This window comes from Lysinibacillus pakistanensis (assembly GCF_030123245.1).
GTDB lineage: Bacteria > Bacillota > Bacilli > Bacillales_A > Planococcaceae > Lysinibacillus > Lysinibacillus pakistanensis.
The window spans coordinates 2429361-2542477 of sequence record NZ_CP126101.1; the positions used below are offsets into that span (position 1 = coordinate 2429361).

138 protein-coding genes, 3 pseudogenes and 3 riboswitches (2 of these 144 cut by a window edge) are annotated in these 113117 nt (G+C 35.2%); of the genes and pseudogenes, 104 read left to right on the forward strand and 37 right to left on the reverse strand.

Features of this window, described 5'->3' with window-relative positions; all coding sequences use genetic code 11:
• The 5 genes from QNH24_RS11775 to QNH24_RS11795 form a co-directional block, all read left to right on the forward strand.
• Positions 1 to 10, forward strand: partial view of a hypothetical protein gene (locus tag QNH24_RS11775; RefSeq protein WP_283872375.1) — the 3' end only. It extends 122 nt beyond the left edge of the window; 10 of the gene's 132 nt are visible here — the last part of the coding sequence; its start codon lies off the left edge, out of view; its stop codon occupies positions 8 to 10.
• Between the two features lie 134 nt (positions 11 to 144).
• Entirely contained in the window at positions 145 to 1425 is a 1281-nt protein-coding gene (locus QNH24_RS11780; RefSeq protein WP_283872376.1) for a DNA cytosine methyltransferase, read from the forward strand.
• 36 nt (positions 1426 to 1461) lie between these two features.
• The gene (locus QNH24_RS11785) at positions 1462 to 1749 is read left to right on the forward strand and encodes a hypothetical protein (RefSeq protein WP_283872378.1); all 288 of its coding nucleotides are present in this window, start codon (positions 1462 to 1464) and stop codon (positions 1747 to 1749) included.
• Positions 1739 to 1999 carry a phage holin gene (locus tag QNH24_RS11790; RefSeq protein ID WP_283872380.1) on the forward strand — a complete coding sequence of 87 codons (261 nt, stop codon included), beginning with the start codon at positions 1739 to 1741 and terminating at the stop codon, positions 1997 to 1999. The genes QNH24_RS11785 and QNH24_RS11790 overlap by 11 nt, the downstream gene beginning before the upstream one ends.
• Complete coding sequence (locus QNH24_RS11795; protein WP_283872381.1) at positions 1996 to 2661, forward strand: M15 family metallopeptidase; 666 nt, start codon at positions 1996 to 1998, stop codon at positions 2659 to 2661. Before QNH24_RS11790 ends, QNH24_RS11795 begins: the two co-directional genes overlap by 4 nt.
• Before the next feature lie 96 nt (positions 2662 to 2757).
• Here the strand turns inward: QNH24_RS11795 and QNH24_RS11800 are convergent, their stop codons facing one another.
• Together QNH24_RS11800 and QNH24_RS11805 are read right to left on the reverse strand one after the other, a co-directional pair.
• Positions 2758 to 3210, reverse strand: a complete 453-nt coding sequence (locus tag QNH24_RS11800) for a hypothetical protein (RefSeq protein WP_283872383.1) — start codon at positions 3208 to 3210, stop codon at positions 2758 to 2760.
• An 18-nt stretch (positions 3211 to 3228) separates the two neighbouring features.
• Complete coding sequence (locus QNH24_RS11805) at positions 3229 to 4047, reverse strand: hypothetical protein (RefSeq protein ID WP_283872385.1); 819 nt, start codon at positions 4045 to 4047, stop codon at positions 3229 to 3231.
• Between the two features lie 609 nt (positions 4048 to 4656).
• On the opposite strand from QNH24_RS11805, the gene QNH24_RS11810 reads away from it, so the two are divergent.
• The 8 genes from QNH24_RS11810 (at position 4657) to QNH24_RS11845 (ending at position 11844) form a co-directional block, all read left to right on the forward strand.
• Entirely contained in the window at positions 4657 to 5088 is a 432-nt protein-coding gene (locus tag QNH24_RS11810) for a BrxA/BrxB family bacilliredoxin (RefSeq protein WP_283872387.1), read from the forward strand.
• Positions 5076 to 5870, forward strand: coding sequence for a class I SAM-dependent methyltransferase (locus tag QNH24_RS11815; RefSeq protein WP_283872388.1), 795 nt, complete (start codon positions 5076 to 5078; stop codon positions 5868 to 5870). The genes QNH24_RS11810 and QNH24_RS11815 overlap by 13 nt, the downstream gene beginning before the upstream one ends.
• 139 nt (positions 5871 to 6009) lie before the next feature.
• Positions 6010 to 6222 carry a DUF6366 family protein gene (locus QNH24_RS11820; RefSeq protein ID WP_283872818.1) on the forward strand — a complete coding sequence of 71 codons (213 nt, stop codon included), beginning with the start codon at positions 6010 to 6012 and terminating at the stop codon, positions 6220 to 6222.
• Positions 6223 to 6355: 133 nt separating this feature from the next.
• Positions 6356 to 7114: an ANT(4')-I family aminoglycoside nucleotidyltransferase gene (locus QNH24_RS11825; RefSeq protein WP_283872389.1), complete on the forward strand. Its 759-nt coding sequence runs from the start codon at positions 6356 to 6358 to the stop codon at positions 7112 to 7114.
• A 471-nt stretch (positions 7115 to 7585) separates the two neighbouring features.
• Entirely contained in the window at positions 7586 to 8425 is an 840-nt protein-coding gene (locus tag QNH24_RS11830; RefSeq protein WP_283872390.1) for a hypothetical protein, read from the forward strand.
• A gap of 577 nt (positions 8426 to 9002) precedes the next feature.
• Positions 9003 to 9695, forward strand: coding sequence for a VanR-ABDEGLN family response regulator transcription factor (gene vanR, locus QNH24_RS11835; RefSeq protein WP_283872391.1), 693 nt, complete (start codon positions 9003 to 9005; stop codon positions 9693 to 9695).
• Positions 9688 to 10797 carry a sensor histidine kinase gene (locus tag QNH24_RS11840; protein ID WP_283872393.1) on the forward strand — a complete coding sequence of 370 codons (1110 nt, stop codon included), beginning with the start codon at positions 9688 to 9690 and terminating at the stop codon, positions 10795 to 10797. Before vanR ends, QNH24_RS11840 begins: the two co-directional genes overlap by 8 nt.
• Positions 10798 to 10911: 114 nt before the next feature.
• Complete coding sequence (locus tag QNH24_RS11845; RefSeq protein WP_283872394.1) at positions 10912 to 11844, forward strand: VanZ family protein; 933 nt, start codon at positions 10912 to 10914, stop codon at positions 11842 to 11844.
• Positions 11845 to 12091: 247 nt separating this feature from the next.
• Here the strand turns inward: QNH24_RS11845 and QNH24_RS11850 are convergent, their stop codons facing one another.
• The gene (locus QNH24_RS11850) at positions 12092 to 13156 is read right to left on the reverse strand and encodes an NAD(P)H-dependent flavin oxidoreductase (RefSeq protein ID WP_283872395.1); all 1065 of its coding nucleotides are present in this window, start codon (positions 13154 to 13156) and stop codon (positions 12092 to 12094) included.
• A gap of 368 nt (positions 13157 to 13524) precedes the next feature.
• Between QNH24_RS11850 and QNH24_RS11855 the strand changes: the two genes are divergently transcribed.
• From QNH24_RS11855 to QNH24_RS11880, 6 genes are all read left to right on the forward strand, one after another.
• Positions 13525 to 14259, forward strand: a complete 735-nt coding sequence (locus QNH24_RS11855; RefSeq protein ID WP_283872397.1) for a DUF2087 domain-containing protein — start codon at positions 13525 to 13527, stop codon at positions 14257 to 14259.
• A gap of 186 nt (positions 14260 to 14445) precedes the next feature.
• Complete coding sequence (locus tag QNH24_RS11860) at positions 14446 to 15219, forward strand: GNAT family N-acetyltransferase (RefSeq protein ID WP_283872399.1); 774 nt, start codon at positions 14446 to 14448, stop codon at positions 15217 to 15219.
• Between the two features lie 245 nt (positions 15220 to 15464).
• Entirely contained in the window at positions 15465 to 15935 is a 471-nt protein-coding gene (locus QNH24_RS11865) for a GNAT family N-acetyltransferase (protein WP_283872401.1), read from the forward strand.
• Between the two features lie 239 nt (positions 15936 to 16174).
• On the forward strand, positions 16175 to 16921 hold the full coding sequence (locus QNH24_RS11870) for a hypothetical protein (RefSeq protein ID WP_283872402.1): 747 nt from the start codon (positions 16175 to 16177) through the stop codon (positions 16919 to 16921).
• 387 nt (positions 16922 to 17308) lie between these two features.
• Positions 17309 to 17566, forward strand: coding sequence for a DUF1871 family protein (locus QNH24_RS11875; protein WP_283872404.1), 258 nt, complete (start codon positions 17309 to 17311; stop codon positions 17564 to 17566).
• 763 nt (positions 17567 to 18329) lie between these two features.
• A complete protein-coding gene (locus QNH24_RS11880; RefSeq protein ID WP_283872406.1) occupies positions 18330 to 18938 on the forward strand; it encodes a YpjP family protein in 609 nt (202 codons plus the stop codon).
• A gap of 157 nt (positions 18939 to 19095) precedes the next feature.
• On the opposite strand, the gene QNH24_RS11885 is transcribed toward QNH24_RS11880, so the two are convergent.
• Positions 19096 to 20118, reverse strand: coding sequence for a tyrosine-type recombinase/integrase (locus tag QNH24_RS11885; RefSeq protein WP_283872408.1), 1023 nt, complete (start codon positions 20116 to 20118; stop codon positions 19096 to 19098).
• A 45-nt stretch (positions 20119 to 20163) separates the two neighbouring features.
• Here QNH24_RS11885 and QNH24_RS11890 point away from each other — a divergent pair, with 45 nt between their 5' ends.
• Complete coding sequence (locus tag QNH24_RS11890) at positions 20164 to 20403, forward strand: hypothetical protein (RefSeq protein ID WP_283872410.1); 240 nt, start codon at positions 20164 to 20166, stop codon at positions 20401 to 20403.
• A gap of 75 nt (positions 20404 to 20478) precedes the next feature.
• Positions 20479 to 20880, forward strand: a complete 402-nt coding sequence (locus QNH24_RS11895; RefSeq protein ID WP_283872411.1) for a RusA family crossover junction endodeoxyribonuclease — start codon at positions 20479 to 20481, stop codon at positions 20878 to 20880.
• Between the two features lie 50 nt (positions 20881 to 20930).
• On the opposite strand, the gene QNH24_RS11900 is transcribed toward QNH24_RS11895, so the two are convergent.
• Positions 20931 to 21185: a hypothetical protein gene (locus QNH24_RS11900; RefSeq protein WP_283872412.1), complete on the reverse strand. Its 255-nt coding sequence runs from the start codon at positions 21183 to 21185 to the stop codon at positions 20931 to 20933.
• A 282-nt stretch (positions 21186 to 21467) separates the two neighbouring features.
• Between QNH24_RS11900 and QNH24_RS11905 the strand changes: the two genes are divergently transcribed.
• Positions 21468 to 21863, forward strand: a complete 396-nt coding sequence (locus QNH24_RS11905; RefSeq protein WP_283872413.1) for a YopX family protein — start codon at positions 21468 to 21470, stop codon at positions 21861 to 21863.
• Between the two features lie 86 nt (positions 21864 to 21949).
• On the opposite strand, the gene QNH24_RS11910 is transcribed toward QNH24_RS11905, so the two are convergent.
• Both QNH24_RS11910 and QNH24_RS11915 read right to left on the reverse strand, forming a co-directional pair.
• The gene (locus QNH24_RS11910; RefSeq protein ID WP_283872415.1) at positions 21950 to 22363 is read right to left on the reverse strand and encodes a DUF3888 domain-containing protein; all 414 of its coding nucleotides are present in this window, start codon (positions 22361 to 22363) and stop codon (positions 21950 to 21952) included.
• Positions 22364 to 22585: 222 nt separating this feature from the next.
• Complete coding sequence (locus QNH24_RS11915; RefSeq protein WP_283872417.1) at positions 22586 to 22888, reverse strand: DUF4177 domain-containing protein; 303 nt, start codon at positions 22886 to 22888, stop codon at positions 22586 to 22588.
• A gap of 27 nt (positions 22889 to 22915) precedes the next feature.
• On the opposite strand from QNH24_RS11915, the gene QNH24_RS11920 reads away from it, so the two are divergent.
• A complete protein-coding gene (locus tag QNH24_RS11920; RefSeq protein WP_283872418.1) occupies positions 22916 to 23326 on the forward strand; it encodes a LuxR C-terminal-related transcriptional regulator in 411 nt (136 codons plus the stop codon).
• A 171-nt stretch (positions 23327 to 23497) separates the two neighbouring features.
• Here QNH24_RS11920 and QNH24_RS11925 read toward each other — a convergent pair whose 3' ends face one another.
• Positions 23498 to 23836, reverse strand: a complete 339-nt coding sequence (locus tag QNH24_RS11925) for a hypothetical protein (RefSeq protein ID WP_283872419.1) — start codon at positions 23834 to 23836, stop codon at positions 23498 to 23500.
• A 1052-nt stretch (positions 23837 to 24888) separates the two neighbouring features.
• Between QNH24_RS11925 and QNH24_RS11930 the strand changes: the two genes are divergently transcribed.
• The 17 genes and pseudogenes from QNH24_RS11930 to QNH24_RS12005 all read left to right on the forward strand — a co-directional run bounded on the left by QNH24_RS11930 (position 24889) and on the right by QNH24_RS12005 (position 33600).
• On the forward strand, positions 24889 to 25020 hold the full coding sequence (locus QNH24_RS11930) for a hypothetical protein (protein ID WP_283872420.1): 132 nt from the start codon (positions 24889 to 24891) through the stop codon (positions 25018 to 25020).
• Positions 25021 to 25119: 99 nt separating this feature from the next.
• Complete coding sequence (locus QNH24_RS11935) at positions 25120 to 25524, forward strand: hypothetical protein (RefSeq protein WP_283872439.1); 405 nt, start codon at positions 25120 to 25122, stop codon at positions 25522 to 25524.
• A gap of 68 nt (positions 25525 to 25592) precedes the next feature.
• A complete protein-coding gene (locus QNH24_RS11940) occupies positions 25593 to 25817 on the forward strand; it encodes a galactose oxidase (protein ID WP_283872441.1) in 225 nt (74 codons plus the stop codon).
• Positions 25818 to 26015: 198 nt separating this feature from the next.
• The gene (locus QNH24_RS11945; RefSeq protein WP_283872443.1) at positions 26016 to 26555 is read left to right on the forward strand and encodes a hypothetical protein; all 540 of its coding nucleotides are present in this window, start codon (positions 26016 to 26018) and stop codon (positions 26553 to 26555) included.
• Positions 26556 to 26708: 153 nt separating this feature from the next.
• On the forward strand, positions 26709 to 26897 hold the full coding sequence (locus QNH24_RS11950) for a sporulation protein Cse60 (protein ID WP_283872445.1): 189 nt from the start codon (positions 26709 to 26711) through the stop codon (positions 26895 to 26897).
• A 125-nt stretch (positions 26898 to 27022) separates the two neighbouring features.
• Positions 27023 to 28210, forward strand: coding sequence for a transposase (locus QNH24_RS11955; RefSeq protein ID WP_283872447.1), 1188 nt, complete (start codon positions 27023 to 27025; stop codon positions 28208 to 28210).
• Positions 28197 to 28334 (forward strand): transposase, encoded by a 138-nt coding sequence (locus QNH24_RS26190; protein ID WP_289416257.1) that lies wholly within the window; start codon positions 28197 to 28199, stop codon positions 28332 to 28334. Before QNH24_RS11955 ends, QNH24_RS26190 begins: the two co-directional genes overlap by 14 nt.
• Before the next feature lie 285 nt (positions 28335 to 28619).
• Complete coding sequence (locus QNH24_RS11960; RefSeq protein ID WP_054771477.1) at positions 28620 to 28949, forward strand: hypothetical protein; 330 nt, start codon at positions 28620 to 28622, stop codon at positions 28947 to 28949.
• 97 nt (positions 28950 to 29046) lie between these two features.
• Positions 29047 to 30190: pseudogene (locus QNH24_RS11965) on the forward strand (IS3 family transposase).
• A gap of 305 nt (positions 30191 to 30495) precedes the next feature.
• Positions 30496 to 30726, forward strand: coding sequence for a hypothetical protein (locus tag QNH24_RS11970; protein ID WP_283872449.1), 231 nt, complete (start codon positions 30496 to 30498; stop codon positions 30724 to 30726).
• Positions 30727 to 30755: 29 nt separating this feature from the next.
• Positions 30756 to 30944 (forward strand): hypothetical protein, encoded by a 189-nt coding sequence (locus tag QNH24_RS11975; RefSeq protein ID WP_283872451.1) that lies wholly within the window; start codon positions 30756 to 30758, stop codon positions 30942 to 30944.
• A 79-nt stretch (positions 30945 to 31023) separates the two neighbouring features.
• The gene (locus QNH24_RS11980) at positions 31024 to 31308 is read left to right on the forward strand and encodes a hypothetical protein (RefSeq protein WP_283872453.1); all 285 of its coding nucleotides are present in this window, start codon (positions 31024 to 31026) and stop codon (positions 31306 to 31308) included.
• Positions 31309 to 31469: 161 nt separating this feature from the next.
• The gene (locus QNH24_RS11985) at positions 31470 to 31727 is read left to right on the forward strand and encodes a hypothetical protein (protein ID WP_283872455.1); all 258 of its coding nucleotides are present in this window, start codon (positions 31470 to 31472) and stop codon (positions 31725 to 31727) included.
• Between the two features lie 4 nt (positions 31728 to 31731).
• The gene (locus QNH24_RS11990) at positions 31732 to 31992 is read left to right on the forward strand and encodes a phage holin (RefSeq protein ID WP_283872456.1); all 261 of its coding nucleotides are present in this window, start codon (positions 31732 to 31734) and stop codon (positions 31990 to 31992) included.
• Entirely contained in the window at positions 31989 to 32669 is a 681-nt protein-coding gene (locus QNH24_RS11995) for a M15 family metallopeptidase (RefSeq protein WP_283872457.1), read from the forward strand. The genes QNH24_RS11990 and QNH24_RS11995 overlap by 4 nt, the downstream gene beginning before the upstream one ends.
• A 111-nt stretch (positions 32670 to 32780) precedes the next feature.
• Positions 32781 to 32963 (forward strand): hypothetical protein, encoded by a 183-nt coding sequence (locus QNH24_RS12000; RefSeq protein WP_283872459.1) that lies wholly within the window; start codon positions 32781 to 32783, stop codon positions 32961 to 32963.
• Positions 32964 to 33171: 208 nt separating this feature from the next.
• Positions 33172 to 33600 carry a hypothetical protein gene (locus QNH24_RS12005; protein ID WP_283872460.1) on the forward strand — a complete coding sequence of 143 codons (429 nt, stop codon included), beginning with the start codon at positions 33172 to 33174 and terminating at the stop codon, positions 33598 to 33600.
• A gap of 65 nt (positions 33601 to 33665) precedes the next feature.
• On the opposite strand, the gene QNH24_RS12010 is transcribed toward QNH24_RS12005, so the two are convergent.
• The 3 genes from QNH24_RS12010 to QNH24_RS12020 all read right to left on the reverse strand — a co-directional run bounded on the left by QNH24_RS12010 (position 33666) and on the right by QNH24_RS12020 (position 36078).
• Positions 33666 to 34721, reverse strand: coding sequence for an Ig-like domain-containing protein (locus QNH24_RS12010; protein ID WP_283872462.1), 1056 nt, complete (start codon positions 34719 to 34721; stop codon positions 33666 to 33668).
• 569 nt (positions 34722 to 35290) lie between these two features.
• Positions 35291 to 35809 (reverse strand): hypothetical protein, encoded by a 519-nt coding sequence (locus QNH24_RS12015; protein ID WP_283934536.1) that lies wholly within the window; start codon positions 35807 to 35809, stop codon positions 35291 to 35293.
• Positions 35810 to 35877: 68 nt separating this feature from the next.
• The gene (locus QNH24_RS12020; RefSeq protein WP_283872465.1) at positions 35878 to 36078 is read right to left on the reverse strand and encodes a hypothetical protein; all 201 of its coding nucleotides are present in this window, start codon (positions 36076 to 36078) and stop codon (positions 35878 to 35880) included.
• Between the two features lie 643 nt (positions 36079 to 36721).
• Between QNH24_RS12020 and QNH24_RS26290 the strand changes: the two genes are divergently transcribed.
• On the forward strand, positions 36722 to 36769 hold the full coding sequence (locus QNH24_RS26290) for an excalibur calcium-binding domain-containing protein (RefSeq protein WP_353051154.1): 48 nt from the start codon (positions 36722 to 36724) through the stop codon (positions 36767 to 36769).
• A gap of 376 nt (positions 36770 to 37145) precedes the next feature.
• The gene (locus QNH24_RS12025) at positions 37146 to 38420 is read left to right on the forward strand and encodes an oligosaccharide repeat unit polymerase (RefSeq protein ID WP_283872466.1); all 1275 of its coding nucleotides are present in this window, start codon (positions 37146 to 37148) and stop codon (positions 38418 to 38420) included.
• Positions 38421 to 38467: 47 nt separating this feature from the next.
• Here QNH24_RS12025 and QNH24_RS12030 read toward each other — a convergent pair whose 3' ends face one another.
• Positions 38468 to 39118, reverse strand: coding sequence for a FusB/FusC family EF-G-binding protein (locus tag QNH24_RS12030; RefSeq protein WP_283872467.1), 651 nt, complete (start codon positions 39116 to 39118; stop codon positions 38468 to 38470).
• 222 nt (positions 39119 to 39340) lie between these two features.
• Positions 39341 to 39676, reverse strand: coding sequence for a tyrosine-type recombinase/integrase (locus tag QNH24_RS12035; protein WP_283872469.1), 336 nt, complete (start codon positions 39674 to 39676; stop codon positions 39341 to 39343).
• Between the two features lie 20 nt (positions 39677 to 39696).
• Here QNH24_RS12035 and QNH24_RS12040 point away from each other — a divergent pair, with 20 nt between their 5' ends.
• The gene (locus QNH24_RS12040; RefSeq protein WP_283872470.1) at positions 39697 to 40044 is read left to right on the forward strand and encodes an ASCH domain-containing protein; all 348 of its coding nucleotides are present in this window, start codon (positions 39697 to 39699) and stop codon (positions 40042 to 40044) included.
• Positions 40045 to 40182: 138 nt separating this feature from the next.
• On the opposite strand, the pseudogene QNH24_RS12045 reads toward QNH24_RS12040, so the two are convergent.
• Positions 40183 to 40425 (reverse strand): annotated as a pseudogene (locus tag QNH24_RS12045) (ATPase); the annotation flags it as partial.
• A gap of 3 nt (positions 40426 to 40428) precedes the next feature.
• Between QNH24_RS12045 and QNH24_RS12050 the strand changes: the two are divergent.
• The 4 genes from QNH24_RS12050 to QNH24_RS12065 all read left to right on the forward strand — a co-directional run bounded on the left by QNH24_RS12050 (position 40429) and on the right by QNH24_RS12065 (position 42687).
• Positions 40429 to 40857, forward strand: a complete 429-nt coding sequence (locus QNH24_RS12050; RefSeq protein ID WP_283872472.1) for a hypothetical protein — start codon at positions 40429 to 40431, stop codon at positions 40855 to 40857.
• Positions 40858 to 41158: 301 nt separating this feature from the next.
• Positions 41159 to 41503 carry a hypothetical protein gene (locus tag QNH24_RS12055; protein ID WP_283872473.1) on the forward strand — a complete coding sequence of 115 codons (345 nt, stop codon included), beginning with the start codon at positions 41159 to 41161 and terminating at the stop codon, positions 41501 to 41503.
• Between the two features lie 109 nt (positions 41504 to 41612).
• Positions 41613 to 42014, forward strand: a complete 402-nt coding sequence (locus tag QNH24_RS12060) for a YhfM domain-containing protein (protein ID WP_283872474.1) — start codon at positions 41613 to 41615, stop codon at positions 42012 to 42014.
• A gap of 160 nt (positions 42015 to 42174) precedes the next feature.
• A complete protein-coding gene (locus QNH24_RS12065) occupies positions 42175 to 42687 on the forward strand; it encodes a hypothetical protein (protein WP_283872475.1) in 513 nt (170 codons plus the stop codon).
• A gap of 509 nt (positions 42688 to 43196) precedes the next feature.
• On the opposite strand, the gene QNH24_RS12070 is transcribed toward QNH24_RS12065, so the two are convergent.
• Positions 43197 to 43961, reverse strand: a complete 765-nt coding sequence (locus tag QNH24_RS12070; protein ID WP_283872477.1) for a YheC/YheD family protein — start codon at positions 43959 to 43961, stop codon at positions 43197 to 43199.
• A 237-nt stretch (positions 43962 to 44198) separates the two neighbouring features.
• Here QNH24_RS12070 and aepX point away from each other — a divergent pair, with 237 nt between their 5' ends.
• From aepX to QNH24_RS12085, 3 genes are all read left to right on the forward strand, one after another.
• Positions 44199 to 45101, forward strand: a complete 903-nt coding sequence (gene aepX, locus QNH24_RS12075; RefSeq protein WP_283872479.1) for a phosphoenolpyruvate mutase — start codon at positions 44199 to 44201, stop codon at positions 45099 to 45101.
• A 4-nt stretch (positions 45102 to 45105) separates the two neighbouring features.
• On the forward strand, positions 45106 to 46233 hold the full coding sequence (aepY, locus tag QNH24_RS12080; protein WP_283872481.1) for a phosphonopyruvate decarboxylase: 1128 nt from the start codon (positions 45106 to 45108) through the stop codon (positions 46231 to 46233).
• A 119-nt stretch (positions 46234 to 46352) separates the two neighbouring features.
• Positions 46353 to 47450 (forward strand): 2-aminoethylphosphonate aminotransferase, encoded by a 1098-nt coding sequence (locus tag QNH24_RS12085; protein ID WP_283872482.1) that lies wholly within the window; start codon positions 46353 to 46355, stop codon positions 47448 to 47450.
• A gap of 1027 nt (positions 47451 to 48477) precedes the next feature.
• Here QNH24_RS12085 and QNH24_RS12090 read toward each other — a convergent pair.
• Entirely contained in the window at positions 48478 to 48741 is a 264-nt protein-coding gene (locus tag QNH24_RS12090; RefSeq protein WP_054771487.1) for a hypothetical protein, read from the reverse strand.
• Positions 48742 to 48945: 204 nt separating this feature from the next.
• Positions 48946 to 49335: a spore coat protein gene (locus QNH24_RS12095; RefSeq protein ID WP_283872483.1), complete on the reverse strand. Its 390-nt coding sequence runs from the start codon at positions 49333 to 49335 to the stop codon at positions 48946 to 48948.
• 1003 nt (positions 49336 to 50338) lie between these two features.
• Here QNH24_RS12095 and QNH24_RS12100 point away from each other — a divergent pair.
• Together QNH24_RS12100 and QNH24_RS12105 are read left to right on the forward strand one after the other, a co-directional pair.
• Positions 50339 to 51498: pseudogene (locus tag QNH24_RS12100) on the forward strand (IS110 family RNA-guided transposase).
• A gap of 104 nt (positions 51499 to 51602) precedes the next feature.
• Positions 51603 to 51842: a type 1 glutamine amidotransferase family protein gene (locus tag QNH24_RS12105; RefSeq protein WP_283872484.1), complete on the forward strand. Its 240-nt coding sequence runs from the start codon at positions 51603 to 51605 to the stop codon at positions 51840 to 51842.
• Between the two features lie 1069 nt (positions 51843 to 52911).
• On the opposite strand, the gene QNH24_RS12115 is transcribed toward QNH24_RS12105, so the two are convergent.
• Positions 52912 to 53280: a gamma-type small acid-soluble spore protein gene (locus tag QNH24_RS12115; RefSeq protein WP_283872485.1), complete on the reverse strand. Its 369-nt coding sequence runs from the start codon at positions 53278 to 53280 to the stop codon at positions 52912 to 52914.
• A 794-nt stretch (positions 53281 to 54074) separates the two neighbouring features.
• Entirely contained in the window at positions 54075 to 54584 is a 510-nt protein-coding gene (locus QNH24_RS12120; protein ID WP_054771493.1) for a DUF3231 family protein, read from the reverse strand.
• A 333-nt stretch (positions 54585 to 54917) separates the two neighbouring features.
• Here QNH24_RS12120 and QNH24_RS12125 point away from each other — a divergent pair, with 333 nt between their 5' ends.
• From QNH24_RS12125 to thrS, 6 genes are all read left to right on the forward strand, one after another.
• On the forward strand, positions 54918 to 55316 hold the full coding sequence (locus QNH24_RS12125) for a MarR family winged helix-turn-helix transcriptional regulator (protein ID WP_283872487.1): 399 nt from the start codon (positions 54918 to 54920) through the stop codon (positions 55314 to 55316).
• On the forward strand, positions 55316 to 55663 hold the full coding sequence (locus tag QNH24_RS12130) for a DUF3147 family protein (protein WP_283872489.1): 348 nt from the start codon (positions 55316 to 55318) through the stop codon (positions 55661 to 55663). Before QNH24_RS12125 ends, QNH24_RS12130 begins: the two co-directional genes overlap by 1 nt.
• A 14-nt stretch (positions 55664 to 55677) precedes the next feature.
• Positions 55678 to 56163 carry a GNAT family N-acetyltransferase gene (locus QNH24_RS12135; RefSeq protein ID WP_283872491.1) on the forward strand — a complete coding sequence of 162 codons (486 nt, stop codon included), beginning with the start codon at positions 55678 to 55680 and terminating at the stop codon, positions 56161 to 56163.
• 110 nt (positions 56164 to 56273) lie between these two features.
• Complete coding sequence (locus QNH24_RS12140; protein WP_283872493.1) at positions 56274 to 56741, forward strand: hypothetical protein; 468 nt, start codon at positions 56274 to 56276, stop codon at positions 56739 to 56741.
• 190 nt (positions 56742 to 56931) lie between these two features.
• Positions 56932 to 57747: a lipid II flippase Amj family protein gene (locus tag QNH24_RS12145; RefSeq protein WP_283872495.1), complete on the forward strand. Its 816-nt coding sequence runs from the start codon at positions 56932 to 56934 to the stop codon at positions 57745 to 57747.
• Between the two features lie 580 nt (positions 57748 to 58327).
• On the forward strand, positions 58328 to 60244 hold the full coding sequence (gene thrS, locus QNH24_RS12150) for a threonine--tRNA ligase (protein ID WP_283872496.1): 1917 nt from the start codon (positions 58328 to 58330) through the stop codon (positions 60242 to 60244).
• Positions 60245 to 60473: 229 nt separating this feature from the next.
• Here thrS and QNH24_RS12155 read toward each other — a convergent pair whose 3' ends face one another.
• From QNH24_RS12155 to QNH24_RS12170, 4 genes are all read right to left on the reverse strand, one after another.
• On the reverse strand, positions 60474 to 60947 hold the full coding sequence (locus tag QNH24_RS12155; RefSeq protein ID WP_283934537.1) for a hypothetical protein: 474 nt from the start codon (positions 60945 to 60947) through the stop codon (positions 60474 to 60476).
• Positions 60948 to 61085: 138 nt separating this feature from the next.
• Entirely contained in the window at positions 61086 to 61256 is a 171-nt protein-coding gene (locus QNH24_RS12160; RefSeq protein ID WP_054771497.1) for an aspartyl-phosphate phosphatase Spo0E family protein, read from the reverse strand.
• Between the two features lie 734 nt (positions 61257 to 61990).
• Complete coding sequence (locus QNH24_RS12165) at positions 61991 to 62368, reverse strand: GNAT family N-acetyltransferase (protein ID WP_283872500.1); 378 nt, start codon at positions 62366 to 62368, stop codon at positions 61991 to 61993.
• Positions 62271 to 62489 carry a hypothetical protein gene (locus QNH24_RS12170; protein WP_283872502.1) on the reverse strand — a complete coding sequence of 73 codons (219 nt, stop codon included), beginning with the start codon at positions 62487 to 62489 and terminating at the stop codon, positions 62271 to 62273. The genes QNH24_RS12165 and QNH24_RS12170 overlap by 98 nt, the downstream gene beginning before the upstream one ends.
• Positions 62490 to 62800: 311 nt before the next feature.
• Between QNH24_RS12170 and QNH24_RS12175 the strand changes: the two genes are divergently transcribed.
• From QNH24_RS12175 to QNH24_RS12185, 3 genes are read left to right on the forward strand one after another with little or no spacing between them, the layout of a single operon-like run.
• Positions 62801 to 63391 (forward strand): SMI1/KNR4 family protein, encoded by a 591-nt coding sequence (locus tag QNH24_RS12175; RefSeq protein ID WP_283872504.1) that lies wholly within the window; start codon positions 62801 to 62803, stop codon positions 63389 to 63391.
• Positions 63392 to 63407: 16 nt separating this feature from the next.
• Positions 63408 to 63881 (forward strand): GNAT family N-acetyltransferase, encoded by a 474-nt coding sequence (locus QNH24_RS12180; protein ID WP_283872506.1) that lies wholly within the window; start codon positions 63408 to 63410, stop codon positions 63879 to 63881.
• A 5-nt stretch (positions 63882 to 63886) separates the two neighbouring features.
• Complete coding sequence (locus QNH24_RS12185; protein ID WP_283872508.1) at positions 63887 to 64309, forward strand: GNAT family N-acetyltransferase; 423 nt, start codon at positions 63887 to 63889, stop codon at positions 64307 to 64309.
• 52 nt (positions 64310 to 64361) lie between these two features.
• Here QNH24_RS12185 and QNH24_RS12190 read toward each other — a convergent pair whose 3' ends face one another.
• A complete protein-coding gene (locus tag QNH24_RS12190; RefSeq protein ID WP_283872510.1) occupies positions 64362 to 65099 on the reverse strand; it encodes a class I SAM-dependent methyltransferase in 738 nt (245 codons plus the stop codon).
• A gap of 324 nt (positions 65100 to 65423) precedes the next feature.
• Here QNH24_RS12190 and ccsB point away from each other — a divergent pair, with 324 nt between their 5' ends.
• A complete protein-coding gene (ccsB, locus tag QNH24_RS12195; protein WP_283872512.1) occupies positions 65424 to 66593 on the forward strand; it encodes a c-type cytochrome biogenesis protein CcsB in 1170 nt (389 codons plus the stop codon).
• Positions 66594 to 66604: 11 nt separating this feature from the next.
• Positions 66605 to 67036, forward strand: a complete 432-nt coding sequence (locus tag QNH24_RS12200; RefSeq protein WP_283872514.1) for a hypothetical protein — start codon at positions 66605 to 66607, stop codon at positions 67034 to 67036.
• Between the two features lie 68 nt (positions 67037 to 67104).
• Here QNH24_RS12200 and QNH24_RS12205 read toward each other — a convergent pair whose 3' ends face one another.
• The 3 genes from QNH24_RS12205 to QNH24_RS12215 all read right to left on the reverse strand — a co-directional run bounded on the left by QNH24_RS12205 (position 67105) and on the right by QNH24_RS12215 (position 70353).
• Entirely contained in the window at positions 67105 to 67305 is a 201-nt protein-coding gene (locus QNH24_RS12205) for a cold-shock protein (RefSeq protein WP_054771532.1), read from the reverse strand.
• Between the two features lie 236 nt (positions 67306 to 67541).
• Complete coding sequence (locus QNH24_RS12210) at positions 67542 to 68168, reverse strand: response regulator transcription factor (RefSeq protein ID WP_283872516.1); 627 nt, start codon at positions 68166 to 68168, stop codon at positions 67542 to 67544.
• Positions 68161 to 70353, reverse strand: coding sequence for a sensor histidine kinase (locus QNH24_RS12215; protein WP_283872518.1), 2193 nt, complete (start codon positions 70351 to 70353; stop codon positions 68161 to 68163). Before QNH24_RS12215 ends, QNH24_RS12210 begins: the two co-directional genes overlap by 8 nt.
• Positions 70354 to 70560: 207 nt before the next feature.
• Between QNH24_RS12215 and QNH24_RS12220 the strand changes: the two genes are divergently transcribed.
• The 8 genes from QNH24_RS12220 (at position 70561) to QNH24_RS12255 (ending at position 77786) form a co-directional block, all read left to right on the forward strand.
• A complete protein-coding gene (locus QNH24_RS12220; protein WP_283872520.1) occupies positions 70561 to 71478 on the forward strand; it encodes a hypothetical protein in 918 nt (305 codons plus the stop codon).
• Between the two features lie 93 nt (positions 71479 to 71571).
• The gene (locus tag QNH24_RS12225) at positions 71572 to 72549 is read left to right on the forward strand and encodes a thymidylate synthase (RefSeq protein ID WP_283872522.1); all 978 of its coding nucleotides are present in this window, start codon (positions 71572 to 71574) and stop codon (positions 72547 to 72549) included.
• 201 nt (positions 72550 to 72750) lie between these two features.
• Positions 72751 to 72948: a hypothetical protein gene (locus QNH24_RS12230; protein WP_283872524.1), complete on the forward strand. Its 198-nt coding sequence runs from the start codon at positions 72751 to 72753 to the stop codon at positions 72946 to 72948.
• A 53-nt stretch (positions 72949 to 73001) separates the two neighbouring features.
• Entirely contained in the window at positions 73002 to 73208 is a 207-nt protein-coding gene (locus tag QNH24_RS12235) for a hypothetical protein (protein WP_054771500.1), read from the forward strand.
• A 147-nt stretch (positions 73209 to 73355) separates the two neighbouring features.
• Positions 73356 to 73769, forward strand: a complete 414-nt coding sequence (locus QNH24_RS12240; protein ID WP_283872527.1) for an Rrf2 family transcriptional regulator — start codon at positions 73356 to 73358, stop codon at positions 73767 to 73769.
• Positions 73770 to 73838: 69 nt separating this feature from the next.
• Positions 73839 to 74468: an NAD(P)-dependent oxidoreductase gene (locus tag QNH24_RS12245; protein ID WP_054771501.1), complete on the forward strand. Its 630-nt coding sequence runs from the start codon at positions 73839 to 73841 to the stop codon at positions 74466 to 74468.
• Positions 74469 to 74691: 223 nt separating this feature from the next.
• On the forward strand, positions 74692 to 76113 hold the full coding sequence (aspA, locus tag QNH24_RS12250) for an aspartate ammonia-lyase (protein ID WP_283872528.1): 1422 nt from the start codon (positions 74692 to 74694) through the stop codon (positions 76111 to 76113).
• 428 nt (positions 76114 to 76541) lie between these two features.
• Entirely contained in the window at positions 76542 to 77786 is a 1245-nt protein-coding gene (locus QNH24_RS12255) for a methyl-accepting chemotaxis protein (RefSeq protein ID WP_283872529.1), read from the forward strand.
• A 320-nt stretch (positions 77787 to 78106) separates the two neighbouring features.
• On the opposite strand, the gene QNH24_RS12260 is transcribed toward QNH24_RS12255, so the two are convergent.
• A complete protein-coding gene (locus QNH24_RS12260; RefSeq protein WP_283872531.1) occupies positions 78107 to 78298 on the reverse strand; it encodes a hypothetical protein in 192 nt (63 codons plus the stop codon).
• A 151-nt stretch (positions 78299 to 78449) separates the two neighbouring features.
• On the reverse strand, positions 78450 to 78692 hold the full coding sequence (locus QNH24_RS12265) for a hypothetical protein (RefSeq protein WP_283872532.1): 243 nt from the start codon (positions 78690 to 78692) through the stop codon (positions 78450 to 78452).
• Positions 78693 to 78928: 236 nt separating this feature from the next.
• Positions 78929 to 79111, forward strand: a riboswitch (cobalamin riboswitch).
• Positions 79112 to 79290: 179 nt separating this feature from the next.
• Here QNH24_RS12265 and QNH24_RS12270 point away from each other — a divergent pair.
• The gene (locus QNH24_RS12270) at positions 79291 to 80205 is read left to right on the forward strand and encodes a tyrosine-type recombinase/integrase (RefSeq protein ID WP_283872533.1); all 915 of its coding nucleotides are present in this window, start codon (positions 79291 to 79293) and stop codon (positions 80203 to 80205) included.
• 634 nt (positions 80206 to 80839) lie between these two features.
• Here the strand turns inward: QNH24_RS12270 and QNH24_RS12275 are convergent.
• Positions 80840 to 81193, reverse strand: a complete 354-nt coding sequence (locus tag QNH24_RS12275; protein WP_283872535.1) for a hypothetical protein — start codon at positions 81191 to 81193, stop codon at positions 80840 to 80842.
• 699 nt (positions 81194 to 81892) lie between these two features.
• On the opposite strand from QNH24_RS12275, the gene QNH24_RS12280 reads away from it, so the two are divergent.
• The 3 genes from QNH24_RS12280 (at position 81893) to QNH24_RS12290 (ending at position 83263) form a co-directional block, all read left to right on the forward strand.
• Positions 81893 to 82078: a hypothetical protein gene (locus tag QNH24_RS12280; protein ID WP_283872536.1), complete on the forward strand. Its 186-nt coding sequence runs from the start codon at positions 81893 to 81895 to the stop codon at positions 82076 to 82078.
• The gene (locus QNH24_RS12285; protein ID WP_283872537.1) at positions 82075 to 82605 is read left to right on the forward strand and encodes a hypothetical protein; all 531 of its coding nucleotides are present in this window, start codon (positions 82075 to 82077) and stop codon (positions 82603 to 82605) included. The genes QNH24_RS12280 and QNH24_RS12285 overlap by 4 nt, the downstream gene beginning before the upstream one ends.
• Positions 82606 to 82840: 235 nt before the next feature.
• A complete protein-coding gene (locus tag QNH24_RS12290; protein ID WP_283872538.1) occupies positions 82841 to 83263 on the forward strand; it encodes a hypothetical protein in 423 nt (140 codons plus the stop codon).
• Positions 83264 to 83291: 28 nt separating this feature from the next.
• On the opposite strand, the gene QNH24_RS12295 is transcribed toward QNH24_RS12290, so the two are convergent.
• Positions 83292 to 83645, reverse strand: coding sequence for a helix-turn-helix domain-containing protein (locus QNH24_RS12295; RefSeq protein ID WP_283872540.1), 354 nt, complete (start codon positions 83643 to 83645; stop codon positions 83292 to 83294).
• Between the two features lie 169 nt (positions 83646 to 83814).
• Here QNH24_RS12295 and QNH24_RS12300 point away from each other — a divergent pair, with 169 nt between their 5' ends.
• The 19 genes from QNH24_RS12300 to QNH24_RS12390 all read left to right on the forward strand — a co-directional run bounded on the left by QNH24_RS12300 (position 83815) and on the right by QNH24_RS12390 (position 96257).
• Positions 83815 to 84234 carry a hypothetical protein gene (locus tag QNH24_RS12300; protein WP_283872541.1) on the forward strand — a complete coding sequence of 140 codons (420 nt, stop codon included), beginning with the start codon at positions 83815 to 83817 and terminating at the stop codon, positions 84232 to 84234.
• Between the two features lie 493 nt (positions 84235 to 84727).
• On the forward strand, positions 84728 to 85339 hold the full coding sequence (locus tag QNH24_RS12305) for a hypothetical protein (RefSeq protein ID WP_283872542.1): 612 nt from the start codon (positions 84728 to 84730) through the stop codon (positions 85337 to 85339).
• Between the two features lie 210 nt (positions 85340 to 85549).
• The gene (locus QNH24_RS12310; RefSeq protein WP_283872543.1) at positions 85550 to 86035 is read left to right on the forward strand and encodes a helix-turn-helix domain-containing protein; all 486 of its coding nucleotides are present in this window, start codon (positions 85550 to 85552) and stop codon (positions 86033 to 86035) included.
• A gap of 217 nt (positions 86036 to 86252) precedes the next feature.
• Positions 86253 to 87215 carry a hypothetical protein gene (locus tag QNH24_RS12315; protein WP_283872544.1) on the forward strand — a complete coding sequence of 321 codons (963 nt, stop codon included), beginning with the start codon at positions 86253 to 86255 and terminating at the stop codon, positions 87213 to 87215.
• A gap of 62 nt (positions 87216 to 87277) precedes the next feature.
• Positions 87278 to 87520, forward strand: a complete 243-nt coding sequence (locus QNH24_RS12320; RefSeq protein ID WP_283872545.1) for a helix-turn-helix domain-containing protein — start codon at positions 87278 to 87280, stop codon at positions 87518 to 87520.
• Between the two features lie 47 nt (positions 87521 to 87567).
• Positions 87568 to 87840: a hypothetical protein gene (locus tag QNH24_RS12325; RefSeq protein ID WP_283872546.1), complete on the forward strand. Its 273-nt coding sequence runs from the start codon at positions 87568 to 87570 to the stop codon at positions 87838 to 87840.
• Between the two features lie 101 nt (positions 87841 to 87941).
• Entirely contained in the window at positions 87942 to 88115 is a 174-nt protein-coding gene (locus QNH24_RS12330; protein WP_283872547.1) for a hypothetical protein, read from the forward strand.
• Complete coding sequence (locus QNH24_RS12335; RefSeq protein ID WP_283872548.1) at positions 88116 to 88541, forward strand: hypothetical protein; 426 nt, start codon at positions 88116 to 88118, stop codon at positions 88539 to 88541.
• Positions 88531 to 89208: a hypothetical protein gene (locus QNH24_RS12340; RefSeq protein WP_283872549.1), complete on the forward strand. Its 678-nt coding sequence runs from the start codon at positions 88531 to 88533 to the stop codon at positions 89206 to 89208. Before QNH24_RS12335 ends, QNH24_RS12340 begins: the two co-directional genes overlap by 11 nt.
• Before the next feature lie 2 nt (positions 89209 to 89210).
• Complete coding sequence (locus tag QNH24_RS12345) at positions 89211 to 89459, forward strand: hypothetical protein (protein WP_283872550.1); 249 nt, start codon at positions 89211 to 89213, stop codon at positions 89457 to 89459.
• 2 nt (positions 89460 to 89461) lie between these two features.
• Positions 89462 to 89650 carry a hypothetical protein gene (locus QNH24_RS12350; RefSeq protein ID WP_283868566.1) on the forward strand — a complete coding sequence of 63 codons (189 nt, stop codon included), beginning with the start codon at positions 89462 to 89464 and terminating at the stop codon, positions 89648 to 89650.
• A gap of 87 nt (positions 89651 to 89737) precedes the next feature.
• The gene (locus QNH24_RS12355; RefSeq protein WP_283872551.1) at positions 89738 to 90058 is read left to right on the forward strand and encodes a hypothetical protein; all 321 of its coding nucleotides are present in this window, start codon (positions 89738 to 89740) and stop codon (positions 90056 to 90058) included.
• A gap of 118 nt (positions 90059 to 90176) precedes the next feature.
• Entirely contained in the window at positions 90177 to 92279 is a 2103-nt protein-coding gene (locus tag QNH24_RS12360) for a phage tail protein (RefSeq protein ID WP_283934538.1), read from the forward strand.
• A 161-nt stretch (positions 92280 to 92440) separates the two neighbouring features.
• Entirely contained in the window at positions 92441 to 92980 is a 540-nt protein-coding gene (locus QNH24_RS12365; protein WP_283872553.1) for a hypothetical protein, read from the forward strand.
• Positions 92962 to 93372 carry a phBC6A51 family helix-turn-helix protein gene (locus QNH24_RS12370; protein WP_283872554.1) on the forward strand — a complete coding sequence of 137 codons (411 nt, stop codon included), beginning with the start codon at positions 92962 to 92964 and terminating at the stop codon, positions 93370 to 93372. Before QNH24_RS12365 ends, QNH24_RS12370 begins: the two co-directional genes overlap by 19 nt.
• An 851-nt stretch (positions 93373 to 94223) precedes the next feature.
• Positions 94224 to 94529, forward strand: coding sequence for a hypothetical protein (locus tag QNH24_RS12375; protein ID WP_283872555.1), 306 nt, complete (start codon positions 94224 to 94226; stop codon positions 94527 to 94529).
• 114 nt (positions 94530 to 94643) lie between these two features.
• A riboswitch (cobalamin riboswitch) is annotated at positions 94644 to 94826 on the forward strand.
• A gap of 30 nt (positions 94827 to 94856) precedes the next feature.
• Complete coding sequence (locus QNH24_RS12380) at positions 94857 to 94985, forward strand: hypothetical protein (protein ID WP_283872556.1); 129 nt, start codon at positions 94857 to 94859, stop codon at positions 94983 to 94985.
• Positions 94986 to 95072: 87 nt separating this feature from the next.
• Positions 95073 to 95834, forward strand: coding sequence for a hypothetical protein (locus tag QNH24_RS12385; protein WP_283872557.1), 762 nt, complete (start codon positions 95073 to 95075; stop codon positions 95832 to 95834).
• 21 nt (positions 95835 to 95855) lie between these two features.
• A complete protein-coding gene (locus tag QNH24_RS12390) occupies positions 95856 to 96257 on the forward strand; it encodes a hypothetical protein (RefSeq protein WP_283872558.1) in 402 nt (133 codons plus the stop codon).
• Between the two features lies 1 nt (position 96258).
• Here the strand turns inward: QNH24_RS12390 and QNH24_RS12395 are convergent, their stop codons facing one another.
• Positions 96259 to 98199: an elongation factor G gene (locus QNH24_RS12395; protein ID WP_283872560.1), complete on the reverse strand. Its 1941-nt coding sequence runs from the start codon at positions 98197 to 98199 to the stop codon at positions 96259 to 96261.
• Between the two features lie 245 nt (positions 98200 to 98444).
• Positions 98445 to 98631, forward strand: a riboswitch (cobalamin riboswitch).
• A gap of 184 nt (positions 98632 to 98815) precedes the next feature.
• Between QNH24_RS12395 and QNH24_RS12400 the strand changes: the two genes are divergently transcribed.
• The 3 genes from QNH24_RS12400 to QNH24_RS12410 all read left to right on the forward strand — a co-directional run bounded on the left by QNH24_RS12400 (position 98816) and on the right by QNH24_RS12410 (position 102691).
• Entirely contained in the window at positions 98816 to 99811 is a 996-nt protein-coding gene (locus tag QNH24_RS12400) for an ABC transporter substrate-binding protein (RefSeq protein ID WP_283872561.1), read from the forward strand.
• Positions 99812 to 99861: 50 nt separating this feature from the next.
• Positions 99862 to 100533: a precorrin-3B methylase gene (locus QNH24_RS12405; RefSeq protein WP_283872562.1), complete on the forward strand. Its 672-nt coding sequence runs from the start codon at positions 99862 to 99864 to the stop codon at positions 100531 to 100533.
• Positions 100534 to 100702: 169 nt separating this feature from the next.
• Positions 100703 to 102691, forward strand: coding sequence for a S9 family peptidase (locus QNH24_RS12410; protein WP_283872820.1), 1989 nt, complete (start codon positions 100703 to 100705; stop codon positions 102689 to 102691).
• Positions 102692 to 102763: 72 nt separating this feature from the next.
• Here the strand turns inward: QNH24_RS12410 and QNH24_RS12415 are convergent, their stop codons facing one another.
• The 3 genes from QNH24_RS12415 to QNH24_RS12425 form a co-directional block, all read right to left on the reverse strand.
• A complete protein-coding gene (locus QNH24_RS12415; RefSeq protein WP_283872563.1) occupies positions 102764 to 103306 on the reverse strand; it encodes a GNAT family N-acetyltransferase in 543 nt (180 codons plus the stop codon).
• A 109-nt stretch (positions 103307 to 103415) separates the two neighbouring features.
• On the reverse strand, positions 103416 to 104612 hold the full coding sequence (locus QNH24_RS12420; protein WP_283872564.1) for a class I SAM-dependent rRNA methyltransferase: 1197 nt from the start codon (positions 104610 to 104612) through the stop codon (positions 103416 to 103418).
• Positions 104613 to 104674: 62 nt separating this feature from the next.
• Entirely contained in the window at positions 104675 to 105592 is a 918-nt protein-coding gene (locus QNH24_RS12425) for an alpha/beta hydrolase (RefSeq protein ID WP_283872566.1), read from the reverse strand.
• A gap of 160 nt (positions 105593 to 105752) precedes the next feature.
• Here QNH24_RS12425 and QNH24_RS12430 point away from each other — a divergent pair, with 160 nt between their 5' ends.
• Positions 105753 to 106229, forward strand: a complete 477-nt coding sequence (locus tag QNH24_RS12430) for a dihydrofolate reductase (protein ID WP_283872567.1) — start codon at positions 105753 to 105755, stop codon at positions 106227 to 106229.
• A gap of 150 nt (positions 106230 to 106379) precedes the next feature.
• Complete coding sequence (locus QNH24_RS12435) at positions 106380 to 106844, forward strand: hypothetical protein (protein WP_283872568.1); 465 nt, start codon at positions 106380 to 106382, stop codon at positions 106842 to 106844.
• 142 nt (positions 106845 to 106986) lie between these two features.
• Here the strand turns inward: QNH24_RS12435 and trhA are convergent, their stop codons facing one another.
• Positions 106987 to 107622, reverse strand: coding sequence for a PAQR family membrane homeostasis protein TrhA (gene trhA, locus QNH24_RS12440; RefSeq protein WP_283872569.1), 636 nt, complete (start codon positions 107620 to 107622; stop codon positions 106987 to 106989).
• Between the two features lie 274 nt (positions 107623 to 107896).
• On the opposite strand from trhA, the gene QNH24_RS12445 reads away from it, so the two are divergent.
• From QNH24_RS12445 to msrB, 5 genes are all read left to right on the forward strand, one after another.
• Positions 107897 to 108739, forward strand: a complete 843-nt coding sequence (locus tag QNH24_RS12445) for a DegV family protein (protein WP_283872570.1) — start codon at positions 107897 to 107899, stop codon at positions 108737 to 108739.
• Between the two features lie 157 nt (positions 108740 to 108896).
• A complete protein-coding gene (locus QNH24_RS12450; RefSeq protein WP_283872571.1) occupies positions 108897 to 109847 on the forward strand; it encodes a GDSL-type esterase/lipase family protein in 951 nt (316 codons plus the stop codon).
• Between the two features lie 4 nt (positions 109848 to 109851).
• Positions 109852 to 110433, forward strand: coding sequence for a YpmS family protein (locus tag QNH24_RS12455; protein ID WP_283872572.1), 582 nt, complete (start codon positions 109852 to 109854; stop codon positions 110431 to 110433).
• Positions 110434 to 110445: 12 nt separating this feature from the next.
• On the forward strand, positions 110446 to 110976 hold the full coding sequence (msrA, locus tag QNH24_RS12460) for a peptide-methionine (S)-S-oxide reductase MsrA (protein ID WP_283872573.1): 531 nt from the start codon (positions 110446 to 110448) through the stop codon (positions 110974 to 110976).
• Positions 110973 to 111401, forward strand: a complete 429-nt coding sequence (gene msrB / locus QNH24_RS12465; protein ID WP_283872574.1) for a peptide-methionine (R)-S-oxide reductase MsrB — start codon at positions 110973 to 110975, stop codon at positions 111399 to 111401. Before msrA ends, msrB begins: the two co-directional genes overlap by 4 nt.
• A gap of 76 nt (positions 111402 to 111477) precedes the next feature.
• Here msrB and QNH24_RS12470 read toward each other — a convergent pair whose 3' ends face one another.
• A protein-coding gene (locus QNH24_RS12470; protein ID WP_430675433.1) for a methyl-accepting chemotaxis protein crosses the window boundary here: on the reverse strand, positions 111478 to 113117 show its 3' portion. It continues 208 nt past the right edge of the window; 1640 of the gene's 1848 nt are visible here — the last part of the coding sequence; its start codon lies off the right edge, out of view; its stop codon occupies positions 111478 to 111480.

Genomic DNA, 113117 nt, shown 5'->3' on the forward strand with positions numbered 1-113117 from the left:
AGCTGAATAATCAATATTCCCAAGCGTTTGGGAATTTACCTCAAACGTAAAAAAGAGGCTTGCAAATGCGAGCCTCTTAAATACTGAATAAGAACATGTGTTCCTACTCGATATTCATTATAGTATATCGGGAGGGAAAAAGATATGCGTTTTTTAGATTTTTTTGCGGGAATTGGTGGTTTCAGGCTAGGCATGCAACAAGCAGGGCACACCTGTATAGGTTTTGTCGAATGGGATAAGTTTGCTCGCAAGTCTTATGAAGCTATACACAACACAGAAGGAGAGTGGACTGCACATGACATTACAACAGTCTCAGATGAAGAATTCAGCAAATTTAGAGGAACAGTCGACATTATCTGTGGAGGATTTCCATGCCAAGCATTCAGTGTTGCTGGAAAGCGACAAGGATTTGAAGATACTAGAGGAACATTGTTCTTTGAAGTTGCAAGGGCAGCTCAACAAATCCAACCACAGTATTTATTCCTTGAAAACGTTAAAGGGCTATTATCTCACGACAAAGGGGAAACGTTCGGAATTATCCTCCATACGTTGGATGAACTTGGGTATGACGTTGAATGGCAAGTGCTTAACACTAAAGATTTCTCAACAAAAGAACGCCCAACACCACAAAATCGAGAACGAATTTTCATTGTCGCACATCTTAGAGGATCAGGTGGACGAAAAGTATTTCCTATCGGACGAGAAAGTGAAGGCCTTAATAGCAAATCAAAAATAAAAATTTATGGTAGTACACAGAAAGATTTTCATAAATCGCAGAGCCAGAGAGAACTAGTATATGATTCTGAAGGGATTGTAGGCTCCTTATTGGCATCAGATGCGAAAAATCCTAAACAAATTGTTATTCGTACTGTAGGAAGATTACCTGGTAATCACAATCAAAGTAATCAAGTTTATCATGTTAAAGGATTAAGTCCAACATTGACTACAATGCAAGGTGGGGGAACACAACCAAAAATTTATTTACCAGTTCTTACACCAGACCGATTAGAAAAAAGGCAAAATGGTAGACGTGTCAAAGGACCAGATGAACCTATGTTTACAATCACAGCACAGGATCGTCATGGTGTGGCTATTAAAGAGGCTACTACAAAGGGCTTTGATATGGCTTATCCAGGCGACAGTGTGAATTTTAGCGTGCCAACATCAAAGACACGTAGAGGCAGAGTGGGGAAAGGTATTGCAAACACGTTAGATACTGGATGCCAGCAAGGTGTATTAACGGATGAATTTCGTATCAGACGACTTACACCGTTAGAATGCTGGAGACTTCAAGGGTTTCCAGATGAAGCATATGAGAAGGCAGCAGCTGTTAACACAGACTCACAACTGTACAAGCAAGCAGGAAACTCGGTGAGTGTGCCAGTGATATATGAAATAGCAAAAAGAATTTATGCATCTTCTTAATAGGGTGCTTTTTATTATGCAAAAAGGAAGTGTTGTATGAGTATAGAAATGTCGTTGCTGTTTGGCGCAATAGGTACAGTATTAGGTGTGCTTGGAGCAATTATAACAATGAAAAAAGATAGTAAAAATCAAGGAGCATCAGAAGCCAGTATCACGACAAAGGTTGATTATATCGCTCGTGGGGTGGATGATATTAGGCTAGATCAACGTGCTCAGGCTTCGAAAATCGAATCGATGAATGAAAAGTTGATTCGAGTTGATGAATCAAGTAAACAAGCTCATAAACGTATCGATAAATTGGAGGGAATATCACATGAAAGTTAACTGGAAAGTTCGTTTACAACACAAACAATTTTGGGTGTCATTAATTGCATTATTACTAGTGCTCGCTAATCAAATAGCGGGCATTTTTAATGTCGATATTACGATTTACAATGCTCAAATTACAGCCATTTCAGAGACTTTATTAAGCATTTTAGGCTTACTGGGCATTATTATCGACCCAACCACAAAAGGTGCTTCAGACAGTGAACAAGCCATGAATTATGACAAACCAAAAGGTGATGTAAAATGACAAGCATTACTACAACATGCCGAGATATTTCTGAACTTTTACCAGCTGCACAAACAGCCTGTAGATTACTATTCCAAGAGTGTTTTAAAGCAGGAATAAAAAATATCTTCATAACTGAAACGTACCGTAGCCAAGAACGACAAATTTACTTATACGCTCAGGGTCGTACTAGACCTGGGCAGATTGTTACTTGGACATTAGATAGCAATCATAAGTCACGGTTAGCTTGGGATATTGCTGTAGGACCTCCACAGTCTTTATATGATGTAACTACTCTAAATCGAGTGGGGACTATTGCACATAAGCTTGGCATTACATGGGGTGGCGATTGGGTAGGCAGTATTGATCGACCCCACTTTGAAGTTAAAGTAAACTGGAAAATACCTGCAGGTTATAAGCTAGAGGGCAAATTAAATGTGCCTACTAATAGTAAAGGACAAGTACAACTAATTGTAGAAGGCAAACCGAAGGAGGAAATCAAAGTGACTCAAACATGGAATCCAGAATCACCAACTATGAAAACTGAAGCAGAGAACTTTATTACCCAAGCTGTTAAAGATGGCATTATTCAGGAATCGCACTTGAAGGATTTACAGAATGGAGTAATGACCACTGATCGTTTAATTGGATTGTATATTACGATTCAACAAAGACGAAATTAATAAAAAATAATGACCAAGACAGTTTAATTGCCGTCTTGGTCATTGGTCATTCGTCTTAGTCGTTATGGGATAATGCTTTAACAAAATTCAAAAAATTTATTTAATAATTTCCTGTAGAGTGTCTAATCCTCTCTTCAGATAAACATAAGTTTCAAACGTCACGATATTTGCATCAGCTTTACTTGCTGTAGTTAAATATCTTTGTAGTTCTTTTATATATGCTGTTAAAAATTCTGTGAAGTTGAAAGAATGTAGATAATCACTATTTTCCCCAATTTTTTTAGAATGTGAAATTATAAGTTTAGATCCATTTTTTTCTAAAGTTAGAATATCTGCATTACCAAAAGGGTCTAATAATTGACTTTTTCCTGTTTGATAAAGTGTTTTCAATATACTAGTGAATTCACCTAAAATAGTACTGTGTCCAGTGGTCGTAAAGAAAAGTAGCGCGTCTTCATTGTTATCATTTGCAATCACTTTTATATAGCCGTCAAAATATAGATTATCCAAAATAGAAGTGTCATCCTCTAGTTCAAATCTAATTTGCATACAGTATCCCTCCTAATATTATTTCAATTTTTTCTTTTCTAATTCAGATTCTCTCTTTGTTAGGACAGACGTACCCTTAGTTGGATAAGACGTTTTGATAATATTATCTTTTGTTACGACAGTAGTCATTTCGGATATTCCGTACTTATTCGGATTATATGTATATACTTTTGTGCCATCGGCGTGGGTACTTTGAAGTGTTCCTTTTTCTAAAGACTCCATAATTAAATTTTTAATTTTTGCTTCCCCTAGATGTTTAGGAAAAAGGGTTGTGTTTTTATCTGCGGAAGTCCCGGAAATATGCCTTTTATTAATATGTTTCCATCCAGTTGAACTATTTCCATCCATCAAAATACCCTTTTTATTAAACTTTTGGATGCTACCCAAACCAGCGAAAGCATCAACCACATCATTCTTTCCAGATTTCTTTAATAAGCCGTAGATTTTCCCGGACTTTACAACCTTTCCTGCAGGGAATAAGGAAATCGCAGCTAAACTTTTATCCAATGCTCCTGCGTTCGGATCAAAGATTGTTTTCACGTCATCTAAAACTAAGAAATCTATTCCTGCTTTTACAGCATCCTTCACAAAATTCCCAGCATCTTTCAACCACTGAACACTGGAATTTGACCAATCTTTTACCTTATCTAGTAAATTGGAAGAAGACTGTTTAGCTGTTTGTTGTTTTTGTCTAGAACTATCTGAAATGGTTACAGAGTCATTAGTGTTTGGGTTTTCCCTTTTATATCGATCTGCGTCGACAACAATTCTATCATAATCGGAATAAGAAGTTGTAATATAAGTGTTAGTAGAATATCTGTTAATATTAGAAACCATTTAAAAATCTACCTTTATTTGTTAGTTTATAAAATAATTATATTTATTAGCAAAAAAATATTCAATAGTTATTTTATGTAAAATATTATTATGAAATAAATATGGTATAAATTAATTACAGATGTTATTTAGATTCTAAGAACGATTGGAGAGTCGTTTTGAATAATAAAAATGTTTTATTATCCTCATGCAACGAGGTATTTGAAATACAACAATTCATTGGCTTTTTATTTCTGATTGTTGGAATTAACCATTTGTTAGATTTTGGTAAAATACTTGTTGGTATAATAATTCAGATGCAACTTTTCCCTTCTGCACAAAGGGTTAATGCGCCATTCTTCAACTACACACCAAAGGCCTAGAATCTCGATTTTTAAAATGAGTACCTGGACTTTTTACTATTATTTTTGTACTTAGTAATTCCATTTTTTAGGTGTGTAACGACCCGAACTTTAACACCACTTCGTTACACAAAAAAGTCACCAAAATCACGAAAAAGTCACATTTCCCCCGAAAACCTGCGAAATTAGATAAAAGCATGTTTTTGTACATTCTTGAGAAACCTTGCTATAATAAGCTTTGCGAATACATATGAAAGAGGGTAAAAGCATGAACGCTTACGATGAATATATGAAGCAGGTTGTAAAACCGATGCGTGAGGAGCTGGTTGGGGCTGGCTTTACGGAGCTGACGACGGCTGATGCGGTGAATGAATTTATGGCGGAGACGAAGGGGACTTCGTTGGTGGTGATTAACTCGGTTTGTGGTTGTGCGGCGGGGCTGGCACGTCCAGCAGCTCGTGAGGCTGTGGCGGCGGTGAAGCCTGATCATCTGGTAACGGTTTTTGCAGGTCAGGATCCAGAGGCGACTGCAGCGATGCGTAGTTATTTTGAGGATGTCCCACCAAGCTCACCTTCAATGGCGATTTTAAAGGATGGGGAATTAGCATACTTTATTCCACGTGAACAAATTGAAGGGTTTCCAGTGGAACAAATCGTTACTCATTTAACAGGTGTTTTAGAGCAAACATGCGAGAAATAAAGACTATTGTTACGACAGCGGGCAGACCAGACGATGTATCGATGGCGCTCGCTGCTTTTGCTTGTAATGAATTAGGGGCTTTCTTTGAGCCACGAAAAAAACGTTCTATTCGTAAAATCTCGGAGGAACATCAGGCACATGTAATAGTTGCTGGAAAAAATCGATTTAAATACTATGCTTTGGGCACAAATGTACCGTTTTTCTTTCATCCCAATTCAGCAGCATTTCGCTTAAAGCGTATAGCTCGTGGAGAAGAGGAGCCATTTTTAGAAGCGGTGCAGCTGGAAATAGGCGATTCATTGCTTGATTGTACACTTGGACTTGCTGCGGATGCTATGCTTGCCGCATATACAGTTGGTGGAAAAGGGCGTGTCGTGGGGCTTGAGGCAAATCCAAATGTGGCGTTTATTGTCAAACAGGGGATGCAAACCTATGATACAACAGAGCTACCATTAACGGCGTGTATGCGTCATATTGAGGTAGTTCAAGATGAAGCCACTCGTTACTTGAAAAAATTGCCGGACAAATCTTTTGATGTTGTCTATATGGACCCAATGTTTGAGGAGATTATTGATGAAGCTACTAATTTTGAGGCGCTCCGAATAGCTGGAGAGCATGCTTCATTAACAGATGAATGGGTATGTGAAGCAAAACGTGTGGCGAAAAAACGGGTTGTGTTAAAAGCTCATTTTCGTTCAGAATGGTTTGCCAAGTATCAGTTTCAACGATATGAGCGATTGACGGCAAAATTTCATTATGGTGTGGTGAATACCTCTAACTAATAAAGAAGGAGCATTTAGTAATATTTTTGCTAAAGCTCCTTCTTTTTATTTTATAATTCAAAATATGGTAATATAAAGAATAAGAGAATCCCATTCTTTATAAAGAAATTGCTTGAAAATAAATACGGAGGTGATTTCTATAGATTCAAAAGATACACCACAAGAAAAAAGAGAACAATTAAGACAAAAAGAGTTAAAAAATAATCCTTTAGGCTCTTTAAATGAAGGATTAAATCGTGCAGAAAATGGAAATCTAGTGGATGCATCTGGCGGTATGGGTTGGAAAGGTATGGTTTTTTTAATTGTAATGCTGTTTATTGGCTATATTATTTATAGTTACTTCTATACGTAAAAAAACTTCCTATTATAAAGATGAAAGGAGAAATTAACTATGACACCAGAGAAAATTCCTCGTTAAGCTCGTGGACCACCTTGGGCAATTATCATCGCCATCCTATCCTAAATTTAAAAGGAGAGACTTGATAATGGGTCCAAGTAAAATGACTAGAGAAGATAAAATGAATATTGTAATGATGATTGTTGATCAGCTTTTAATGAAATATGGTACAAAGGTAAAAGCAATTGGATTGTATGGTTCTTTGGCTAGAAAAACAGATGGGCCATATTCTGATATTGAAATGAAATGTGTACTCCATTCTTTAAAGGAGAGTTTTTCCTATGAGTGGACGGCAGGGGATTGGAAAGCAGAAATAAACTTTGATGATGGGGAATCGATTTTAGCAGAAGCAGCGAGTGTAGATGAAGAATGGCCACTAACACATGGTCAATTTTTTGATATTCTTCCTCTCTATGACCCGGATTCATTTTTCCATAGCCTTAAAGAAAACATAAATACCATAGATTCATCTGTTTTTAAAGAAGTGATTTGCCAGACATTAGTGGAAGAAATGTATGAGTACATGGGAAAAATCCGAAATATACAAGTTCAGGGCCCTGACTCATTTTTACCAATTTTAGCGATGAATCTAGCAATGGGTGGTGCCATGATTATTGGCCTACACCATCAACGATGCTATACTACCTCTGCCCAGGTTCTTCCAGAAGCCCTAACATTTACAGATCAGCCAAAAGAATTTACTAGTTTATGCGAAATGGTGATGACCGGCAATCTTTCGAATCCGCAGCATATTATTATAGTCTGCGAAAGATTTTGGGAGTCACTCGTATCATGGTCTACACAGCACGGATATAAGATGAACGTTTCACAGGGTATACCCTGGTAATTTTAATTCTTTACTCTTTGGAAATAATATGTTATAATTAATACCGTGCTATTTTAGGTAGCATATTTCCGTAATCTGGCATTCTGCTTTTTGTTTTTGAGGATACTTATTCACACTGGCGCATGCTTTGGGGCTGCAAGGACGCAAAAGAAGGTTGGGTTTGCGTTGCTTAAGTTAGAAGGCACACAGTGGAATTTTACCGCGGTGATGAAACAATCATGTTTCAAGATAATATTCCCCAGATGATTGGGTTGAGACTTTTTACAATTTACGAAAATGTTACCTATTAAATACTAAAGGGGTGGCTTCGCAATCGCGAGGCTACCCCTTGTCCAATTTAGAAGCCTTTCGCTCAGATGAACGAAAGGTTTTTTGATGTTTGTTGGTATATATTACCGTTTACTCCAATTCTACTTTACGTCATAATGTAGTTAGAATTTTAATAAAATTTTGATAAGGGTGAGGATGACAATGAGAGTTGTAAACACAATATCAATGAATATTATTGAGCAATTAACAAAGAAGGCACAGGATCTAGAGGAAAGCATTGACACACTTATAGCACTATATTGTCAAGAAAGGATGATTTATCGATTATCGATTTCTTCCTATCAAGATCAATTTTGGCTTACAGGAGATTCTTTATTGTTCGCTGAAACAGAAGGTTTTATAAAACCACCAAAAAATACTAAACTTGCAGCTAAACCAGTTGCTTATCAAATAGATATTATAAAGCAAGCATTCAAGGAGATTTGTTCAATGGAGGGGCAAGAAGATGGAATTGAATTTTTATGGGATGAAGTGATGATCTCTTCAGAAAATGAAGGTCTGTTTATTAAAATACCAGCGATCCTGGCTCATCTGAAAACATACATAACATTACAGATTAACTCTAGGGAAAATACTCCTGTGGCATTAAAAACAATGGCTTATCCAACATTGCTCCAAACGGCTTCCCCTGTACTAATAATAGAAGCTCCTGAGCATGTGATTGCATCTAAATTTGTAGAAATATATAAAACCCCTACTTTAGATACGACAATAAATGCCATTCAGACAATTTTTGCATTGATTAATACACAGACAATAGAGGGGCGTGTCCTACAGGAATGTATTGATACTTTATTTGATCAACAGCGACTCACTATAGAAAAGGACCATGCATTTTTTATGAGACAATTCCTGCAACAAGCCACATCTGAAATAGTTACAAGGCAAGTACAGAAATTCCTAAATCCCGTCTATGATGTGATTTTACAGGAAGAAGAATTTTTCAAGCATTGGGATTGTAAACAACTAAAATGGCATTAAAAAAGGAAAAGTCCGTGATTTTGCGGACTTTTTTGTATAGGAGATAATGAATTATTTTGTGTAACGTTAAATAAAACATAAAAGTTTAATAGCCCCACCTTTAACCGTTTCCAATATCTATGATGCTACCAAAAGCCCCAGTACTTATAACCAAGCAATATGAGCAACGAAATTTTTTTTATTGGAATAATGAGGAAGTCCGATTTCTTGATTTTAATGTTGAGAGATTGGGCTTTTTTATTTTTAAAAAATAAATCCTAAAGTGACAACATTAATTCAAGCACATTAAGAAAATGTTTATCTTCAGAGTTTTTGCTACTATGTTTTGTTAGAATAGATTTACCAAACTTTTGAATTTTTGGAGGGGATACAATTGAAAATTAACAAAGGAAATGTCTAAAAGTTTTTAGATTGGACATATGATAAGGTCTTAATGGAAATATTAGGTCAGATCCTTCTATAGACAAAGCAATTGATCGTTTATTTCGTTATTTTTTCGATTTGCCTGTCCAAAACTATATGAATCTGACGTCAGAAGAGCCCACCTATTAAAGATAAATAATAAGGAGCCTATATAATGAATGAGAAAATACTAATTATTGAAGATGAAAAAGAAATTACTGATTTAATAGAAATGTTCTTACAAAATGAAAATTTTCAAGTATTTAAGTGCTATTCTTCACGGGACGCTCTTATGCTTATTAAAAACGAAAGCTTTGATTTGGCAATTTTAGATGTGATGTTACCAGATGGAAATGGATTTGAATTGTGTAAATTAATCCGTGAAAAACATACCTATCCTATCATTATGCTTACTTCTAAAACAGAGGGAATAGATCGTGTTACAGGACTATCATTGGGAGCAGATGATTACGTTACAAAACCTTTCTTGCCACTTGAATTAGTAGCAAGGGTAAAGGCTCAATTAAGGAGAGTGCATCATTATGACGGGAAAGAAAACAATACATCGGAAACCATTATGGTAATGGGCCTTTTTCTAAATAAAACTTCCCATGTATGTAATTTAAACGACAAAACAATTAAGTTGACACCGACAGAGTTTTCTATATTATGGCTTTTGTGCAAGAACAGAGGAAAAGTTTTTAGCGCAGACGAAATTTTTCGCCAGGTATGGGGTGAGAAATATTTTAAAAACAGTAGAAATACAGTAATGGTTCAAATTAGGCATATAAGAGAGAAGCTAAATGATACTGGAAATAAGCCGAAATTTATAAAAACTATATGGGGAGTAGGATATATCATTGAATAAGAGGTTTTCAAAAAAATATAAACAAACATTATTGCTTCGGCATTTAATATGGGCAATTACTGTATTAGTTATTTTTGCAATTGGTTATTTCATCATAATGATTGCATGTTCAGACAATTTCTATATTCTTCTTGAAAAAGTGGTAGGCTACAATTTAGCGTATTTAATTCATAGCTATGAACCGGCAGTTATTCTTTTTATTATTGTAACATCACAATTATTGGTATGGATTGGAGTTGAATGGCATTCCTCACGGAAGATTATGAAAATCATGGACAGTCTGGACTCTATATTAGATAATTCTGCAGACGATATCGTATTACCTACAGAATTTTTGGATTTGCAAAATTGGCTCAATCTTTTAAAAACTCGAAATAGAGAACAACAGCATTTAATGGAAATTGAGGTGCAGAAAAAATCTGATACTCTTACCTATCTTGCTCATGATATAAGAACCCCGCTTGCTTCTGTTGTCGGATATCTAAGCCTTTTATGTGAAGCACCAGATATGCCACCGGAAAACCGGAAAAAGTTCATAAGAACAGCTTTTGAAAAAGCACTGAAATTTGAAAATTTGATAGATGAATTTTTTGATATTACACGTTACAGCTTATCAGACAAAGCATTAGTAAAAAAAGAAACTGATTTGTGCTTTTTAATTGAACAAATAGCTGATGAGTTCTATCCGTTTCTACAACAAAAAGGGCTATGCTTAAATTTAGATCTTGCTGCCGATTTATTTATTGCTGTTGAGGCGGAAAAAATTGCAAGAGTCTTTAACAATGTGATAAAAAATGCAATCGCATATAGTTACCCACAAACTGTTATCGAAGTAAAGGCAAAGAAATCAAGCGAATTTATAATCGCGAAAATTAAAAATCATGGTGAAACTATTCCGAATGATAAATTAGAACGTATATTTGATAAATTTTATCGTACAGACGAATTTGAGAAATCTGATATAGGCGGTGCAGGACTTGGATTAGCAATTGCAAAGGAGATTATGAGAATACATAATGGAACAATCATCGCAGAAAGCTTTGAAGAAAATACTGTTTTTACGATTACTTTGCCTATCAATAATAATAGGCCAGAGGGATAAGAAAAAAATAAGATTTTCAAAAGAAATATAAAATCAACGGTTTATTTTTATGGAGTATGATTGTACCAAATAAAAGTAAACCGTTTCTAAATGGTACTTTCATGTGGAGGAATTATGGGTCATAAGATGAGTAAAAAAGAAAGAATATTGAGGTATTGTATTTTTGGGCTTTTTATACTTTATATCATTATTTTGCTTCGCATTACGCTTTTTAAACAAGCAAGCATGTATAACTTATTCGCCGCCATTGGTGCAAGTGAGCGGACAATAAGTATCATTCCTTTCAAGTCAATTTTTGATATGATTAGATCTGACATTTCATTAATACGAATTTTGGAAAATGTCCTTGGGAATATTATTATTTTCATTCCTTTTGGATTACTACTACCAATTATTTTGAAAAAGGAATATAAGAATATTGTTTTGTGCGGTGTTATTTTTAGTGCCTTTATCGAAATAATACAGTTTATTTTTGGATTAGGAAGCACAGATATTGATGATTTACTATTAAACACAATAGGTGTTATCATCGGATATCTGTTGTTTATAAAGATAAAGAACAAAGCAAAATCAAATTTATTATTTCTTGTTTCCGTAACAGTGTTAGTATTTATATCAGGAAGTATTACCTTGGGCATTTTGTTTGTAAACAATACGGATTTGTTTTTAATATCTCCTAAGGAAACTACTGTTGAAAACAGAGAACTCGTTCAAGATTTTATCGATACTCCAAATTATCTTAGCGGAAAGTTTGTTGAAGTAAAGGATTCTATACTTACGGTTGAAAAAAGTATTCAAAATGCTACTGAACAGAGGGAATTTTTGGACATTGAAATAACGTCAGAAAGTCGGATATATGTTTGCTATGATAAAATAGATTATTTTTTCAATACAATTTCTGGAGAACATCAACGTTATGAGCAAATATCGTATTCTGATTTTATTTCAAATGAAAGCGAAGCATTTAGCAAAGATAACAATGTTGTTATTTGGAGTTTAGATGGAAAAAAAGTTGACAGCTTAATTGTAATTGAATGGGTTGAATAACCAAATGGCTGCCGAATGCTGTAAAAATTCATGAATAATTTATTATACAATGAAAGAATTATATATTAGTTTAAAAAAAAACGGACTTGAAGGATATAAAGTTTCCAAATCCGTTTCTTTTTATTTGATAAAAAATCGCTCCTGTTTGGAGTTACAAGATAGAATCCTACTGGAACTGACAATGATACTTCATCATTCATTTCTGCTATAGAAAAAGCAGGTAGTTTTCATCCCTTTCCTTCCCAAACTATTTTTTAGCTTCAGCAATAATATCTTTTATTAATAATTCCACGGTTTGACATTGGGCTAATCGTGGACTTTGACCAGACCAAAGTGACATGTAATCTTGATTGTTTTCTGCACTAGAAGTCTTTCTAATATCCTGTGTTAAAGTATTTTGAATAGGGAAGTCTGGTAATAATTGTTCGTGTTTTTGCATTTCTAAAATAAATTTATTTTCTAGTCCTCTTGCCCATTTTCCTGAAAATGAACGAGTTAAAACGGTTTGATCTTCGGAAGCATTTAGGATGGCTTCTTTATGCACCTTATGTGCGCCACTTTCAAAGCAAGTCAAGAAAGCTGTACCCATTTGCACGCCCTGTGCTCCTAAGCAAAGAGAAGCATTTAACCCTCTTCCGTCCATAATTCCTCCAGCAGCAACAACAGGAATGCGTACATTATCAACTACCTGAGGAATCAATGACATTAAACCGATCAAACTTTCTGTAGGTTTATTGATAAAGTTTCCACGATGCCCACCAGCTTCACTACCTTGAACAACAACAATATCCATTCCTGCTTTTTCATTTTCGATTGCTTCTCTAACAGTTGTAGCAGTTCCTATTAGAATAATGTTAGATTGTTTTAATTCAACAATCATTTCTTTAGAAGGAATACCAAAAGTAAAAGAGCAAATAGGAACCTTTTCTTCAATAACAACTTTAATTTGTTCAATAAATGTTTCAAAAATATCATTTAAACTAGGAATTTCAAAACTATCTTTTGGTTGTAGATTCAATTGCTGACGGATAGGGTTTAAGCTACGGTTAGCGGTTTTAACTTCATTCTCTGTCACATTAAATTCGTTTGGAACAAATAAATTAACCCCAAAAGGATTTGACGTTAACTCCTTTATTTCCTTTATTTGTGCTCTCATTTGAATTGGTGTCATATAACCAGCACCAATCATTCCTAAACACCCAGCATTTGAAACCTCAGCAACTAAGTTTGAAGTGGTTACTCCGCCAGCCATTGGAGCTTGTATAATCGGATACTCAACTTTCAAAAGTTCTGTTAAGTTATTATTTAACATGATTTCACACCTCTTTGTTATTTTCATCTAGTATTCTCTTAGATTTCTAAATTTCCTTATGTGTCTTTGTTAAAAATATTAACCTACACAAAAGGGTAGGATATTTAAATCATATTACTTTTTTGTCAGAGGGTATAATCCTTAATAATGATATTTGATATCACAATTATTGATGGCTAAAGTTTTAAGGAATTTTTTCAACTACGATTCAGTAGCGTAGACGTAAATAATAGGTAAGCTCAGGTGCTCATGAAATGTGGGTACCTGTTTTATTGTTTATTTAAATGAACGGAAAATGTTTTTGTTTACAAATTAATAAACATATTATATATTGTTTATTAAATAATGGGTATGGAGGAATTTTGCTTGTGAATATAAATGATTTGACAATAGAGGAATTATCTAATGGTTTTGTAAACAAGGGGGAAGCATATGAATGTTTATTTTGTAAAAAAACATTTGATGCTGAAGAAGTATTCAAAATAAATGATCGTTTTTTTACAGCTAAAAAAGCTTTACAGCTCCATATTGAGAAAGAACATGGCTCTGTGTTTGAAGCTTTAATTCAATTGGATAAGAAATACACGGGGTTATCAGATATTCAAACGGAATTACTTAAGCTATTTGCAACAGGGGCACCAGATAAAGAAATTATAAAAAACACTTCTGCAAATAGCATTTCAACGATTCGGCAACATCGATTTAAATTAAAAGAAAAAGAAAGGCAAGCAAAAGTTTTTCTAGCGATTATACAGGCTTTAGAAACAACAAAAGTATACGAGCCTATTCATAAGGGGGCAACTCAGGTGGATGAGCGTTATGCAATTACAGTAGAAGAGAAAGAAAAAGTATTAGCAACGTATTTTAAAAATGGCTTAGATGGTTCTATTGAGAGCTTTCCAAGTAAGGAAAAAAGGAAAATAATTTTACTGAAACACATTGTAATGAAGTTTGAGGTAGGTCATAAATATAGCGAACAAGAAGTAAATGAAATTTTAAAGCCTATTTATAGTGATTATGTTTCCATTAGAAGATATTTAATCGAATATGGTTTTTTAGAGCGAAGCGAAGATTGTACAATGTATTGGGTGAAAGAAGATTAAAGAGATTCTAAGGTAAAGTTGATAGACCTTGGGGTTTTCAAATAACCATACAGGGTGACAAGATGGATAAATAAAAACTTTATGAAGTTAGAACTTTAATATTTTTGGTGATTATAGGGCAGGTTAATGAAACAAATATGTGTTTGAAAATATTCTGATTAATAGGAATGATGGAGGTATAAACAAATGATTAAAGTACCAAAAGAACATTTTAATATTATAAAGAAGAAAATGAAAGAAGGGCCAACATTTGTATTTAGTGTGTTAGATTCTACTGTTAAAGGTACTGTACATGCAGATTCGACTAATTATAAATCTCTTTTTATTCAAACGGATTCAGGATTGTCTTATGTTGCAGGGCAATTAACTGATGAGCTATTTCTTAAGAATTTAGTTAGAGTTTTTGAGGCATCAGTAAATCAAGGGAAAAGATTTACATTATTTTCTACTACTCCGGCTTGGAGTTGTGCAATTGAAAATCTCCTCAACATGAAAGTAAGAAAAATACAACGTTATGCTTTTTCTTTCGATTTAATGACCTATAAAAATAGAAAAAGAAATGTCATTAGCGAGTATGATATAACAATAATTAATCAAAATCTGATTGAACATTGTTTGGAATTTGATAAAAAATATTATGACGAATATTGGGATTCTATCGATAACTTCCTTGAAAATGGTATTGGTTTTTGCGTGAAGGATAAAGAGAAGGTTATTAGCGAAGGCGTTTCAATTTTTAAATCTAAAAATTATGCCGAAATAGATATAATCACCGACTCGAATTACAGAGGGAAAGGGTTAGCAAGTATTGTTGCTGAGCAATTTATAGATTATTGCCTATCCGAAAATATTCAACCACGCTGGGATTGTGATGTTGATAATAGTGCTTCAATTAATTTAGCTAGTAAATTAGGTTTTATAAATCCCGAAAAATATGATGTCTATACTATTAAAATATAGTTCATTATCCTTCTTCATCTTCCAAAAGAACTTAATCATCTTTCATTTTCTGTGGTGAAGTGCCGGTTTTTACGTTTTATTCATGGCTAATGGGGTCCTTCAGTTAATTAATCCGTAAAACCACTTCATGATGGATGTTTTTTTTGCTTGTTATTAATGCATAAAGGACAATGAGTACAGAGAAAGTAATGGGCGGGGATGTGAATAGGTGATTTAATTATACTAATAACATAGGAGAGATAAGTATGTTTACCTTGATTAAAAACGATATAATATTTATGGATATAGAAAAGGAAATTATGAACTCGAATATCGAATATAATTTAATTGCATATGATAAACAGGTTTTTGAGAATGAGGATATTATAGAAACATTTAAAGAAGCTGATAAATTACAAATTAAGAGATATTTAGTAAAAAAAGATGAAGAATATATAGCCATTTTGGATTACGGTATGTCAAGTCCTCGTCATCAAAAACCTTGGTTAAGTTTACTGGCCCTACATAAAAAATATCAAGGTTTAGGATATGCTAAAAACATATATATAACTTATGAAGAATTAATGAAAGACCAACAAGTTGACTGTATTCAAATAGCGGTTCATTCCACGAATGAGAAAGCCTTAAACTTCTGGACTTCACTTGGCTTTATTAAATTTAATGAGAGAACTTATGAGAGTAAAGTAATCTTTAGTTTTGAGAAGAAATTAAGTTAGTAATGTAACCAACACAATTTGAAAGAAATGGTTGAGGAATAAATTAGAAGGGGGAATTAGTTTTTTCTTAATACTTATAGACCTTTTTATTCTATGGAAAAAGGGAATTCTATATTTTTCTATTTTTATAATAATATTACTTATATTTATGGAAAAACACACTATTTTTGTTTGGTTTTTGACATCATTGATTTCAATTGCTAAAATAATACCTTATTAAGCTGAGTAGGGAGAGAATAATGAAAAAATTATTGATTGTGTTACTAGCAGCATTTGTATTTGCGGTAGTAAATCCAACAAAATCAGAAGCGAAAGTGATGTATGATGGAGCAGAGGTTGTAAAAGGGCAAACAGGAAAAATGACCTTTAAAAAAGACATCAAGGTATACAAGAAAAATTCAGATGGTACGTTTGATTCTTTAATGGTTAAGCGAAATAATTTTTTTAAAACGTATGAAATTGAGAAATATGATGGCAAAACATTCTATCAAATGGGGCAATATCGGGTACAAGCAACTGATTTGGTAGTTTTTAAAGAAGTGCCAATAAAAATTCGTTCATCTTTCTATAACGAACCAACTTATATTATTATTAATCGTGATGGTATTTATAGTCACGGATCATACGGATTTAACTTCAGAAGTAGATGGGGTATTTCTTTCTTGGATACAAACAGTGGACAACTGCTGGAGTATTGCGAGAGTGATGATGGTAGTTGGATGAAGTGTTATCAGTATCCTGGTACAGATCTTAAAATCGCTGAGACTATACATAGTAAATCCGGAGAACGTTTTGAGTTAACAAACGATGCAGGTGGGAAAAGGACTCCATTAGATGGAGCTAAATCTGAAACAATGTATGAAAAGGGAAGCGTTTTTTCATCGTTAGGTACTGAAATTAATGGTTATCTAGAAGTATTAAATGAATCCGACTCAAAAATTTCTTGGCTTCCGGTGAATTTATTAAAGCCAAGTGGAGATAAGTGATAGATTATGAATTTTATTTAGCTCTCTTATTTATTTAATAGGGGGGGCTATTTTAAGGTAGACATGGGGATAGGATGTTTGTCGATGGCTTTGGTTGAATAAACAATAGCAGACTATGTTGTGGAAGGGTAAATGGAAATAATTGTTCAAATGAAAGTGGTAAGAGGGTATTATTGAATTACAAAGCAGATTAATGGAAGTGAAGTATGACCTAATAGGTGGCTTAAGTATGAAGCGTATAGTTATAGTTGGTATAGCAGTAATTTGATTGATTTTATTAGCTATGTTGTTTTTAACAACAGGATCACCAACTTAAGTTATATTGTGCAGGTTAGTTCAATAAGGACATTGAATAAATCAATAAAAATAATATTAAAGAGGGATAATATGGAGCACTTTAAAATTGTAAAAGAAGTAATTGATAATTGGGATCCGAAGCAATTTTTACATCATACACCTGACGATGAATATAACCCAGAAATAAGACTTATTGTAGAACTATTACCAACAGCAACTTCTGTTGAAAAATTAGCTGTTGTGATACATGAGGTCTTTGTAAAAATGTTTTCGGTTGATGAAGTATATTCGGTTAATAATTGTTATCCAAGTGCGGTGAAAATTTGGAACAAAATCAATAAAAGTTAATTTACAAAAAATGATTTCGCGCCAACTATGCAGGAGGAGTGATGAATGCGGTTTTGGTTCCACTTCGTGTCCAAACACCTACCGAATGAAGATAAAGCCTCCGACAGATGTTACGGATTTTTGAATTGGGCAGGCACAATTCAAAAATCCATTTTTCCCAAGGTTTAACAACTCTTTTATAGGAAACGGCAAATACCTAAAGACTGAAGAGGGTTCTTTACAATGTGTGAATAATAACAAAAAAAGATTGAAGCAATTTGCCCCAATCTCATTCACACATTCCTATGCACAACTTCGCCGTATTTTATTAGCCCCTTTGCAGCCCCATAAGCCCCAATTGGAAGCATTATTTTACATCATATTGCATTAAAAGAAATTCGGAAATAATAGCAAAAACCTTGATAACACGGTGTTTTGCATAAGAACGGTTATCATTATGCATTTTAACTAAATTAGTTCGTGAAGCATAAAGATGATAAGTAACCTAACATTAATAAAAGACCAATACCCATTGCGATTTCCATGCTTGTACCTCCTTTTAAAAAACGACACTTTTATCTGAAATACTTCATCTTCCAGTAAGTGCAACATTGCTTTAACTTACATTCATAGGCGACTGATAATTCTACCAGTGCATGAAGTTTCACTTTATACATAAATATTGTACAATGAATTTTAGAAATATGAAACCTTTTATTAGCTTGTACGTATATATTAGTAGCAGAATTACCAATTTGTACATAAAGAGAGAAGGTGTTAATTAATGAAGAAGTGGGTTAAAAAGAGTATTGTCATCATGGTGGCGTTTTTAACATTTGGATTAATTACGCCAACACATGAGATATGGGAAGCATTTGATTATAATCCTTCCAATCGAGCTTCAATAGGCCCAGATCAAGGGACAGGCACTGCCCTTGCAGCAGCACCAGATGACACCCAGATAGTGCAAACAGAAATACAGCAAGACCCAGTTAACTATAATGCGTTGCTTTTAGATGCTGCAAAAGAACAATCCTACATAAAGTTCGGCACAAAAATTGGACCAAAAATTAGCAATGAATTTGATGCTATTATTTTTCCGAAAATGGAGGAAGCCATTGAGATGACAGTGGCTGGCTTAGATGATTCATCTTTAGCATCTTTAACAATCTCAGAAAGACCAAGTGGGAATTATGGAGAAAAAATCTTTAATATCATTAATAATGAAACGGGTAATGATTTAATTCGCTTCCATGTGCGAACTGAAAAAAGACCACAGGAAGGCTATTATTATAACTTCCATTACCACAGTGCCGAGGATAACTTTATGGCACACTACAATTTAGGGGATATCTATTGGGAAAAAAATACTCCTCCAAAATGGTTGTCATAAAAATTTTGAAACACTCGTAAAAAATACGAGTGTTTTTTTCTTTGTAAACGTTGATATATCAAGCTTTGAGGAAGGTAACTAAGTTATTGAATTATGACACCATTCCAACGGAGTAGGGGAGAGAAATACATGTACCCCAAAATGTACCCCAATTTCATCATTTTTTGATTTCTTTGGTTTTTTCAAATGAACTCAGGTTAATAATTTCATCCATAAGATTAGATGCATGTACCTCATCTTTTGCAAATGAATGAGCATACACTTTATAAATTGTTTCCGGAGTATCACCAACTAAAGCTGCAACTGTTGAAACAGGAATATTATTTGATAATTGTATCGTTACAAATGTGTGCCGCAAGAAGTGAGGGGTAAAGTAAGTTATATTTTCTCTTTCACATATTAAATCAATGATGCGTTTCAAATAACGTTCACCAATTGGTTCACCAGCATACGTAATAATCACATGACCTTCAGGATTCCTAAACTTACAGGTTTCCATTATTTCCTCATACCACTTTCGATAATCAAGTAAAATACTTTTGATACTTTCATTCATTGGGAATTTTCTGTAACTATTTTTCGTTTTAGGAGACCTTGAACCAAAGCGATCCTTAGTTTTGTTAATATGAATTAAATTATTTTCAAAATCAATATCAGTTCCCCATTGCAAAGCTCTTAATTCACCAACACGCATTCCTGTTAAAAATAATAGGCTCAAACAAGTATAATGAGTTATTTTGTATTTAGTACGTGCGATTTCTAGTATTTCTGTTACCTCACTAATAGTAAGTGCGTTTCGTTTAATACTTTCACTAGCTTTTTTCAAATTAGGAGAGGTGAATCTTTTCCTATCTAAAAATTCATTTTTAATAGCGAATGAAAAAATAGCATTTACTCGTCTATATATATTTAAAAGAGTACCTTCTTTAAATCCTTCATTTATCAAAGGATCGATTAATTCTCTTTGTATTATCAAGTTATTCACACTTTTTATTTTGAAGCGTCCAATATAATCTAAAACATATTTATTCATCACATAAATATGATTTCTTTCAGAAGTTGGCTTCCAATTCGTTTTATTAGCTTCAATATATATTTCGTTCAGTTGTTCAACCGTTAAATTATCATTTTCAACAAAACTTGCATTTCCATCTAATATAGCAGCCTTAACTTCAATCAATGCTCGTTCGGCTTTTTCGATCGTATCAAAGTTTCGTTTGAACCCATGGAACAAATCGAACTGAATTTAGGTGTTCCAATCGATGAAAGTAAACTAGATCCTAACCCAATGGTGAATTTAAATGGCTATGGTCCAGAAGGTAAGCGTTGTAAACATTGTAAGCATCTATTTGCTTGGAAATATGCAGGGACCTATTACAAATGTGGTCAACGACAAAATACAAATGGCGCTGCTACAGACCAAAGAGTGAATTGGAAAGCTTGTAGTAAATTTATAGAACGATAATATACACGCTGCTGGTAGAACGACATTAGGTTGTTTTATCAGCAAACTTCTAAGAGTGCTAACAGGAGGGCAAACATGAACATACTCACATTTGAAATACCAGGGGATGTGCAGGCGCAACAAAGACCGCGAGTGACTAAGTTTGGCACATTCGATCCGAAAGAATCCAAAGACTATAAATCATTCGTGAGACTGGTAGCTTCACAAATAGCACCTGATGAACTAATTACTGAGGAAATAAAACTTAGCATCATTGTTTATCGAAAGATACCTAAATCATTCAGCAAGAAGAAGCATCAGCAAGCTGTAGATGGCGTTTTGAGACCAACAACCAAACCAGACATCGACAATTTAGTAAAGGGCATTAAAGACGGTCTAAGTAAGTTTTTATGGTATGACGATAGCCAAGTAACAGAGTTGGTTGCTCGAAAGTTGTATTCAGATAATCCGAGGGCAGAGGTGACGATTGAATGGTAAATTGGGGGGATTAAAATCAAAAACCGGCAGATTTAATCTGCCGGAAAAAATTAATTTAAGTTATTTCCAAAACCATAATTTGCTTTAGGGCCAGAAGCTCCTTGGAGGTACTCTGTTTCCGGATTTTGAATTTGTTGTCTTACTTGGTTCGCATCAGTCTCAGTTCCGAATTCTACGTTGTTCGTTGAATTCATTAAATTTTGATTTGAAAAACGACCAGAAGCTTGAATTTTGTTAGCTTCAGCTTGCTGGATTTTTTGCCTAATTTGGTCAGCAGTTCGGTTCTTGTTTCGATTTTTTGACATGGATTTCACCTCCTCAAATTAGTCTGTTCAGAAGAGGTTTTATTATCACTAGGAATTATTATGTAATACGCATGAAGTTACTGATCTTTACCAACAACACTAGTAAATGATCAAAAAAGAATCTAAACCTTACAAGGAGCCATGGGAAGTGCCGTATTAAAGGATTAGCTAAAGTATTTATCTCAAGCAATTTAAGGTACGGTTTATTCTATGTATTAAATAGCAATGGGATTATGTTTTTATACAAATAATAGAAAGATATTGTGAAGGTGGTTGTTATAAGTGAATGCTATTAAATTTCGAGCAAAAATTACGAATCCTAACCATTTAAGTTATGGGGAAATTGTAGAAGTTGAATGGCTTGATTTAAAAAACAAACGTATTACTTTCAATGGAGTTGCAACAGCATTAGGTTTTGGAATTGTTGAGCAAGCCAATGATGGAGAATTTAAATTACTACAATACAGTGGACACAACGATTTAGATGATAACGAAATATATGCTGGGCATATTGTCCGTATTTATGATGATGAAGAAAATGATGACGGATGGAACGAAGAAGTTATCTTTCATCAGGGAGCATTTTGTGCAGGGGATGAAAATTTTATTGGTAACGTGCACTTTAGATCACGAATCATAGGTGATGTTTTTAAAGATAAAAAGCTATTATCCAATTGAAAGAAATTGTTCAGTAGGATGAAAAATGAAAAAACAAAATTCTATAAATTGAAGGAATCGACTATAAAATTAAAAATTTTAATGAATTATTCTGGTGGATATTTATACGTCTTTAGATGAGTGTGATTTATCAATTTAACCTCAGGTCCAAAAGATATTTCATAAGTCATTCGATCCTTTCCTAATGAAATATTGTGACCGCCATCAGTTGGTTCAATTTCAAAAGTAATTTGCAAATCAAAGCCTCGAAAATGATTTCTTTTAGTTTCAATCAATTCAATTTTCCACGGAGTTACACGAGGTGAAACATCCTTAAAAATCTTCGGGTAATAATAGTTAGTCAAATCTTTTTCGATATAAGGGGTAAGTATTAAGATTAGCATATCCTGTAATCTAAGTTCGTTAGAATCCTGAGTGGGTCCAAACCCTAATACTGTCCTTGGTAGGAAAAATAAAACAAGAGTAATTGATATTATTAAAGCAGATAGGCCCTTTTTCATTTATAAAATACACCTCTTTTATAATATTTTATAAATTTATTATTAACCATCCATTTAAAAGTATGTAGTTTTAAAAAGAGAAGATGGAAAAATACTCGAAATAATTCAACAGTAGTTTACTGCACAATATGTAAAAATAAACCGTTAAAGGGTCACTTTGGATAGGGTGACCCTTAGTAACTAAATTCGAAGGTTCTTAGTTTATAGCCTCAGAAATAGGTTTTATGTATTTTGTGGTCTCTCGAAAATTAGTTCATAATAAGTACCCATCCCAGGTGCAGTAGTAAAGTCAGGAGTTAAGATTTGAATAAATCTCCAACCTTCTTTTGCGTGATTTTTAATTACTTCTCGGTAATCTTCGGTAGGTCTACCTGATATTTTTTTAAACTCAATTTTAACAAACTTATATTCGTACATTAGAAACAGCTCCTTTTTAACCAGATTATAACATAAAAAAGCTGCAGCGTTTGCAGACGCTACAGCTCGAATTGGTTTATGCCCTTTGACGGTGCTTAACAACTCCATTATATCACACCGTAGGAGGGCAAACCTATGAAATTACTAACACAAGACAAGCTAGACGCAATGATTACAGACTACCACTGGATGGTTAACGCCATCAAAGAAATGCGTGCAGAAATGGTCGTTGGGGCAAAGACGGCACAGTATGGTATCGAGGCTACATTACCGAAAGCAATTGGTGGAGTAGGCGATCCGATTATGCAGGAGGCTATTCGACGTTCGAAGAACATCAAACGTGTTGCTGAGTATGAGAAGAAGCTTTTAGAGGTTCAGAGACTTTTAGACAGAGTTTCAGGCGATAGAGAGGTGCAAGTCCTTAATTGGATGCTAGACGGTAAATCACAGCGTTGGATAGGCCAACACATGGCTTTATCCGCAACGAGCATTAAGCGGATTAAAGATAATATTGTGAAACAGATGATGAGGGACCTTTGCTCTTAGGAAATATAGAGAGTGGGAAAGAGTTGTTTGAGGTACAAAAAATTTTAAAATATTTAAAATATATAATTAGGAAAGACAAAATTTACTTTAAACTTAGATTGTTTAGTTTTTATTGTATATGAAAAACAAAAATAAAGAGTTTGGATCAATTTCCAAACTCTTTATAAATAATTACTCTAAAAATCGTGATATATTACCAGCATATGTAACTTTATAGAACTTGCTGGAATAATCTTCGGTTTTTACTAGAGGTATATTCCCACCATATTTATATCCATTTCTTTCTTCAGTTGTAAAATAAGTACTAGGAATCGGTTTCCCTTTTTCGACGAAATCTATCCTTGTGACATAAATTGAGGCAGCATAAGGAGTAATAATATTAGAAGATTTCACCTGAATGGGCTCTTGAATTGGTGAAGAAGGTTGAGTAAGTTCTGCTGCATTAGCAGTACTAATAATCCCAACTGATAATGCTAATGTTGCTACACCTGCAGTAATTTTTTTAAACATGTTATAACATCCCTTCTTTGTCAATTGGTAGTACAATTAACAATATAATACATTTTTGGGTAAAAGTAAATACAATTTTCTGTTAATTGGAATACTTAGTTTGAATGTGGCGATTTTGTGTCTGAAAATAAGAGCTTTTGTCTACTATTCTTTGGTTAAAAAGGTTATTTTCTTTAGGTTCGTGAAAACTACAATTATTATTTTATATGATATAAGGAAACTGTAATTAAATCTCATTATTTTGTCGTATATTTCGTTATGGAATAAGTAACAAATGTTACAAATGTGATAGAAGTTACAAACGTTACATTCGTTACACATTAGGTATTTAAAAATTTATCTTGTAAAATTGGAGGTAGGACGGTGCGGCAATGTTTTCCTCTCTTGGCGTTTATAAATTACTAAATATTAGGGACAGACAGACCGACGACCGACCCGCGCTTGACAGACTAGTTCGGAGCGTGACACACGGCCGGCTCATATTTTTTAAGAGATTAGGTATCTTAATTAATATAAAAGGCTAAAAAACGGAAAAAGGAGTGGTTATTATGTGAACTTCGTCCACTTTCCATAATTCAGTCAAACTAACTACAGCAATAAAGTGCACGGAAATGCACTATAAAACTAAAACACTTTTCTGCCTACACAATAAACACGTCCGGCTCAACGTGTGTGAGAAATGAGCTAACTCGACAATTAAATATTTTACCGCAGTAGACGAGCCTTATCCTTAGCACGGTAAGGCTTTTTATTATGAAAATGCCAAAAAGGTTTCGTGTTTTTCGATTTACACAACAATATTGATTTGTTAAAATAGGAACGTAAGTTCGTATTTTAATTATATTAAGATTGGAGAATGATACATATGACAAACCCTACCTACAGCAACAAAAGAAGAAAAGTATTTAGCGTTTTATGGTTTTTTATCACAATTATCTACTGAGGATAGGTTAGATCATTTGTATAAGAATACATTTAATAAAATGTATAATGTTATAACTGAGAACACCAAGCCTAATGATCCTCAAACTCTTAATGATGTATTTACAACTATGGAGCCATACATTAAAAATGACACTTTTTATTATGTAGGAAAGATTAAACAACTTATAGAATCTGATTTATGGCAATACATGCTAACAGAAAAGGCAGATTTTGATGCAAGTGGATGGGAACCATATTAATAGATGCCTTAACGACTTAACGAACTTACAAAGTCTATCCTTTTTAGGTAGATGCCATTATGGTGTTTTTTTGTTCTTAAAATTAAGGAGGAATAAAAAATGGAGAAACAATTTATTGAAGAAAAATTAGAGTCATTGTTGAGTGGAAAAGAAGTTCAATTCGGATTAAGTTCAGTAAACCTTACTGGAACAACAAGATTGGTGACAGATGGTGATATCAATACTGGAATGGTAATGAAACCGGCTTCTCATAGTACGGACCCATCTGCAATAGATACACTACTATATGAGTTTTCATCTCCTCAGAATATTGATGCTATTAAAGTACATATTGAAAATAATAATAATGCAACTTATGACTATTTCTGTAAAGACAGTAATAACAGAGACTGCGGAAGTGGTCGAATTGAGCTTATAGATAATGTAACCAATATTTATTTTTTGCCTAATAGAATTGCAGATGTAAAGAAAATTTTATTCAACACTCAAACAAAGATAGTGTAAAAGTTCTAGAGTGGGATGTTTACACTGATCGTTCACTTGATCCAAAACCAACGGCTAATAGAGCAATATTGACTATCACATTGTTAAATGAAGTGCAAAAAGAATATGACTTATCTACTGAAGAAGTACAAGCGTTCCTTACATGGTTTGATGAACGTACTAAGGGAAATGGACTAGAAGAATATGCATTTGAAAAAACATGGAATAAAGGACCATTCTCTAATCGAACTGAGTGCATTATCTACAGTAAAATAATTATGTTTGAAGTTGATGAATATGTTATTGAAATGTAATTAGTTATAATAGTAATTAAGAAGTCACACTCTAAATGAGTTGTGACTTTTTATTATGAAAATAACCTAATAAATATTTCCATAAACACGATTGCAGATACATATAGAGTAAGTTTATTTTACTAAAATTATAAATTTATGGTAATATCTATAACATAACTTTATTAAGTTTATAATTTCATAGAAAGAGACTAAATTATGACAGAAAACATTATTGTTCAAAAAGTTAAAGAAACTATATCTGGAATTGAAATAGGTTACTTTGACACTGCGAAATCCTATATTTATGATGAGTACTTTAAATATTTTGATGATGATGATCGAGAGACTAAAAAATATGCGTTATTTCTTTTTGCTTGCATGTTAGGAAACTGGTATAGTAAATCAACTTTTGTCTTCAAACCGGAGAAGGAACGTTTAAAATACAATATTGGTAAAAATGAAAACTTTTATAATTTTGAGGACTATTTAACTTCATTGTTAGATCACCATCAAAAAGTTAAACAAGAATTTCCTTATATATTTGAAACTATTATATTGTACTTAATTTTGATTGAGGAAGAAAAAGGTCTGACTTATGAAGATTGGTTTCCTGAAATTAATTCGCAAATATTTAAAGAACTTAGGGAGAAAATTTTAATTCCCAACAGTAATTATGTCCATGATTGTCATCCAATTAAATACTTATTTAGAGAAGTTGGAATCGAACCTTTTTTCAAAGATGATTTTTTTGATTAATAATATCTGTAATGAGTGATTCATTTCACAATGAGTTATAACTTTTTATATGGAAGAAACAAGCAATTGAGACTACTAAATTGGTAGTCTCTTTTTATATTGATAATACATTCCATCTAATCTATCATTATAGGTAGATGGGGGATGATTAAAGTGGCAAAAGTAAGAACCAAAATTCTTGAAGCCAATGATATACATGATATAGAAAATATAGAAGACAAAATAAATGCATACTTGGATTCTTTACAAGAAGGAACATTCATTGATATAAAGTTTTCTACTGTTTTGCATCCTAACTACAGTAAAACATACACAGCACTTATTGTTTATAAAACTAATTAAGGGGGCTGTCCGAAAAGTCGATGTTAATCGATTTTTCGGTACAGCCTTATTTTTATATACCAAAAAATCGTCCTTTTTTGTAAAATGAAGTTACCACACCACATTAACAGAAAGGACGATTTTTAATGAATAACCAAATGATTACTCAAACAAATTATAACATGCAAATGGAGATGATTCTAGAAGGAATTTTAGAGGAGAACATCTCTCAGAAACCTCGTAAACCACTTGTGTTCAAACCTTATACGAATCGTCAAAGTATGATGATTCCCGATATCGAATCCTTTATTCCTGAGCATCATGTAGCACGTTTAGTCGATGAAATGGTAGAATCCATTCCAGATAAACTGCTATTTTCCCATTATGTAGGTGGTGGTCGTGCCCCTTATCATCCTAAACTGTTACTAAAAGTCATTTTATATGCCTACACACAAAAAATATATTCTAGCCGAAGTATGAAGCGAATGGTTGAAGAAAATTTGCCTGCCATGTGGTTAGCAGGCATGCAATCATTAGAAAGTCGATATGAACAGGCTTCGAACAAAGAGGAAAGAAAACAGCTTCGAATGGAGAAATCTAAACGTCAAAAACACATCAAAACGATTGAAAAGGATTATCTGCCAAGACTAGCTCGTTATGAGGCACAAAGAGAAATTTTAGGTGAACGTAATAGCTATTCGAAAACAGACCACGATGCCACATTTATGCGAATGAAAGATGATCATATGAAAAACGGTCAGTTAAAAGCTGGATATAATGTACAAATTGCCACACAAAATCAATTTATTATCGGGTACAAATTATTTCAGCGACCAGGAGATACCCGTTGTTTCCAGCCATTTATGAATCAACTAATTGAAGCATTACCCAAAGTGCCAACACAGGTAATAGCGGATGCAGGTTATGCAAGTGAAGAAAATTATTTATTTGCGATGGGCGAAGAGCAGGAACCACTATTTGAATTACTAGCCCCTTATAACACGTATGTAAAGGAACAAACAAAAAGTTTTAAACAGGATATTTCGAAGGTACAAAACTGGCCCTATCGCGAGGAAGAGGATGTCTTTATTTGTCCGAACAATCGAAAGGTGCTATTTAAACGCTATAGTCAACGAAAAAATACGGGAGGATACGAACAAGACTACAAAATTTATGAATGCGAGGATTGTACAGATTGTCCGTTGAAAGCACTTTGTACGAAAGCTAAAGGCAATCGTCAAGTTCACTGGAATCCCGTCTATGAAGAAATGAAAGCAAAGGCAAGAGCAGCCCTTGATGACGAACAAAAGGCAGCCCTTTATGCGAAGGCGTAAAGTGGATGTCGAAACTGTGTTCGGAGACATCAAGGGCAATCGGTCGTTCACACGATTTTTATTGCGTGGACTTGCCAAGACCCAAACAGAATTGGGCTTGTGGCAATTGCCCATAACCTATTGAAAGTAGCAGGCATCCGCCTCGCTACTTTCAGCAAAAAGGAAAAAGTGCGATTTGGAAAACGGCCCGTTCTCCAAATCGCACTTTTTATTTAGGGACTTTCTGGACAGCCCCTTTTTATTATGAGAGCAAATTTTCGTAGTATATTTTTAGTTCATCTGTAATATTTGGTATAATTTTGTTTAAAATTGTAGATAATTTCCTTTTGTGATAGTAAGTTTTTTCCTGTATAATTTTTATTGTAAGTAATTGTAAAATTAAAAACTAATGATGAAGAGAGGGAGACTCATGACTTGTACAAAAGGTGAACAAGGACGCAACATGGGACAAACAAACAAAGAATTAAGAAAAGAAATACAAGACGACATCATAGAAAAAATCAATAATATAAATGATATTAGAAGAACTGCAGATAGTATTTATACATCAGCTAATTTTCATTTAGATTCTAAACAATTACCTAATACGAAAAACTTCAAAGTGGAGATACAGTATAGAACAGGAAAGAAACAAACGGTCTCTGTAATCGAGGTAAAAGATACGGCTACTATTACTGCAGAAGTTCATCAGGCATTGACTAACAGTTTGAAGGATGGGTATAAGTGGATTGTTTCATAAAAAATCAATGTAGTGATCTAGTGAATGTAGAATGGAGTCATGGACACATCCTGGTTAAGTAAGTATTATTATAACCAAGAGAGGACGTGTCTTTTTTATGAGTCAAAAAAGATTTAATAAAGAATTTAAACAAACTGTTGTGGAGCTTTATCACTCTGGTACACCAGTCAGTCAACTGTCTAGCGAATATGGCGTTTCTGAAGTAACTATTTATAAATGGATTAAGTTACATTCTCCAATCGAAGGTGCAGAAGAATTAACTGCAGCGGAAGTTTCTTCGATCCAAAAAGAAAATCTTCGGTTAAAGCAGGAGATTGAAATCTTAAAAAAGGCTATGACCATATTCGCGAAAAAGTAACAGAACAAGAACTCATTGACCATATTGAAAACGAAAGCGAACATTATCCTATTCAATTAATGTGTCGCGTTTTAAAGGTACCCAAAAGTACGTATTATCAGTCTTTCCACAAGAAACCAAGCGTGTACGAAGTTGAAAACAAAAAAATTACAGGACGTATTTGTGCCATTCACAAAGAAAGTGATGGACGATACGGTGCGCCGAAAATACATGCACAGTTACTCAAAGAAGGCGTGAAAGTTAGTATTAAACGCGTACAACGACTCATGAAAAAAGCTGGTATTCGCTCGAACATCACAAAAAAGTACCGTCCGACGCCAACACAAAAGCCCGTGGAAGAACGTGAAAATATACTTGAACAAGATTTCCATACAACGACGATTAGACGATTAATGAAAAATGGGTAGCTGATATTACGTATATCCATACAATCCGCGATGGATGGTGCTACTTGGCGTCGGTTCTTGATTTACATTCGAAGAAAATTGTAGGGTATAAATTCGGACGAAAAATGACCGTAGATTTGGTCGTTGAGGCATTGGATCACGCTGTACAAGCTCAAAATCCATCCTCAGGATTAATCATCCATACCGATTTAGGTACGCAATATACGAGTGAAACATTTCAAGAAAAACTAAAAAAACACGAAATGATTCCGTCGTTCAGCCGTAAAGGATGCCCGTATGATAACGCATGTATCGAGTCTTTTCATGCAACATTGAAAAAAGAAGAAGTCTATCGAACACGCTATGAAAATGATGAAACAGCTAGAGTTGCACTATTTCTATACATTGAAGGTTGGTACAATCGCAAACGAATTCACGGTGCTATAGGCTTTCTAACGCCTGATGAATGTGAAGATATGTGCCAAGCTATGGCGTAACATTTTGGGATACAAGAAATGTTCCTCTTCACATTTTTGATGCGCAACCTCCATGGATTTCTCGCTCTACATCCCGAGTAGTCTGTCAAAGGCTCTTTTCACTTTGACTGGCTACTCGGGATGTGGAACACTCCATAAATGGTGGTTGCCACAAAACAAAAACTTAACTTTAATGTGTCCAGAATCTTGACTTAGATCCAATAAACCTTAATGGTGCTGTGATAGTCAATGGCAGTATTAGTGGGGCTACAGACATAAATGTGAATAGAAACATAAGTATAGGTAATCAAATAAGATTTTCAGATATGACAACTATTACAACCGGTGACGGCGGAATAGAAATACAAGCATGGAATGGCATTGACATAGTTTCTAACTTTACAAGATTCCAAGGCGGAACAGTAGATTTCAGTGGTGTATCTGTAACAGGGCTTAACATTAGTGATGGAATTAGTTTTTTTCAAAGTTCTAACAATCCTAAAGTTTTAGTTGTTAGAAAAAACGGTTCAGATATTGGGTATCTATCTATGAATTAAAATAATATAAGGAACGGAGAATGATAACTATGAATTATCAAGTACAATTAAACAATGGGCAGGTAATTAATTTAAAAAATGCGGAGTTTGATGCGGGTGTATTCACGACAACATTAAACGATCAAAAAATAAATTTTGTTAATATTGGCGGGGCAATCATTAATAAGCATATCATCATTAGTGTATTACCGGTAGATGATACAAAAACGCAAGCGTAGGCTTAGCGTTATTTTTATAATTTAATTTAGCAGGGATTCCTTTTCTTTTGTCGAATTTAGTAAATAGAGGAGTGATTTATTGCTAACCAAAATTAGAAAAGTTAAGTTTGAGCCAGAAAGAAAAAATCCAATGTATAATGTTATTATGGAATGTCCAGATGGAAAGGAACTATATGTGAAATTTGATTATACTTATGCAACCAAAAATTTTTGGCCATTAAGAGTTAATTATAATAAAAAAAATTATGGTGCAAAACTTGCATGGTATACAAGAGAAGTCGAAAACATGACTGTTGAATTGTTTTTAGAAACAATTGCAAATAAAATAAATAAAAAATATAACTTTGATTTACTACAAAATTAGTAATAATACATTTTGTTTTATGCCTTCCACAACCATCTGTGGAGGGCTTTTATTATACGCTATGAGAGCAATCGAGATGGGCAACTGTACATGTTACTGGTTCTCGATGCTTCTCATAGCTTTCAATTTTCCAATAGTGCATGAAGGCGAGGGAATAGGGCATGAGTCAAGAAACAACCTTTCAACAAGCTGTCACGATGGCTGACCATGAAAGGCGATTGCAGGAACTTGAAAAGGACGTATCAACGATTAAACCGATTGTATATAACACAGCTTCGAGCGTTAAACAAATCGAAAAATCTGTTGAAAAAATGGAAAAGAACAGTGACAAAATCAAAGGTTATTTTCTAGCTGCAGCAATCAGTGGCGTCATAGGTATTGTATTTATAGCATTACAAAATTCAATTCTCGGAGGATAACATTATGAAAATTAACTGGAAAGTACGTTTAAAGCATAAGCCTTTTTTGGTGGCCGCCTTTGCATTATTGCTTTTACTGGTGCAACAGATTGGGTCATTAATTGGCTACGATACAACAATTTATAACGAGCGAGTTACAGAGTTATTTAACACTGTGCTCGCTTTTTTAGTTCTCATTGGTGTAGTTGTTGATCCAACGACAGAAGGCACTAATGACAGCTCTCAGGCATTAAAATACGACAAACCAAAGGATGATGTTAAATGAGCTCAAGCGTAACAACTACATGTCGAGATCTTTCCGAACTATTACCAGCTGCACAAACTGCCTGTCGATTGCTATTTCAGGAGTGCTACAAGGCTGGCATTCGCAACATCTTCATTACAGAGACATATCGCTCTCAGGAACGGCAGAAATACCTCTATGCGCAAGGTAGAACTAGACCAGGACAAATTGTTACATGGACACTAAATAGTAACCACAAATCACGCCTATCATGGGATATCGCGGTAGGTCCTCCACAATCTTTATATGATGTTACCACTTTAAATAGAGTCGGTGCCATCGCTAAAAAGTTAGGCATTGAGTGGGGCGGAACATGGACAAATGCTATTGACCGACCGCATTTTGAAATTAAAGCAAATTGGAAAATACCTAAAGGTTATGTATTAGGAAAAGTAGTTGTACCAAGTAACAGTAAGATGCAGGTTCAATTAATTGTGGAAGACAAACCAAAGGAGGAAGTTAAAGTGCCAGAAATTAAAAATTGGAATCCAGGTTCACCAGCTATGCAAACGGCAACAGAAAACATTATTAAATGGGGCGTACAGAAGAAACACATTCAATCTCAACACTTAACAGCTCTACAAAATAAAGAACTTACTACAGATCGAGTGCTGGGCTTAGTTGCAACTGTCATTGACCGCGGTGGAATGCTTAAATAAAGGTAAGTCTAAAGCCGGATGAATTATCAGTCTATCACTGTATTTACGTGCAAAATAAACTTTTGATATGCTGTTTATAGCAAATATTTCTTGTTGAAGGGAGCAATCAAAGTGATAAAGGGAGCGAAGAAAGTATTTTTTGCAGGAGCATTAATTATTATTATAGGAAGTGCAGTTCTGCATTATGGGGTATCCGATGAACTAGAGTATAAAATGTGTTTAGGAGCACAGGGCATTTCTAACACACTAGCAGATGTATTTGGTGATGAACCAACTAATGCTTGTAATGAATAAAAAGAGAATTCTACATTTGTGACAGAAGAAGACACCCAGGTACTCAATTAATTTTGAGCCTGGGCTTTTTTTATTTTTATTATTGGTATATTTAGTAATTCAAAGTATACTTAATATTAGTAAATAGTAGGTTGTGGTAAAATATTGGCCTGGCTAGTAAAAGACCGTACTTAAAATATTTTGACAGTTTTAGGAGGGGGAAAAGACATTGAGGAAAATGATTAGCTTTTTCTTTATTATGTGTTTAATCTTGTCAGGGTGTTCAGAAGATATAAAAACTGACTGGGAAAAAAGTCCGACTTTTACTAAAGATAATATGATTTTACATGGATTAGAAGAAAAATTCGGTATTATAAAAGTTAATGGGGAAAGCGATGAGCCAGAGTTTCCAGTTGGTGACGAAGGAAGACTATATCAAGTCTATTTTTTAGAAAAAGATTTTATCGGAAAAAATTTCAAAATGACAGCAACACATAAGGATACAGGAGAAACTGTAAAACTTTATGAATGGGCAATTGAAAACAAACAGAGTGAGGCGAAGTTTGGATTTGATAAAAAAGGGCTTTGGAAAATTTCTGTTTTAGTTGATGAAAAACCATATACAGATTTTATTATTGAAGCAGAGAAGAAAGAATAACTTTTAAGTCATATAAACAAATGACCAGGCGCTCATAAAAATGTGAGTACCTGGTCTTTTTATGGCTAATATTCTCTTACTTCAAAAGAAGCAATTTTATCATGTACTACATACTCAGTTACCTTTTTATAAGGTGAAATTGTTTTTGAGAATTTGAATGTTGCAGTACCTTGTGCACTATCAAACCAATTTAAGTAGTTGTTTAATACGGCATTCGTTACATCATATTCTTTTGTTATACCATTCACCAAAGTGATACTTAGAATAGCACTTGATGATTCACTAATCGGTTTCTTAACAATAACTGTAGCAGTCGCAACTAGTTCTGTATTTTCGACTTTAGCAGTAATAATTGCTTGACCTTCACGAATAGCAGTTACATTCCCGTTCTGATCTACAGTAGCGATTGATTCATCACTACTTGTCCAAATTACTTTAGCTGTATCTGGAGTAACTGTAGCTGTTAATTTATCTTGGCTGCCTTCCAAAAGTTCTAATGTATTTCTATCTAAAGTAAGGGATTGATCATTAGGAATTTCAGTTTCAGATAATAAAACACCATCAATATCAAGTGCATTGATTTCAAAACTTTGAGTCATATCAAGATTTTTAATTACAACAATATGTGTCCCTGATGATAAATTACTTTTTTCATAAGTCAATTTCTGTGTCCCATTACTACTATTGAAACCCGGGATATTTTGGGAAAAATTTTCAATCACATTTCCATCAATGCTAACTTCTATGTTAGCACTCCTAGCAATATAAAAGGCTCCAATAATTCTAAATTTAGTTCCATTAAAAATGAAAGTAGCAGAATTATTTTTTCCGAAAGATGCTGTTGATCCATTATAATACAATGAATTATTTGTAACAGTATAACTTGAAGGGTTTCCAATGATAATTTTGGGATTAGTGCCGTGATATCTATTCCATCCGACTTCTGGTTTTTTTAGAACATTACCAACTACAGCACTATTTTCTGGAGTATTATTTAAATTAGTAACACCCTCTTCATAATCCACAGCTTCTGCAGCTGAAGCACTTTCAACACTAAGGCTACCCAGTATAAACAGCATTAACGCTAAATAAATAAAACCTTTTTTAAACAAATTAACCACTTATGTATCCTCCTTAAAATTGTCTAAGGTTATTTCTTTTAATAACCTATAATAACAACTTTAACCATACATATGCTTATTTACCATAATAAAAAACAGACAACTTTATTAGTTATCTGTTTCACGTTCCGTATTGGGCTGTTTAGCTTGTTCAATTACTACCTCAAAGGCTGTATTAATCTCCTCTATCATATAACCAGCTTCCAGTAATTCTTGGGTTGTTTGTTCATTTAATTATCGCCATTTAAATTTTATCTAACTCCAACATTTATAATATTGAAATTTGCTAGAAATATCAAAAAGGCATATTTGTAGAGGCATAGGTAAGGCTATATAGCGTTTGAGTAGTAAGTCGACTTAATCATCATCTGTGAAGGGTAAAGTACACAGAGAGTGTCCAGTACCTTTATATTTAATAGATCAGGTGAATTTGAAAATTGAATGGATGGTAGAGAGGGAGATTTAAGATGTTGAAAGTATGAATTAACAAAAGAAAAAGTCGATTTTTAATTACGATTGCTTTATTACATTTCATTGATTGAAAATAAAAGCACCTATTAAGGTGCTAATTAGTAATCGAATGATTTAAATTCATCTAAATATTTTCTCCAACCAAAATCAGTAATTTTGAAATCATTATACTTTAATAGAGCATATTCTCGACGATATTTATTTCTTTCTAATTCATTATAAGCAGGATCCATGTTAACACCAATATTTTTAGAATAATCTTCGGGCTTGTCAAACCAAACGTGTTTAGTACTAATTGGTTCATAATTCGTCCAACTCATTTTTGTTTCTATTCTCAGATCCATTTTTAGATTTGGATAACGATACCAGCTATTATAGTCTTGCCCCAATATCTTTTTATTTGGTAGTTTTCCTATTACATCTTTAGCCATAGTTTCAATATAATCATTAAGTTGCTTTTTAGCTTTAGTAACATCCTCTTTGGCTGTATCTTGATGCTTAATAGAATTTAAATGTTCAGTCATCGCAGCTTCGAAAGACATGTTATAAGGTGTAAGAGACATATTGAAATCAATAAAAAAATCATATGGTCTATTTAAATCATCGTTTTCAGTCACAATATAATTAAAATTTACTGTAACAATGTCAGTTTTTAATTCTGAATAATTTTTTTCTAAATAGTTTTTTAACTGACTAGCTGAACTAATTTCAGTTTAACTTCTTTAGCTCTGCCATTTGTATGTGGCTTCTTTAAACCAACCATGTATGTGCTCGAATTCACTTTGTTTTCGACTTCTTTAGCGTGTACAGTTTCAGTATGTACAGGTGTTAATAACATTGATAAAAGAATACTACTAGTAACCAATGATAATGATAGTTTTTTCATTAATAAATCCTCCTTTTGTTCTAAATTCTACCACTTTATGAATTATATAAAAAGTGGATAATTATTTTCTATTTGACTACTACAGAGAAAAGACATTCCATGATGGGTGGTTAATCTTTTGTATTTTCAAGTTAGTAAATAATAGTAATGGGAACAGGTTAGTGTAATTAAAGATTTTTAATTAATTGGATAATATTAGTTAAAAATGTATATTATCCAATGCTATGTGATTATATTTCTTTTTAAACCATTTGTTGGATATTTACTGAATGTTTAAATTGATATAATAATTCAGGTGCAACTTTTCCCTTCTGCACAAAGGGTTAAGGTGCACCAATCCTCAACTATACACAAAAGCCCAAGCACTCAATAATATTGAGACTGGGCTATTTATTTGTTATAGAATAGTTTTTTTAGTTTACTTCTTGAGTTTTCTCCATTATTTTCTCTATAAAAATACCTTTTTTATTTTGAGAAAATTGATACATTTATACCAATTTAATGCTAATTATGTATAATGATTTTGAAGAAGGTAAAATATTACTAACACATTTGACCCTTATTCTAGTAATTGCATTTGCTTTAACAAAAAACTAAGGGAAACAATGTGTTACAAAATTAAGAGGTGTACCAATGATCCCTAATGACAAGAATGGATCGTGACGGAGATGGTTGGGCTTGTGAAAGATAGTTAAATGTTGTTGTATAGTTCGGTACCCCAGAAGTACCCCAAAATGGCATACGTGAATATACAAAAATACTAAAATTAGAAAATATGATATAATATGAATGCTTGATAATATCGTAGTCTATTTATAGAAAAGCAACCATTACGAAGTGGTTTGAACTCTGGGAAAAAAATACTCCTCCAAAATGGTTGTCATAACAATATGAAAAGCCATTCACGCTAGGCCGTGAATGGCTTTTTCTCAGACTATACTGTGTGAATTTTAAAATAATGGTTTTAATATACAAAAATAGTAGGGTAGCTTTACTATTTTTGTTTTACATAAATAGTATTAATTAGTTTGATTTTAGGAGGGAATGCATCCTCGGATGTGAAAAGCATGAAACAATTTTTTAGAAAATTAAATAAAATCGATACATTTTCACCGTATTTCTTTTTACCCTTTATTTTAGTACTCTATTTTTTCACAAGTATGTTTGATTGGCATAAGTTTGAACAATTTAATATATCTGTATCGATTTGGCCACCAGTTATTTTAGCGGTGATTTGCTATTACATAGGTGTTTACGTTATTGACAAACTCCAATGGACTATTCCTTCATTTGGTCTGTCATTTTTAAGCAAATATGTGATTCATTTTATTGTGTTTCTTACTATTCTTGGTTTAGGTGCTTATATATTAATGACTTTTGAAGGCGGATTTGGGATTTCAGATGAGTCTAATCGACGGAATTTAAATCCAAAGCTGAACTTCTTTAGTCAATTACTATGGTTTGGCGTTTTATTGCTATTGTCGTACAAAATGATATTAGAAAAGCATATGAACTGGAAAAAGGCATGTATATATGGTGCTATTTTTGCGGCTGCTATGTTCTTGTTTTTATTAATGGCTTACCGAACACCATTGATTATTATGTTGTTTACTGGCATCATTATTTTCCACTACGTAGTGAAACGAGTGAAGCTAACATGGTTTTTAACAACGTTGTTCGTTGTTGGTTTTGCATTCTCCATGTTTAGTTTTTTACGGGTAATAATGGAGGATCAATCATTAGCATTCAATAATCGAGATCAGCCAGATATAGCGTTGTTGGAGGAAGAAGCAAGGGAAAAGCTATTAACGGCTGAACAAAAGGTGAACTTAACCCCACAATGGATACGTGCCATTAATGCAGAAAGTGTAACAAGTCATATTGTGCTAAGTACAATTATTGAATATACACAACAGGAAGGCTATTTACACGGTCAAATCCATAAAGGAATTTTTAGTACAGTATTACCCGGTGAGCAAATTTCACCTCGAATGAAGGTATCAGAGGTTGTCAATTCGATTAGTGTAGAGAAGGGAATAATTATCACACGTGAAAACCGCACGACTACGCCGACCTTTATTGGTCAATTGTTTTTAGATGGTGGTTATTTATTAGTAGCGATTGGTTTCTTCCTTTACGGTGCCTTAATCTCACTTATTTATAATAAGGTGAAGCAAGAGGGTATTCGTAGCTTCCATTCAGTTGCTTATGCGTTTATCATTACGCTCTTCACAGTTTCGATGCATACAGGATTACTTGATTTAATCTTAGTTTTGATGCTAGGCTTTGTTATCATCGCATCGTCCGTTATCAAAGTGGATAAACAGACTGTCCGTTATTAAAAGCAAAAAGACTATCCCAACTGGAGATAGTCTTTTTACATTTCATTTTATTGCGTGATGCGCTCAAAAAATGCCTGTGTCTTTTCTATATCTGTTACATGCTGATTACAGGCTTGGCTATCTGCGCAAATATAATTACTATGATTGGTGAATGTCCCGACGATATTCCCTTTGACAGTTGTTGTCAATAGACCCACATCAGAATGCCGATTGCAAAGGGCACATATACCTCGAATGGTTGTGTTGGAGAATGTCCCTTTAATTGCTTTTAGTTGTTCCCCTTGCTCGATTACGATGTATTTTCGATGTGTGCCAGGGTCATCCCAAGCTAAATAACTAATGTGCTGAAAATCCATCTCTTCAAGCTTTGGTAGCTTTAATTTTTTCTCTTTTTTAAATAGGTTTTTCAGTGTGCTTGCTGTAACAGCTTTAAAGGGAATAACATAGGGTATTAATTGTGATAAATACTCTTCGCCCTGTGCACGGTCCGTCACAGAAAAGACCTTTTCTATTAGCTGTGTTTGTGCCTCAGTTAGCGATAATTTTGCCGTAATTTCGCTATCGACAATACCACGTACGGCAAGGATGACATTTTTATCTTTTGTTGTAGCTAGTGCTTGCAATAATTTATTTATTTGTTGTACAAGTAAATGGTAGTTAGCGACCGTTAAAAACGGCTGTATCGTTTGATTTTTCATATGAAATCACTCCTGTGTATTAGGCTTTTGAAAAAATGATGGCCTAAAGAGATCATTCAAATCATTTATTTTATTTAGACCTCTTTGACCTGTAATAGGGATGGTCTAGAGCATGCATTACAATAGAATGCTTTCATTTTGATACCTCCTTTAATAGAAACGTTGGTATATATGAGGTTTTGAGGTAGGTTAAATTAAACGAGCGACAAAGAAGCGACCATTCTACATTAATTTGTTAAATATCTTCAAATCCTTAATTTTATCTTCTTCATCAGTTAAGTGACCATAAGTACCTATAGATATATTAACATGAGCATGACCTAATTGCTCTTGTATTGTTTTAAAATTTACTCCATTAACAATTGCATAAGAAGCGAAGGTATGTCTAAGGCCGTGTAAATTTGTATATTTCAATTTATTCATTTTAACAAATTTTGACCATGCTCTTGTTAATGAATTGGGTAATATGGGATAACTGAAATTGTTAGTATATAACAATTCCGTTTCAGAACCATCAGGACTATAAGCTGGGCCATTCATTTCTTCTTTGTTTAGCAAGTTTTTGTAATCTATGATAAATGGCGTACTCGGTCGATGAAATGACGTTTGCGGGAAAACACCGAGGTCCAATTACAATACATGCTGGTAAGACGATTGATAAAGATGCATTCAATTCGCTAGCTATATACAGTGCTTTAATGAAAATAGGCATCAAATCGCCTATTGATTTACCGAAAGGCGCAGTTATCGCTACAGCTAACTTAACGGAATGCCACAAGATCACATCCGATTATTACGGTATGTATGAGCAGGAAAACACCAGTACTGATAAAGGTCACTTAATCCAAGGTGATGAATGGTGGTTCGGTAATTATGAAGAAGGTCGCTACGCATGGCAGTTAAACGATGTACCCGGTACCAGCTAAAGGACAATTGAGCTTGTGGAATTGGGATGAAGAGAGCAAGTGAAAGAGAATGTGTAGGAAGGAAATTGATAAAATACGAAAAGCCTTATAACTGAGTATAAGGCTTCCAAGATGAACAGTTAAAATCTGTATATAAAATTAAAGAATCGGAGTTAATTCTGAGTTCACAAATCTTTGGGCATCGATGATTACACCTGAAGCTGTTCGCCCGTAAACGCTGTATAATCCGCCTGTTTGATTAGGAACAATTTCAACTTCATACTGAGCTGCACTTACACTTGGAGTTACAAAAGTAGAAGCATTGGCATTAGCAGCAAAAGGAGTTGTTGATAATAATTGTCTTGAGCCGTTGAGTCTGAAAACCCTTACTACTCCTGTTAATAAATGAATTGGCTGATTACATTTGACCGTAATTTAGAAAATCAAGTGGATACGTTAGGTGAGTTTGAATCATGGGAAACTGCAGAGAAGTTTTTGGACGAGCTTAGTTATGAAGAACTTGACGAGCTTTACAACGAGTGGTGCAATGAAAATGGTTATCTGGAAGATGAAAGAATGTCATCAGATGAATGTGAAATTGTTATTTACGAAAAAATCGAATTTGTTCCAGATGTTGATGTCGATACGATATTAGATCATATACGAGATCAAGCTAGTGATTTTGGTGGGGAATATTCAGAAGGTTATTTAGAAAGAGTATCTGAAGCGCAGTTACAAGAATTGAATTATTTATTGAGTGATGCGTTTACGAGGTGGCAAACAAACATAAGCATGAACCTTGCTTTTATCAATATGGAAAAGAAAAAATTATGATTGTTAGAAAAAAATGTGGTGTTAAAGAAGGGAGAATACACATGGAGAAATGGTAATTAGATGCTCTTAACTTTGAAGTAAAAGCGATTGAAACGTTTTTGGGTATCACGTTTGAAGGTGAAACAGTTGAACAAAAACAAGAGTTTTTAGCAGCCCATAAAGATAAGCGCACAGAGGTTACAAGCGAGTTTACGTACAGCGTATGAAGAAAAAAATCTAAATCAGGTGGCGAAAAATATGACAAAAGCACTTAAAAATCATTTCGAAGAACAATGGAATAGCAACCGATTCCAATTTTTATATGGAAGCTAATGCAGGAGTCAATCGTGATTATGAAAGTTTAAAAGCTTTCTGTGACCAATTAAAAGAAAAGCAAGTTGGAGAATTCATTCAATTCAAGGAAAGGAAAACGAAAAACTTCGAGATTGTAGTAAAAAATGAACGTTTTATTATTGCTGCATCAAAAAGACGTAATGATTATACAATCGTTGACACTGATTACGGAGTGTGTGGTCCATCAAACAGAACTTTTGGGATAAGTGTTAAAAGTGAAGAATCGTTAAAAGAAACACTGGAAGATTTAACTAATGGTGAAATGTATTTATCCTATCGCAATAGTGCACCAATTGACGCAGTGTTGGTCTAAGAATTATTCGAAACAAAATGTGCAGTAAATGAAAGTTTCAGCAGTTTGTAACTTTTTACTAGATTCTAAGTCTAATCTATAAAGCAAATAGGGAGAGGCCTGGGATTTAATGAAAAAAATGTTTATAATATTCGTTTTGTTGTTTCTTGTCGGTTGTAATAATGAAGAGATGAAAACTTTTGAGTTTGCAGGTGAAATTCAAAAAATAATTGTGATTGGACAAGGAACAAATGCTAAGTTAGATAAACAAGAAGTTGAAAATGCCACTCAAATAAAACTTTTTGAAGATGCAATGCAAGATGCCAATATATTATCACAACCTCATACAGATGAAGGTCCTTTATATAAGCTTGAAGTGATGTACAGTGATAACTCGAAAGAAATCATTGATATATGGTATTACGCAAGTGCAAATACAGGAAGATTTTATATGAATGATATGTATTCTTTGAATGAAGAAGCCATTCCAGCATTAATTGAATTTTTTGAGTCTTATAAAGAAGTAAAATGATTTACTGCACAATATGAAGAAAATGTTCAGCAAACAAATACTTTATTAGTTATAACAAAAGGTAGAATTTGTAGATGTAATTTTCAGTGAAATCACTAGTGCTATGTCTATTTCATTATTTTTAATAACAATATTATGAAAAAAAGGGGGAGATAATCTAATGAGATTTAGTTTTCAAAGAGGGTTAAACGGAGAAACAGATGTCACTAGAGAGATAGACTATCAAGGAATAACTGGAGTAACTGGTTCGACAAATCACCAAGGGCTAGCAGAAGAGATAGATTCACCTGGCTTACAAATAATAGCGGGGAAAATTAGGGCAACAGGAGCGACAGGAGCAACTGGTCTCCAAGGAGTAACGGGAACAACGGGAGCAATTGGACTACGAGGAGTAACTGGACCAAGTGGTTCAGGGTTAATGGAGGTTTTTCTTTCTACAGATCAATCAGTAGGAAACAATGACTTTCTTGGAACAGGTACTTCTTCAGCTTCTTTTGTAAGATGTTCTATAGTTATTCCTGAGAACGCTACGATAAAAAGTATAACTTTAAATATACGTGACCACAGTCTAAGTGCTGGACAAACAGCTTCTGCCCAAATATTTACAAGTACAAACTGTGGATTTACTGCTCCGATAGCTACTGGAATTAAGAAAGATCACTCAACTCAGTGAAACGGAACATTTTCTCTATTTTTCAAAATAATTGAGTTCTGTCCTTGCCTCTTTTCTTTGCGAATTTGTAAATTATCTGTTGAGGACAAGGTGCATAGAGAGTGTCCAGTGTGTTTCTACAATAGTCTTCCACAATAGATTGGTAGTAGACCTAATTTAGAAAATTGGCTGGAATGGTAGAGAGGGGAATAGTAGATATGGGACAACAAAAACAAATGACTATGGATGAATTTGATGTGTCACCCGACTATCTAATGTTCGAAAGAAGTGTTTAATTTAATAAACTATAAGACCACTCCGTATGGGTGGTCTTATAGTTTGTTTCAATAGAAAAAATAGGCGACTTTGGGCGACCAAAAAGCGACCGAACGATTAAATAAATACAGATTTCTTTGGATTTAAGTGTAGCGCATTGGAAAGTCAATGGACAAGAATGGGCTACAGCACACACTTTTGGATATAGAAAGACTTGTTTAGATTCAGAATTAAAATTTAACTACATTTCAAACTTAGCCTTCATTTTGCATTTTCCTAATCTCAACAATTTTCTTCCAGATCGCCTTATCAATTTTGGCAAAACTACTTATGCTTGGCGTTGTATTTACTTCAAATAATAGAGGTTTTCCTTTATGATCTATTCCAAAATCAATGCCATATTCTCTACAAGGAAAGTGGGATGCTATTACTTCCGATGCTAAAATTGAATCTTTTTTTAGAGAATCTATTGTTTTATCCTTCTTTGTATTATCCATCATCATATAAACTGATAATAATTCATCAATCGATATTATTTGAGAACCCCGATTTGAATTGACAATCCCATGATCCTCAGTTGCAATCCTTCCGTAAATTCCACCAATTATCCATTTTCCCTTTAGATTTTGAACATGAACACGAATGGATATTGAATCGCCATTAGGGGTTAGACTCATGACCCCTTCCTGTATAATATAATTTCCACTTAATCTACCGTGTTTCTCATATGGATGTAAAACTTGATGGAAATCCTCAATTGCTGCCACACACTTATTTATTTCTTTACCCTGCATGGTAAATCCGTTAAAACAATAGCGTCCATCTTTTCTTTTGTAGACTTTATAAATTGCTCTTCCTTGTCCAGTGCTATCATGTTTCACATAAACATACTCATACCTATTTAATAAATAGATTAGGTTTTCTAGACTGTAAAGTGTTGATTCTGGAATGCAGTTAGTTGTTAAAGGATTTTGTTTTAAAAGTAAGAATTGTTCCCATTTTCCAAGTCCATTTTTCAATAATCGCACCTCATTTAGTAATTTTTATTCCTTTGTAATAATAGTGTAGTCCTCTCCATTTATGGAGGTTACTGTATTGTATGTAAATAGATTTACCTTGCATGGGTGGGACTTGGTAACGCGATTAATCTCTCCCATTTTTTAAATTTTAAAATCATTAGTTTCTAATGTATCTGCCCTACCAATCTTTACTTTTAGTCATATAATGTGACATGTCAAGTAAGGAGAGGGAAGATATTGAAAAAAACGACGAAATTAAAAAAAATACTATATTCAGACAAACTTGAATTTTTAATGGAAGCCCATAACGGTCTTTCCGCAAAAATTGTAGAAGAAGTCGGTTTTAAAGGGATTTGGGGGAGTGGTCTATCGATATCAGGATCATTGGGTGTAAGAGATAATAATGAAGCATCATGGACGCAGGTATTAGATATACTTGAATTTATGAGTGATACGACAACAATTCCCATCCTCTTAGATGGGGATACGGGATATGGAAATTTTAATAATGCTCGGAGGTTAGTTAGAAAACTAGAACAATTGGATATTGCTGGAGTCTGTATCGAGGATAAAATTTTTCCTAAAACGAACTCATTTATTAATGGAGAAAAACAGCCTCTCGCATCAATTGAAGAATTTTGCGGGAAAATAAAAGCAATGAAAGATACTCAAGGGGATGAAGACTTTATGGTTGTAGCTAGAGTCGAGGCTTTTATTGCAGGCTTGGGATTAGATGAAGCCCTTAAACGTGCGGAAGCCTACAGAAAGGCTGGTGCAGATGCCATTCTAGTGCATAGTAAAAAGTCGGATTTTAAAGAAATTGAAGCATTTATGAAGGAATGGAGTGGAAGGCATCCAGTGGTTATTGTGCCTACAAAATATTATACAACCCCAACCGATGAATTCAGAAAAGTCGGAATAAGTACGGCGATCTGGGCTAACCATAACCTAAGAGCTTCAATCACTGCTATGCAGAACATCTCAAAACAAATCCTTAAAGATGAAAGTCTTATTCAAGTAGAGAAATCGATCGTAAGTGTGCAAGAGATTTTTAGACTTCAAAATGCTGAGGAACTTCAAAAAGCAGAGAAGAAATATTTGCCATCAACTAATAACCAATCACAACCCGAAACGGAGTGATGATATGTTAAATACAATAGAATTTGGAAATGAGCTTAAAAGACTTGGTTTTGACTTTTACAGTGGGGTCCCATGTTCATTTTTAAAGAATCTTATTAACTATTCCATAAATGAGTGTGAATATATTGCTGCAGCTAACGAAGGTGATGCTGTAGCCATTGCTTCAGGAGCATACCTTGGGGGAAGGAAATCAGTTGTTTTAATGCAAAACTCTGGTCTAACCAATTGTATTTCTCCTTTGACTTCCTTAAACCACCCCTTTCAAATACCTATACTTGGGTTTGTTAGTCTACGTGGAGAACCCGGGTTGAATGATGAACCCCAGCATGAATTAATGGGACAAATTACGACACAAATATTAGATCTCATGCAAATAAAATGGCAATTCTTATCTCCTGATGATAGTGAGGCAAAGAGACAGCTTGAAGAAGCTAACAAGTGGATTGAAGCAAATCAACCATTCTTTTTTGTAGTGAGAAAAGAAACATTTAAAAGTGAGAAATTAAAGATAGAGCAACGTCTTAATCATAAAAATATGAAAAAAATTGAAAAAACTGACTTAGATGAACAGCCAAGTCGTTTTGACACGTTAAAAGTAATAAACGGACTCAAAGATATGAAAACAGTATTAATGGCCACAACTGGTAAAACAGGAAGGGAACTATATGAGGTCGAGGATTCTGATAATAATCTATATATGGTTGGCTCCATGGGTTGTGTCGGTTCTTTAGGCTTAGGCTTGGCCTATACGCGAAAAGATATAGATGTAGTTGTTATTGATGGAGATGGTTCCCTCCTTATGCGAATGGGGAGCTTATCTACAAATGGTTACTATCAACCTGAAAATATGCTCCACATTCTTCTAGATAATCAAGTTCACGATTCAACTGGAGGGCAAAATACCGTTTCTCACAATGTTAATATTGTGAATATTGCTGCAGCTTGCGGTTATGAAAAGTCATACTATATCCATAATTTACATGAACTTGAAATGTGTATTCAAGAATGGAAAATGGCAAAAGGGCTGACTTTTATTTATTTGAAAATCTCAAAGGGATCAAAACAAAATCTAGGACGCCCAAAAGTTACTCCAAATGAAGTTAAAACTCGTCTACAGAGATTTATTAAATAATTGTTCTGAAAAGGAATATTAGCAGGTTGATCTTGCCTATAGGTACCCTCTTTACTTAGGTGGAGGGAGATAATTCGAACCGCGTATAAAAGTGTAATAAAATTAAAGGGAGGAGTACCATGAAGAAAATTAAAAGAAATATATTACTGAATCCCGGACCTGCTACTACAACAGATACGGTTAAATACGCACAAGTGGTACCAGATATTTGCCCTCGTGAAGATGACTTCAGCCAAATATTGCAATTTGTTACCTCTGAAATTACTTGTTTAGTTTCAGAAGATAATCAATATACTACCGTTTTATTTGGTGGTTCAGGTACTGCTGCTGTGGAGGCAATCTTGAGTTCTGTAATGACTGATGGGGTTTTAGTAATCATTAATAACGGAGCCTATGGAAAAAGAATGTGTGAAATTGCAGAAGCTTATCAGCTGGATTGGATTGAGTTTGTAAGTCCACCCGATCGACCGATTAAATTAGATCAGTTACAATCATTTATTCAAAGAATTCCACGAAAAGTTTCTTTTCTAGCTGTCGTGCATAATGAGACAACAACGGGGTTATTAAACGATATAGAATCGATTGGCTCCATTTGTGAAGAAAATGAGATTAATATGATGGTAGATGCAATGAGTTCGTTTGCGGCTATTCCAATTAATATGAGTAAAATGAATATAAGTTATTTGGCAGCAAGTTCCAATAAAAACCTTCAAGGAATGGCAGGAGTCTCTTTTGTTATAGCTAAAAAAAGCGAACTAGAAAAAGGAAAAACAAAAAAGCAGACAAATTATTACTTGAATCTTTATTCTCAATATTACCATTTCATCGAGACAGGTCAGATGCGTTTTACTCCGCCTGTTCAAACTATCTATGCGCTAAAACAGGCAATTGTAGAATTAAAAGCAGAAGGTATGAAAGAAAGATATGAACGATATTCTAAATGTTGGGAAACCTTAATAGAAGGCCTCTCTAGACTTGGTTTAAGATATCTCGTCCCTGTCGAGCACCATTCAAAAATTATTACAGCAATAGTAGAGCCCGAAAGTGAAAAGTATAATTTTAAAGAAATGCATGATTATTTATATGCTAACGGAATAACGATATATCCCGGAAAACTTAATCAATTAAATTCTTTTAGGGTATCCAACATTGGTGATCTTAGCAAAGATGATATCGAGCTCTTTTTAACTTTATTAGAAAAATATCTTCAAACCTGAATTATTCACGGAACAGTGTAAAACCTGCAACTTATGTAGGTGATATTAATTACTTTTAATGCTTTTCCTTGTTCAACTCCCTTGAAAGGACTTAATCATCTTTCATTTTCTGTAGTGAAGTGCTGTTTATTGCTCTTAATGGGGCTAAAGGGTGCGTTAGTTCTATAAGAAGTAAACAACTTCATTATTCATTTTTTAAGGAATTAATAATTAGATGGTTGTAATTTGAAACAACTTTAAAGAGTCTTGCTACGTATAGAATGTAGTAAGGCTTTTGAGGTTTTGAGGTAGTAGCAGATTTTTTAGAATCAAATGGTTTACTCGTTGAATTGGGGGGTGAATGAGATTGAGTATAAATGAGCTAATTAAATTACTGTAAGATGTAGAACTATCAAAAAAGGATTTTTATATAAACATTCAACATGATAAAGAAATAGAGCTTGTGATGATAGATTAATTTTCTGTTTGTATTCAATCTTAGAAACATATTGTTCAGTAAGTACAGAGTATAAATAAAAAAACCGACCAAATAGTCGGTAATATTACTTTATCAATATTGGTTAATAAAGAATAAAAACCAAACTGTGTGATTTTGTTCATCAGAAGTATTTGAACTAAATTGATTACTAATATAAGGAATATTATATTCTCTAGCAACACAATGATAAAATTCAACGGCTTCTTGTTCATCTTTAAATGCAGGTAGGATACCACTCTTAAAATTCTGTGGTAAGTTTCGTTTATTTGTGGAGATGGTTGTTAACCAGTAAGGTAAGTATAAATAAAACCTTGGTAATGTCTCATTTCATCTTTTTGTATTTCTAGTATATGATTTTAAACCTCTTCATTTGGAGCAAGTTGTGCCAAATGTTCAAAATTGAATAGCATTATATTCTCCGTTAATGGCTTTATTAAGGTCGAGTTAATCTATTGTTTAAAGTTGGTTGTACATTGTATTGCAAAGGTTGCCCTCCTTTTTGCTTATGTTTCAATATCATTTTTAAAAGTAGCTTAGAGGAGAATTTAGTTATCTCATCAATTTTTTTACTTGTTTTAATTCGTTTATTAAATAATCTATCTGCTTTTGAAGATCATCTACTTCTTTAGATTGGTCATTATTTTGGACTTGAGGATTCTGGTTATTTGATTTTTCTAAAGCATTTAATGCTAAACCAGCTGCAACAGCAGATAGACCGTCGCCCAATGTTGAGATTGAAGCCCCAATATAGGCAAGTTTTGCTATCTGAATGTCTGTTGCTTCAGAAGGTTGTTGTGGATTATTTTTAGTCATTTAAATCAATATCCCCTTTACTTTCATAGTGATGAATTACCTCAAACGTATTTTATGTATTGAAGGAGAGAAAGGTGACGAAATAAATTTATTGCAAAATATTACTGCACAATATGAGTAAAATGTTCAGCAAGGAATGAGGAATCTTGCTGAACATTACTTTAAATATGATGATAATAATTTTACTGAAGGTTGGATTTTTTATTAATTAATGAAATCTTGAGGAACACATTCACGAACACCAGAATTTCTCAATGAGTTAAATAAAGCTGCACTGATTCTTAAAATAACAAAGTTATCAGTGCCATTTTCTAATTCATAGATGACAAAGTATGAATTATCGACTGTAAAAATACATTTTCGTTCTAATTCAAATCCAGGTGGTACAGGAGGAAGATTAAAACGTGGTACAACTATAGGTGTATCTCCTTCATCTCTGATAAAATTGAAAGTTTGTTGGTCAATCTCATAGATATTCACTGGATCAATCTCCACACCTTTTTCTGGAATTGTAATTTCATCTTCAACTAATAGGAAAAAGCGTTCGTTTCGAAAATTGAAAAGACCTCTCGCCCCAATTTCAAATGATGCCATTTTATATTCACCTCCTATTCTATATAATATTTTATTCATATCAAATACAGTTGTTTGGACAATAAGGAAGGTGTATGAAGATATAGTAAATATTATTTTTTCACTACTTATAATTAGCCATGTTGTTTCTAGACCGAAGTCAATCCTATAGGGTACTTTTGAGTAAAGAAACTATAAAAGGGTCACTTGTGATGGAGTGACCCTCAGTAACGAAATTCGGGAGGTGTAAGGCTAAATCAACTTACATTACTATTAATATGACGTGATATTATTTGGGGCGGAAGCAGGATATACATTTAATGAGGGGCCAGGAGTCGTGAAAATAACTTTCTGCCCTAAAGTAGGTGGTGTAACTGGAGTTACACTGACAAACCTTATGGAACTGTTAAAAGATCCATATGCCAAAGACTCCTCTGATGGATCAGAAAGTTGTAAACAGGTTGTGTCAATAGCCCTGAACGGTCTAACTTCAGTACAATTGAATTTTCCATTACTACACTGTTGACAACCACAACCTAATCGATGACATCCATTATTATTAAAATTCATATTAACACCTCCTTTATTTAATATTTTATTCAAACTTGTAATCAAATGGATGTGTCACCCAACTATCTAAAGCTTGATAGAAGTGTTTAATTCAATAAGCAATAAATAGACCACTCCGTGATGGGTGGTCTTATGTGTGTTTGTAATTATTGGCGTTGCAAAGTACACAAGAAAGGGATAGCCTTCCACATAGTTAATAGACCTGGAAGTTTAGATAATTGGCTTGAATGATAGACAGAAGAATAGAAATGAATAAAAAAATTCTTTAATTAAAGGCGGTAATCCTTAAAGTTCCCAGCTATCTTAATAACTTGAGAATATATTATTACTAGAAAATTAAAAGGAGCATTCCTGTTAGAAGGATTTTCAGGGGCTTGAAATCAGAAAAGCCCTCTTGTATGATGCATGAGTGTCAACAGCCATTGACCCACTATCACACAGGAGGACTCCTTTTATGAATTCTAATAGGAACCAAAAGATTAATCAAGTCTCTGAAAAAACACTCGTCATCGGTATCGATATTGCCAAGCATACACATTATGCATGCGCGGTTGATGAAAGAGGACGCGTGCTCCATAAATCGTTCCCTTTCTCGCAAACAAGAGAAGGTTTCGATGCTTTTTATGAAAGATTACTGGCTTTACGTGCTACCCATGAAAAAAGTGAAATTCTTGTCGGTTTCGAGCCCACAGGTCACTACTGGATGAATCTCGCTGCCTATCTGCAAGCACACGGAATTCCATTTATCATGGTGAATCCTCATCATGTCAATCGTTCCAAAGAGCTAGATGACAATCTTCAAACAAGAATGACCAAAAGGATGCGCTCGTCATTGCACGTTTAATGCGAGATGGACGGTTTAGTTACCCACGTATTCTAGAAGGCGTGGAAGCTGAATTGCGTAATGGTACAACCTTGCGTGCCAAAATCCAAGAAGATGTAAATGCCTTACAAAATCGAATGATCCGTTGGTTAGATCGCTTTTTTCCTGAGTTTACACAGGTATTTAAAAACTTCGGGAAAATGGCGTATGCGGCGCTTGAAAAGACACCACTGCCGATGGACATTCAAGGGAAAACGCCAGAAGAATTATTACTTTTATACCGCCAAGTAGATGGGATGAAAAGTCCACAGCTACCAAAGGCAAAACAATTAGTCGAGGTGGCACAAAGCTCGATTGGACTGACAGAAGGCTTAGTGATGGCACGCATTGAAATCGCTACACTACTTTCCCAGTATCAATTGATGCAAGCTCAGCTTGATGAATTAACAGCCCAGCTGATAGAACTGGCAAAACAAATGACGGATTATGCGTATTTAGCATCAGTACCTGGAATCGGAGACGTAACAATTGTCGAGCTGCTTTCCGAAGTTGGTTCTCTTACACAATATGAGCATCCACGCCAATTAATCAAACTAGCGGGACTCACATTACGTGAAAACTCTTCTGGACAGCATAAAGGAAAAAAACGGATTTCTAAGCGTGGTAGAAGATCGATTGTCGTGCTCTGTGGAAAGTTACTGAAGATTTTACACACCTTGTGCAAGAAGAAAGTACATTTTGATGTGAGCCAAATGATGAAAGACCTTTATTGTCTCGGAGAGGCAGCCTAAGCAATCAGAACTCGACCTCTAACAGAAGGATGACACGGAGAAGCCGGCATTATTTTCACCATAAGACTACGAGTCCCTTAAGGAGCATCGCCAGCCTCTGCCTTATGAATAGACCGAACGAAGGAATGTATGCGCTAGACGCCAAGAGACATGGGAGGGTACGTCGTCATCCTGACATTCAAGTAGTTTCTGAAGGTAAAGTTATACAAGATAGTAATCTCATTACTTCTGGTGGTGTCTCTTCAGGCATTAATATGGGGTTATATCTTGTGGAGAAAACAATTGGAAAAACAGCATCTGAAAGAACAGCTACAACTATTGAATTCGAATACAAATCACATTAATTGTTGAAATAACGGGTGCTTCGTATTATAAGGGACTGTCCCAAAAGAGGGTTTTTAACCAAAAATAAATAAAAAGCGAAAGGAAGAAACGTTGTTAAATCAACGTTTCTTCCTTTTCAATTTCATGTGATTTTACTACAAAAGAGACTTATGGGACAGCCCCTTATTTGTATAGGAATTAAGGGTAGTTCGGGTGCATGGGACAATGATCCTGTCACTGGAAATTCATTCCGTTACTTGTGCTTTGTCTTGTTTGGTGATTGTTCCTTGTTTTGAACTAAGGCATTCAACTTTCTAAATACGCATTTTCCATTTCAAATTTTTAAATTCGTGCTTCCAATGCCTCGACAAATCTGGTGCTTACTTTTATTGTTCCTCTGACTCTTTTTTCATGGATGGACGCCTCTTTTTACGATGATAGCGATAATGAATTGGGTATTACAGGATATACTAAAATCTTTAGTATATAAAGAACTTTCAGAACTATATGCCCGACTCCATTCATTTTTTTGCTAGTTTTTGTTGTTACGAAAGCATAGCGAAAATTTTGTTGATTTTGAAATTAATTGACCTGCTTCATTGTAGAAGAGGCATTAATAAAAATAAGTAGTGATTTTTTGAAAGAATATGTTCATGAATTAAAAGGGGAAAAATGGGATGGAAAAAATATAAGGTTCAAAGTGCCAGATTTAAATTAATGGCGGAACTTACGAAAAAGGAGATGGATTTATTCAAAGAATATTAATTGTAATGGATGTACCTAATACTTTTAGATTTTCTTTAAAAAACGAAGTCTATAGCTATGAAGGTGGTGCTTGTAATTATGTTGCAGTTTTTTAAGAGGTCCAGAATTGCGGGAAATGGGAGATGACTTTATCGTAACAACTAGGAAACACAGAGCAAGAATTACGATGTTTAGGTGATTGACATTTATAAATGCAAATAAAAAACTGCACAATTGCCAACGCAACAGCTCGAATTGTTAGCAAAACTTTGTCAAAAGGAAAGTATATTGAGAAAACAAAAAACCGACAAAGGTTGCCGGTTTTGGGTGATGCTTTATTTAAATTTATTTTGTATTGTTTTCGTTTGAAAATCGACCAGAAGCCAATTTTTTGTTAGCTTCTGCTTGTTGGATTTGTTGTCTAATTTGATTAACATCAGTCTCGTTTCCGAATTCTTCGTTCAACGTGTTCCTTGAACCAGAAGCCAATTTTTTGTTAGCTTCTGCTTGTTGGATTTGTTGTCTAATTTGATTGACATCTGTCTCGTTTCCGAATTCTTCGTTCAACGTGTTCCTTGAACCAGAAGCTTGTTTTTTGTTAGCTTCTGCTTGTTGGATTTGTTGTTTAATTTGATTAACATCAGTCTCATTTCCAAATTCTACATTCATTGCATTTGGAATTTTTGAGTTAAAGTTTTGATTGTTGTTTGCCATTGAAAATCACCTCCTGAAATTAGTTTGTACAGAAGGTGCTTTAGTATCCGTAAATTTTTTAACCAAATTTTATTTAGTATCATTTGTTTAGAAAAAATAAGAATCACTCGTAAAAGTAGTGACCCTAAGCAAATAATATGCTTATTTAACTTTTTTTTATAGTTTCTATTCCTTTTAAAATAAAAAAGCTCCAAAAAAAACTAATATCAAATTCCAATCGGGTACAATTCATTGGAGGTATAACAGTTAAAGGACTTCAAGAAAGGTCTTTCATTCTAAAGTTAACATAATAATATTGGGTGAATCCCTCGCACAACCACTTTAATTTCAAGTTTTCCACGTAAAGGGCGTTCTCCTAATAAATAATCGCCTGTAGATTTAACATGTAGGATTCCAGTTAAACAAAGCCAATGTAAACGAAAAAGCAAAAGTAAGGTAACTTTTAAAACATTCCTCTAAAAAATCCATAAAACCCCATGTTCATTGGGATAGCCCAGATAAAGAAACCTAATAGGACAATGGGGAATACAAGACTTTTATAGATTTTATAAGGCAGAATTTTACTGAAAATAGCTGCTTAAATCCCGACACAAACAAATGGTACAACAATTAGTAACATCATTGATGGGATGAAATATAGTAGACGTACTCCGATAGGAAACCAAGAAAATATATCCATATTGATACCTACATTCTAAGTAAATAAAAGATTTGATGAACCTGCAAATAAAAAATTTGATGAAAAAAAATCCCCAGTTTATCTGGGGAGACGGTTTGTCAGGTTTTAATTAATATTATTTTTCAGGATAAACTACATGCATTGGTGGTGGAACTAACCAACCTTTCGTTTTATTAAGACGTAACAATTTTGCACCAAGTTGTGCTTTACCAGTGTGGAATTGTGCGTACATGAGTGCAATATCCTCTCTAGTTGACATACCCATAACTTGGCTACATGTTACTAATCCAGCAGCAAGGTCACCAGTTAGGGCAGCGCTAATTTCAGGATCATTAAATCTTGCACCGGGGGGTATATCTTCAATTCGTGCTACCGGTCTCTCTGGTGGTGCAGGCGGTAAAGCAACACCGTTAGTTTTTAAAATCTTTTCTAACTGTTTTGTTTCTTCTCTGCAAGTGTCGATGATATCTTCGATTACTTTTCTTAAATCTTCATCACCTGCATGATTATAAAACGTTTGATAGCCAGCGATAAAGCCATAATTTACTGTAAGATGTGTCCAAATACTAAATACTTCTCCGTAATGTAATGGCTCATCTTTAGGATTTCCACTAAGTATGCCCATGCTTGTACATCCTCTCTTTTTTTAAATTCTTACATGGATAGTATGAGTGAAATAAGAAAAACAATTCATTTGATATTGAAATTGATATGCAAGAAGAGTGAAACAGGTATATTTGTGAAAATTTTTCGGTAAATCATTGATAATTCTCGATAATTTTGGATAATTGGGCGATAAATTATCCTAATTAAAGTGGAAGGAGCTGTCAACAGATAAAAAATACTAACTAGAAAATCTGAAAATATAAACTTTATATCTTTTGAATTGAATCACTTTATATATATCGTTCCATACGATATAATCGTTCTAAACGATATATTAAAAAGGGGTTATTTGATGATTCAGGATATGAATAATTATTTTACAACCATATATTATCATCTACATACAACACATGAAGATGTCATTTCCCATCAAAGCGTGCGAATTTTACAGATGATTCAAAAGGAAGATGAAGTTACTGTTCGGGATATCGCAGGATTACTGAATATTTCTCAGAATACAGCCTCCGAGCATATTAAAAAACTTGAACGGAATGGCTGGGTGAAGAAGGAAAGGGCTGTTGATGATCAACGCAAAGTCATGCTTCATTTAACAGCAGAGGGGCTTGTGATTGTCAAAAAAAATACCGAATTAGATGCTCATAAACTTCAACATGCGTTACATCAATTATCAGAAGAAGAACGACAAACCATTTTGCAGGCATTTTGTTTATTAAGCGAGGTGTCGAAATAATGTACACGTTTGTTAAAATTCTTAGCTCTGCAGCAATTATTGGAATCGTTACAGAGGTAGCCAGAAGATTTCCTACGTATGGTGGTATTATTGCCGCACTACCTCTTGTTAGTATTTTAAGTATTATATGGCTCACAGTACAAAGTGAATCGAGCGAACATATTCAGCGTTTTATGGTCGGTGTTCTCGTTGGACTACCAGCTACGATGGTGATGCTCTTTGTGATATACATGGCGATGAAATCATCCATTCATATCGTGTTTGCCATAGGATTAGGCGTTGTTTCATGGGTCCTATTTTTGGGCATCCAAAAAGCATTAGCTGGTGTATTTCATATTTCGATTTAGTGAGGAGTTAAAAAATGACAATTGTCTCGATTCAACAATTACCCCAAAAAGAAGTATTGCAGTTTTTTAAGGAACATTGGGGAACGACAGAAATGGTTATATCTAGTGGTATTTATGACTGTAGCAAACTAGATGGCTTTGCATACGTAGAGGCCCAACAGAAGATAACTGGTCTTGTGACATATATTTTACGTGGAGAAGAGTGTGAAATTATTTCCCTAGATAGTACTGTGGAAGGTAAAGGTATTGGTTCTTCACTTGTCCAAGCTGTAGAACAACAGGCTTTTGCGAATAACTGTACAAAGATCACTATTATCACAACGAATGATAATTTACATGCATTAAAATTTTATCAAAAACGTGGCTATTTTTTAGTAGAAATCCTACAAAATGCTGTCGCACAAGCAAGACTTTATAAGCCTGAAATTCCCCTTGTCGGTGATGACGGTATTCCAATACGGGATGAATTAAGACTGCAAAAACAATCTGTCTCTTACTAAGGCAGATTGTTTTTATCTTCATTCACACCAAGCTGAAATTGATATTGGAGGTTTTCCAGTAGAGAATTTATCGTTATACTTGATTGGGAAACAGGAAAGTGAGGAAAGAAATGAAAAAAATTCTATTTGTTTTTTTATTTAGCGTACTTGTGGTGGGAGCGGCATTCATCATTTATGTAAAAAGTAATCCGCCACTTACAATTAGTGCCTATACAAGCCTTAAAGATAATCCAACGGTCAAAATAATTGAACTAGAGAATAAAGGATTACAGGAAATACAGCTTCAACAGGTCCTAATTAACGATAAAATACCTGAAAAAATAGAGCTTGTTGTCAGTAAGTCTGCACCGTTTGAAGCAGAGATGGAAATGGAGAATGATCCGAACATTACATTTTATAAATTAGGGCAGATTACTATTTTCCCTAGTCAATTTATAGATCGACAGGGATTAGGAAAGCAGCCTCAGCATTATGCTGTGAGAATGGAGGCAGCTGATATGAAAACGATAACGGTAAAGTATACATATTTAAAAATTCCATTTACGCTTAAAGCTGCATTGCAAACGAATAAAAAATAATATTATCCAAGTGATTTTATCAATTTGCTCTTTACTCCTGACTAGTAAAGGGTAAATCAATGAGCATCTTCATTCTTCTGGTTGATGATAAAGGAACATATTACAGTGGATTTCGTAAAATATGAATAGAGGGGCAACACAAATTACAAACATGTGAATCGTTTAATCATTGAAAAGAAGGGTAAGAAACTTGGACATTTTAACTGAAAAATTGATTGTTATCGCATTATTTATACTTATTATTCATTCGATTGAAACATTAGCCTATGCAGTTAGATTGTCAGGTGCCAGAGTAAAATTATTAGCCTCAGCCTTATCCTTATTTAATGTTATGGTTATGGTATCTAGACTGGCTAATATGATGCAGCAGCCCTTTACAGGTAGCTTAATTGATACCGCACCAGGGGCAGATACGCTAGCCTTCGTTGAGCAGCAATTTCGAGTGATAATTGGCTTTGCTTCACTAGGTACATTAGTAGGCATACTGCTTTTACCTACATTTGTGGCTCTATTTTCAAGGGCCATTATCCATTTATCAGAGGAAAGGGGTTCCATTCCAGCATTATTCAAGAAAAGCTTGAAAATGGAGTATATCAAAAGAGGCTTCAAACATATTCATATGCCAAGTTTTGCATACTTGAAAGGGATTAGTTGGCGTGATATTCCCTTTAAATTATTCATTATCAATGTACTAATTACTGCGATCTATACAATTGGGGTTTTGTCTGCTTTATACGCAGCACTTCTTGCTCCTGAAAGACATGCAACGGCTATGATGTCATCTGGACTAATTAATGGTGTGGCAACAATCTTATTAATTATTTTTATTGACCCTAAGATTTCCATTCTTGCAGATGATGTTATCAATCAAAGAGGCAGTTATTTAAGCCTTAAACGAGCTTCTGTGATGATGATGGGTTCAAGATTATTAGGAACAATTTTGGCACAGCTCCTATTTATCCCAGGGGCAAAATATATCGCATGGTTTACCCAATTTATGACATAGTTGATTTAGTATACTAACATAATTATTAAGTGAACTCAGAAGGCAATTGATGCTCATGAGCCTTATAGAAAAAACGGGAAATAAAGAATGGCAAAATTATATTGTATATAATGATTCCTTTGATGCCTCGCAGTGATCCACATTGCTATTTCTGTGTACAAAGACAGCACTATTCTTTACCAATTGCTACAAGGATTTAAAAAAGCTTGGCAAAAATTTTTTTTCAAATATTGACAAGTTATACAATGTTCGATTATAGTAGTTAACAATTTCATCAAACTATGAAATTGGCGATGATAAGGACACGAGAGTTGATAGCGATTCACAGAGAGGGAGGCATGTGCTGAAAGCTTCCTAATGCAGCAATTAAATCTTACTACCTTTGAGCCGTGCTTGGAAACTTGCACCGTTATTGCAACGTTACTGCAAATCAATGAGCCACTAGCAAAGTTAGTGGGAATTTGGGTGGAACCACGGGTAATGAACACATACTCGTCCCTTTTATGGGGCGGATATGTGTTTTTTTATTTTTTAATCAGTGTCTTTTAGAACCTGATTATTCAAAAAAGGAGCAGAGAATATGTCAAATCAAGTTATTAACATTCAATTTCCAGATGGTCAACAGCAAGTATTTACAAAGGGTGTAACACTAACCGAAATTGCACAAACAATAAGCCCAGCTTTACGTAAAAAAGCAATTGCAGGGAGTGCTAACGGAACCATCATTGATTTGACGCGCCCAATTGTGGAAGATACACAAATTGCCCTCTATGATGCAAGCTCAAAGGAAGGGATTAACGTAATTCGTCATTCAACAGCCCATTTATTAGCTCAAGCAGTGAAGCGTCTGTACCCTGATGCTCGCTTTGGCATCGGCCCTGTTATTGACAATGGGTTTTATTATGATATCGATCTAGCCCATCCTCTTGTGCCAGCTGATTTAATACAAATCGAAAAAATGATGAAGAAAATTGTACAAGAAAATAGTTCGATACTGCGAAGAGAGGTTACACGCAAAGAGGCACAGCAGCTCTTTGCCCATGATGCGTTAAAGCTAGAGCTATTAGCGGATATACCAGAGCATGAAAAAGTGACAGTTTATGAGCAGGGAGAATTTTATGATTTATGTCGTGGGCCACATGTACCTTCTACAGGTAAATTACAGCACTTTAAATTAATGCATGTTTCTGGCGCATATTGGCGTGGTGATAGTAAAAATCAGATGCTTCAGCGTATTTATGGTGTAGCGTTTGCCTCAAAAGAAGAATTAGCACAATACTTTGTTTTTTTAGAAGAAGCAGAGAAGCGAAACCATCGTAAGTTAGGAAAAGAACTAGAATTATTTATGTTTTCAGAGGAAGCACCAGGTATGCCGTTTTATTTAGCAAATGGTCAAATCATTCGCAATGAACTAGAATCTTATTTACGACAGTTGCAAGCGAAATATGATTATCATGAGGTACGGACACCATTGATGATGAATCAACGCCTTTGGGAGCAGTCGGGACACTGGGATCACTATAAAGACAATATGTATTTTACACATGTAGATGACCAAAGCTTCGCACTAAAGCCCATGAATTGTCCCGGTCACATGCTGATTTTTAAAAATGACTTACATTCATATAGAGACTTACCAATTCGTATGGCTGAATTTGGTCAAGTACACCGGCATGAATTTAGTGGTGCATTAAATGGACTTTTACGAGTGCGTACTTTTTGCCAGGACGATGCTCATATTTTTGCCACACCTCAACAAATCGAGAAAGAAATTGCACTGGCTCTAAAAATTATTGATGAGGTATATCAGGTTTTTGGCTTCCAGTACGATATTGAATTATCTACACGTCCTGCTGATTTTATGGGTGATTTGGAGCTATGGGATCAAGCGGAAGAAGCACTAGAAAACGTTCTTAATCATTTAGGCTTGCCATTTACAATCAATGAAGGCGATGGTGCGTTCTATGGACCGAAAATTGATATTCATATTAAAGATGCTATTCATCGCAGTCATCAATGTGCAACAGTTCAGCTTGATTTCCAACTACCTGAGAAATTTGATTTAACGTATATCAATGAGCAAAATGAAAAAGTAAGACCAGTTGTTATTCATCGGGCTGTATTTGGCTCTATTGATCGCTTTTTGGGGATATTAATTGAACATTTTGGAGGGGTGTTCCCTACATGGCTTGCACCCAAGCAGGTACAGATAATTGGTGTAGCAGATCAACACCAAGAATACGTCCAGGAAGTAGTGGAGGCTTTACAAAAGGAACAAATTCGTGTCGGTATCGATAATCGTTCAGAAAAGCTTGGTAAGAAAATTCGTGAGGCTCAAATGAAAAAAATACCGTATATTTTAGTACTTGGTGACCGCGAAAAGGATCAACAGTATGTTACTATTCGTAAACACGGTGAACAATCCTTACATGAAATGCCATTGTTACAATTTATGGACAATATCAAAAAAGAGATAAAGCAAAAAGCAATTTTGTAAAGTCTATACCTTAAAGGTGTAGCTCGACTTCTAGGCACTTTATTATGAATCAAATCGATTACTGTGCTTAGAGTCGAGCTAACTTATGACCGAGGGTAATTTTAAGCGAGAAAATTTGAATTTTTTGTTAAAACATTTACAGAATTTACTTGAAAAATCCATTATTTCATCATATTTGCTACTATTTCTTAATTTTTAAGCATACAATAAAATATGACGAGTATTTAAATTATGGAACAATACGATTGTGTGGATTGTAAAGGCTGTTTCCTAATAAGATGGTTTGTGTCTCAGCGTCAATGATAAAATATTTATGATAGGTTTCCTGTTCTGTTTGTCTAAAGGATGCTAAAAAATATACTTGTCGATTGGGATGAATAAAAGTATGTTGAGTGAGGTCTATTTTTTTACCTATTAAATTTGTTTTTAAATGAAATGTTTCTATAGCCTTCGGTATGTCTTTAAAGGCTATCTTTTGACGAATGTTCAAGCTAGCATCAGAATATTCCTCATAAAGTGCTGAATTAATTTGTTGATAAAAATCGTCCTCATTTTGCAATGACTGATACTGATTATTTGGATACTTATAGGAAGTAGCTACAATAGGTGTACAAAGTGTAGTTGCTGTGTTTTCTACTGAATGCCGAGGCTGCTGTAGTAAAAAGCTTGAAACAAACATCAAGGACATAAACAATACCTGCATCATTTGGCCTCCTTTTATAAATTAGATTTCCCAATTACTTGTTATGTATACGTATCATGACAATAACATCAGTATTTGGATTGAACTTTATAAAAGGAACCTAATACAGGTTTAGAACAACATGTTTAATATTGCTGGTTAGGAAACTTGCGCTTGTTTTGAATATCTATTTAGTAATATATCCAATTCTTGACTACAATCTACAACAATAGGATGGGTGAAACCTAAATCCTTTGCCTTTCTATACATTCTTCTTCTCTTCATTTCGATTTTCACCCTCAAGAATTGTTTAAGCGATAATTGTACCAAGATACTTTCCTCCTAAATTTTTTCTCCATTTTCCTGTCATAAAATCTATATGACCTCGATTCAACTTTCTCATTGTATACCACATAAAATAAAAAATATGTCATATTGTGTTTAGTAAGCTAAATTCGTAATTTAGTCATAGAAGGGCTTCTTAATTCGGAGAGGGGGTTGGAATACTAAATTTTCCGGTTGAATCTTTTCGCCTATTTTAATTTACTTTAATTGTAATATGCATAAAGTTAAATACCTTGAATCCAAAGAAGTCAAGGCTGGATACGTATAGCTTTTAAAAAAAAATTTAGATTTCAATTAACTAAATTTGTATCTTTTTTACTATTGCGATTACCAATCGCTATAGTAATACTTTCCATTCATTTTTCTCGAATTTCGTATCTTGTCGCAATTTATCAAATAAACCTTTTTGCTGTTTTTTGCTGAGGAAATTATCAATTATTCGGATAATTGTTGGGGATTTTCGAAAATTAGAGTAATATGAAGAAAGATATTTGAAGAGAATTCGTGTGATAAACTATTTTATTACTAGAAAAGGCTAAAGGTGAACGGATTATAGTGACTATAGTCTTCAAGGAAGAAAATCAATAATGATGTAGATATTAAAGGAAAGAACGCATCAAAATATGTAAACGCCCACACTGTTTGATGTGGGCGTTTATTACTTATCTTAATGAGTCCATTCTCCTCGTAATAGACCATATAATACTAAATCATAAAACTTACCGAATCGGAAAAATCTCATTTCTTAAAATACCTTCTTTTGAAAAGCCACATTTTTCATAGGATCGAATAGCTGCTGTATTAAAGCTGAAAACCTGTAGTTTAATTTTATTGATAGCAATATAGTTAAAAATAAAATCGATAAGGGTTTTCATAGCATCGGTTCCCAATCCTTTACCCTGCCATTGCTCGCCAATCGAAATCCCTACAAAGCATGTACTGTTTTGCCAATTAATTGAAAATACAGCGCATGTACCAATAAGCTCATTTGTAGATTTTTCAAATATGCCGAAAAAAAAAATCTTCCTTCTTTGCACTAATACTTTGGAAGAATGAAGAATGATCCTCGAAGGTTTTTGGAAAGGGGATTTCGTCATTAGCAAATAATAACGACTTTTTTTCACCTTCAATTTTGACAAATGCTTCTAAGTCAGACGAAGTCATGTGCTGTAAAGTAATTGATTGACCTGTAAGAAAGTTTTTCATGTAATGATCCATTTGTGTTCTCCCTTGCTCAAGGGCTGCAGTTAGAATGACATCCCTTGATTGATTAGTTGAATAACCAAAACGTCTACTGCACTTTCCGCACTCATTGGCACAACTCCTTCTAATAGAATACTTTTATAGTAGCATTTTTAGAGATTGGGAGAAATAAATATTTAAATAAGAAGGATTTTAATCTTGAATTTCATCAATAGCCCATCTATCAATAGTTCAAATTTCTGATGGTGTTTGCAAATAGAGTATTTTACAATGGATTAAAAGAAAATTCCAAATTATTACGAACATAACGAAAAGAGGGGAATTTAATGCGTTTCCATACACCTTATTTTAATGGCTTGATGACCTTTTTACCTGAAGAGGAGCAAAACCAACTACAACAAGCAAAAGGAGCAACAGATTCTCAAATTCAAGCCTTATTAGGTCTATTTCCTAGTTGTCCAGAATCATTGATTAAACTACTACAGGATATTAATGGAACCTATTTTTGTAAGCATGGAGAAGCAACGATTTGTGTCCTAGTATTAGGCTCAGATCTAGGTGAATATCCATATTATTTAAAGTCTATTGAGCAAATGATAAAAGATAACCAAGTAGTGAATAGTGAAAGTATTTATGAACGTTATCAGGACTTTTTAGAGTATGTTGAAGTGGATGATAGAATTCAGATGCATATACCATTAAATAAACATTTATGCTTTGCGGATTGTATGAATAATGGTGGCACTTCTAGCTTATATATAGATTTTTATCCAAATGATGGCGGACAGGTTGGACAGGTCGTTCGATATGTTCATGATCCAGATAGCTATGAGGTTATTGCACCGTCCTTTGACGACTATTTACAACAGCTAATAGATGGAGGGTTTGAATTTACAGCAATCTATGAGGAGGAATAGGAGGGAGGGTATCTTGATGAGATTAAAATTTTATGAGACGTGTGATGATCACTTAATTGAGCGATATACGATTACACCAGAGCAGCTACGGTTTACGAAGTCTCCAAAAGAAAGTATTGAACTGGCAAAACAGGACAAAAATCGTCATGCCATATTGGTGCTTGCTGAAGATAAGCTAGTTACTTTCTTTATACTCCATGAAAAAGATGGGGTAAAGCCATATTCAACAAATAAAGCTGCCTTGTTAATTCGCTCCTTTTCTACTGATTATCATGAGCAAGGGAAAGGCTATGCAAAAGCAGCATTACAGCTCTTACCAGACTTTGTTCAGGAGCATTTTCCTCATATTAATGAGTTGGTGCTAGGCGTTAATGTCCCAAACATATCTGCACAGGCACTTTATACTAAATGTGGCTTTGTTGATGAGGGAAGGCAAGTACTAGGATTTAATGATGAGCTTATCGTAATGAGTTATGATATCGAAAGGTGAAACGAATGTCATTAGTAATGAACGCAAGGATAGAGCAATTGGATGAAATATGTGCGATAGATCAAGAAATCATAGGTGATTTTTCAAGAAGTGAACAGATTAGGATAGCTATTCAGGAAAACCGCTGTATCATCAAGCAAAATGAACATGGGATTGCAGGTTTTCTAATATTTACAAATGATTTTTTTGAACATAGCTTTATCAGCTTAGTAATAGTAAAGCCATCTGAACGGAGAAGGGGAGTTGCAGCCTCTTTGATAGAAGCTTATGTAGAAATAGCTATCACGCCGAAGATTTTTTCTTCCACTAATCAATCAAATACGGCTATGCATCAAGTATTTGAGAAGACGGGCTTTATAAAAAGTGGAATTATTGAGAATTTGGACGAGGGAGATCCGGAAATTATTTATGTAAAATTAAGTACATAAAGTATGAAAGGTCTCGAAGAAGAATTACTGCGAGACCTCCAAATTTTTATGATTATTTTTTTGCTCGAATAACTAAAAAGGAAGGGCGACGAAGTTCTTTTTCTAGAGAGGGAAGTTTCTCTACTGCTTCTAAATCAGGAAGCGGCTCTAACAGTTTTTCAATAGTGAAGCCATGTGCAATTAATGAATTGATGATCGTAGAGATACATCGATGATATTTAACTACACCATCCACAAACCAGGTTTGCTCACGTAAGCCCTCATCCTGATAATTGTCAATCGCATAATGATTTCTATTGCCGTTAGCATCATAAATCCAATTATCCACCATTGTTTTCCTAGCTGTTGCGATGGGATGTTCTATGGAAAAAATAAAGATACCATTTGAACGAAGTATGCTTGCAATTTTACTGATCACTGCATCAAAATTTTCAATGTAATGCAAGGAAAGGGAGCTTGTAATACAATCGAAGCTTTCTGGAGCTACATGATAATCCTCAATTGCATACAATCTGTAGTCGATCTTTGGGTGAGCATATTCACGTCGTGCGATAGCCAGCATATTTCTAGAGACATCAATGGCAGTAACATGTTTTGCTTGGTTTTCAATACAATAATACGCGAATTCGCCCATTCCACAGCCAATATCAAGCATCTGTAAATTCTGAAGATTCGGCAGTAAGGATTTTATCGCGGGTTGCTCGAGCAAATTATTATAATTATAAGGTGTTTGACGTAACGCTTGATAGTGATGGAAAAATTCAGGATTGTCATAAATATTTTGCTTCATGTAAAGCCTCCACTTGTTTTACATAACGTTATGTAGTATTTGCGCATATTCATTGTCTCATAGCTATGAAATTAGAAATAGACTTTTTATTCTATTTTTAGTAAGATATAGATAGAGGCATGTCAACTTTAATAATTTCAACTATCATCTATTTACATATGAATAGATGGTTTATTTTTTTTTATTTTGCGACATAAATTCGTAACAATTTGCAAAAATTAAAATATTTGATGGCATATGTTGGCACTTCTTTTTATGAATGACGTTCTTTTTATTGGGAGCAGTATTACCGTTTCCTAAAAAAGACGTTGGGGGATTTTTAAAGTGAGTACAGAAACATTATTAAACCTAAGCAGTAATTCATTGTTCATTGCCTTTATTTTATTGCTAATTGCTATTTTACCGATTGGACTAGCGGTAAAATCGAAAAGAAAAATGTTTGGCAAAGTCGGATTACTACTAACCTATAGTGCCTTTACTTTACAATTAGTTTATTTTATTTTAAGGTGGATTGCTGTAGATCATGCACCAGTAAGTAATATGTATGAGTTTATGACGTTTTTTGGCATCATGCTTACAGGAAGCTATTTAATTATTCATTTGCTGTATAAACAAATCGTAGTGGGCTTGTTTACTATTCCAGTTTCCTTAATTATTCTTGGATATGGAAGCGTTTTCACAAAGGAAGTTTCACCGCTTGTACCATCTTTACAAAGTCATTGGCTAACAATTCATGTGATGACCGTGGCCTTTTCAAGTGCCATCTTATCGATTTCGTTTGCAACAGGAATTATCTATTTATTAAGAACATTAGACGTTACAAAGAAATCAATTAGTACCTTTGCTTTAGAATTTGTTATGTATTGTCTTATTGTTGTAATAGGCTTTATTGGTGTGTCTACATACTTCAATCTCACATCAGATACTGTGAAGGTTCATTTTGAAAATTCACAAGGAAAAGAAGAAACAGCCGATTATACAATGATGCCACTTATTGTCAATGATGCTGCTTTAACCACTGATGGAGAACAAATAGGTGTTTTACAGATTACAAACAAGGTTGATGCGAAGAAATTAAACTCTATTGTATGGGCATTTCTAGTGGGAACGATACTATATGTGGTACTTACACTAATTGCAAGAAGGCCATTAATCGTTTTATTAAAGCCATTAACAAATCGCGTACAACCAGCTTTAATGGACGAAATTACATATCGGGCTGTGGTCATAGGCTTTCCATTGTTTGCTCTAGGAGGACTATTATTTGCTATGATTTGGGCACAAATTGCTTGGAGCAGATACTGGGGCTGGGACCCTAAAGAAGTATGGGCGCTCATCACATTTTTATTTTATGCTGCCTTCCTTCATTTTCGACTATCAAAGGGGTGGGAGGGTGAAAAAACAGCTTGGTTAGCAATTATTGGCTTTGGCATTATCGTCTTTAATCAAGTATTTGTAAATCTAGTGATCGCTGGTCTACATTCGTATGCATAAGGAGCTGAGAAATGAGTTATTTTCTTAAGCTAAATCTAGTGAGTATCTATTATGGACTAATGTTCGTTATTTCGATTGAATTACAGGTGAATTATTATCGAATGTTAAGACTAACTGGATGGAAAGGGCAGCAGATTGATATTTTTTTATTTCTGGTTCACGCAATCGGTTGGATAGCAGGGAGTATTATTCTGTATAAACTAACAGCTAAATGGCTTGCTCGTCGCCGATTAGTGTATGTAACAACTATTCTTTGGCTACCATATTCAATCATCTTTACCTTTCTATTTGCAAGTATTTTTCCAATCACCAATCAAGGCGATTCACCAGCACCTGTGCAAGGATTAATCCTTTTTGCAATGATCTTTTCATTTCCGTTTTATATTGCTATTTTAAATTTCCTGTGTCGTTTTTTAAGTGCTGATAATGCACAGAGGTTATAACATTAAAAAAGAGACATCCAAACCAAGGATGTCTCTTGAATATTTGCATTTAAATGCTAAAGCTTACATTAAATCTTTACAACATTAGTTGCTTGTGGTCCACGGTTTCCTTCTTCTACGCCGAATTCCACTTTTTGACCTTCTTCTAAAGTTTTAAAGCCATCCGATTGAATAGCAGAAAAATGTACAAATACATCATTTCCGCCTTCAACTGCGATAAAGCCAAACCCTTTTTCTGCGTTAAACCATTTTACTGTACCTTGTGTCATGTGAACACCCTCCCAAAAAAATTCAACAATCATATTCCTTCCATCGCTTGCAAAGAATCACGTATTAAAAAGTTCGTATTATCCTTTTGAATACGTGATTTTAATGGCATTAAAGAAGTAATGTAATTATTATTTTCATTATATAACAGTTTTATACATTTATCCAGTATATTCCGTTTTTAGTAAGAAAAAATTTACATTTGTAGAAAATAGATAAAATTTTATATTTACTCTCGCTAGTCAATCCACGCTTTCTCTTTTGCTACAATTACTGCCTCCGCTCTTGATTCTACATTCAGCTTAACAAATAATTTAGATAAATAGTTTTCAACTGTTCTCTGTGTTACGCCAATGGCAGAAGCAATGGCTTTATTCGTACAGCCCTGTGCGACAAGCTGTAAAATTTCTTGTTCTTTGTCACTCAGTAAAACTTCCTGATGTCTATTTGGCATATTCATGCGCTGCTGAACGAAATCCAAAAAATCTGCTGATAGTAGAATTTCACCTCTTAACGCAGCTAGAATAGTTTGTATCACTTGCTCTTTAGTGGCTAACTTTGAGAGTAGACCGTCAATTTTTTTCTCTACCAGTAATTCGTAATAATCGGAAAGCTCGTATCCTGTATACAGTAAGATGATGGCTTCGGGGTGTTTTTTCTTAATCATCTCAGAAAGCTGAATACCATTAATCGGTTTCATATTAATATCGATTAAAAATAATTGAAAAGCTTGAGCATCCATTCTTGCTAATACCGCTTCACAATTCTGCTCTGTGTCTATATTAACATCCGTTAAATCCTGTAATAACGTTTTCGTACCATCTAAAACGACAGGATGGTCATCTACAATAAGAATATTAATCATACGAATCCCCGTCCTCTTGAATTTGAATATATATATGCATTCCTTCATTATGATTGGAGGCAATGTTGATCTCACCATTAAATGCGCGAACACGCTCACGAATACCGTTTATACCCATGGAAGCTGATGATTGCATTAAATCTTCGATATTACAGCCAATTCCATTATCATCGTAATATAGGATAAAACCATGTTGAATGGCTTGTAACTTTAATGATACCTCAGTGGCCTCAGCATGCTTTATCGCATTATTTAACAGTTCCTGTACTAGGCGATAAACAACTAAATGTAAGGTGACGTCCTGAAATTGGACACGTTCTATATGTGCATTTAATAAAAAATCTGCCCGAATTTTGACTTTTTGTATTAATTTTTTTAAAGCCATCTGTAATCCAAATGTGTCAAGTAAAGGAGGGCTTAGATTTTCGCAATATTCCCGTAAATCTTTTGTGGCATTCAGCAATTGCTCTCGAATATCTAATACCTTTTCTTTTTTTATAATCGATGTTCCAGCAAGCACATCTAGCTCTCTCGCTAAATGAAGCTGTTCCTGTAAAATGGTGTCATGTAATTCTTGCGCTAAAATACTTTTTTCTTTTTCGATAATATTCCACAATAATTTATCGAGCCAAGGTAGCTGTGTATCATTGGCATCCTGTATTTGTTGGATTTCTTGCACTAAATCTTCAATAAGCTTCAGATTATCAATAAACATGGAGACATAAAGTGAAAGTAACTCAAGCCAAAGTAGCTCTTCTTTTTGCAGGGAGTGTCTTATTTTTAAAACGACCTTTTCTTCACCAGCATCGTGTAGCAACAGTTGAATTGTGCCCATTTTTTCAATAATCTCACCGCGAACGAATGGTACAACTTCTGTCTCGGTAGTAATCAAAAAGGCTGTTGTACCAAGTTTTTCGGTAATTTCATATTTGAATAGATTTAATAATTCTTGTTGATTTTTTGCTTTTCCCATTCTGTTAACTGCAGCATATAAATTATGTACATAATTACCAGTGGAAGAAAAAATAATTTTTCGGTATTTAAAATCAAGCTGCTCTTTTATATAGAAGCTTGCTATGATAACAAGAAAAATAAGAATAAAGATACTTGTCATTGTAACAAGTGAAATATCCTTTGAAAATATTAAGGCTATGCTTGAAGTCAGTATTACGGCACTAAAAAAAGCAAGGGTAGAATAATACCGAAATCGAGATAATTGATATTCAATATCGAATAGTCGCTCATTCACTTGAATGAAAATAAAGGAGAATGGAATAAATAATAAAAATAGTGCAGCAAACTCCGCATGTAAAATGGGTTCATGACCCAATATTTCTGGTATTACAAAAAAAAGTAAAAAAGGTAAGAATGGTGTAATAAAGGCAATAGCAATTAGCCGGATTTTTGCTAGTTTTGTTCGTAAATAACTTGTAAGTAATATATAGATAGCATAAAGGACAAGTCCAACAAATAGACCTAAAATAATAAAGGCAGTTAATTCTCTCAAACCTCGATTAAATAGTACATAGACATAACAACAAAGAACCGCAAGTGGAAGGACATAAAGCCATTTCGTATCAAGATATCGCCATTCTATATGTAAGTAGCGGAAATACAATTGTAAAAAGTGAATTAAAAGTACTAAACATAAAATGATGCCTATCCCTATTACTAGCATACCAATAAGATCTCCTCTTCCGGAAGCACCTGTACTAATATAAGCTAAAGAGCAGGTTAATAAAAATAGTGTTAATAGTTTCGTTTTTTTGTCTTTTTTATTATTTTTCCATAAATAGAAAGAAACCCCTAAGGAGAGTAAGAAATAAAATATTGGAAAAATAATTTGCAAAAATAATTCCTCAGGTATATCTTGATGCTGAATTGTTATGGTATGAACAACGCCACTAGGCTTAATAAATGTTAACTCTTTGGCACTTCTTGCGACTGAGTGAAATTGAATGGAACTATTTTCTTGTGCAGGTTCTTTGTCGATTGTCAGTAAAATATCACCCGTTTCAACATTTTGTTGCTGTGCCCAATCAGGATAATAGAGATCAGCAATAACTAGTTGCCCACTAGATGCGTCCACCAAAATACCAATAAAAGGTGCCTTTATTGTTACTGCAAGTACATAAATTCCTAGTACTAAATATGCAATGAAAATACTATATGTCCATTTAATCATCTAACTCTCTCATTTATTTTCATCGAATAATCTCCGTTTCATCAAATAGTATGCTATATATTATCCATAATAAATGATCATTATGGAATACCGAAATCAGCTCTTTCGGAAAACCACTATTGCTTTTTCGGAATAACGAAATAGTCTTTTCGGTAAAAGCTATGATAGTGTAAATCTAGCATATGTGACGGAAAGGGGGAGCATTGCGTGAAAAAGTGCGGATTGTCACTAATCCTGTTTTTCCTAGTCGCCATAATGTTGTATCCAATGACAGCTATTGCTAATGCCTTTGAAAAAGATAAGGTTGAAGTTGATATTTGCATTATCGGAAGTGATAATCATTTTGTTTATAAAATACCTAAGCGATTACATAAAGATAAGCCTTATGTTGAGATGAGAAATAAGATTGAATCCACATTAGCAAGTCATTGGAAGGTAGAAGATGCTCATTATGAAGCGAACCAGTCAGAAGTTGCGTATACTTTCTTCATTCAAGATTTATTTCAAGAAAAGCAAAGTGGGCAAATGAAAGTAGCAATTCCATATAGTATCCTAGTAGGAATGTTTGGTGAAGATGAAGCCATTGAATTACGTATTTTAGCTAGTAAATTAACGAATTGGAAAGTCAATGCAAATGATTGGGCAGCATTCGGGTTCGTAGCACCTCTCACGCTTTTAAGTGATCAGGAATATGTCTATGAGGGAGCTGTCTACGAGCTTTTACAGCAGCGGGTAGGCCATTTTGATGGAACCGTCATGAAAGGTCAATTGGTGCTCAATAGCGTTATCTATTTTAGTTTTATTTTAGTGCAATTATTGACTTGTATAATAATGTCAAGACGCTTGAAAAAGAGAATCATTAAAGATCCAGAAAATATGCATCAGTTCCGAAAGTTAAATTATCTGTATCAAATCATCCCATTAATGGTAATCATTGCGCAAATTGTATTTTTAGTGATGTCTGGGCTGTTGACTGCATTTGGTCTTTATTTTAATCCAGGCATTGATTTATTATTTATTGTTGGACCGATTTTATTGAATATTATTTTGCTGCCTACATTTTTCGTTACAACTGAAAGTGAAATCTCTAAAGAGTTAAATAATTTCTTAGATTCAGGTATGTAAATATTGAAGTTGTTTTTTCTTTTTGCCCGACCAAATAGGGTTATTAGATGTTATAATGGTCAACAGCAAACGTGAAGGAGCTGTTGAGAAACGATGACGCATCCAGAAACTGCGTATTTACATTTACTACAACATATATTAGAGAATGGCATTAAAAAGGAAGATCGTACAGGGACAGGGACATATAGTGTATTTGGCCATCAAATGCGTTTTGATCTCAGTAAGGGCTTTCCGCTGTTAACGACAAAACGTATTCCGTTTAAACTTGTGGCTAGTGAGTTACTTTGGTTTATTAAAGGTGATACTAATATTCGATATCTATTACAGAATAATAATCATATTTGGGATGAGTGGGCCTTTAAAAAATGGATTGAATCTGATGACTATTCTGGTCCTGATATGACCGATTTTGGTAGACGGTGTTTAATAGATGAATCATTTAACGTGATTTATCAAAAAGAACTGGCATCATTTTGTGAGCGTGTATTATCAGACGATGAATTTGCACGCAAATATGGGGAACTGGGGAATGTCTACGGCAAGCAATGGCGCAATTGGACAACATCTACAGGGGAGAGCCTTGATCAATTGCAGGATGTAATCCATCAAATTAAACATAATCCTGATTCAAGACGTATCATTGTCAATGCTTGGAATCCAGAAGATGTGATTGATGCAGGAGCAAAGGGCAGTAAAGCGGCATTACCTCCATGTCATGTGATGTTCCAATTTTATGTAGCTGATGGTAAGTTGAGCTGTCAATTGATGCAAAGAAGTCTGGATACACTATTAGGTTGTCCATTTAATATTGCTTCCTACGCATTATTGACACATTTAATTGCGCATGAGTGTGGATTAGAAGTTGGCGAGTTTATTCATAGCATTGGGGATGCTCATATATATATAAATCACGTGGAGCAAGTAAAAGAGCAGCTTTCTCGTGATCCAAAGGACCTACCAACCTTGAAAATTAATCCGAATAAAACGTCAATTTTTGATATAGAGCTTGAAGATTTAACAATTGAGGGCTATAACCCGCATCCAGCAATTAAAGCACCCATAGCCGTATAACTATAACAGCAGCCGATTTGGTTGCTGTTTTTTTTAGAATTTAATTTTCCTGAAAAAGGTAAAATATTAGAATAATTCACCAAATGTTTCAAAAGAGAGTTTTCCAATATATTGAATATGGCAATTATAGGATATATACTAAAATTAGTTTAAGTACTAAGAAATCTTTAGGGTTCAAATAAAAATGTAGAGGTGAATAGTATGAGGAAATCAATGGTGTTTCAAATAGATGAAAGAGGAGAAAAACAACGTAGAAGGAAGTTGACTATCCATTCACCTCAACCAGAAAAAAATGCTATTGAACAACATGAGCAATCCTACATCTCTACAAAATTAACACAGGAGCAAATTAAGAAAATGATGCAGGTAATTGATGAAATTCGTCTTAGACGATTATGATATATTATAAATAAAGCGCTTTCTAAGCTATAATAGCCTAGGAGGTGTTTTAGATGAACGTAATATTTGTAGAAACATTTACAGGTACAGAGCTTTTACAAATGGTGTCACAGGATGTAGCAGGCATATTAGCAGCAGCACAAGGAGAGAGTGTAACATTCCCATTAGGTCACTTTAAGTATGAATTTCATAACCTAGATTTTTATGAGGAAGACGGAGAAATCCGACAAGAGCTAGTTATTTACGTAAAGAAAATTTAATGCTGAACTTCAATCTGTTTTTTTATTCGAGAGAAAAGAATAAGATGCATTTTAAACGGAAAAAATAAAAACAGGTGTTAAATAAAGCAATTTTCTTGCCTTTTTTGATACCTGTAACTATAATAGTTACAACAGGTGGTGATACATATGGTGAACAGTCGATTTTCGGTAGCGATCCATATACTTTCGCTCATTGCAACAACATCTGATAAAAGTCAGCTAACCTCTGATTTTATGGCAGGAAGTGTCAATACCAATCCAGTTGTAGTAAGACGCATGATTGGTACCCTCAAAAAAGCAGGATTGCTGTCATCACAAACAGGCATAGCTGGTTATGAGCTATTAGTAGAGCCAAGAGATTTAACATTATTGGCTATCTATCAGGCAATTGATGGGCCCGAGCAACTTTTTGCGATTCATGATGAGCCAAATCCAGCCTGTATGGTAGGGCGAAAAATCCAACATACGTTGGAGGGGGTTTATACATCTATTTGGAATGCAATGGAAGAACAGTTACAAGCACAAACTTTACAGGATGTGCTAGATCAACTTCGTCTTTAAACGAAGTCGATCTTTTGTACTCTACCTGTAACTTAAATAGTTACAACTATAAACTAGGAGGAACACATAATGAAAATTGGTGTAATTGGAGCAACAGGGAAGGCAGGACAAAGAATAGTAGAGGAAGCATTACAACGTGGTCATGAAGTAACAGCCATCGTACGCTCTGCATCGAAAGTAGCAGCTAATATCCCTGTTATGGAGAAAGACGTATTTGCCTTAACGCAAGAGGATGTAAAAGGCTTTGATGTTGTTATTAATGCATTTGGCGCTCCGTTTGGTCAGGAAGAATTACATGTAAAAGTAGGTCGTCATTTAATTGATATTCTAACTGGCATAGATACAAAATTATTTGTTGTTGGTGGAGCGGGCAGTTTGTTTGTAGACCCAGAAAAAACTACGCGCGTAATGGATACACCAGACTTTCCTGAAATGTTTTATGCAACAGCTAAAAACCAAGGTGAAAATCTACTTGATTTACAACAATCTGCAATTACTTGGACATTTTTAAGTCCATCTGCATTCTTTGATCCAGAAGGTCCAAGAACAGGAAGCTACAAAGCAGGTGCTGACCATTTATTAGTGAATGCTGCTGGTGAAAGCTATGTAAGCTATGCGGATTATGCAATAGCTGTAATAGATGAAATTGAAAATCCAACTCATAAAAATAGTCGTTTTACTGTAACTTCAGATAAATAAAAAAGAAAGTGCGGGATTTATTGGAGAGGTTTTTACTTGCTTCTTTTTTATGACATTCACCACTTAAAGCGGAAAAATGGACCGAGCGTATAGAATGCGCTCGGTTTTTAGCGAATAATTTACTTTTTTAAAGGATTTTTTTATTTTACAGAAAAATGACTGTTTACAATCCGCCATTAATTAGCTACTATCAAGTGTGAGTATTGCATAAAAGGAGACGACAATGATGTCAACACAACGTATAGAAAAAGATTTTTTAGGTGAACGAGTATTACCAGCAAATGCTTATTATGGGATTCAAACGCTACGTGCGACTGAAAACTTTCCTATTACAGGCTACACAATTCACTCTGCTTTAATTAAAGCAATGGGGATTGTTAAAAAAGCAGCAGCATTGGGCAATATGGAAGTACACCTATTATCAAAAGAAATTGGTGAGGCAATTGTCGAAGCAGCACAAGAAGTGATAGATGGAAAATGGGATGCAGAATTTATTGTAGACCCAATCCAGGGCGGTGCAGGTACATCGATCAACATGAATGCCAATGAAGTAATTGCAAACCGTGCCCTAGAAATTTTAGGGAAAGAAAAAGGGGACTATCAATCAATCAGTCCAAATAGCCATGTGAATATGTCCCAATCAACAAATGATGCTTTCCCAACAGCTATTCATATTGCTGTTTTAAATTTAATAGATGAATTACTGCTAACGATGGATAATATGCAAGCGGTATTCCACCAAAAAGCAGAGCAATTTGCGCATGTAATTAAGATGGGACGAACACATTTACAAGACGCAGTGCCAATTCGATTAGGACAAGAGTTCGAAGCTTACTGCCGTGTGATCAACCGTGATATTGTACGTATCCGTCAAACTCGCCCAAATTTATATGATGTGAATATGGGCGCGACAGCAGTTGGTACAGGTTTAAATGCATTCCCGGATTACATTAAGTCTGTCGATGAGCATCTTGCTGAAATTTCAGGATTACCGTTAAAAGGTGCAACTCATTTAGTAGACGCTACACAAAATACGGATGCTTATACAGAAGTGTCTGGTGCATTAAAAATCTGTATGATTAACATGTCTAAAATTGCGAATGACCTTCGCTTAATGGCTTCAGGGCCACGTGCCGGCTTAGGAGAGATTATCTTACCCGCTCGCCAACCGGGATCTTCCATTATGCCAGGTAAGGTAAATCCAGTAATGCCAGAAGTTTTAAATCAAGTTGCCTTCCAGGTAATCGGCAATGATCAAACAATTTCTCTAGCATCTGAAGCAGGTCAATTAGAATTAAACGTGATGGAGCCTGTTTTAGTATTTAACCTAATTCAATCCATTAGCATTATGAATAATGTATTCCGTGCGTTTACTGAAAACTGTTTAAAAGATATTGAAGCAAATGAAGAGCGTATGAAGGAGTATGTAGAGAAAAGTGTTGGTGTCCTAACGGCTGTTAATCCACATATCGGCTATGAAGTGGCTGCTCGTCTAGCACGTGAAGCAATCCTATCAGGTCGTTCAATTCGTGATTTATGTTTGGAAGCTGGCGTACTAACAACTGAACAATTAGATTTAATTTTAGACCCTTATGAAATGACACACCCTGGTATTGCAGGATCAAGCATTATGAAATTGAAATAATAGATTTTAGAGAGCACTTTGCCAAGCGTAAAGTGCTTTTTTATCTTGATTCAGCACATTTTAACTGTACAAAAAGCGAAGAGTCATACACAGAATACTCCCACCTCTATAGGTGGCGAGTTGAATGAGATTTTTTTCTTTTCAGTGCGGTACAAATACCCGCTGTAATAGAAAAACTAGGGCTAAGAACTTCATATTTTGTTAGAACTCCTTAGTGACCAACATCACGTTGGCCTAAACCCCTGATAGATGTCAAAGTTATTGAAGAGGTGCTTTTCGAGTGAGCTCGAAAAATCCAGACACAATTGCACTGTGATGTAATTGTTATGACTTAATTCTTACAATAGAGGGGCCTTTTTCTGTGAATCGAAGGAAAATTCAACTATAATAACTACATTGGAATATTATTATAGTAGGGGGAAATTAGTATGAGTTTAGGAAAAAGAAGTATAATTGGTTTTTCTGCTTTAAATGTTCTTATGATTATTATTTTAGTCATAGACCTAGCAAATGTTACATCATTGGATTGGTTATCCACATTATTAACAATACTAGGGATTGCAATGACACTTTCCTATATTGTCTATGTACAGTATAAAATTATTAAACCCATCAACCAATTAGCAGCATCTGCTCAGGCAATTGCAGAGGGAAATTTGCATACTGCTCCTATTGAAGTGAATTCCAATGATGAAATTTCATCGTTAACAAAAGCATTCTTAGAGATGAAAGAACAATTACAAATTATCACACAAAAAATTGCCAATAGCTCTTCAGACTTATCTACCAGTATAGAGGAGCTATCTGCCAGTACAAATGAAATTACGATGGCTGTTGATGAAGTCGATTCTCAAATGGAAAAAACATCAGATAGACTTAAGCATGTAGCGCAATCGGCCAATGAAAGTGCGGTGGCAATGCAAGAAACAGCTGATGGCATTGAACGAATAACTGTGGCAACACAAGATGTTTTTGACCATGCAAAGGAAGCGAATGATGTTGCCGGTAACGGTGCAGAAATTTTACATGTGGCTAAAAATCAGATGCAATTTATCTCGAACTCAACTGAAAAAACAAGTCAATTAATGCAACAGTTAACAAATAAAATGATGGATATTAAATCCATGATTGATATGATAACAACCATTACAGATCAAACGAATTTACTAGCATTAAATGCAGCGATTGAAGCAGCACGGGCTGGGGAGCATGGTCAGGGTTTTGCGGTGGTAGCAGAGGAAGTTCGTAAATTGGCAGAGCAATCCAAACATTCAGCACATCAAATTGTTGAGCTAGTAGTTGGAATTGAAAATGATACAACACAGGTTGCATCATCAGTTGAAGAGGATTTAAAAAATGTTCAGCAAGGTGTCTATGTCATTGATGAAGCTACAAAATCATTTGGTACGATATCTCAACATGTAAGTAAAATGACGAGTCAACTGGAGGATATATCTGCTACGGCTGAGGAGCTTTCAGGTAGTGCTATTGAAGTAACGAAATCAGTTATGACAATTGCTTCTGGAATGGATAATTTATCACATTATACAGAAGTTGTTCTACAATCAGTAGATGAGCAAAGTGCCTCCATGCAAGCAGTCAATACAGTATCACAAGATTTATGTGTGCAAGCAGAAAATTTACAAAAGCTTACACAGCGATTCAAGGCATAATCATGTAATCTTAGAAAAAAATCAAATAACCCACATGTTTAAGAAGCATGAATTGTTGATACTTTGTACATGACAATTTAGCAAAGACGTTATAAATAATATGGAACAAAGCCTAGGCTCAAAATTAATGTTGAGCCTAGGCTTTTTGTGTTTCCGTTAAAATTTGGCTTAAATCGATCTTTTATAAGCATGCATTGCCGAAGTATATTGGAATATTTTAGGGTTGACTAGTCCCTTACGTAAATCCATCATCCCTAATTGTCCCATTCTTTTTTCAATAAAGGAATCAACCAACTACCACTTGGAGCACCTTGTAAGACTTATATTTGATCGGATGATAACACTGAAACTTTATTAGCTTCAATAGGTTCTTTTGCATGTTCTATTGTTTCTTGAAAAGCTTTCGTATCAACTCTATACATATTTTCGCCAACTTTTTCAGTAAAACCTTTGTATCCGTATGCTCCTCGAAGGATTGCTAACCTTTTACTCATATCTTCCATAGAAACCATTTTTAAATACATCTCCCTTCAAAGGATTCCTAAATTATAATTGTGGATAATATTTAAAGTTCTTTCAGAGGTATACTTGTGATGCTATTTGATCAATATAGAAAGCTGTTAATCGTGGTGCTGGATCTCTTAAGATTGGATAAATTCCTCTTTAACTTTTAGCAGCCTCATCTAAAGTTACTTGTTTAATAGTCCAATCAGGATGTTTTGTTTTTAAATTTTCAATTAATGAATCTACCTCAATCATATCTTTTTCTACTTCTGAAGCTTCAGCTGTATTTAGCCCCAACAAACCACTTGTTAAAATTCCAACAGCTAGTAAATATTCTTCATATGTACATTTCATTTTTGATTTTTGTTTTATAAGGATATTATCGGGTAAATGTAAAAACATAAATATATTACCTTAATTTGATAAATTTATATTCTTTTCGATATAATTAAAAAAATTGGTAAAAATAGACGTGATAAAACAATGAATAAGTATTTTAGTAACTATCCCTTCTTAATTAAGGTAGTTTTTTTCATTTTGACAATTAATAGAATACATATTACAATTTAGTTTGATAGTCGGTAAGGAATATTTACGCTGCTATTTCCGACATCTTTAAAATGGCTTAATTAACAACTGAATAGCGTGTAATAATAGGTGTAAATTGCGTGCAATTTACTGAAAAGGGAAGTCGGTGCAAATCCGACACTGTCCCGCAACTGTAAATGTGAGCGACTTTTCAAATACCACTGTTTTCAACGGGAAGGGGAAAAGAAGCAATGACCATAAGTCAGGATACCTGCCTATTATGAGTACACACCATAACCCTACGAGGAAAGCATTTTTATTAGGAATGGTGATGTGCTACAAACGCTGGCATGTCAATGTTTTAGAGTATATACATATTGAAATTTAGGATAGTGGGGTCATATAGCCACCATTCTAATTAACGAGGACACTTTCTTTAGATTAATGAATCTAAACGGGGGGTGTCTTTTTTGTGATATTAAAATTTGCTATACAAGATTTTTTAGACGAAAAGGAACTGCAAAATCTAAGTAAATATACATTGCAAAGTTACAAGGCTTTTTTTAGAGAATTTAAAAGATGGTTATATGAAAAAGAGATAGTTGACGTAGATGATATTACACCTTCTGTTATCAAAAGTTATCTACTTTATTGTAAAAATGAACGTGGAAACTCAGCGCCTACCATAAATACAAAGTTGAAACACTTGAGAGCTTTTTTTAATCATTTACAAGATAATGAGTTTTTATTGAAAAATCCAATAATCAAAATAAGCAGGATGAAAGAAGATACTCAAATTGAAGTATTTACTGATGCCCATATTAGAAAAATGCTGGCATATTACAGGAGAACAAAAGGAAAGGATAAGCAATTTATAGCGTTTAGAAATAGCTGCATTATCACAACGTTACTCGGCACGGGAATACGCATCGGAGAGTTATTAAATTTACAGTGGTCGGATATTGATTCAGTAAACTACTTAATGACTATCTATGGTAAAAATCGTAGACAAGAAACTGTCCCGCTTACATCAAAGGTGTTACAAGAGTTACTGGAATATAAGCTTTTTTGTGAAAGGCACTTTGGTACATTATCAAATTTTGTGTTTGTAAAGTATATCAATACACAAATGACTTACGATTCTATTAAAAATATGTTTAAAAAGTTACAAGAAGTAATGAACTTTAGTGATGTTCGACTTTCTGCACATACGTTTAGACATACTTTTAGTCACCGATTTTTGATGTCGGGTGGAGACGTTTTCACGCTTCAAAAAATTTTAAGACACAAAAATCTCAGTATGACAGAAAAGTACCTTGCGCTATGGGGAACGGCACTACACGAACAGAATGAGAAATACAATCCGTTGAATGATTTTGACTTATAGATAAAAGAAAAAGCCTAGCGCTCACAACGCTAGACCTTTCTTATTCCGATTTAACACAAATATGCCCGCCAGCATAAGTGTTTCACTCACAACTAAAAATGAGCGATTAAATATGCCTTCATTCTACTTCAAAAAAATTAGAATGTCAAAGGCCTGTTTTCCTATTGTCTTTTTTAGGAACGCTCACTGACGAGAAGCCGTTAAGCGTCATTAAAAAACACGTCAGGTTACGCCGAGCCAACGCAGTAAATTCGGCTAGGACACATTATGCGAGTTCCTTGTTTTTCGCAGTGTCTGAATGTGGTTGACGCACATAATCGGTCAGGAGTGGAAGATCTGAGTGGCTACGGTCACACAGGGTACATCACATAACGCAATTTTATGACAAATCATAATCCAGTGTAACTATCGGGGGCAGAAGTAGATTAGTAGATGTATCGATTCGAAAGGATCACGATTAAACAAGGGCATACAATACGGATACCTTAATTGAGGATTCATGGAATCGGCTGTCTATGTTAGTTGATTCTTTTTTTGAGTCTCTAACGTAGGCAACCGAAATTAGCACCAAGCCGTTTTCCTTATCTCGGCTTCATGATGTTTGAAGTAGCTAATAAAAGTCAAGAAATTTGTATTATTTAAACGCTATTTCTATAAAAATAATATAGGCATCGGTCAGTATAAAGAATATACCAAATATTAAAAGTAATAAGCCTATATATAATAAAACTGTCCAATAAGAAGAATCAGTCTTTACATAGTGTTTAAAAGCCCAAATAGCAAGACCAAAAATATAACCATTTAAAGTTATAAAGAAGGAGGTTAAGATGAATAAGACCCCAATTTGAAAAACAGTAACGTTAGTTAAAAAATTTTGCGTTACATTTAACACAGTCAACAAAGATATGCCTGAAAGGGTAGTCAAACTAGCGAAAAAATTGATCTTATCAATCCTTTTTAAATCTTTAAATTCATTAAAAAAATTCATAATCTACCGCCTAATTGTGAAAATGATATAAGAATTATTTATATTTTACCATTTTAATAACAAGAAAATAAGTGCTTTTATGTTGTAATTTGAACAGGGCGGCGCACTCAACGCGACGGTGACATCAGCCGAACCGGATTATCTTTCTTGTTCCTTAACATCGCTCTTTCAGCCTTGTTTTGCGAACAAGGTAGATAATTTTGCGGTCAGCCTTCCGCTCTAGTTCAATCAGCCAAAATTATAATAAAAAGTAAATAGATTTATACCAAAAATGTAAGAAATATAGAATCTATTATTAACAAAAGAATGTACTATTTGATAATGGGGGGGGTGATTTCGTGGAGAAATGGAACGAAAAAGTTGTTGAGCTACTTGTAGATTTAAATAGTCTAAAAAGGGCGGAAAGAGTCATAAGTAAATAGTCAAGAAATAAATACTATCGAAGAATTTTCGATAGGGACATTTATAAGTGAAAAAACCACCTATTAAGCAGAAAATTTATATTTAATATTTTAGATGATTTTATAAAATTAGCAGTTGAAGATTATTTTAAGGAAAGAATCTATTTATAATTAATAAGCAAAGCTAGGGAAAAATAATAGATTGCTCTTTATTACTTTATAAGATTTTAGTTAGGGATTAATTTGAAAGTAAGTTATAATTTGTATGTTAAAATAATTTTAGAAAGGAGGTAATATAATGACAGAAAAAAAACCTTATCAAAATAATAGAGAACAAAAGCGAGATTATAGGGAAGATTATAGAGAACATTATAATGAAAAAATAGAAAAAGGCAGTAATTATGAAGCGTTAAGAGAACATGATAATAGTAGTCTTGTAAGCTTATTGAGCCAAATTGAATCTGAAAAAGATAAGAAAAAATGAGCGACATTATCGCAGTAATTGGAGGATTAAGTAGTTTTGTATCTTTAATTTTGGCTGGAGTAATAGCTTGGATTGGTGTTAGTCAATCAAAAAAGAAAGACACTGATAGATTTTATGAATATTTAGAAATAATGATTAATTTAAAAATGGAGCTTGAAATTGCGTTAGCATCATATGTCTCTCAAGATGACTTAGAAGCTTTTAACAATTTAAATACAAGATACACAGCTTTTGTAAACTACTTAGATTATTTTTCGGCGAAAATAATAAATCAGAATTTATTTAACAACAAAGCATTTAAACAATTCCAAGGTGAAACCCATCAAGGTTTAAAAGAATGGGCGATAATACAGTTAAGAATTTATGGGATAATAGAAGAATTGAAATTTAATAAATTTGGAATAACTTCATCTTCAACTACAAGAAAATCTAATCTAAGGAACACTTATAAACTATTAAAGCTTACTCTTCCTAGTAAGGATTATGAAGAGATACAAGATTCATGTAGGAAGTATGGATTATTTTAAATTAATTACTTGAGGCTTTTTTAGAATTATTTTTATATTCTATATAAAAATAAAAAGCATTTCTAAGTAGTTGGCCCCCGTTTCAACGAATTTAATTACGGTTTTTCATTTTATGTAATGCCGTTAATATTTCCTTATGCGAGAAGAAATCCCCTAATGAAATATATTTGACAACAATATTATTGAAAAAAATAGCAGGATCATAAATAGAATATCTATAAAGGAGTTAATATATATGGTAAAGGATAATTGGGTTGAAAAGCTTAGCGAAAAAGTAATAGATGCAAACAGAGTTGATGAATTTTCGGATGTTCAAAACGTTGTGAGTTATGTAGACGAAATAATCCAGTCTACATTTAATATTGATAAATTAGAAGGAAAAAACTTTAGATATAGTAAAACCAATAAATCTATCCAGTTGTCGATCTTTGATAAACAGTTGAGTATATTTGCTCAAGAATATGAAGAATTGGTAGCAATAAAGGTCGGGAGTGTAAGTAATCCTAATGATATTAAAGTTGTTGGTGTAATCACTATGTATGATGGTAGCTTCAATTATCCAGAGGGTATTAAAAAGGAAAAATTTAATAAATGGCATATAGAGAGTATATTAAAGGAAAACTTTCAAATAAGAGAAGAAGTATTTAGTTTTGAATAAAATTATTTAAACGCCTAGTAAATTTAAACTAGGCGTCTTTTTTGTCGTTATCGAAAACAATATCATAAGGGTTACCGCCGGACATAATTTCACTCTCCGGTAAAAATGATAATAGTTGAGTTATATCAGTTATATTCATCGCTGCAGCAATTTTTTCTAGCGTTGGTATGTGTAGTCGCTCAATATTACCTCGACATAACTGACTGATTGTTGCTTGTCGAACTCCACTCATATCAGCAAGCTGCTGTTGAGTTAATCCACGTTCTTTCATTCGAGCCTTTAAATGAAAAATAATATGAACCGGATCATATTCTGGCTCATCATTATCATCTTGTGCATATAAGGCTTTTAATGCTTCTTCACCTGTTAAATAATCACTCACTTTATTCACCTCAATTAAAGCTTACCATACTTTTATACGTTTATGCGAATAAAATGTTGACATGTGATATTTTTAAAGTTATTATACTCTTAAGCGTATGAAATGACGCATATTTTTTTCTAAAAGTTATACTCTTAAACGTATAAAAGGATATCAGGAGGTTGGTAAAATGGTCAAAATTGTAAAAGAAGGACACTGGTTATCTGAAAATGGTTTATGGGGCATTGAATATCGTGTAGTGCTGATTAAAAAAACTGGTACGTATTCACAAGAAATATGGGTAACTCGACGTAATATAAAAGGGAAACACGTTCGTACAAAGAAAGTGGTTCCGCGCTATGTTAAAGAAATGATAGATAAATATAGTAGAAAGTGTAAAGAGTGTGTTGCTCGATTAGTTGAGGTTAGAGAGGTACAGGTACTTACTGCAAAGGCCGAAAATAATTCTTGGCAAACTGTGCTTACTCTAGGTGAAAGTGAGAATAAGATATTTTATTTAAACGAGTCTACTTATGTTATAAGAAACGACTTCTACAATGCATTAATTGTCAATGAAAGGGAGCATTGTTTGTTGGAGGTGGTTTTATGAAGGAAAAGTTAATGAGACAAGCTCCTGTGACTGCAAAATCGTACACAAAAGCATACCTACGATTATTAACGCAAGCTGTTTTCAATAGTTGGTAGTTCCTCAAAAAAAGTTTGATGCGTTCTTCTTTGGACCGAATGGAGAAGAAGGAGAACTTAGAAAGTGGTATTACGGAACGATAGCATTCTCGATTGCAGTAGTTTTGTTTATATATGGGATGAAAAATTAATTTTCGTAAAAGTGTACGGATCAGGAAATGTTTCTATATTAGATAAGTAGAAAGGATAAATATTAAGTTGTCACAAAATCGATATAAAAAGGCTTTCTGAAAGTGCGCCAAACGGAAATTTTTTGTATATAAGTCAGTAGGAATAATTTTATAAAAAGTGATATCAAATTAAGATTTTACCGGGCAGTAGGTAGTAGGAGGCAATTCCGTCGAGCGGTCGGCGTTTATATACCAAATAAAAACTAATTAACTAAGGGAGAGATTATTATGTTATTCGAAAAAGCATTTTTAGTAAAAGAAGTTAAAGGCGGTAATTTTGCAATTGTGACTGCAGTAAGCAAGTCAAAAGCAATTATCCAGGGCGTAGAGGCTTTCCGATGTGAAAAAAGTGACGTAGAGATATTTGATTTTAATAAGTTAGGGAGAATGGGAAAAGATTTCATGCAAGTTTTGAAGTTATATACTCACATGAAGGTATTGGGTGAGCATAGTGGGGAAATTGGAGATGTATTTCTAAATCAAAATGACATCCTCCATAGAATGATTAACGGTAACGAGCCATCGTGGGTGTTAAAATTAGAGGTTAAATCTTTAGATGAGAAGCTACAACAGCTTCGTGATATTCCGATTCTTAATAAAAAAATACGTATTGATCGAAATGATATCATCAAGGGTTTCACTGTAATTAATGATAGATTACTTAGTCTGGACTATGAAGAAGCTGCATATTATCTAGCTTTAACTCAAAGACTAATTGGTTTATTTTTCAGCAAAGTAACACCGGAAATAGATGGGTTCTTGGAGAAGATGTCAGGACTTATCTCAAAACTTAGCGCATCCCAAATCGAATTATTAGAGCAAATGGAAATACTTGCATGAAAACGAAAGCTATCCGATCACTACGGCTTGCCAACGAGCTTGCCGCTAGTGGTCATCGCATATTACGTACAGAACCTTGCCGTAATTTACCTGGCTATCAAGTGTTTATCTTTGAAGATTCGCCCGCATTACAAGCGATATTGACACACTCAAGCAGACGATAATGATGATCCGCAGCCAATCTATTAAACTGCTAAAGGAGAAGATAATGTGACGGAAACTATAAAAGATGTACAAAAGGCTTTGCCTTACGACTATGATGGCGGTTGGGTAGCTGTTCAAAATGCTGTTTTAACCGTTTACACGTTACACCCGGATTTTAAAGCAACGACTTTGTTAGTTTACGCGTATTTGTTAAAGAACTATAACATCGGGCGGCGATACAGTTGGCCTTCGTTTGACGCGATGGAAATAGATTTAAATATAAGTCGTGGTACTATATCCGCAGCCACTCAAACGTTATGTGATTTAGGTATGATTAATATTTTTAAGCGTGGTTCGCGTGGTAGCCATGCTTATACATTCAATGTGTTGATTGATGACGAGGTAGAGTTTATCACACGATTCCCGGATGCGATTCCGAATTACGAGAAGAAGTTGGCTAAGGTCGAGCGTATCGATGCGAAAAAAGCTGCATTTGATAAGTTGATTCCGGTACGTGGTCAAGATATTGAATTGTCACAGTCTGATTTTTAGACCTCGACTATCTCGTTTATTAGTATATATAAAGACTTAACGATAAAGACCTAATGTATAAAGATTTAAAGATATTCCGCTATTTGCAAAAAGACGCAAATAGACGGGCTAGTAATATCGCTAAATATATTATTGATTGTAGATATAAGAGAGATAGAGCAAAAGAAGCCTCGCAGTCTAAATTTTAGACTATGAGAATAACCGAGGAGGACAGCCAATGACGAAATCAGTCGCAGCTAAAATGAGAGCCAGTAAAACAACGTTCGCACTAATCGAATATGCAAAAGCTGACGGAATCACTATAACGTATGAAAATGTTTATCCAGGCTCTATTTACACACATAAAATTATCCAGGCGTACCACTACGTCAAGACTAGCGAAGATATGCCTAAATCTAAAAATCCGTCAATACTTGAGCGGTTTGCAAATGTAGATGACGTACCACTAAAAACTGCGAAGGTTACAACGTTGGAAGGGATGGCTAGAGAGTTCGGCAAATTATCGGAGCACCTAGATCGTAAGAGTATTCAAGCAAATCCGCCTGTTAACGATAAGGCTTACGTTGAGCGATCCGAATTTACAATTACGGATTTATACAACGATTTAATGTCGAAGATTGAATGGTCGCTATTTCGGTATATGGCGTTGATTTACACGTTTGGATTCGATGCGTTGCCGTATTATTCTACCGTACTAGATTACTCGTATTACGTCCACGAGCGTAAGAAGTTTCGTAGATGTAAGTACATGTTTTGCCTGAACATGTTTGCTATTGAAGGCGATAACTTACGCGATACGAAATCAAAGCGAGTAGATAGCCGATTCTGCTGTGATGCATGTCGCAAAGCCTCACATGATGCGAAAAAACGATTTAAACGCACAGGCTCGTATTTGCCGGTTGAATATTATGTGCCTATTTATGGTGAGTCGGTGGATGATCGATATAGACTTCATGAGGAAACGCAGCCATCCTATAAGGTTGAAACGGAGATAATGAAGAAGAAGCCTATGTTCAAAGCAAAACTGAAAAATGAAAGTTACGAGCATGGAGAAATGGTCAAATATAAAACGTTGGCCGAAGCTAAACAAGCCCAAATAATTGCAGAAAAAGTTGATAATATAGCCGTTTATCGTCAGATTATCCGTCGTACGAACCCCTATATTAGTGAAGGGCAATAGCCCATTTTATTTTAAGCACCTAGTGTCAAAATTAAACAACTAAATACAAAGGAGGACAAGTGATGAAACCGCACATGATTAAGGCATTGCGATCGTATTACGGTTTGACGCAAGGAGAGTTCGCTTCACAGGTCGGCTTCGCTCGAACAACAATTAGTGAAGTGGAGAACATGCGGAAATATCCGTCTGCAGCGTTGTTAGCCGCTATCACTCGACAGTTTGAAATTACAGATGAGTTTGTAGCTTTTTTGCGTGATTTCGAAAAAATAAATGGAATTATCCATAATTACACATTAACAAATTAAAAGTCAAAAGTAAAGCATTTTAACTCATAAAATATACAGCGAAGGGGATGACTGCTATCACAGCAGAACTTTGGAGACAAACAGATTCATCGTTCGCACTCTATGTAGACACGGTGCATGAACGTGAAATCCGCAACATTAAACGATCACGCGATTGGGATATTACAGCGACATATCAAAAGAACGGAAAACTCATTGGTTTACAGTGGCGTGTGCCTGAATCGAACTATCGAGCAGCGAAACGTATTGAAAAGCGTATCAACGAGGGTGTACATGATTCTGCGATAGAGCCTTCATTTTGGCGTGAAGAAAGTGGCTAGGATAAATACTATTAACTTTTAAATTTAACGTCTAATTTAAAGGCGTTATAACGAGTTTATGTCAATATACGTATCAAATTTTAAGGGGTGTTGGTTAAGGAATGCAGATATATTACAGCAATGATAGCGGTGAGCATTGCGTTTACATCGACGAAGGTGAGCGACAACGCCGCATATTTTTACCACCGGAAGTAGCTACGCTTGATGCTCGATATTTTGTGCAATCAGAGGCAGCTAATTACGTAATTCAACAGCTTTTAAAAGGCGACGATTAGATGCGCTTTGCCTTGCTATCAATCGTTGCCTTGCGAGAGGTTCCGTTCCTGTCACTATTAATTTACGAAACTGACGAACGGGGCATATCTACTCTAATTGGCGAAATTTCAAAGCCTTATGACGATTTGATCGACTTGCTAGACGATTTATATGCGTATGAAATAAACGAGCTGCAGACGGATAGTCAAGAGTTGTATCACGACTTAATGAGCGCTCAGTATCCAGTGATTTATCGGCGTGAAGTCGAAGGGACGCGTGAGCAGATTACCCGTTACGAGGAAATGTTAGTCGAATTATTCGAGTTGGACAAGCAAGACGAACAGCCAACGCCTGTTATTCCGATGTGGCGATTGTGGTGTATCGACAAGTTAGAAAATATTATTCAAATACTGAAAACAAAGGGGATAAAACTAGATGACAATTAAGACACACGAATTTAAATTATTGCAAGATTACAGAGAAGAAGGCGCTGTACGAGCAGAGAAACACCAGCAGTATCAAACAGACTTAGCAAATGCTCGCGCACGTCTAAGTGAGTTGCAGACGCAGTATGAGGTTACGTTTACAGAAAGCGTTAAACAAGGTACAGATGCAACTGAGCAACTCACTAAAATTGACGATGACATCGCACTACAAAAAGAGGTTGTCATACGTCGGGAGCGCGATGCCCGTTTAGCACATGCAGCTATGCCCGAAGGTAAGATTTCGTCTGTAGACGTAGTCAATGAATACGTAGATGTGTTTGTACCAAAAGTTAGAGCGGAGTATGAACCGATTGTCGATGCAAAATTAAAAATGGCGAGGGATTTGCTAATTAGCTGTATTATTGATCACCGCGATGGTGAAGATGCTTACGGATATTTACGTGAAGAAATAGCTGAAATAACTAGAGCAAATCGTAGTCAAGGTAAAACGAGTGAGAGTCCGACAATAGCGCATCCAACAAGTACCGCGAAAGTTATGGGGAGACAAGGGGCTATAGGTGGAGTGCGTGAAGTAATCAATCAGATTAGTTTGTTTACAAACGGCCATAAGCCCAACGATTTTGAATATATCGCAGAAGTACCAAAAAAGACTAAGGGAGCGAAATAATTATGAGCAAATATAACGAACAAGTAGAAGCATTACAGGCGCAGCAAGCGAAGGGTAAAGGTACTAATTTCCGCGCTTTAGAATATGGCTTAAAGCAGAAATTGCAAGACGGTACAATTCAGCAACAGGACGTAGCGATCGCATTACAAGTCGCAAGTGCAATTGGTTCGTTGAGTTCGCGTGTTTTATACGCAAACGTTAAACGAGCCGCACAACAGTCAGTGGAACAAACGGAAAAGGTAGGTAGATAATTATGACAAATTACAATATCGTGCGTACAGAACTAACAAAACTTTTAGAGGCTGAAACAGTTACTCGTGAAGACATTTCTGCAGCAATGCAAATGGCTCGCGTATCAGGTTTAGATAGTGATCGAGTTCTATATGCACAAATTAAACGACAAGTTGAAGCAAATGAAGAAAAAGAATCAACGACAAACTGAATACCGCAATATTAACGCAAAAGGCATGACGTTTTAATCGACGTTGTGTCTTTTTCTATTCATAAAACCACTAGGGGGATATAAGGGATGGAATTAACTGCCGAACAACAACTAGCAATCATAAAAGATGCGGGCTTACTCGCAATTAACTCGTTGCCACCTAACTTTTTCAGAGCAAACGGTGGTCACAAAGATAGGATGAGAGAACTTGAATCATTAAAATTCCAACTTAATGGAGTTGTTGATCCTGAACTAACTAAGCTATCGAGCGATGTTAAAGAATCAATTGAATTAGTAGTTAAATTTTTAAGGACAAATAAAGAGAAATTTAGAAAACAGGCTCTTAGACAAAGTGACGATGTTTTTGCGGAGATCATAAAAGTCTCCGAGCGTACTGGGGGCTTCTGATATGGCCGTAAATTTGACAGCCGTGTTTCGTGTACGTGATCAAGGCACATCGCGTCTTAGACGAATCACTCAGATGATGGAGCAAATGAACCGTGCAAGCAGAACAACTGGCGATAGTATGTCGAGAGCGCAATCGGCAACCAACCGTTTTGGTGGTGCAGTTTCTTCGGCATCAAATCGTATGGGTGGATTTGCAACTCGAGTTACTTCATTGCGCGTAGGTGCAAACGGACTTAGTGCGTCGTTACGTGGGATGCAATCCGCATTAATAGGGCTAGCTGGCGCATACGTAGGAGCGAACGGTGCTGCTAAATTGCTAAATTTGACAATTGGGGCTGCAGCAAACTACGAGCAAAATGCGATGGCCATTAGCGGTATGTTTGGCGATGATAAGCAAGCAAAAAAGTACCTTCAAATGGTTGAGAAGGCTGCAATTGATAGTCCGGTATTGAACAGTACGGATATGATGACAAACTCAAAAGCATTCATAGGAATCAGTAAGAACCTTGATGAATTAAAACAAGTTTGGGGACTAGTTGAACGTATACAGGCGCTTTCAGGCGTAGACACTCAACAGGCGGCTTTCTCAACAAAAGAGCTTATGCAAGGTGACTACGTTTCAATGTACGAGGCAGTCGGACTAGATAAAAAGGAATTGCAAAAAATCACTAAAATGGACGGCATGTCTGCTAAGATGGCCGGTTTGGATAAATTATTAACCAAAATGGGCGTTACAGATGAAATGGTTAATAAGATGGGAAATACGACAAAAGGATTGTGGTCTCAACTCGAAGAGAAGTCACAAACGTTCTTCAGAAACATGGGAATGGAAAGTAATACAAAGCTAGGAGAATTTTTAAGGCGACTAAATAAAATGTTTGACGGTCTTGATACGACATCTATCAGTAATAAATTGGGAGGGATGCTTGCTAAAGCCACAGACAAAGCGATTGCTTTATACGATATTTTCGTGAAATGGCGAACACAAATAGCTTACGTAGCAGGAGCGATTGGTACGTTTGTAGCTGCGTTAGCTGTAGTAGGAACAATTTCTGCGTTGGCAAATCCAGTCTCGTTAATTGCTGCAGGAATAGCCGCAGCAGCAATCGGATTCAAAGCGCTTTATGACAATAGCGAAACCTTCCGTGGAGCTATCGACGGTATCGTCAGCAAAGTAAAAGAGCTATGGTCCGCATTTAAGGGCGGAGGTACAAGTGGGTTGATAAATGCGCTATTCCCACCGGATATTGCCAAACAAGTTAATTCTGTAGTAGACGGAATCAAGTCGAAAATGGCGGAACTGACAGAGGCCTTTAAGACAGGTGGCGTTGGCGGAGTTTTTGATAAAATTTTCGGAGAAGGTTCGTTCGAAACAATTAAAACGAAGTTCGAAGAATTTAGAACGTATGCTACCGAAAAATTTAGTCAACTCAAAGGCGTTTTTGGGCGACTGAAAGAAACGTTCTCCCAAGCGTTTTCCACTATCGCCGACATCATTTCGAATGTATGGACGATTATCGAGCCATACCTAAGTGGATTCTGGAATATCCTACAGGTCATCGGAGATATTGCGATGATTGTTTTCAACAACGTAATCGCTCCGGCAATCTCGTTCCTAGTACAGTTATTCTCGACGTTATGGGCAATCGCAAAACCAATTCTTACGGCTTTAGGAATTGCTTGGGAGGCTTTATCTACGATAATTAAATGGGCTTGGGATAACGTTTTATCTCCGTTAGTAGACTTCATCCTAACTGGCGTTAAGAATGCGTTCGATGCTTTCTCAGACGCTCTATCAGTCGTACAAGGGTGGTTCGAATCATTAAGCGGATGGGTTTCGACTGCATACGGACATGTAAAAGACTTTATCGGATTTATCTCTAGCGCTAAGCTGCCGAGCTGGATTAGTAACGGAATCAGCGCGGGCGTAAACTTCGTCGGAAATATAATCGGTGCTGGCGACGATAAAAAAGGCGGTAAGAAATCTCATTATAGTGGACTAGATTCCGTACCCTATGACGGATATTCAGCGCGTCTCCACAAAGGTGAACGCGTTTTAACTGCGCGAGAGAATCGAGAATATTCGGAAGGAAACGGTTCGGGCAGCATTTCAATAGCAAAACTTGCGGATCAGATAACAGTGCGTGAAGATGCCGATATAAATCGTATTGCTGACGCACTTGTAGCGAAAATACTAGAGAAACGAGGGGTGAGCGGATGAGCATAGAGTTTTGGCTTTCATATAATAATAATGCAGAAAGTATGCGATTACCTGTCAATCCTAACGGCATTAGTGTTTCGTAAATAATTTAAACAAACGGGCAGGCATCGGCTATTAAAGCGTTGCTTGTCTTTTCTATTACAGCGAAAGAAGGCGAGTAAATGGGACGTTTTCTAACGATTGAGGAATTAAGAGAGCGGATTAAACAGCTAGACGAGGAAAAGGAAGCGAGAGACATTGAACAAGGTTATTGTATCTTACAGCAACCTTCATATAAGCCAGTCGTAAGTGATGTTTGGGCAGAAGAAGCGTATTACAAGTATTTGCCCGAAATTAATATATTTCTTGAAGAATACGCATCACTATTACTTGAAGTAAAAGAAGTTTTCACAGGCGATTCACCGAAGCTACTGGAATGGCAAGCGTTATTAGATATTGCGTCAGAATGTAAAGACAGCTCACTACGATTTAAATGCTTATTTATATCGAAAGTTTTTCTAAAGGCAGCGATTGAAGGCAAGTCACAATTAGATTATGCGAAGTTGGCAGAGATGATTGCTAATAGTATCAACGATTATCCTTACCACGTTTATTATAAAGAACGCTATGACGATGGTTATGGTGAAGATAAACAAGGGACATTTTATGAATATTACGCAATGAAAAGGGAGGAATTAGCGGAATGGCTACGCGAACACTAAACGAAATCTTAAAGAAATTAACAGCGGAACAGGTGAGAGCTGCAAACTTACTATTTGAGAATGATATTTTACCACCGAAGCAACGCCGTACTTTTGAGCAGATTGCTGACGAACTAGGAATCGAAGTACGTACGCTATATAACTGGCGGAAACTAGACGCTATGTTAGATTACAAAGTCGCTATGACCGATACTTATACTAAGGAACATCGAGCGCGTATCATGAATGCAGTCATCCGTGAATCCGAGTTAGGTAACGCTTCAATGACGAAGTTATTCATGCAGAATCAGGGGATGCTAATCGACCGAGTGGAATATGAGGATAAATCGGAAAAAGTTGACGAATCCGCAGTGGCGGCTAAGTTAGCAAGTTTCAGAGCAAAGCATAAATAGCGATATATCAACGCTTTAGAGCGGAAAAGTATTATATTGGCGGTGGTTGGCTTCGGCTGACTGCCGTCTTTTTTTTTGCGTTAAAGTGGCGTTGATGCTTCCGTTTAATTCCGAAATACGGAGAAACATCGGGCAGAAGGCGCTGGTGGACGCGCTACCTTGAAAACAAATCGTTATCTGACAATTTAACCGTTATTTTATACAGCATTTTATGCAGTATTGTAACAGATGTTCAAACAAAGGTAGTCGCAAGAAATGCAGTATATCAATGATGTATAAAATTGTGTATAGCTTGTTGTTGCACGGAAGTAGCGAAACGTTGTCGTATCAACAGTTTGACATTGCTTTTAGTTTACATAATCTTATATTATCGGAAGTTGAAAACGAATATTTATTCATTCTATATTCAATGCGTTGATTCAACGTTAACAATTTCGAAAATCCCCCAAGCCGCCTACTTCCTACAGGCGCTTTCTACTGTCCGATAATTACAGATACCTTTTTTAAAACAAGCCTTTTTTTTGCGATGTCATAGGCATCGAGAATCGTTGAATTGGATAGTTGTACGTGTGGAATCGTCTGAAAGCTTCTTATTGTGAGGTTATATATGTTATTTATTCCTATTTTAGGAATAGTATTATCTAGATTTAACTTGCGTCAATTTTGCGTTAAAAAAAAGAGCGTAGGAATCCCCATGCCCGTAACTCGTTTTTTAAATTCTACATAAATAATAGCCCAAAATAAAAGTGCCGTAAATACCTTTTTAAATAGTTTGTTAATAAGTCTCCAAAGCCTATTTTCATGCGATTTCTTTCCGTATATACTCCGAATTATAAATGGAGGTGATACGGATGTTAAAAAAAAGACATTCGGTTAAGGACGTATTAAAGAAGCTAAATATTACGGACAAAACATTAACTAGTTACGCAGATTTAATGTGTGAAGTAGACGATAATTTTGCTGATTCATTGAATAAGGTTAGAAAGTATAGTGGTAAAGAAATCGAGGTTATTCAATATATGCTGCGTAGAAAATCCGAGGGGGTTTTGAAAGAGATGGCGCGAGATGAAGCTGCAGAAGTATATTACGATCAAACTAAACTCGATGAAGTGTTGAACGAATTTCAGAAGTTGATAGATAAAATAAAGCAACGATGATTAGTATTAGTTGTTTGTAAAATGTTGTGATAATTGACTTTTGATTCACACACATTTACAATTGATTTTAATAATCTATAAGGAATGTGGAGTACACTCGATTCCTTGACAACTGAATAGCGTGTAATAATAGGTGTAAATTGCGTGCAATTTACTGAAAAGGGAAGTCGGTGCAAATCCGACACTGTCCCGCAACTGTAAATGTGAGCGACTTTTCAAATACCACTGTTTTCAACGGGAAGGGGAAAAGAAGCAATGACCATAAGTCAGGATACCTGCCTATTATGAGTACACACCATAACCCTACGAGGAATAGGAGGTGGCATGTTGACAAAACAGAATGCTCTGTTTGTCACAGTACGTCAAACGCCCAAATTAAATAAAGGTATGTGGATGAGTTCCCATACATTTAGATTTGGGTATTGTTTGACCTTTTGTGATGAACGAAAACAATAAATTGAAGGGTTTCCTCTAATATGAAGGAAATCCTTTTTTTACTGATGACTTCCGTTTTGAAAATATGTACGAAAAGAGGATGCACATATGACGAATATTCATGTATGGTCAGCACAGGAAACACACTTTGAGGATATGAAAATTTGTAAGCAGCCACGCACTGAAGTTGCCAAGCAAGCAAAAACAAGAATGGTTGTGGAATCACTTGTTGATCAATTACTTGCAACCCGTCTTATTAGTAATCAGCGACTATTTGAACAAATTTTATATAACAAGGATATTATTTGGATTCAAAATGAGGAATTTAATGGACATCTTTTCGCAAGGGCAGAGATAACAGAGAACCTGAAAACGAAAACAAATAGCTTTATGATGTATATGCCAACAAATCCAATTGTGTATGAGGTGGATGGCGAACTTTATCATTTAATTACACGCATCGATTCAACCCGTTCCAAACCAAATCTAGAACGATTTTCTGTAGAGCCTAAGCCTGTATTAAGTGCTGCTCGTGTCAATGATTTATTGTGCTCGATTGTGATGCGCTTTTATGAAACTTATTTGGAAGATTTATCATGGATTGCTCAGGATAACAAACTTATTAGTCTAGTGGAACGTGAGTATAAGCATTTTTTACAAGCCGTGAAGGAACTAAATGATTATCATTTAAACTGGCATCCGCGTGGTAATGGTCATGAGCTATTGCTGCAATTAATTGATAATTTGCAACTTTTGAAAAGTAGACCAGGCAAAATGTTAACAGACTTTTCGAATTCCCATAGCTATGCTGTTGTAGAACCTTCTTATCGCCTTTTCAAAGACACAAGGCAAAATGTACGGGCATTATAGAAAAAACAGCAGCTCAGGTCAGTGAAAATTGCTCTAGTTAATCCAAGAACAACTCGGGTTCAAGATAAAACTGCTCATGTCAGCTCAAGAATAGCTCAGTTACATGGGAAACCCGCTCCGGTCATCCCAAAAATTGCTCGGGTACAGGTGAAACCCGCTCCGGTCATCTCAAAGATTGCTCGGGTAAAAGAGAAACCCGCTCTGGTCATCCAAAAAATTGCTCGGGTACGGGAGAAACCCGCTCCGGTCATCCAAAAAATTGCTCGGATACAAGGGAAACCCGCTCAGGCAAGTCAAAAAACTGCTCAGGTCAAGAAGAAATCCGCTCAGATTAATCAATATCCTCTCAATACCAGAATTAATAGAATCTACAGTAAACAGGACATGGTATCAATTTCCCATGTCCTGTTTCTACTTTTCTAAATTATTTGATACAATGCATTGCTGCTTGTGCCTCATACCATGGAACGGAATAGCCTTTTCCTTTTGCGCAAAAAATACTTGCGGATGTATATTCAGGATCGGCATTTTTATTGTAGCCGATTTGAGTAATAATTTCTTCCGTATTATGACACGCATCGTAGCCATCAAATTGTAGAGAAAGCACACCCTTACCATTGGTGTAGGCCGCAAAGGTCGTACTATAACTCATAAATGTCGCGACAGGAGCACGACCAGTAATCATGACATCCTCTTCTGAAACAATTGGAGGGTCAAATGTACCGGATGCTTGTTGAATATCTGTCATTATGCGGCCGATAAAATCGGTAGATGCTTTTAACTTAAAGCGGTAGTAGGGTTCCAGTAGGATGTTCTCCGCTTGCTCAAGCCCTTGCCGTAATGCTCGGAATGTGGCCTCGCGAAAATCGCCGCCGTCGGTATGCTTAATATGTGCACGCCCCGTTAAAAGCGTAAAACGAATATCAGTTACGGGAAAGCCTGTTAGTAATCCATGATGTTCGCGCTCGAATAAGTGCTTTTCAATCAGTCGTTGATGCCCAACGGATAAATCGTCCGTATGACATGCATTGACAAATGTAATACCAGTACCGCGTGCACTTGGCTCCATTAATAAATGTACTTCTGCATAGTGCTTTAAAGGTTCGAAATGACCATATCCTGTAACAGTTGATGCAATTGTTTCCATATATAATATCTGTGGCTCCCCGAATGAAATGGCTAGTGAAAAACGCTTGTTTAGCACTTCAATAAGGACCTCAAGCTGGATAACCCCCATAATATGTACTTGAATTTCTTGAAATTTTTCATGCCAAATCACACGTAATGAAGGCTCTTCCGCTTCAAGGATACGAAAGATTTTTAAGACTTCCTTTATATGCTGGTCTCCCTTGTATTGTACTTTGGCCTGAAGAGTTGGCACTAACTCATAGGGCTGTGGGTTACTAGAGCTTCCGAGGATTGCACCAATATTTGCTAAACTAAGCCCTTTTACAGCAAAAATTTCGCCAGCTGTCACTTCCTGTACGGCTTCATAACGATGTCCGTTATATAACCTTATTTCCGTCACTTTTTCGGTTACGTCTCCAAAAGAAAACTCATCTCGAATATGCAAGGTTCCCTGTAATGCTTTAATAAAAGTTAAACGTTGATGGCCATCATGTCGAATTTTAAAGACTTCACCTTTAAATGGTGCAGCAGCATTGAAATGTGTTTCAGTAAGCAGCGGGAGTTGTGCAAGGAATTCCTTTATGCCGATATCTTTTAATGCTGAGCCAGTAAAGCACAAAAATGCCTTTTCCTGTTTAATCATCGCTTTGAGTTGGGCAAAACAGCTACCACTATCTAATGTTTCATTAAGAAAAGCATCCAAAAGATTGTCATCACGTTCAGCTAGCCATTCCATTATGTTAGAAGGAATATAATCCGAATGGAACATTTCATTTACTAGTAGTACATCCTTAGAGCAATCTTTTTGAAGCTGTGCCATAACATTATCCACTGCTGCACCTTCACGATCAATTTTATTGATAAAAAAGAAGGTTGGAATATGATACTGACGTAATAGGTGCCAGACTGTTTCCGTATGCCCCTGTAAGCCCTCAACTGCACTAATCACAATGATGGCATAATCCATAACACGAATCGCACGCTCCATCTCAGGGGAGAAGTCGATGTGTCCAGGTGTATCGATTAATGTATAGGTATCGTTGCCAATTGTCATCCGACCTTGCTCAGCAAAAATTGTGATGCCACGTTGACGCTCCAACTCATGATTATCCAGAAATGTATCCTGATGATCCACCCGCCCACGAGCCTGAATACTTTTTGTATGAAATAATAATTGCTCTGAGAATGTTGTTTTTCCTGCATCCACATGAGCAAGGACTCCAATAGTTTTATGCATAAAATAATCCTCGTTTCTCTAAATCCGTCCATTTCATTGTAACAGAATTTTGTTGAATTCAAGAAATATGAATATGTCATAATTGTGCTCCAAATCAAATGATTATGAAAAATTATTAATGTAAAATAGTTCTCGATTATGTAAGAATAGTGCTATAATTATAAAAATAATTAGTAAATGGATTTTTTTGTGAGATTGCGAATGGAAATTTCTTTTGCTAGTCTATCAATAATATTTATAACAAACAATAATACCTTTATATTGGTGCAAATGGCCTTAGTCATTTGCTTAAAAGGGAAATCGGTGCAAATCCGATGCTGTCCCGCAACTGTAAATGGGGAGTCTATACAAAATGCCACTGTAATGACAATATGGGAAGGCGTATAGATGATGAACCTAAGCCAGGATACCTGCCAATATTATTCTTTACTTTAACCACGAGGATGGGGATAGTGAATCAGGTCAAAAGCCATTATTTCACTATGCGAACCTCTTGGAAACAAGGGGATTTTTTTATGCCCTTTTTCAATTTGTTACACAGTACATAACAAAAACATGGTAGCAAAGAAGTCAACGGATTTCTTACTATATATTTAACATCAAAGGAGAAAAGGACATGAAGAAATGGAACAGCATGTGGCTTGTCTTTGCACTTGCATTGATGGCTATTTTAGGAGCATGTAGTGCGAAGGAAGATAAAGAATCAGCGGCACAAGGGGAGAAGGTTGAACCATCACAAGCGGCAACGGCAGAAGTAACGATTGACAATAATGGGACAACACAGGTTTATAAAGAAGCACCCAAAAAAGCAATTAGCTTAAACCAACATGTGACAGAAATTATGCTAGCTTTAGGCTTAGAGGATTCAATGGTTGGTACAGCCTATTTAGATGATAAAATTTATGAGCCTTTCCAAGCTGCTTACGATAAAGTGCCTGTATTAGCTGACCAATATCCTACAAAGGAACAGGTTATTGATGCAGAGGCAGACTTTTTATATGGAGGATGGAAAAGCGCCTTTAGTGAAAAAGGTGTTGGTACTCCTGAAGAGCTTGAGGCATTAGGAATTCACACATATCTACATACAGCCTCCAATATGACAAAGCCAACTTTAGAGAATATATTCATAGATATTCGTAATATCGCAAAAATATTCCGTGTCGAAGATCGTGGAGAAGCTTTGATTGATCAAATGACAAAAGATGTAGATAATATTCGTGCCAAATTGCCACAGGATGGCAAAGAGCTACCTGTTTTAGTTTTTGATAGCGGTGATAAGGAAGTCTTTACAGCAGCGCAAAACTTTATGAATGAGTTGGTAACGATTGCAGGGGGCAAAAACATTTTTAGTGACGTGGAGTCAGGTTGGACAACTGTTTCAAAGGAAGATGCAGTTGCGCGTAATCCAGAGGTGATAGTTGTCATTGATTATGGAGAGACATCTGCTGAGGAAAAAATTAATTTCTTAAAGAATGACCCAGCATTAAAAGAAACAGAAGCTGTGAAAAACGAACGTTTTGTTATTTTACCACTATCTGCAGCATCTGAAGGAGTCCGTGCCGCAGATGCAATTCAAATTTTGGCAAAAGGCTTTTACCCAGATAACTTTTAAAATTTGAGCTAGCTTTTTGCTGGCTCCTTTTTCATAAGGAGATATCATACATGAATGCATTTAATATGAACATACCAGAGAAAACCTTTGAAAAGCTAAATCATCAGGGAGAATTTACTCGCCTTGCGGTAAGTCCTGGAATTATTAATAAGCATTATACTCCAACACAATTTCAAATAATCGCAAAGGTCGTTGGAGACACAGGTGCTATTAAATACTCTGCATCCTACAGTATATTATTATCCATTCCCACTGTTGGTCTAGGAGAAGCTATTAACGAGCTACAAAAAGCAGGACTATACGTAGCAAAGCAAGGTCCGATCGTTGCCATGAAGGCATGTGATTTCTGTGATGGCGATAAAATGGAGGCGGCTCCTATAACAGAGCAATTATATGATTCATTAGAAGGGATGACAGTTCCTGCAAGATTACGCTTAAATGTCAATGGCTGTGCTTCGGCTTGCTATAATGCTGTCTATGATGATATCGCCCTCATTTATCAAAAGGATAGCTTTGATGTTTATTTGGGAGCGGTGCCAATGGGGGCAAATGCTCAAGCGGGAACATTGTTTGCTAAACGAATTCCCGTTAACCAAATTGAAAGCTATCTCCATGCAATTATTTTACTCTACAAGGAACATGCTCGACCAAATGAACCTTTTTATAAATTTTATCGTAGAACAAAAACGGCTGACTATTGGGACATAGGCCTTGAATTCTAAAAACTAGTCTTATCAGTATGGTGTCACTTGTAAGAAGCCTCGTCATTGTAAAATACTTCTTCACATATAAAAGATTACATAGGCTTAAAAAACTTTTTCTTTTAAGCAGGGAAAATACTTAGTGTATCGAAATAAAATACTATGTAAGAATTTCAACAAGAAGGAGCGAATAGTTATGAAACATGGGATTCAACCAGAAGATTTATATCGATTAAAATCAGTATCAAATCCACAAGTTTCACCTGATGGAACAGAAGTTGTTTATGTAGAAACTTATATTGATGAAAAAAAGAATGACTATGTATCTAATTTATTTTATATAAATTTGACTGAAAAAAATCCTCTACAATGGACATTTGGTGATGATAAAACGAATTCACCTGTATGGTCATCTGATGGCAGCAAAATTGCGTTTGTATCAACGAGAACTGGTAAGCCACAAATTTTTGTGCTTGCTAAAACAGGTGGAGAGGCCAAACAAGTTACGCATTGTAAAAACGGTGCGACATCACCTGTATGGTCTCCATGTGGTAAGAAAATTGCCTTCTCCGTAAAGCTTGGTAAAAATGAAGACATCTTTGATAAAGCAGAAGATGATAAGAAAGAGGAAAAAGAACTTAAACCACTTGAAGTAGACAACATGAAGTATAAATCAGATGCTGCTGGTTTTATCGATATGGATCAATATACTCACATTGCCATTGTCCATCTTGAATCAGGGGAGCTGGAACAAGTGACGACAGGAAGCCATCATTTCCATTTGGATACATGGTCACCAAATGGAAAATATCTGGCTTATCTGGCTGATTTAACAGAGGATGCAGATTTTTCTTTCTATAATGATATTTATTTATTGGATGTAGAAACGAAACAAACGCGCCAACTAACAGAAGGAACGGGGATGTTCTATCAAACTTCATGGTCGCCGAACAGTGGATACATCGCTTTTCTTGGAAGTGAGAGAGAATTTGAAAACGCAACACAAGCAAAGCTATGGATGTATGATTTGGAGCAGAGCAATTTAACAAATGTAACAAGTGATTTTGACGCTCCTGTCGGAGATTTTGTAGTCGGAGATTTTCTACAAGATGTAGTGGCTCCACGTGTCCAATGGATGAATGACAGTCATAGCTTTTACTTCCAAGTGACAGATCACGGAAATGCAGCCATTTATTTTGGAAATGTTGCTGGAGAAATATATCCAGCGATTCATGATAATCAGTATGTCTATGGTTTTTCACTTGATTCACAAAATGATAAAGCAGTTGTTGCCATAAGTACTACAACAAATCCTGGTGATCTATTTTACGTCAATTTAAAAACTGGTGAAAAGGAACAGCTCACTAAAGTTAACGAAGAGTTTTTAAGGTCAAGAATACTATCTGTTCCAGAAGCTATTGAATTTGAAGGGGCAGATGGCTGGAAAGTAAGCGGCTGGATAATGAAGCCCATCGGATATGAGGAGGGGGAAAAATATCCACTTATTCTTGAAATCCATGGTGGTCCGCACGCAATGTATGCCCATACCTATTTTAACGAATTTCAAATACTCGCTGCGCAAGGTTTTGCGGTACTATATACGAATCCTCGCGGTAGCCATGGCTACGGTCAAAAATTTGTTGATGCAGTCCGAGGTGATTATGGTGGCAATGATTATCAAGACCTTATGGCTGCTGTTGACTATGCATTGGAACAGTATGAATTTATTGATCAAGACCGACTTGGCGTGACAGGAGGAAGCTATGGTGGATTTATGACTAACTGGATTGTTAGCCATACAAACCGTTTTAAAGCGGCTGTTACGCAACGCTCCATCTCTAACTGGATTAGCTTTTACGGTGTAAGTGATATTGGCTATTACTTTACAGACTGGCAAATCCAAGCGGAACTAGACGATATTGAAAAGCTTTGGCATCATTCTCCGCTGAAATATGTGGACAATGTACAGACTCCACTGTTAATTTTACACAGCGAAAAAGACTATCGCTGCCCGATTGAACAGGCAGAGCAATTGTTTATCGCCTTAAAGCATCGTAAAAAAGAAACAAAATTTATTCGCTTCCCCGAATCCAATCACGAACTTTCAAGAAGCGGGAAACCAACGTTAAGAATGAATAGATTGGAATATATTCGAGATTGGTTTGTCAAATACCTATAAGAAATAGAGGGTGGTGGCTTAAGGGCTAAAATAGCTTCTTAGGCCTCCTTTTTAAAGAAAAAAATTACTAAACTATTGATTAATAATTCCATAAAATACTAAATCCTCGTATTTACCGTCTTTTATAATATGATCCTTTAATATTCCTTCTTGTGTCATACCAATTTTCTTCATTACTTTTCCAGAAGCAGGGTTTGTTGAAAAAAATCGTGCAAACACTTTGTGCAGTTTCTTTTCTTCAAAAGCGAATTGTACGATTGACTGCGCTGCCTCTGTTGCATAGCCTTTTCCCCAATATTGCTCACCAATCCAATAGGCAATTTCTCCTTGATTAAAACGTTTGTTATTCGATAATGCAATTGCTCCATATAATTTGCCAGTTTCTTTATCAGTTACTGCAAATTCGTACGAAATATCCTCCATAAAATGATCGTAATGGCGTTCAATCCATGACAACGCATCATTCAAACTATATGGATAGGGCAGGTACAATGTACTTTTATAAATATTATAGTTATTGCAAAGCTTTGCCACCGTTTCTGCGTCAGATGCTTGAAATAATCGCAGGACTAGCCTTTCAGTTGTAATCATTAATTTTTCACGAATATACGCCATTTAATCATCTCCAATTACCTATAATTTGTAAGTACATTATATAATAAACAAGAAATTTATCCGAACAAAAAGACAGAATCATAGGGAGGTGATTCTGTCTCGATAGCATTTAGTCCATTTTTTTTATAAAAACAACCTTTAAGTAATTAAATTCGGGATATTCACGTGGTACACGGAAATCCTTCGGCAGGCTGTATTCCTCAACAATTTTATAGCGGGTATGCGTTTCCTTAAAGGCCTGATCAATAAAGCTTTTAAACTTTTTCATACCAAAGCTTGCGTTATTGGTTGAAGCAACGATAATACCATTTTTCTCTGTGATGGCAATTGTGTCAATTAACAATTTCGGATAGTCTTTCGCTGTTGAGAACGTTCTTTCCTTTGTCCGTGCAAAGCTGGGTGGATCTAAAACAACAAGATCATATTTCAAATGATGACGCTGTGCATATTTAAAATAATTAAAAACATCCATTACTTTAATATCCTGTGATTCGTAGTCTATGTTATTGACACTAAATTGTTCAATTGTTTTGGCTAGACTGCGTTTTGCTACATCGACACTTGTCGTTTTAATTGCTCCACCAAGTATCGCCGCAACAGAAAATGCTCCAGTATAGGAGAACGTATTAAGCATATTCCTATGGTCTGCGTAGTGGTCACGAATCGCAAGCCTTACTTCTCGTTGATCGAGAAAAATACCTGTCATTGCGCCATCATTTAAATGAACAGCATAGCTCATGCCATTTTCCAAAATAATGATTGGGAATTCACCAGGAGTCCCCATAACAAAATCGTCTTGTTCCATATATTGCCCTTTAAGATCAAATCGCTTTTTCTCATAAATGGCTGTAAAGTTTACTGTCTCAGCAAGTGCTTCGTATATCATATCCTTCCATAAATAGATACCGGCACTATACCAGCTCACTAGATAGTAAGAATCGAAATAGTCAATGGTGATACCACCTATACCATCACCTTCACCATTAAAAATTCGAAAGGCTGTTGTATTAGGATCATCAAAGAAGTTCTGACGATTTGCAAGTGCCTTTGTAAATTTTCTAATAAAAAAAGCTTTGTCTATTTTTTCGTTGACATCTGTTGTTAATACCCAACCAATGCCTTTATTTTGTATACCATAGTAGCCTAAGCCAAGAAAACGTTGATGGCTATCCAGCAGTCTTAATAGGGAACCTTCTTCTTTAGGCAGTTGACCAACGTCAACAGCATCCTTTGAAATAAGAGGATAGCCTTTTTTTAATTGATCGGCAAAGGGGTTTTTAATTTGTAAAGCAATCGTTTGTGTCATGTTGTCATCCTTTAAAAAGCATTTTGCTCTATTATCGCACTCTTTTATGCTAATAGACAAACTTATTTCATGAAACTAGCAATTTTTTCAGCTGTTTGTATTGTCGCTTCTTCAAAGAAGTTCATTTTGCTAAAATAGCTATGGATTAATCCAGTCATGTTGATATGCTCAACTGTTACGCCTGCATCGGCAAGTTTTTGTGCATATGCAAGACCCTCATCATAGAGAACATCCGCTTCTGCGGCAATAATAATTGTTTTTGGTAAAACACTTACATCCTCAATCTGAAGCGGGGAGACAAGTGGATCTTTATAGTTTTGTCCATCTGTGTAATGCCCTGCAAACCATTGCATCCCTTGTTTGTCTAAACCATAATGTTCTCCATAAGCACTGTAGGATGCTGTTGTAAAATCTACATTTACGACTGGGTAAATAAGTGCCTGTGCTTGAATTGCTGGGCCATTTAATGTAGCTGCTAGATAGGCTACAACCGTTGCTAAGTTTCCACCTGCGCTATCACCAGCTACGCTTAAAGTTGTTGCATCTCCACCAAATTGCACAATGTTTTCGTAAACCCATACTAAACTGTCATAGGCATCGTGAAGCGGAATAGGGAATGGATATTCTGGCGCTAGACGATAATCAACAGATACAACAATTGCCTCAGCTTTTTCTGCCAATAGCTGGCACCCTGCATCAGAAGATTCTAAATTACCGAATACCCAACCACCCCCATGATAATAAACAATGACTGGGAGTATTTTGTCAAAAGTAGGTTTATAAATACGAACCTCTATTTTTGCACCATCTCGGACAGTTATTTTTCTATCTGTAATCGAAGCAAGCTGTGGAGCCTGTGTTGACTCCCATTTTGGTACTGCTCGAATAGCACGAGCCTCAGCAGGTGTTAAATCATAATACGGAATAGAAATGTTATTTGCTTCAATGTAGTGAATCGCCTCATTTGTTAGTTTTGTCATCATCATCCATCCTTTTTATATTCGATAACTCTATTATAAACTATTCATATAATATTACTAGGATTTAATATCGAAAAATTTATGAATGAGCAGAAATATGCTAATTGTCACAGTAAAAATTGTTTATAATAAGATGAATGAAAGTATTTGGAGGGACAAGATGATTTCTTTAATTGTGGCACATGATACTAATTATGTGATTGGTTATGAAAATGGTATGCCATGGCATTTACCTGGAGATTTACAATATTTTAAAAATAAAACAATGGGCAAGCCGATGATTATGGGTCGTAAAACATTTGAATCGATTGGCAGACCACTACCTGGTCGTCGAAATATCGTAATTTCTCGTGACGAAAGCTATCATGCAGAAGGGATTGAAACAGTCACAAGTTTAGAGGAAGCCCTTGTCCTTGCTGGTGATGTTCCGGAAATTATGATTATAGGAGGGGAGCAAATTTTCCGCCTATCGATGGCTATCGCAGATCGTTTGTATATTACAAAAATTAATCATTCTTTTAATGGGGATACCTATTTCCCGAAATATGAACAGGATTTTGTACAAGTATCCTCAGAAAAGCCAGAAACTACACCAGAGGGTTATACATTCGAATATCAGATTTTTGAACGTAAATAGAGATTGGCTGAATAGGTAAATCACTGTTAAAGTATTCCTAATGAATAGCATTAGAGATTTGGGTAATAACGAGTAAACGCATTGAACAAGATTGAGCTACAAAAAACCACCATCAGAAAGGCTCGAGAATCTTGAAAATAAACCTAAGCTTTGAGAAAAAAGAAATATTTAAATAAAAATTATTATGACGATAGAAAGTATATAAATATTGGTTGTAAAGATAGGGGGATGGGTGCTCTGAATGTTCAATTAGGGAGCAGTAATTATTTTAGTGTATTAAAAAAAGATGGTTTTAATCGTTTATCGGATGATTTATTTCTTAGAAACAATAAAAAGAAAGCAACGTATGAAATAAAAAAAGAAAATGGGTATATACGTCATATAGTAACGAAAGAAAATGGAGAAAAAGTAATTATTAGAGAAGTGAAATTATCCAAGAAGGAAGAAAAAGAAGAGGCTTCTGGCGACATAAAAGATATGATTACGCAAAAATTAGCAAATCAATTGTTAAAATCATTAGAAGATACACAGAACCAACAGAAACTTCTTAAAACTGGTATAGCTGGTCAAAAGGAAAGAGAAAAACAAATCTTACAATACAGTATGAATATATAATATTGTAAAAACCTAAATATTGATATTGAAGTATCATACTGCTGGTGCCCCAATATCAATGGATAAATGAATTTGGACAAACTATACATCAAGGTGAAAAATCGCTCCTTTATCAAAAAAGAGCGATTTTCATTTTGAATATTTATAAGTAAAAATAAACACAAGCATACATTGATCCACAGCCAGCTAATACAAAAAGATGCCAGATTGTATGATTGTAGGGAAGTGACCGCCAAGCGTAAAAAATGGCACCAATTGTATAAAAAAGCCCACCTGCTAACAGTAAAGCAAAGCCATTAAATCCTAAGTAAAGGTAGATAGGCTTTATTGCAAAAATAATTAACCAACCCATACCGATATAAAAAATTAAAGAAAGTATTTCAAATCGATTAATAAAGAAGCATTTAAACAGAACACCTAATAGAGCAAGGGACCAAATAATACATAATAAGGTAATGCCTAAAGTGCCGCCAATCGCAATTAACAGAAAAGGTGTATAGGTTCCTGCAATTAAAATATAAATAGAAGAATGATCAAGTATAGAGAAAAAGTATTTATATTTTTCAGGCATGCTATGTAGCAGTGTTGACATTAAAAATAAAATGATGACAGAGGCACCGAAAATACTAAAAGTTGTTATTTGAAGCGCTCCACCTGTTTGTACAGCCGCTAAAATAAGAACAATTAATGCTGGAATACTAGCGATAAACCCAATACCATGCGTAATGGCATTCCACAATTCTTCTCTCCATGTTTTATAGTCAAATGAATCCATCATTTTAAACACTCCTTTCGTTTGTATTTTTACTATACCCCAATAATTTTCATCCTACTATTTACATTTGTCATATCTTCAGTATCAAAAGTGTCATATAAATGTCTAAATCCATGAAGGACATTGTTAGACAAGTACTCGACTAAGCGCTATAGTAGCAAAGGTAGCGTTTTCAAAATAAATATCATTGTATGATACCTAATGACAAATGTCATGTTTACATAATGTTTCATTAGTCTATATAATAAATTTTAATGAAGTAAAAGGATGTGTCGAAGTGGGACGAATTCATATTGTAACGGACTCAACTTGTGATTTAACAAAGGAAGAAGTAGCGCAGCATGGCATACATATCGTGCCTTTAACGATTCAAATTGATGGGCAAACATATATAGATGGTGTTGATTTAGAACCACAGCCTTTTTTAGGTTTAATGAAAAATGCTAAAGATTTACCAAAAAGTTCCCAGCCTGCACCAGGGAAGTTTAAAGAATTGTACGATAAGCTAGGTCAAAATGGGGATAAAATCATATCTATTCACATGACTGGCGGTATGAGCGGAACAGTTGAATCCGCTCGTCAGGCAGCACAATTGACAGACGCAGATGTCACAGTAATTGATTCACGCTTTATTGCGATTGGACTAGCCATTCAATTACGTGAGGCGATTAAAATGCGAGATACAGGTGCTACTGTCGAGGAAATCGTGACACGTCTAGAAAAAGTGCGCGATAATACTTATTTATATGTTATTGTAGACACGTTGGAAAACTTAATTAAGGGCGGACGAATTGGTAAAGGAACAGGCTTTATCGGATCTTTACTCAATATCAAAGTAATTGCAAATTTAGAGGGTGGGGTATACAACCCTGTTTCTAAAGTTAGAAGCCATAAACAGGTTGTAAATTACTTATTTAAACAATTTCAAGCTGATACTGCTGGTAAAACCGTAAAAGCAGTAGGAATCTCTCATGCTGATGGACTAATTACGATGGGTGAACCATTAAAAGGGTTGATTGAAGAAACAGGCTTTAATGACGTAGAAATTGCCTTTACATCACCTATTATCTCTACACATACTGGCCCTGGCGCGATTGGATTTATTTATTTTGCAGAATAATAGACGGGAGCTACTACATAAGTATTGTAGTGGCTTTTTATTTTTATAATGCAGGGAAAAGTAGGCATTACAGTAAAAAACACTTTTTTTATGGAATAGCTAGGTATCGTCACTTTTCATTGCAGTATGAACTATTCTATAATAGAAGAAACAGCAAATGATGGAAGGTGGTCAAATGAGCATTTGGCGAATATTAATTTTGTCAATTTTGACCGTCTTAGTACTAAGTGGTTGTGCTATATCAATAGATGAACCGAATCCGCAAGCAGAGCCTGAAGGTGAGCAAGCAGGGACGGAACAAGATATGAAACAGGATGAGCAACAAACAGAAGACGAGGAAAAAACCTCTAAGAATATGTTGACGCAAATTTTTGAGCATTTTTTTGAGCCATCACCAGAGGATTTACGGAAAATTGATGATGAAAACGCAAAACAACTACATTATTTGGCACTTGGAGATTCATTAACAGATGGTGTCGGTGATGAGTATAGTCAAGACGGTTTTGTAGGTAGATTAACAGATTCTTTGCAAGCTTGGCCCTCTATCTCTGATGTAGAGGTCGACAATAGGGGAAAAAGAGGAAGACGCAGTGATCAGCTATTAAAATTAGTGAAAAAAGGGCATTATGATGAAGAGTTGCAAAATGCACAGCTTATTTCATTAACCATGGGCGGAAATGATGTTATGAAGGTAGTTAGACAGGATTTGTTTAATTTGAAACGAGATGCTTTTGATAAAGAATTGCTGGCATATAAGGAACGCTATAGTAAAATCGTTGCTGGCATTCGTGCTAAAAATCCTACGGTGCCCTTATTGCTGATTGGTTTTTATAATCCATTCTCTATCGTGACAAATGAGGCCAATGAATTTGATACAATTATAACGGAGTGGAATAATGTCATAAAAGACATAGCAAGTGAAGATACGAATGCCTGCTATATCTCGGTAGAGGATTTATTTGATTCAAACAAAGAGCTCGTATATCATACGGATTTCTTTCATCCAAACGCAAAAGGCTATGAAAAAATGACGGAACGAATACTTGCAGCAATGGAGCAGTGTGGAATGGAACAAAAAATTAACAATGAAATAGGCTTCGAGGAGTGACAAAATGAATAAATGGAAAATCGCATTTTTCGCCTTAGCAGGCACAGTGCTGTTTGCAATCCTCCTCGTCGTGTATTTAACAACAAAACCAGTTGATGGAGTAATTGTAGCAAAGAGTTCAGAAGGTGAAAGTGAAGTAAAAGGGAATGTCCTCGTTGTTCAAACAACAACGAAGGAATTAGAATCAATATCGAAGAAATATTTAAAGGACGCTGCAAAAGGATCGCCTCTGCCATTGGATTTTACGATTGGTAATGATATTCAGCTAAGAAGTAAGCTAACCGTTTTTTATACAGAAATCCCAATCACTATGAATTTTGATCCCATCGTTGATGACAAAGGGAATATTATCCTAAAGCAAACAGGTATGAATGTAGGGCTGTTGAATATTCCACCTGAGACGACTATGAAAATTATGCGCGACTCGGTGGAATTTCCTTCTTGGATTACAGTAGATCCAAATAAGGCAGAAATTTATATTGATTTATCACGTATTAATATAGCTTCTGGGTCTCGTATTCGAGCAAAAGAGTTAAATTTACCAAAAGATAAAATTTTATTGGAAATTATTGTTCCTGGTGAATAAGGAGTGACATGAATGGTAAAGCAATATGCAACATTTGCAGGTGGTTGTTTTTGGTGTATGGTCAAGCCCTTTGACGAAACACCTGGAATTGAATCGGTGATTTCTGGTTATACGGGTGGACATGTTGTGAATCCGACATATGAACAAGTATGCTCTGAAACAACAGGACATGTGGAAGTAGTACAAATTACCTTTGACGATGAGCTCTATTCCTATGAGCAATTACTTGCAACATTTTGGACATTAATAGATCCTACAGATGTCGGTGGGCAATTTTATGATCGTGGGGAATCCTACACAACTGCCATTTTTTATCATAATGAGGAGCAACGTGAATTAGCAGAACGTTCTAAAGCGGATTTAGAGGCATCTGGTAAATTTGATAAGCCGATTGCGGTGAAAATCTTACCAGCAAGTACGTTTTATCCAGCTGAGGACTATCATCAATATTATTATAAGAAAAATCCAATGCACTACGAGCGCTATTCGATTGGTTCTGGTCGCAAAGCGTTTCAGGAGCAACACTGGGGGCGGGAAAAATGAAAAAAGAACAACGCTTAAAAGAACTAACTGACATGCAATACTATGTAACACAAGAAAGTGGAACAGAGCCACCGTTCCGTAATGAATATGATCAACACTTTGAAGATGGCATTTATGTCGATATCGTTTCAGGGAAACCGTTATTTAGCTCCCTCGATAAATTCGATTCAGGATGTGGTTGGCCAGCATTTGCAAAGCCAATTGAAAAAGAGGAAGTAACCGAGCATTTTGATACATCTCATGGAATGCGCCGAGTGGAGGTTCGCAGTAAGGATGCTGATTCACATTTAGGGCATGTTTTCCCTGATGGACCTACCGAGCTTGGAGGTTTACGCTATTGCATTAATTCAGCAGCTTTACGCTTTATACCAAAAGAGGATTTAGAAAAGGAAGGCTATACTGAATATCTTTCCTTGTTTAAATAAAGAAAACTCCTAGCATGAAGTTTTGCTGGGAGTTTTTTTGTCCTTATTATGTTATTGTTCCATTCCTTCAGGGCAATTAAACCTTAAACTCACTCACTAAATTACGAAGGTAGTCTGCTTGTTGGGCGAGCTCTGCGGCGGCTGCATTAATTTCTTGCATGGAAGCGGAGCCTTGTGTTGCTGCTGCTGCGGAAGTAACTGTATTAGCAGCGGATTGTTCAGCATAGGCGTTAACGTGGACAAACTCACTTGCTACAGCATTGCTATACTCAAGGGTTAATGAAATTTTTTCAGCCATTGCCGTAATAATGGAGGTAGTTTCCTGTGTATGCGATAAAATATTGGCTAATGATTGATTTGTTTCATTTGTCACTTCTACTCCACGAATAACCGAAGTTACCCCCTCATAGTTTTGTGTAATAATAGAGGATACTTCATCCTGAATGGACGTTACAATTGTTGTGACTTCCTTCGCAGCACTTTGGGATTGCTCCGCTAACTTGCGAACTTCATCAGCTACAACTGCAAAGCCTCGTCCGTGCTCTCCAGCCCGTGCAGCTTCAATCGCAGCATTTAATGCCAGTAAATTCGTCTGTTCGGAAATAGCGGTGATTGTGCCAATGATTGATGTGATGTCTGCTGATTTTCGTCCCAGTGCCTCCACCGTTGTTGTAGTCGTGGCCATTGTTTCTTCAATTGCCTGCATCACTAGTGAAGATTGTTCAACTGAGCGACTGCCATCATCAGCTGCTTGCTGCATTGCTAAGGATGCACGTTGGACAGCATTGGCTTGTTCATTTAAATGGTGCATGGAATGCTCAAGGTCACTCATTTTTTGCTGGGCACTATTCATGCTGGAAATGGTATTGTCACTATCGCTTGCAATGTCAGCTGTAGCATCAGCAATATCCTGAATAGTACGAGCATTTTCATCCGCTAATGACATTAATTCCTGACTGCTACTAGAAACATGATCTGCAAGCTCACTCACACGTTTTATGAGATTAGATATAGATTCTATTAAAGTGTTGGTGGAAGAGGCAATCGTTGAAAATTCATCATGATTACGTACTTTAACGCGCCTTGTCAAATCGCCACCAGCCTGGGCAATATCCAGAATCGACTCGTTAATTGCATGTGTATTATTTTTTAATGATTTAAATAACATATAGCCAAATATGATGATAGCAATAAATCCGATTACTGAAATGATAAAGAAAGAAATAATAGAGACATTGACTTGCTGGTTCAACGTATTTAATTTGGCTTTATTTGCTTCATCCATCACTGTATTGATGGATTCGATATTTTTATCAATATGCGTTTTCATCGTTTCGCCAACAGCGCCCATCATCAGCTTTCTTGCCTGCTCGAGTCCAAGCTCATCACGCATCGTCATGACTTTTTCAGAGTAATCGAGGTAATTTTTATAATATTGACCAATTGCCTGCATATGTCCAAGCTCAAGCTCTCGATCTGAGAACTGATCTTCTAATTCCTTAATTTTTTTATTTATCGAGTCAATTTTCATATGGTATGAAGTAGAATAAGTGCCGTTACCAGTTATTAAATAGGTTTGCTCTAAATTTGTGAGCCTAGCAATTTCATAAGCAAGCTGATTAACTGTTAATTGCTCTTGGACATTTTTCTCAGTAAAATCATCCATTTGTCGCTGAAGATTACGTATATCGACATAAGACAATATACCCATTATTC

What these genes read in the sequence shown, in the direction of transcription:
- QNH24_RS11935 (WP_283872439.1), top strand. Translation starts at nt 25,120, where the DNA reads ATGGAGAAACAATTTATTGAAGAAAAATTAGAGTCATTGTTGAGTGGA.
- QNH24_RS11825 (WP_283872389.1), top strand. Translation starts at nt 6,356, where the DNA reads ATGGGTCCAAGTAAAATGACTAGAGAAGATAAAATGAATATTGTAATG.
- QNH24_RS12065 (WP_283872475.1), top strand. Translation starts at nt 42,175, where the DNA reads ATGAGATTTAGTTTTCAAAGAGGGTTAAACGGAGAAACAGATGTCACT.
- QNH24_RS12415 (WP_283872563.1), bottom strand. Translation starts at nt 103,306, where the DNA reads ATGGCGTATATTCGTGAAAAATTAATGATTACAACTGAAAGGCTAGTC.
- QNH24_RS11995 (WP_283872457.1), top strand. Translation starts at nt 31,989, where the DNA reads ATGAGCTCAAGCGTAACAACTACATGTCGAGATCTTTCCGAACTATTA.
- msrB (WP_283872574.1), top strand. Translation starts at nt 110,973, where the DNA reads ATGAAAAAAGAACAACGCTTAAAAGAACTAACTGACATGCAATACTAT.
- QNH24_RS12335 (WP_283872548.1), top strand. Translation starts at nt 88,116, where the DNA reads ATGCGCTTTGCCTTGCTATCAATCGTTGCCTTGCGAGAGGTTCCGTTC.
- QNH24_RS11815 (WP_283872388.1), top strand. Translation starts at nt 5,076, where the DNA reads ATGCGAGAAATAAAGACTATTGTTACGACAGCGGGCAGACCAGACGAT.
- QNH24_RS11970 (WP_283872449.1), top strand. Translation starts at nt 30,496, where the DNA reads ATGACAACTATTACAACCGGTGACGGCGGAATAGAAATACAAGCATGG.
- QNH24_RS11910 (WP_283872415.1), bottom strand. Translation starts at nt 22,363, where the DNA reads ATGAAAAAGGGCCTATCTGCTTTAATAATATCAATTACTCTTGTTTTA.
- QNH24_RS12225 (WP_283872522.1), top strand. Translation starts at nt 71,572, where the DNA reads ATGACGCATCCAGAAACTGCGTATTTACATTTACTACAACATATATTA.
- QNH24_RS12050 (WP_283872472.1), top strand. Translation starts at nt 40,429, where the DNA reads ATGAATTGGCTGATTACATTTGACCGTAATTTAGAAAATCAAGTGGAT.
- QNH24_RS12175 (WP_283872504.1), top strand. Translation starts at nt 62,801, where the DNA reads ATGCGTTTCCATACACCTTATTTTAATGGCTTGATGACCTTTTTACCT.
- QNH24_RS12155 (WP_283934537.1), bottom strand. Translation starts at nt 60,947, where the DNA reads ATGCAGGTATTGTTTATGTCCTTGATGTTTGTTTCAAGCTTTTTACTA.
- QNH24_RS12455 (WP_283872572.1), top strand. Translation starts at nt 109,852, where the DNA reads ATGAATAAATGGAAAATCGCATTTTTCGCCTTAGCAGGCACAGTGCTG.
- QNH24_RS11830 (WP_283872390.1), top strand. Translation starts at nt 7,586, where the DNA reads ATGAGAGTTGTAAACACAATATCAATGAATATTATTGAGCAATTAACA.
- QNH24_RS12085 (WP_283872482.1), top strand. Translation starts at nt 46,353, where the DNA reads ATGAAGAAAATTAAAAGAAATATATTACTGAATCCCGGACCTGCTACT.
- QNH24_RS12400 (WP_283872561.1), top strand. Translation starts at nt 98,816, where the DNA reads ATGAAGAAATGGAACAGCATGTGGCTTGTCTTTGCACTTGCATTGATG.
- QNH24_RS11865 (WP_283872401.1), top strand. Translation starts at nt 15,465, where the DNA reads ATGTTTACCTTGATTAAAAACGATATAATATTTATGGATATAGAAAAG.
- QNH24_RS12365 (WP_283872553.1), top strand. Translation starts at nt 92,441, where the DNA reads ATGGGACGTTTTCTAACGATTGAGGAATTAAGAGAGCGGATTAAACAG.
- QNH24_RS12290 (WP_283872538.1), top strand. Translation starts at nt 82,841, where the DNA reads ATGGTAAAGGATAATTGGGTTGAAAAGCTTAGCGAAAAAGTAATAGAT.
- QNH24_RS12260 (WP_283872531.1), bottom strand. Translation starts at nt 78,298, where the DNA reads ATGGTTTCTATGGAAGATATGAGTAAAAGGTTAGCAATCCTTCGAGGA.
- QNH24_RS12115 (WP_283872485.1), bottom strand. Translation starts at nt 53,280, where the DNA reads ATGGCAAACAACAATCAAAACTTTAACTCAAAAATTCCAAATGCAATG.
- QNH24_RS12370 (WP_283872554.1), top strand. Translation starts at nt 92,962, where the DNA reads ATGGCTACGCGAACACTAAACGAAATCTTAAAGAAATTAACAGCGGAA.
- QNH24_RS11955 (WP_283872447.1), top strand. Translation starts at nt 27,023, where the DNA reads ATGAATAACCAAATGATTACTCAAACAAATTATAACATGCAAATGGAG.
- QNH24_RS11805 (WP_283872385.1), bottom strand. Translation starts at nt 4,047, where the DNA reads ATGGTTTCTAATATTAACAGATATTCTACTAACACTTATATTACAACT.
- QNH24_RS12105 (WP_283872484.1), top strand. Translation starts at nt 51,603, where the DNA reads ATGAATAGACCGAACGAAGGAATGTATGCGCTAGACGCCAAGAGACAT.
- QNH24_RS12355 (WP_283872551.1), top strand. Translation starts at nt 89,738, where the DNA reads ATGGAATTAACTGCCGAACAACAACTAGCAATCATAAAAGATGCGGGC.
- QNH24_RS11925 (WP_283872419.1), bottom strand. Translation starts at nt 23,836, where the DNA reads ATGTTTAAAAAAATTACTGCAGGTGTAGCAACATTAGCATTATCAGTT.
- QNH24_RS12230 (WP_283872524.1), top strand. Translation starts at nt 72,751, where the DNA reads ATGAGGAAATCAATGGTGTTTCAAATAGATGAAAGAGGAGAAAAACAA.
- QNH24_RS11870 (WP_283872402.1), top strand. Translation starts at nt 16,175, where the DNA reads ATGAAAAAATTATTGATTGTGTTACTAGCAGCATTTGTATTTGCGGTA.
- QNH24_RS12350 (WP_283868566.1), top strand. Translation starts at nt 89,462, where the DNA reads ATGACAAATTACAATATCGTGCGTACAGAACTAACAAAACTTTTAGAG.
- QNH24_RS12325 (WP_283872546.1), top strand. Translation starts at nt 87,568, where the DNA reads ATGACTGCTATCACAGCAGAACTTTGGAGACAAACAGATTCATCGTTC.
- QNH24_RS12300 (WP_283872541.1), top strand. Translation starts at nt 83,815, where the DNA reads ATGGTCAAAATTGTAAAAGAAGGACACTGGTTATCTGAAAATGGTTTA.
- QNH24_RS11945 (WP_283872443.1), top strand. Translation starts at nt 26,016, where the DNA reads ATGACAGAAAACATTATTGTTCAAAAAGTTAAAGAAACTATATCTGGA.
- QNH24_RS11915 (WP_283872417.1), bottom strand. Translation starts at nt 22,888, where the DNA reads ATGGAGTTGTTAAGCACCGTCAAAGGGCATAAACCAATTCGAGCTGTA.
- QNH24_RS12345 (WP_283872550.1), top strand. Translation starts at nt 89,211, where the DNA reads ATGAGCAAATATAACGAACAAGTAGAAGCATTACAGGCGCAGCAAGCG.
- QNH24_RS12170 (WP_283872502.1), bottom strand. Translation starts at nt 62,489, where the DNA reads ATGGATCATTACATGAAAAACTTTCTTACAGGTCAATCAATTACTTTA.
- QNH24_RS11985 (WP_283872455.1), top strand. Translation starts at nt 31,470, where the DNA reads ATGAGTCAAGAAACAACCTTTCAACAAGCTGTCACGATGGCTGACCAT.
- QNH24_RS12245 (WP_054771501.1), top strand. Translation starts at nt 73,839, where the DNA reads ATGAAAATTGGTGTAATTGGAGCAACAGGGAAGGCAGGACAAAGAATA.
- QNH24_RS12320 (WP_283872545.1), top strand. Translation starts at nt 87,278, where the DNA reads ATGAAACCGCACATGATTAAGGCATTGCGATCGTATTACGGTTTGACG.
- QNH24_RS11850 (WP_283872395.1), bottom strand. Translation starts at nt 13,156, where the DNA reads ATGTTAAATAATAACTTAACAGAACTTTTGAAAGTTGAGTATCCGATT.
- QNH24_RS12180 (WP_283872506.1), top strand. Translation starts at nt 63,408, where the DNA reads ATGAGATTAAAATTTTATGAGACGTGTGATGATCACTTAATTGAGCGA.
- QNH24_RS11990 (WP_283872456.1), top strand. Translation starts at nt 31,732, where the DNA reads ATGAAAATTAACTGGAAAGTACGTTTAAAGCATAAGCCTTTTTTGGTG.
- QNH24_RS12385 (WP_283872557.1), top strand. Translation starts at nt 95,073, where the DNA reads ATGACGAATATTCATGTATGGTCAGCACAGGAAACACACTTTGAGGAT.
- QNH24_RS11860 (WP_283872399.1), top strand. Translation starts at nt 14,446, where the DNA reads ATGATTAAAGTACCAAAAGAACATTTTAATATTATAAAGAAGAAAATG.
- QNH24_RS12280 (WP_283872536.1), top strand. Translation starts at nt 81,893, where the DNA reads ATGACAGAAAAAAAACCTTATCAAAATAATAGAGAACAAAAGCGAGAT.
- QNH24_RS12140 (WP_283872493.1), top strand. Translation starts at nt 56,274, where the DNA reads ATGAAAAAAATTCTATTTGTTTTTTTATTTAGCGTACTTGTGGTGGGA.
- aspA (WP_283872528.1), top strand. Translation starts at nt 74,692, where the DNA reads ATGATGTCAACACAACGTATAGAAAAAGATTTTTTAGGTGAACGAGTA.
- QNH24_RS12305 (WP_283872542.1), top strand. Translation starts at nt 84,728, where the DNA reads ATGTTATTCGAAAAAGCATTTTTAGTAAAAGAAGTTAAAGGCGGTAAT.
- QNH24_RS12450 (WP_283872571.1), top strand. Translation starts at nt 108,897, where the DNA reads ATGATGGAAGGTGGTCAAATGAGCATTTGGCGAATATTAATTTTGTCA.
- QNH24_RS12285 (WP_283872537.1), top strand. Translation starts at nt 82,075, where the DNA reads ATGAGCGACATTATCGCAGTAATTGGAGGATTAAGTAGTTTTGTATCT.
- QNH24_RS12265 (WP_283872532.1), bottom strand. Translation starts at nt 78,692, where the DNA reads ATGTTTTTACATTTACCCGATAATATCCTTATAAAACAAAAATCAAAA.
- QNH24_RS12020 (WP_283872465.1), bottom strand. Translation starts at nt 36,078, where the DNA reads ATGAAAAAACTATCATTATCATTGGTTACTAGTAGTATTCTTTTATCA.
- QNH24_RS11785 (WP_283872378.1), top strand. Translation starts at nt 1,462, where the DNA reads ATGAGTATAGAAATGTCGTTGCTGTTTGGCGCAATAGGTACAGTATTA.
- QNH24_RS11875 (WP_283872404.1), top strand. Translation starts at nt 17,309, where the DNA reads ATGGAGCACTTTAAAATTGTAAAAGAAGTAATTGATAATTGGGATCCG.
- QNH24_RS11930 (WP_283872420.1), top strand. Translation starts at nt 24,889, where the DNA reads ATGGAGCCATACATTAAAAATGACACTTTTTATTATGTAGGAAAGATT.
- QNH24_RS12375 (WP_283872555.1), top strand. Translation starts at nt 94,224, where the DNA reads ATGTTAAAAAAAAGACATTCGGTTAAGGACGTATTAAAGAAGCTAAAT.
- QNH24_RS12055 (WP_283872473.1), top strand. Translation starts at nt 41,159, where the DNA reads ATGGAAGCTAATGCAGGAGTCAATCGTGATTATGAAAGTTTAAAAGCT.
- QNH24_RS12130 (WP_283872489.1), top strand. Translation starts at nt 55,316, where the DNA reads ATGTACACGTTTGTTAAAATTCTTAGCTCTGCAGCAATTATTGGAATC.
- QNH24_RS12330 (WP_283872547.1), top strand. Translation starts at nt 87,942, where the DNA reads ATGCAGATATATTACAGCAATGATAGCGGTGAGCATTGCGTTTACATC.
- QNH24_RS12090 (WP_054771487.1), bottom strand. Translation starts at nt 48,741, where the DNA reads ATGACTAAAAATAATCCACAACAACCTTCTGAAGCAACAGACATTCAG.
- thrS (WP_283872496.1), top strand. Translation starts at nt 58,328, where the DNA reads ATGTCAAATCAAGTTATTAACATTCAATTTCCAGATGGTCAACAGCAA.
- QNH24_RS26190 (WP_289416257.1), top strand. Translation starts at nt 28,197, where the DNA reads ATGCGAAGGCGTAAAGTGGATGTCGAAACTGTGTTCGGAGACATCAAG.
- QNH24_RS12235 (WP_054771500.1), top strand. Translation starts at nt 73,002, where the DNA reads ATGAACGTAATATTTGTAGAAACATTTACAGGTACAGAGCTTTTACAA.
- QNH24_RS12030 (WP_283872467.1), bottom strand. Translation starts at nt 39,118, where the DNA reads ATGAAAAATCAAACGATACAGCCGTTTTTAACGGTCGCTAACTACCAT.
- QNH24_RS12095 (WP_283872483.1), bottom strand. Translation starts at nt 49,335, where the DNA reads ATGGCATCATTTGAAATTGGGGCGAGAGGTCTTTTCAATTTTCGAAAC.
- QNH24_RS11795 (WP_283872381.1), top strand. Translation starts at nt 1,996, where the DNA reads ATGACAAGCATTACTACAACATGCCGAGATATTTCTGAACTTTTACCA.
- QNH24_RS12340 (WP_283872549.1), top strand. Translation starts at nt 88,531, where the DNA reads ATGACAATTAAGACACACGAATTTAAATTATTGCAAGATTACAGAGAA.
- QNH24_RS12205 (WP_054771532.1), bottom strand. Translation starts at nt 67,305, where the DNA reads ATGACACAAGGTACAGTAAAATGGTTTAACGCAGAAAAAGGGTTTGGC.
- QNH24_RS12360 (WP_283934538.1), top strand. Translation starts at nt 90,177, where the DNA reads ATGTCGAGAGCGCAATCGGCAACCAACCGTTTTGGTGGTGCAGTTTCT.
- QNH24_RS12120 (WP_054771493.1), bottom strand. Translation starts at nt 54,584, where the DNA reads ATGGGCATACTTAGTGGAAATCCTAAAGATGAGCCATTACATTACGGA.
- QNH24_RS12430 (WP_283872567.1), top strand. Translation starts at nt 105,753, where the DNA reads ATGATTTCTTTAATTGTGGCACATGATACTAATTATGTGATTGGTTAT.
- QNH24_RS11920 (WP_283872418.1), top strand. Translation starts at nt 22,916, where the DNA reads ATGAAATTACTAACACAAGACAAGCTAGACGCAATGATTACAGACTAC.
- vanR (WP_283872391.1), top strand. Translation starts at nt 9,003, where the DNA reads ATGAATGAGAAAATACTAATTATTGAAGATGAAAAAGAAATTACTGAT.
- QNH24_RS12215 (WP_283872518.1), bottom strand. Translation starts at nt 70,353, where the DNA reads ATGATTAAATGGACATATAGTATTTTCATTGCATATTTAGTACTAGGA.
- QNH24_RS12405 (WP_283872562.1), top strand. Translation starts at nt 99,862, where the DNA reads ATGAATGCATTTAATATGAACATACCAGAGAAAACCTTTGAAAAGCTA.
- QNH24_RS11845 (WP_283872394.1), top strand. Translation starts at nt 10,912, where the DNA reads ATGGGTCATAAGATGAGTAAAAAAGAAAGAATATTGAGGTATTGTATT.
- QNH24_RS12190 (WP_283872510.1), bottom strand. Translation starts at nt 65,099, where the DNA reads ATGAAGCAAAATATTTATGACAATCCTGAATTTTTCCATCACTATCAA.
- msrA (WP_283872573.1), top strand. Translation starts at nt 110,446, where the DNA reads ATGGTAAAGCAATATGCAACATTTGCAGGTGGTTGTTTTTGGTGTATG.
- QNH24_RS11960 (WP_054771477.1), top strand. Translation starts at nt 28,620, where the DNA reads ATGACTTGTACAAAAGGTGAACAAGGACGCAACATGGGACAAACAAAC.
- QNH24_RS12165 (WP_283872500.1), bottom strand. Translation starts at nt 62,368, where the DNA reads ATGACGAAATCCCCTTTCCAAAAACCTTCGAGGATCATTCTTCATTCT.
- QNH24_RS12040 (WP_283872470.1), top strand. Translation starts at nt 39,697, where the DNA reads ATGGCGTACTCGGTCGATGAAATGACGTTTGCGGGAAAACACCGAGGT.
- QNH24_RS11895 (WP_283872411.1), top strand. Translation starts at nt 20,479, where the DNA reads ATGAACATACTCACATTTGAAATACCAGGGGATGTGCAGGCGCAACAA.
- QNH24_RS11975 (WP_283872451.1), top strand. Translation starts at nt 30,756, where the DNA reads ATGAATTATCAAGTACAATTAAACAATGGGCAGGTAATTAATTTAAAA.
- QNH24_RS12425 (WP_283872566.1), bottom strand. Translation starts at nt 105,592, where the DNA reads ATGACAAAACTAACAAATGAGGCGATTCACTACATTGAAGCAAATAAC.
- QNH24_RS12315 (WP_283872544.1), top strand. Translation starts at nt 86,253, where the DNA reads ATGACGAAATCAGTCGCAGCTAAAATGAGAGCCAGTAAAACAACGTTC.
- QNH24_RS12395 (WP_283872560.1), bottom strand. Translation starts at nt 98,199, where the DNA reads ATGCATAAAACTATTGGAGTCCTTGCTCATGTGGATGCAGGAAAAACA.
- QNH24_RS11880 (WP_283872406.1), top strand. Translation starts at nt 18,330, where the DNA reads ATGAAGAAGTGGGTTAAAAAGAGTATTGTCATCATGGTGGCGTTTTTA.
- trhA (WP_283872569.1), bottom strand. Translation starts at nt 107,622, where the DNA reads ATGATGGATTCATTTGACTATAAAACATGGAGAGAAGAATTGTGGAAT.
- QNH24_RS11900 (WP_283872412.1), bottom strand. Translation starts at nt 21,185, where the DNA reads ATGTCAAAAAATCGAAACAAGAACCGAACTGCTGACCAAATTAGGCAA.
- QNH24_RS12125 (WP_283872487.1), top strand. Translation starts at nt 54,918, where the DNA reads ATGATTCAGGATATGAATAATTATTTTACAACCATATATTATCATCTA.
- aepY (WP_283872481.1), top strand. Translation starts at nt 45,106, where the DNA reads ATGTTAAATACAATAGAATTTGGAAATGAGCTTAAAAGACTTGGTTTT.
- QNH24_RS11890 (WP_283872410.1), top strand. Translation starts at nt 20,164, where the DNA reads ATGGAACAAATCGAACTGAATTTAGGTGTTCCAATCGATGAAAGTAAA.
- QNH24_RS11800 (WP_283872383.1), bottom strand. Translation starts at nt 3,210, where the DNA reads ATGCAAATTAGATTTGAACTAGAGGATGACACTTCTATTTTGGATAAT.
- QNH24_RS11780 (WP_283872376.1), top strand. Translation starts at nt 145, where the DNA reads ATGCGTTTTTTAGATTTTTTTGCGGGAATTGGTGGTTTCAGGCTAGGC.
- QNH24_RS12420 (WP_283872564.1), bottom strand. Translation starts at nt 104,612, where the DNA reads ATGACACAAACGATTGCTTTACAAATTAAAAACCCCTTTGCCGATCAA.
- QNH24_RS12275 (WP_283872535.1), bottom strand. Translation starts at nt 81,193, where the DNA reads ATGAATTTTTTTAATGAATTTAAAGATTTAAAAAGGATTGATAAGATC.
- QNH24_RS11790 (WP_283872380.1), top strand. Translation starts at nt 1,739, where the DNA reads ATGAAAGTTAACTGGAAAGTTCGTTTACAACACAAACAATTTTGGGTG.
- QNH24_RS12185 (WP_283872508.1), top strand. Translation starts at nt 63,887, where the DNA reads ATGTCATTAGTAATGAACGCAAGGATAGAGCAATTGGATGAAATATGT.
- QNH24_RS12135 (WP_283872491.1), top strand. Translation starts at nt 55,678, where the DNA reads ATGACAATTGTCTCGATTCAACAATTACCCCAAAAAGAAGTATTGCAG.
- QNH24_RS11810 (WP_283872387.1), top strand. Translation starts at nt 4,657, where the DNA reads ATGAACGCTTACGATGAATATATGAAGCAGGTTGTAAAACCGATGCGT.
- QNH24_RS12200 (WP_283872514.1), top strand. Translation starts at nt 66,605, where the DNA reads ATGAGTTATTTTCTTAAGCTAAATCTAGTGAGTATCTATTATGGACTA.
- QNH24_RS12210 (WP_283872516.1), bottom strand. Translation starts at nt 68,168, where the DNA reads ATGATTAATATTCTTATTGTAGATGACCATCCTGTCGTTTTAGATGGT.
- QNH24_RS12240 (WP_283872527.1), top strand. Translation starts at nt 73,356, where the DNA reads ATGGTGAACAGTCGATTTTCGGTAGCGATCCATATACTTTCGCTCATT.
- QNH24_RS12025 (WP_283872466.1), top strand. Translation starts at nt 37,146, where the DNA reads ATGAAACAATTTTTTAGAAAATTAAATAAAATCGATACATTTTCACCG.
- QNH24_RS12060 (WP_283872474.1), top strand. Translation starts at nt 41,613, where the DNA reads ATGAAAAAAATGTTTATAATATTCGTTTTGTTGTTTCTTGTCGGTTGT.
- QNH24_RS12255 (WP_283872529.1), top strand. Translation starts at nt 76,542, where the DNA reads ATGAGTTTAGGAAAAAGAAGTATAATTGGTTTTTCTGCTTTAAATGTT.